The sequence below is a fragment of the Nonomuraea sp. NPDC004354 genome (assembly GCF_053602555.1).
In genome coordinates this window covers 1-113,932 of sequence record NZ_JBSGDV010000016.1, presented here as the reverse complement: position 1 = coordinate 113,932, position 113,932 = coordinate 1, and the positions used below count along the sequence as shown (strand labels likewise).

General features: G+C 71.5%; 104 protein-coding genes, 1 rRNA gene and 2 pseudogenes (1 of these 107 cut by a window edge). 32 read left to right on the top strand and 75 right to left on the bottom strand.

Annotated features, from left to right (window positions below):
- A protein-coding gene (locus tag ACWENQ_RS33965; RefSeq protein WP_452417870.1) for a golvesin C-terminal-like domain-containing protein crosses the window boundary here: on the bottom strand, nt 1–857 show its 5' portion. It extends 649 nt beyond the left edge of the window; 857 of the gene's 1,506 nt are visible here — the first part of the coding sequence; its start codon is at nt 855–857; its stop codon lies off the left edge, out of view.
- Nucleotides 858–1,075: 218 nt separating this feature from the next.
- On the opposite strand from ACWENQ_RS33965, the gene ACWENQ_RS33960 reads away from it, so the two are divergent.
- Nucleotides 1,076–3,001, top strand: coding sequence for a family 10 glycosylhydrolase (locus ACWENQ_RS33960; protein ID WP_452417868.1), 1,926 nt, complete (start codon nt 1,076–1,078; stop codon nt 2,999–3,001).
- Nucleotides 3,002–3,106: 105 nt separating this feature from the next.
- Here ACWENQ_RS33960 and ACWENQ_RS33955 read toward each other — a convergent pair whose 3' ends face one another.
- On the bottom strand, nt 3,107–3,760 hold the full coding sequence (locus ACWENQ_RS33955) for an acVLRF1 family peptidyl-tRNA hydrolase (protein ID WP_452417866.1): 654 nt from the start codon (nt 3,758–3,760) through the stop codon (nt 3,107–3,109).
- 98 nt (nt 3,761–3,858) lie between these two features.
- On the opposite strand from ACWENQ_RS33955, the gene ACWENQ_RS33950 reads away from it, so the two are divergent.
- The 5 genes from ACWENQ_RS33950 (at nt 3,859) to ACWENQ_RS33930 (ending at nt 9,266) form a co-directional block, all read left to right on the top strand.
- Nucleotides 3,859–4,659, top strand: a complete 801-nt coding sequence (locus ACWENQ_RS33950) for a PIG-L deacetylase family protein (protein WP_452417865.1) — start codon at nt 3,859–3,861, stop codon at nt 4,657–4,659.
- 141 nt (nt 4,660–4,800) lie between these two features.
- Complete coding sequence (locus ACWENQ_RS33945; RefSeq protein ID WP_449925606.1) at nt 4,801–6,282, top strand: nitrilase-related carbon-nitrogen hydrolase; 1,482 nt, start codon at nt 4,801–4,803, stop codon at nt 6,280–6,282.
- The gene (locus tag ACWENQ_RS33940) at nt 6,266–7,387 is read left to right on the top strand and encodes a sensor histidine kinase (RefSeq protein WP_449925608.1); all 1,122 of its coding nucleotides are present in this window, start codon (nt 6,266–6,268) and stop codon (nt 7,385–7,387) included. Before ACWENQ_RS33945 ends, ACWENQ_RS33940 begins: the two co-directional genes overlap by 17 nt.
- A gap of 7 nt (nt 7,388–7,394) precedes the next feature.
- Nucleotides 7,395–8,081: a response regulator gene (locus ACWENQ_RS33935; RefSeq protein WP_452417863.1), complete on the top strand. Its 687-nt coding sequence runs from the start codon at nt 7,395–7,397 to the stop codon at nt 8,079–8,081.
- A 123-nt stretch (nt 8,082–8,204) separates the two neighbouring features.
- The gene (locus ACWENQ_RS33930) at nt 8,205–9,266 is read left to right on the top strand and encodes an EAL domain-containing protein (RefSeq protein WP_452417862.1); all 1,062 of its coding nucleotides are present in this window, start codon (nt 8,205–8,207) and stop codon (nt 9,264–9,266) included.
- Nucleotides 9,267–9,292: 26 nt separating this feature from the next.
- On the opposite strand, the gene ACWENQ_RS33925 is transcribed toward ACWENQ_RS33930, so the two are convergent.
- Complete coding sequence (locus ACWENQ_RS33925; protein WP_449925617.1) at nt 9,293–9,877, bottom strand: TetR/AcrR family transcriptional regulator; 585 nt, start codon at nt 9,875–9,877, stop codon at nt 9,293–9,295.
- Between the two features lie 31 nt (nt 9,878–9,908).
- On the opposite strand from ACWENQ_RS33925, the gene ACWENQ_RS33920 reads away from it, so the two are divergent.
- Nucleotides 9,909–11,174 carry an aminotransferase class V-fold PLP-dependent enzyme gene (locus ACWENQ_RS33920; protein WP_452417860.1) on the top strand — a complete coding sequence of 422 codons (1,266 nt, stop codon included), beginning with the start codon at nt 9,909–9,911 and terminating at the stop codon, nt 11,172–11,174.
- 7 nt (nt 11,175–11,181) lie between these two features.
- On the opposite strand, the gene ACWENQ_RS33915 is transcribed toward ACWENQ_RS33920, so the two are convergent.
- From ACWENQ_RS33915 to ACWENQ_RS33830, 18 genes are all read right to left on the bottom strand, one after another.
- Nucleotides 11,182–11,784, bottom strand: coding sequence for a response regulator (locus ACWENQ_RS33915; protein WP_452417859.1), 603 nt, complete (start codon nt 11,782–11,784; stop codon nt 11,182–11,184).
- Nucleotides 11,781–12,926, bottom strand: coding sequence for a sensor histidine kinase (locus ACWENQ_RS33910; RefSeq protein WP_452417858.1), 1,146 nt, complete (start codon nt 12,924–12,926; stop codon nt 11,781–11,783). The genes ACWENQ_RS33915 and ACWENQ_RS33910 overlap by 4 nt, the downstream gene beginning before the upstream one ends.
- Nucleotides 12,893–13,627 carry an ABC transporter permease gene (locus tag ACWENQ_RS33905; protein WP_452417856.1) on the bottom strand — a complete coding sequence of 245 codons (735 nt, stop codon included), beginning with the start codon at nt 13,625–13,627 and terminating at the stop codon, nt 12,893–12,895. The genes ACWENQ_RS33910 and ACWENQ_RS33905 overlap by 34 nt, the downstream gene beginning before the upstream one ends.
- Before the next feature lie 2 nt (nt 13,628–13,629).
- Complete coding sequence (locus tag ACWENQ_RS33900) at nt 13,630–14,514, bottom strand: ABC transporter ATP-binding protein (protein WP_449925630.1); 885 nt, start codon at nt 14,512–14,514, stop codon at nt 13,630–13,632.
- A gap of 454 nt (nt 14,515–14,968) precedes the next feature.
- Nucleotides 14,969–15,814: an ATP phosphoribosyltransferase gene (gene hisG / locus ACWENQ_RS33895; protein ID WP_449925632.1), complete on the bottom strand. Its 846-nt coding sequence runs from the start codon at nt 15,812–15,814 to the stop codon at nt 14,969–14,971.
- Nucleotides 15,815–15,828: 14 nt separating this feature from the next.
- Nucleotides 15,829–16,092: a phosphoribosyl-ATP diphosphatase gene (locus tag ACWENQ_RS33890; protein WP_358139153.1), complete on the bottom strand. Its 264-nt coding sequence runs from the start codon at nt 16,090–16,092 to the stop codon at nt 15,829–15,831.
- Nucleotides 16,093–16,139: 47 nt separating this feature from the next.
- Complete coding sequence (gene manA, locus ACWENQ_RS33885; protein WP_452417854.1) at nt 16,140–17,243, bottom strand: mannose-6-phosphate isomerase, class I; 1,104 nt, start codon at nt 17,241–17,243, stop codon at nt 16,140–16,142.
- Nucleotides 17,244–17,663: 420 nt separating this feature from the next.
- Complete coding sequence (locus tag ACWENQ_RS33880) at nt 17,664–19,691, bottom strand: DEAD/DEAH box helicase (protein ID WP_452417853.1); 2,028 nt, start codon at nt 19,689–19,691, stop codon at nt 17,664–17,666.
- Nucleotides 19,692–20,006: 315 nt separating this feature from the next.
- Entirely contained in the window at nt 20,007–20,369 is a 363-nt protein-coding gene (locus tag ACWENQ_RS33875; RefSeq protein ID WP_354907085.1) for a metal-sulfur cluster assembly factor, read from the bottom strand.
- A 2-nt stretch (nt 20,370–20,371) separates the two neighbouring features.
- A complete protein-coding gene (sufU, locus tag ACWENQ_RS33870) occupies nt 20,372–20,806 on the bottom strand; it encodes a Fe-S cluster assembly sulfur transfer protein SufU (RefSeq protein WP_183661900.1) in 435 nt (144 codons plus the stop codon).
- A 1-nt stretch (nt 20,807) separates the two neighbouring features.
- Nucleotides 20,808–22,061: a cysteine desulfurase gene (locus ACWENQ_RS33865; RefSeq protein WP_452417852.1), complete on the bottom strand. Its 1,254-nt coding sequence runs from the start codon at nt 22,059–22,061 to the stop codon at nt 20,808–20,810.
- Nucleotides 22,062–22,128: 67 nt separating this feature from the next.
- The gene (sufC, locus tag ACWENQ_RS33860) at nt 22,129–22,875 is read right to left on the bottom strand and encodes a Fe-S cluster assembly ATPase SufC (RefSeq protein WP_449925644.1); all 747 of its coding nucleotides are present in this window, start codon (nt 22,873–22,875) and stop codon (nt 22,129–22,131) included.
- 2 nt (nt 22,876–22,877) lie between these two features.
- Nucleotides 22,878–23,195 carry a non-heme iron oxygenase ferredoxin subunit gene (locus tag ACWENQ_RS33855; protein ID WP_354907088.1) on the bottom strand — a complete coding sequence of 106 codons (318 nt, stop codon included), beginning with the start codon at nt 23,193–23,195 and terminating at the stop codon, nt 22,878–22,880.
- Entirely contained in the window at nt 23,192–24,316 is a 1,125-nt protein-coding gene (gene sufD, locus ACWENQ_RS33850) for a Fe-S cluster assembly protein SufD (RefSeq protein ID WP_452417850.1), read from the bottom strand. Before sufD ends, ACWENQ_RS33855 begins: the two co-directional genes overlap by 4 nt.
- The gene (gene sufB / locus ACWENQ_RS33845) at nt 24,316–25,728 is read right to left on the bottom strand and encodes a Fe-S cluster assembly protein SufB (RefSeq protein WP_449925652.1); all 1,413 of its coding nucleotides are present in this window, start codon (nt 25,726–25,728) and stop codon (nt 24,316–24,318) included. The genes sufD and sufB overlap by 1 nt, the downstream gene beginning before the upstream one ends.
- Entirely contained in the window at nt 25,725–26,417 is a 693-nt protein-coding gene (locus ACWENQ_RS33840; RefSeq protein ID WP_354907091.1) for a helix-turn-helix transcriptional regulator, read from the bottom strand. Before ACWENQ_RS33840 ends, sufB begins: the two co-directional genes overlap by 4 nt.
- A gap of 71 nt (nt 26,418–26,488) precedes the next feature.
- The gene (locus tag ACWENQ_RS33835; protein ID WP_354907092.1) at nt 26,489–27,748 is read right to left on the bottom strand and encodes a multidrug effflux MFS transporter; all 1,260 of its coding nucleotides are present in this window, start codon (nt 27,746–27,748) and stop codon (nt 26,489–26,491) included.
- A gap of 94 nt (nt 27,749–27,842) precedes the next feature.
- Nucleotides 27,843–28,619 carry a VOC family protein gene (locus tag ACWENQ_RS33830; protein ID WP_452417849.1) on the bottom strand — a complete coding sequence of 259 codons (777 nt, stop codon included), beginning with the start codon at nt 28,617–28,619 and terminating at the stop codon, nt 27,843–27,845.
- Nucleotides 28,620–28,768: 149 nt separating this feature from the next.
- Here ACWENQ_RS33830 and ACWENQ_RS33825 point away from each other — a divergent pair, with 149 nt between their 5' ends.
- The 3 genes from ACWENQ_RS33825 to ACWENQ_RS33815 all read left to right on the top strand — a co-directional run bounded on the left by ACWENQ_RS33825 (nt 28,769) and on the right by ACWENQ_RS33815 (nt 31,421).
- A complete protein-coding gene (locus ACWENQ_RS33825; RefSeq protein ID WP_449925665.1) occupies nt 28,769–29,677 on the top strand; it encodes an ABC transporter ATP-binding protein in 909 nt (302 codons plus the stop codon).
- Nucleotides 29,674–30,441 (top strand): ABC transporter permease, encoded by a 768-nt coding sequence (locus ACWENQ_RS33820; protein ID WP_449925667.1) that lies wholly within the window; start codon nt 29,674–29,676, stop codon nt 30,439–30,441. The genes ACWENQ_RS33825 and ACWENQ_RS33820 overlap by 4 nt, the downstream gene beginning before the upstream one ends.
- Nucleotides 30,442–30,503: 62 nt before the next feature.
- On the top strand, nt 30,504–31,421 hold the full coding sequence (locus ACWENQ_RS33815; RefSeq protein WP_354907096.1) for an EamA family transporter: 918 nt from the start codon (nt 30,504–30,506) through the stop codon (nt 31,419–31,421).
- Between the two features lie 79 nt (nt 31,422–31,500).
- Here ACWENQ_RS33815 and ACWENQ_RS33810 read toward each other — a convergent pair whose 3' ends face one another.
- The 13 genes from ACWENQ_RS33810 to ACWENQ_RS33750 form a co-directional block, all read right to left on the bottom strand.
- Nucleotides 31,501–32,175 carry a GntR family transcriptional regulator gene (locus tag ACWENQ_RS33810; protein WP_452417847.1) on the bottom strand — a complete coding sequence of 225 codons (675 nt, stop codon included), beginning with the start codon at nt 32,173–32,175 and terminating at the stop codon, nt 31,501–31,503.
- Between the two features lie 10 nt (nt 32,176–32,185).
- A complete protein-coding gene (locus ACWENQ_RS33805; protein ID WP_449925672.1) occupies nt 32,186–33,142 on the bottom strand; it encodes an ornithine cyclodeaminase family protein in 957 nt (318 codons plus the stop codon).
- Between the two features lie 79 nt (nt 33,143–33,221).
- Nucleotides 33,222–34,184, bottom strand: coding sequence for a proline racemase family protein (locus ACWENQ_RS33800; protein ID WP_452417845.1), 963 nt, complete (start codon nt 34,182–34,184; stop codon nt 33,222–33,224).
- Nucleotides 34,181–34,888, bottom strand: a complete 708-nt coding sequence (locus tag ACWENQ_RS33795) for an ABC transporter ATP-binding protein (protein ID WP_354907100.1) — start codon at nt 34,886–34,888, stop codon at nt 34,181–34,183. The genes ACWENQ_RS33800 and ACWENQ_RS33795 overlap by 4 nt, the downstream gene beginning before the upstream one ends.
- Nucleotides 34,881–35,648: an ABC transporter ATP-binding protein gene (locus ACWENQ_RS33790; protein WP_354907101.1), complete on the bottom strand. Its 768-nt coding sequence runs from the start codon at nt 35,646–35,648 to the stop codon at nt 34,881–34,883. Before ACWENQ_RS33790 ends, ACWENQ_RS33795 begins: the two co-directional genes overlap by 8 nt.
- Complete coding sequence (locus tag ACWENQ_RS33785) at nt 35,645–36,622, bottom strand: branched-chain amino acid ABC transporter permease (protein WP_354907102.1); 978 nt, start codon at nt 36,620–36,622, stop codon at nt 35,645–35,647. Before ACWENQ_RS33785 ends, ACWENQ_RS33790 begins: the two co-directional genes overlap by 4 nt.
- Complete coding sequence (locus tag ACWENQ_RS33780) at nt 36,619–37,512, bottom strand: branched-chain amino acid ABC transporter permease (RefSeq protein ID WP_354907103.1); 894 nt, start codon at nt 37,510–37,512, stop codon at nt 36,619–36,621. Before ACWENQ_RS33780 ends, ACWENQ_RS33785 begins: the two co-directional genes overlap by 4 nt.
- Nucleotides 37,509–38,651, bottom strand: coding sequence for a branched-chain amino acid ABC transporter substrate-binding protein (locus ACWENQ_RS33775; RefSeq protein WP_449925678.1), 1,143 nt, complete (start codon nt 38,649–38,651; stop codon nt 37,509–37,511). The genes ACWENQ_RS33780 and ACWENQ_RS33775 overlap by 4 nt, the downstream gene beginning before the upstream one ends.
- Nucleotides 38,652–39,170: 519 nt before the next feature.
- On the bottom strand, nt 39,171–40,172 hold the full coding sequence (locus tag ACWENQ_RS33770) for a proline racemase family protein (protein WP_354907105.1): 1,002 nt from the start codon (nt 40,170–40,172) through the stop codon (nt 39,171–39,173).
- A gap of 33 nt (nt 40,173–40,205) precedes the next feature.
- Nucleotides 40,206–41,066, bottom strand: coding sequence for a dihydrodipicolinate synthase family protein (locus tag ACWENQ_RS33765; RefSeq protein ID WP_449925680.1), 861 nt, complete (start codon nt 41,064–41,066; stop codon nt 40,206–40,208).
- A gap of 16 nt (nt 41,067–41,082) precedes the next feature.
- Nucleotides 41,083–42,492: an FAD-dependent oxidoreductase gene (locus ACWENQ_RS33760; RefSeq protein WP_452417844.1), complete on the bottom strand. Its 1,410-nt coding sequence runs from the start codon at nt 42,490–42,492 to the stop codon at nt 41,083–41,085.
- Nucleotides 42,489–42,731, bottom strand: a complete 243-nt coding sequence (locus ACWENQ_RS33755) for a (2Fe-2S)-binding protein (RefSeq protein WP_354907108.1) — start codon at nt 42,729–42,731, stop codon at nt 42,489–42,491. The genes ACWENQ_RS33760 and ACWENQ_RS33755 overlap by 4 nt, the downstream gene beginning before the upstream one ends.
- Entirely contained in the window at nt 42,728–43,867 is a 1,140-nt protein-coding gene (locus tag ACWENQ_RS33750; protein ID WP_354907109.1) for an NAD(P)/FAD-dependent oxidoreductase, read from the bottom strand. The genes ACWENQ_RS33755 and ACWENQ_RS33750 overlap by 4 nt, the downstream gene beginning before the upstream one ends.
- Nucleotides 43,868–44,005: 138 nt before the next feature.
- On the opposite strand from ACWENQ_RS33750, the gene ACWENQ_RS33745 reads away from it, so the two are divergent.
- Both ACWENQ_RS33745 and ACWENQ_RS33740 read left to right on the top strand, forming a co-directional pair.
- Nucleotides 44,006–44,944: a COX15/CtaA family protein gene (locus tag ACWENQ_RS33745; RefSeq protein ID WP_449925687.1), complete on the top strand. Its 939-nt coding sequence runs from the start codon at nt 44,006–44,008 to the stop codon at nt 44,942–44,944.
- A gap of 72 nt (nt 44,945–45,016) precedes the next feature.
- Complete coding sequence (locus tag ACWENQ_RS33740; protein WP_452417843.1) at nt 45,017–45,712, top strand: SanA/YdcF family protein; 696 nt, start codon at nt 45,017–45,019, stop codon at nt 45,710–45,712.
- Here ACWENQ_RS33740 and ACWENQ_RS33735 read toward each other — a convergent pair.
- Entirely contained in the window at nt 45,697–46,914 is a 1,218-nt protein-coding gene (locus ACWENQ_RS33735; protein ID WP_354907112.1) for a PrsW family intramembrane metalloprotease, read from the bottom strand. The two genes, ACWENQ_RS33740 and ACWENQ_RS33735, sit on opposite strands and share 16 nt — an antisense overlap.
- A gap of 53 nt (nt 46,915–46,967) precedes the next feature.
- A complete protein-coding gene (locus tag ACWENQ_RS33730; protein WP_449925691.1) occupies nt 46,968–47,927 on the bottom strand; it encodes a heme o synthase in 960 nt (319 codons plus the stop codon).
- A gap of 239 nt (nt 47,928–48,166) precedes the next feature.
- Between ACWENQ_RS33730 and tkt the strand changes: the two genes are divergently transcribed.
- The 7 genes from tkt to ACWENQ_RS33695 all read left to right on the top strand — a co-directional run bounded on the left by tkt (nt 48,167) and on the right by ACWENQ_RS33695 (nt 57,751).
- Nucleotides 48,167–50,260, top strand: a complete 2,094-nt coding sequence (tkt, locus tag ACWENQ_RS33725) for a transketolase (protein ID WP_449925693.1) — start codon at nt 48,167–48,169, stop codon at nt 50,258–50,260.
- Nucleotides 50,261–50,263: 3 nt separating this feature from the next.
- A complete protein-coding gene (gene tal / locus ACWENQ_RS33720; RefSeq protein WP_452417842.1) occupies nt 50,264–51,355 on the top strand; it encodes a transaldolase in 1,092 nt (363 codons plus the stop codon).
- A 2-nt stretch (nt 51,356–51,357) separates the two neighbouring features.
- Complete coding sequence (locus tag ACWENQ_RS33715) at nt 51,358–52,959, top strand: glucose-6-phosphate isomerase (protein WP_354907116.1); 1,602 nt, start codon at nt 51,358–51,360, stop codon at nt 52,957–52,959.
- Nucleotide 52,960: 1 nt separating this feature from the next.
- Entirely contained in the window at nt 52,961–54,562 is a 1,602-nt protein-coding gene (zwf, locus tag ACWENQ_RS33710; protein WP_354907117.1) for a glucose-6-phosphate dehydrogenase, read from the top strand.
- 43 nt (nt 54,563–54,605) lie between these two features.
- On the top strand, nt 54,606–55,517 hold the full coding sequence (locus tag ACWENQ_RS33705; RefSeq protein WP_449925700.1) for a glucose-6-phosphate dehydrogenase assembly protein OpcA: 912 nt from the start codon (nt 54,606–54,608) through the stop codon (nt 55,515–55,517).
- A 133-nt stretch (nt 55,518–55,650) separates the two neighbouring features.
- Nucleotides 55,651–56,427, top strand: coding sequence for a 6-phosphogluconolactonase (gene pgl, locus ACWENQ_RS33700; RefSeq protein WP_354907119.1), 777 nt, complete (start codon nt 55,651–55,653; stop codon nt 56,425–56,427).
- 124 nt (nt 56,428–56,551) lie between these two features.
- Nucleotides 56,552–57,751 (top strand): S8 family peptidase, encoded by a 1,200-nt coding sequence (locus ACWENQ_RS33695; RefSeq protein ID WP_452417840.1) that lies wholly within the window; start codon nt 56,552–56,554, stop codon nt 57,749–57,751.
- 59 nt (nt 57,752–57,810) lie between these two features.
- Here ACWENQ_RS33695 and add read toward each other — a convergent pair whose 3' ends face one another.
- The 7 genes from add to ACWENQ_RS33660 form a co-directional block, all read right to left on the bottom strand.
- Nucleotides 57,811–58,821 carry an adenosine deaminase gene (add, locus tag ACWENQ_RS33690; RefSeq protein ID WP_449925705.1) on the bottom strand — a complete coding sequence of 337 codons (1,011 nt, stop codon included), beginning with the start codon at nt 58,819–58,821 and terminating at the stop codon, nt 57,811–57,813.
- Nucleotides 58,822–58,894: 73 nt separating this feature from the next.
- Complete coding sequence (locus ACWENQ_RS33685) at nt 58,895–59,458, bottom strand: TetR/AcrR family transcriptional regulator (RefSeq protein WP_452417944.1); 564 nt, start codon at nt 59,456–59,458, stop codon at nt 58,895–58,897.
- A gap of 18 nt (nt 59,459–59,476) precedes the next feature.
- Nucleotides 59,477–60,313 carry an oxidoreductase gene (locus ACWENQ_RS33680; RefSeq protein ID WP_449925707.1) on the bottom strand — a complete coding sequence of 279 codons (837 nt, stop codon included), beginning with the start codon at nt 60,311–60,313 and terminating at the stop codon, nt 59,477–59,479.
- Nucleotides 60,314–60,414: 101 nt separating this feature from the next.
- The gene (locus tag ACWENQ_RS33675; RefSeq protein ID WP_452417838.1) at nt 60,415–62,193 is read right to left on the bottom strand and encodes an ABC transporter ATP-binding protein; all 1,779 of its coding nucleotides are present in this window, start codon (nt 62,191–62,193) and stop codon (nt 60,415–60,417) included.
- 274 nt (nt 62,194–62,467) lie between these two features.
- Nucleotides 62,468–65,179 carry a class IV lanthionine synthetase LanL gene (lanL, locus tag ACWENQ_RS33670; protein WP_452417837.1) on the bottom strand — a complete coding sequence of 904 codons (2,712 nt, stop codon included), beginning with the start codon at nt 65,177–65,179 and terminating at the stop codon, nt 62,468–62,470.
- Between the two features lie 435 nt (nt 65,180–65,614).
- Entirely contained in the window at nt 65,615–66,085 is a 471-nt protein-coding gene (locus ACWENQ_RS33665; RefSeq protein WP_452417835.1) for a GNAT family N-acetyltransferase, read from the bottom strand.
- A 107-nt stretch (nt 66,086–66,192) separates the two neighbouring features.
- The gene (locus ACWENQ_RS33660) at nt 66,193–66,909 is read right to left on the bottom strand and encodes a hypothetical protein (RefSeq protein WP_354907127.1); all 717 of its coding nucleotides are present in this window, start codon (nt 66,907–66,909) and stop codon (nt 66,193–66,195) included.
- Nucleotides 66,910–66,979: 70 nt separating this feature from the next.
- On the opposite strand from ACWENQ_RS33660, the pseudogene ACWENQ_RS33655 reads away from it, so the two are divergent.
- Both ACWENQ_RS33655 and ACWENQ_RS33650 read left to right on the top strand, forming a co-directional pair.
- Nucleotides 66,980–67,127 (top strand): annotated as a pseudogene (locus tag ACWENQ_RS33655) (Clp protease N-terminal domain-containing protein); the annotation flags it as partial.
- Nucleotides 67,128–67,210: 83 nt separating this feature from the next.
- A pseudogene (locus ACWENQ_RS33650) lies at nt 67,211–67,405 on the top strand (Clp protease N-terminal domain-containing protein); the annotation flags it as partial.
- Nucleotides 67,406–67,572: 167 nt separating this feature from the next.
- Here ACWENQ_RS33650 and ACWENQ_RS33645 read toward each other — a convergent pair.
- On the bottom strand, nt 67,573–68,589 hold the full coding sequence (locus ACWENQ_RS33645) for an N-acetyltransferase family protein (protein ID WP_449925715.1): 1,017 nt from the start codon (nt 68,587–68,589) through the stop codon (nt 67,573–67,575).
- Between the two features lie 106 nt (nt 68,590–68,695).
- Between ACWENQ_RS33645 and ACWENQ_RS33640 the strand changes: the two genes are divergently transcribed.
- Nucleotides 68,696–70,090, top strand: coding sequence for an NAD(P)/FAD-dependent oxidoreductase (locus tag ACWENQ_RS33640; protein ID WP_452417834.1), 1,395 nt, complete (start codon nt 68,696–68,698; stop codon nt 70,088–70,090).
- A gap of 9 nt (nt 70,091–70,099) precedes the next feature.
- Complete coding sequence (locus ACWENQ_RS33635; protein ID WP_449925719.1) at nt 70,100–71,707, top strand: amidohydrolase; 1,608 nt, start codon at nt 70,100–70,102, stop codon at nt 71,705–71,707.
- A gap of 167 nt (nt 71,708–71,874) precedes the next feature.
- Here the strand turns inward: ACWENQ_RS33635 and ACWENQ_RS33630 are convergent, their stop codons facing one another.
- The 5 genes from ACWENQ_RS33630 to gap all read right to left on the bottom strand — a co-directional run bounded on the left by ACWENQ_RS33630 (nt 71,875) and on the right by gap (nt 75,631).
- Nucleotides 71,875–72,219, bottom strand: a complete 345-nt coding sequence (locus ACWENQ_RS33630) for an RNA polymerase-binding protein RbpA (protein WP_354907131.1) — start codon at nt 72,217–72,219, stop codon at nt 71,875–71,877.
- Between the two features lie 69 nt (nt 72,220–72,288).
- Nucleotides 72,289–72,519 (bottom strand): preprotein translocase subunit SecG, encoded by a 231-nt coding sequence (gene secG / locus ACWENQ_RS33625; RefSeq protein WP_354907132.1) that lies wholly within the window; start codon nt 72,517–72,519, stop codon nt 72,289–72,291.
- Nucleotides 72,520–72,617: 98 nt separating this feature from the next.
- Entirely contained in the window at nt 72,618–73,400 is a 783-nt protein-coding gene (gene tpiA, locus ACWENQ_RS33620) for a triose-phosphate isomerase (protein ID WP_354907133.1), read from the bottom strand.
- Nucleotides 73,401–73,448: 48 nt separating this feature from the next.
- Nucleotides 73,449–74,627 carry a phosphoglycerate kinase gene (locus ACWENQ_RS33615; protein WP_452417832.1) on the bottom strand — a complete coding sequence of 393 codons (1,179 nt, stop codon included), beginning with the start codon at nt 74,625–74,627 and terminating at the stop codon, nt 73,449–73,451.
- A complete protein-coding gene (gene gap / locus ACWENQ_RS33610; RefSeq protein WP_452417831.1) occupies nt 74,627–75,631 on the bottom strand; it encodes a type I glyceraldehyde-3-phosphate dehydrogenase in 1,005 nt (334 codons plus the stop codon). Before gap ends, ACWENQ_RS33615 begins: the two co-directional genes overlap by 1 nt.
- Nucleotides 75,632–75,817: 186 nt before the next feature.
- Between gap and ACWENQ_RS33605 the strand changes: the two genes are divergently transcribed.
- Nucleotides 75,818–76,318 (top strand): hypothetical protein, encoded by a 501-nt coding sequence (locus ACWENQ_RS33605; RefSeq protein ID WP_449925726.1) that lies wholly within the window; start codon nt 75,818–75,820, stop codon nt 76,316–76,318.
- Nucleotides 76,319–76,790: 472 nt separating this feature from the next.
- Here ACWENQ_RS33605 and whiA read toward each other — a convergent pair whose 3' ends face one another.
- The 7 genes from whiA to ACWENQ_RS33570 all read right to left on the bottom strand — a co-directional run bounded on the left by whiA (nt 76,791) and on the right by ACWENQ_RS33570 (nt 83,877).
- Entirely contained in the window at nt 76,791–77,771 is a 981-nt protein-coding gene (whiA, locus tag ACWENQ_RS33600) for a DNA-binding protein WhiA (RefSeq protein ID WP_354907137.1), read from the bottom strand.
- Nucleotides 77,772–77,843: 72 nt separating this feature from the next.
- Complete coding sequence (locus tag ACWENQ_RS33595; RefSeq protein ID WP_452417830.1) at nt 77,844–78,836, bottom strand: gluconeogenesis factor YvcK family protein; 993 nt, start codon at nt 78,834–78,836, stop codon at nt 77,844–77,846.
- 464 nt (nt 78,837–79,300) lie between these two features.
- The gene (rapZ, locus tag ACWENQ_RS33590; RefSeq protein WP_354907139.1) at nt 79,301–80,188 is read right to left on the bottom strand and encodes an RNase adapter RapZ; all 888 of its coding nucleotides are present in this window, start codon (nt 80,186–80,188) and stop codon (nt 79,301–79,303) included.
- Nucleotides 80,189–80,193: 5 nt separating this feature from the next.
- Nucleotides 80,194–82,101, bottom strand: a complete 1,908-nt coding sequence (gene uvrC, locus ACWENQ_RS33585) for an excinuclease ABC subunit UvrC (protein WP_449925732.1) — start codon at nt 82,099–82,101, stop codon at nt 80,194–80,196.
- Nucleotides 82,102–82,330: 229 nt separating this feature from the next.
- Complete coding sequence (locus ACWENQ_RS33580) at nt 82,331–82,804, bottom strand: Rieske (2Fe-2S) protein (RefSeq protein WP_449925735.1); 474 nt, start codon at nt 82,802–82,804, stop codon at nt 82,331–82,333.
- A gap of 49 nt (nt 82,805–82,853) precedes the next feature.
- Nucleotides 82,854–83,330: a Rieske (2Fe-2S) protein gene (locus ACWENQ_RS33575; RefSeq protein WP_354907142.1), complete on the bottom strand. Its 477-nt coding sequence runs from the start codon at nt 83,328–83,330 to the stop codon at nt 82,854–82,856.
- A 109-nt stretch (nt 83,331–83,439) separates the two neighbouring features.
- Nucleotides 83,440–83,877 carry a Rieske (2Fe-2S) protein gene (locus tag ACWENQ_RS33570; protein ID WP_449925739.1) on the bottom strand — a complete coding sequence of 146 codons (438 nt, stop codon included), beginning with the start codon at nt 83,875–83,877 and terminating at the stop codon, nt 83,440–83,442.
- Between the two features lie 174 nt (nt 83,878–84,051).
- On the opposite strand from ACWENQ_RS33570, the gene ACWENQ_RS33565 reads away from it, so the two are divergent.
- Nucleotides 84,052–84,732, top strand: coding sequence for a DUF2306 domain-containing protein (locus ACWENQ_RS33565; RefSeq protein WP_452417828.1), 681 nt, complete (start codon nt 84,052–84,054; stop codon nt 84,730–84,732).
- Nucleotides 84,733–84,778: 46 nt separating this feature from the next.
- On the opposite strand, the gene uvrA is transcribed toward ACWENQ_RS33565, so the two are convergent.
- Complete coding sequence (gene uvrA, locus ACWENQ_RS33560) at nt 84,779–87,619, bottom strand: excinuclease ABC subunit UvrA (RefSeq protein WP_354907145.1); 2,841 nt, start codon at nt 87,617–87,619, stop codon at nt 84,779–84,781.
- Nucleotides 87,620–87,797: 178 nt separating this feature from the next.
- Between uvrA and ACWENQ_RS33555 the strand changes: the two genes are divergently transcribed.
- Nucleotides 87,798–88,586 carry a maleylpyruvate isomerase family mycothiol-dependent enzyme gene (locus tag ACWENQ_RS33555; protein WP_354907146.1) on the top strand — a complete coding sequence of 263 codons (789 nt, stop codon included), beginning with the start codon at nt 87,798–87,800 and terminating at the stop codon, nt 88,584–88,586.
- On the top strand, nt 88,583–89,242 hold the full coding sequence (locus tag ACWENQ_RS33550; RefSeq protein WP_449925750.1) for an MBL fold metallo-hydrolase: 660 nt from the start codon (nt 88,583–88,585) through the stop codon (nt 89,240–89,242). Before ACWENQ_RS33555 ends, ACWENQ_RS33550 begins: the two co-directional genes overlap by 4 nt.
- A gap of 75 nt (nt 89,243–89,317) precedes the next feature.
- Here the strand turns inward: ACWENQ_RS33550 and ACWENQ_RS33545 are convergent, their stop codons facing one another.
- From ACWENQ_RS33545 to ACWENQ_RS33485, 13 genes are all read right to left on the bottom strand, one after another.
- The gene (locus tag ACWENQ_RS33545; RefSeq protein ID WP_449925753.1) at nt 89,318–89,596 is read right to left on the bottom strand and encodes a hypothetical protein; all 279 of its coding nucleotides are present in this window, start codon (nt 89,594–89,596) and stop codon (nt 89,318–89,320) included.
- Nucleotides 89,597–89,645: 49 nt separating this feature from the next.
- On the bottom strand, nt 89,646–90,476 hold the full coding sequence (gene pssA, locus ACWENQ_RS33540) for a CDP-diacylglycerol--serine O-phosphatidyltransferase (protein WP_354907149.1): 831 nt from the start codon (nt 90,474–90,476) through the stop codon (nt 89,646–89,648).
- On the bottom strand, nt 90,463–91,113 hold the full coding sequence (locus ACWENQ_RS33535) for a phosphatidylserine decarboxylase (protein WP_354907150.1): 651 nt from the start codon (nt 91,111–91,113) through the stop codon (nt 90,463–90,465). Before ACWENQ_RS33535 ends, pssA begins: the two co-directional genes overlap by 14 nt.
- 97 nt (nt 91,114–91,210) lie before the next feature.
- Nucleotides 91,211–92,206 carry a TerC family protein gene (locus ACWENQ_RS33530; RefSeq protein ID WP_354907151.1) on the bottom strand — a complete coding sequence of 332 codons (996 nt, stop codon included), beginning with the start codon at nt 92,204–92,206 and terminating at the stop codon, nt 91,211–91,213.
- Between the two features lie 194 nt (nt 92,207–92,400).
- Complete coding sequence (locus ACWENQ_RS33525; protein ID WP_452417827.1) at nt 92,401–93,819, bottom strand: glycosyltransferase family 4 protein; 1,419 nt, start codon at nt 93,817–93,819, stop codon at nt 92,401–92,403.
- Nucleotides 93,819–95,621, bottom strand: a complete 1,803-nt coding sequence (gene murJ, locus ACWENQ_RS33520; RefSeq protein ID WP_452417825.1) for a murein biosynthesis integral membrane protein MurJ — start codon at nt 95,619–95,621, stop codon at nt 93,819–93,821. Before murJ ends, ACWENQ_RS33525 begins: the two co-directional genes overlap by 1 nt.
- 32 nt (nt 95,622–95,653) lie before the next feature.
- Nucleotides 95,654–96,487, bottom strand: a complete 834-nt coding sequence (locus ACWENQ_RS33515; protein WP_449925764.1) for a hypothetical protein — start codon at nt 96,485–96,487, stop codon at nt 95,654–95,656.
- A 2-nt stretch (nt 96,488–96,489) separates the two neighbouring features.
- The gene (locus ACWENQ_RS33510; RefSeq protein ID WP_354907155.1) at nt 96,490–97,455 is read right to left on the bottom strand and encodes a copper transporter; all 966 of its coding nucleotides are present in this window, start codon (nt 97,453–97,455) and stop codon (nt 96,490–96,492) included.
- Nucleotides 97,452–98,648: a putative cytokinetic ring protein SteA gene (gene steA, locus ACWENQ_RS33505; protein ID WP_452417823.1), complete on the bottom strand. Its 1,197-nt coding sequence runs from the start codon at nt 98,646–98,648 to the stop codon at nt 97,452–97,454. Before steA ends, ACWENQ_RS33510 begins: the two co-directional genes overlap by 4 nt.
- A 73-nt stretch (nt 98,649–98,721) precedes the next feature.
- Complete coding sequence (gene recN / locus ACWENQ_RS33500; RefSeq protein ID WP_452417821.1) at nt 98,722–100,431, bottom strand: DNA repair protein RecN; 1,710 nt, start codon at nt 100,429–100,431, stop codon at nt 98,722–98,724.
- 73 nt (nt 100,432–100,504) lie between these two features.
- Nucleotides 100,505–101,404, bottom strand: a complete 900-nt coding sequence (locus tag ACWENQ_RS33495) for an NAD kinase (protein WP_449925773.1) — start codon at nt 101,402–101,404, stop codon at nt 100,505–100,507.
- Complete coding sequence (locus ACWENQ_RS33490) at nt 101,401–102,213, bottom strand: TlyA family RNA methyltransferase (RefSeq protein WP_354907159.1); 813 nt, start codon at nt 102,211–102,213, stop codon at nt 101,401–101,403. Before ACWENQ_RS33490 ends, ACWENQ_RS33495 begins: the two co-directional genes overlap by 4 nt.
- Entirely contained in the window at nt 102,210–102,368 is a 159-nt protein-coding gene (locus ACWENQ_RS33485) for a hypothetical protein (protein ID WP_354907160.1), read from the bottom strand. The genes ACWENQ_RS33490 and ACWENQ_RS33485 overlap by 4 nt, the downstream gene beginning before the upstream one ends.
- Before the next feature lie 152 nt (nt 102,369–102,520).
- On the opposite strand from ACWENQ_RS33485, the gene ACWENQ_RS33480 reads away from it, so the two are divergent.
- Nucleotides 102,521–102,868: an SCP2 sterol-binding domain-containing protein gene (locus ACWENQ_RS33480; protein WP_354907161.1), complete on the top strand. Its 348-nt coding sequence runs from the start codon at nt 102,521–102,523 to the stop codon at nt 102,866–102,868.
- Between the two features lie 130 nt (nt 102,869–102,998).
- On the opposite strand, the gene ACWENQ_RS33475 is transcribed toward ACWENQ_RS33480, so the two are convergent.
- The gene (locus tag ACWENQ_RS33475) at nt 102,999–103,961 is read right to left on the bottom strand and encodes an HAD-IIA family hydrolase (RefSeq protein WP_452417820.1); all 963 of its coding nucleotides are present in this window, start codon (nt 103,959–103,961) and stop codon (nt 102,999–103,001) included.
- Between the two features lie 89 nt (nt 103,962–104,050).
- Between ACWENQ_RS33475 and ACWENQ_RS33470 the strand changes: the two genes are divergently transcribed.
- On the top strand, nt 104,051–104,476 hold the full coding sequence (locus ACWENQ_RS33470; protein ID WP_452417818.1) for a TipAS antibiotic-recognition domain-containing protein: 426 nt from the start codon (nt 104,051–104,053) through the stop codon (nt 104,474–104,476).
- A gap of 524 nt (nt 104,477–105,000) precedes the next feature.
- Here ACWENQ_RS33470 and ACWENQ_RS33465 read toward each other — a convergent pair.
- Nucleotides 105,001–105,435, bottom strand: a complete 435-nt coding sequence (locus ACWENQ_RS33465; RefSeq protein WP_452417816.1) for a tetratricopeptide repeat protein — start codon at nt 105,433–105,435, stop codon at nt 105,001–105,003.
- Nucleotides 105,436–105,545: 110 nt separating this feature from the next.
- Between ACWENQ_RS33465 and ACWENQ_RS33460 the strand changes: the two genes are divergently transcribed.
- Nucleotides 105,546–106,982 carry a DUF1015 family protein gene (locus ACWENQ_RS33460; protein WP_452417814.1) on the top strand — a complete coding sequence of 479 codons (1,437 nt, stop codon included), beginning with the start codon at nt 105,546–105,548 and terminating at the stop codon, nt 106,980–106,982.
- 849 nt (nt 106,983–107,831) lie between these two features.
- Here the strand turns inward: ACWENQ_RS33460 and ACWENQ_RS33455 are convergent.
- On the bottom strand, nt 107,832–108,260 hold the full coding sequence (locus tag ACWENQ_RS33455; RefSeq protein ID WP_452417812.1) for a single-stranded DNA-binding protein: 429 nt from the start codon (nt 108,258–108,260) through the stop codon (nt 107,832–107,834).
- Between the two features lie 134 nt (nt 108,261–108,394).
- On the opposite strand from ACWENQ_RS33455, the gene ACWENQ_RS33450 reads away from it, so the two are divergent.
- Nucleotides 108,395–109,321 (top strand): MBL fold metallo-hydrolase, encoded by a 927-nt coding sequence (locus tag ACWENQ_RS33450; RefSeq protein ID WP_452417810.1) that lies wholly within the window; start codon nt 108,395–108,397, stop codon nt 109,319–109,321.
- Nucleotides 109,322–109,470: 149 nt separating this feature from the next.
- On the opposite strand, the gene ACWENQ_RS33445 is transcribed toward ACWENQ_RS33450, so the two are convergent.
- Complete coding sequence (locus ACWENQ_RS33445) at nt 109,471–110,769, bottom strand: hypothetical protein (protein ID WP_452417809.1); 1,299 nt, start codon at nt 110,767–110,769, stop codon at nt 109,471–109,473.
- Nucleotides 110,770–110,874: 105 nt separating this feature from the next.
- Here ACWENQ_RS33445 and ACWENQ_RS33440 point away from each other — a divergent pair, with 105 nt between their 5' ends.
- Nucleotides 110,875–112,269: a hypothetical protein gene (locus tag ACWENQ_RS33440; RefSeq protein WP_452417807.1), complete on the top strand. Its 1,395-nt coding sequence runs from the start codon at nt 110,875–110,877 to the stop codon at nt 112,267–112,269.
- Between the two features lie 1,579 nt (nt 112,270–113,848).
- On the opposite strand, the gene rrf is transcribed toward ACWENQ_RS33440, so the two are convergent.
- Nucleotides 113,849–113,932, bottom strand: a 5S ribosomal RNA gene (gene rrf, locus ACWENQ_RS33435); the annotation flags it as partial.

The following is a 113,932-nucleotide window of genomic DNA, read 5'->3' as shown; positions in this document are numbered from 1 at the left end:
GACCAGTTGCCCGCGTGCCAGGCGACGTCCTTCTCGCGGACCATCTGGGTGATGGCGCCGTCGGAGGAGCGGACCACGTAGTGCGCCGAGACCTGGGCGCTCGGGTTCTGGAACCAGGAGATCGTCCCGGCGTAGGAGCCCTGGGTCACGTGGATGACCACCCGGTCGATGGCGTAGCTCGACGGACGGCTCGACGCGGTGTAGTTGCTGGAGCTGGCGGGCACCCAACTGGCGTTCGGGTAGTCGGGGCTGGCGGCGGCCACGGCGTTCGTGTCCTTGGCGTTCAGGTCCTTGACCGTGGCGTACCGTCCACGCTCGGCGGTGACCTCCCGGGGGGCCACGCGCAGGCCCTTGGCCTTGAAGCCGAGGCCGAGCATCTCGTAGACGGCGTCGGCGTAGAGGCGGGCGAGCTCGGGCGAGGTGGCGTTGCCGTACGCGGCGACGGCCTCGTACCAGCGGCCCTCCTCCTTCCTGGCGGCCTCGTCGAGGCCGAGGCCGTCGGCGAGGGAGCGCAGGACCGCGGCGCCGCCGAGGATGTTGGCCTCGGTGTCGGCGCGCAGCTTCTCCACCGGCAGGCCGGTGAGTTCGGCGGCCTTCTCCAGCGTGTGCGTGGTGGGGTTGCTGACCAGGTGCATCACGCCGTAGCCGCCGCTGGCGCTCGGCTCGCCGTTGTGGCCGTCGAGGTGGGTCTCGGCGTAGGCGATGGCGGCGAGCAGGTCGCGGGGGACGTCGTGGGCGGCGGCGGCCTTGTCGAAGGCGGCGCCGAGGGGTGTCGCCCGGTCGGCGACGGCAGGCTGACCGGTAAGGACGAGGAGGGCGGAGAGGGCAGAGGCGACAAGAGCGGCTAATCGGGTCATGAGCGCTCCTCGAGCAGGGGGTGTGGCTGCACATTAAGGGCTCTTCATGACAGATGTCGATAATTGACATTACCGCGATTGTGGATGAAAATTTCCGTCCTTCGCCGAGGAGGGGATGACCGCCGGGCGCCGGCCACGCGCCACCCGTCGCCGCGTCGCCCGGCGATCGGGATGAAGACTATTGCGTTCGTCGGCATCTTGGATGAAAAATTCCTTCTGTGACCCGATTAGCGGCGCTCTTCGCCCTCGTGCTCACCTTCCTCGTCAACCCAGCCGCCGTCCCGACAGCCGCCTCCGCAGCCGCCGCTCCCGCCACGGCGGCCTGCGTCCCCGATCCCGCCACGCCCAAGCGGCAGCTCAGAGCCATGTGGATCTCCTCGGTCGCCAACATCGACTGGCCCAGCAGGACGGGCCTGTCCGTCTCCGCCCAGCAGGCCGAGTTCCGCTCGTGGCTCGACCTGGCCGTCCAGAAGCGCCTGAACGCCGTCGTCGTCCAGGTGCGCCCGACCGCCGACGCGTTCTGGCCCTCGCCGTACGAGCCGTGGTCGCAGTGGCTGACCGGCACCCAGGGCACCGACCCCGGCTACGACCCGCTCGCGTTCATGGTCGCCGAGGCGCACGCCCGCAACCTGGAGTTCCACGCGTGGTTCAACCCCTACCGGGTGGCCAACCACGACGACCCCACCAAGCTCGTCGCGACCCATCCCGCCCGCCAGAACCCCGGCTGGCGCTTCGCCTACGGCGGCAAGCTGTACTACAACCCGGGCATTCCCGCCGTCCGCGCCTTCATCCAGGACGCCATCATGGACGCCGTCACCCGCTACGACGTGGACGGCGTGCACCTCGACGACTACTTCTACCCCTATCCGGTCAACGGCCAGACCATCCCCGACGCGGCCACCTTCGCCCAGTACGGCGGCGCCTTCACCGACATCGCCGACTGGCGCCGCGACAACGTCAACCTCCTGGTGCGCGAGCTCGGCCAGCGCATCCACGCCGCCAAGGCGCACGTCGCCTTCGGCATCAGCCCGTTCGGCATCTGGCGCAACGCCTCCACCGACCCGCTCGGCTCGCGCACGTCGGGCCTGCAGTCCTACGACGCCATCTACGCCGACAGCCGGCGCTGGGTGAAGCAGGGCTGGATCGACTACCTGACGCCGCAGCTCTACTGGCACATCGGCTTCGCCGCCGCCGACTACGCGGTGCTCACCGCCTGGTGGTCGGAGGTGGTGCGAGGCACGAACGTGCAGCTCTCCGTCGGACAGGCCGCCTACCGCGCGGGCGCCTCCGGCCAGGATCCCGCCTGGCAGGACCCCGCCGAGCTCAGCGACCACCTGCGCGACAACCGCGGCCACCCCGAGGTGCAGGGCGACGTCTACTTCAGCGCCAAGGACGTGCGGGCCGACAGGATCGGCTCCTTCTCCCTGGTCGTCTCCGACCACTACCGCAGGCCCGCCCTGATCCCGCCCAGAGGTACGGCGTCCGCCCCGCCGTCCCCGACCGGCGTCTCGGCGACCCCGGTGTCCGGCGGGGTGAAGGTGTCGTGGCAGGGCAGCGGCGCCGCCTACGCCGTCTACCGGGGCGACCCCGCCGACCCCTGCCTGTTCACCGACGCCCGCAACCTGATCGGCACCACCCGGGGCACCTCCTTCATCGACACCTCGCCCGGGCCCGGCACGTACCACGTGACCGCGCTCGGCAGAACCCACCAGGAGAGCGCCGCGAGCTCGGGCGGCGGCGGCGGCCCGTTCAGCGTGATCGTCGACGGGCCGGCCGCCGGGTCGGCGTGGGGCACCTCGGCGTACTCCACGCAGCGCTACGGGGCCGACTACCGGTTCGCCGACCCCGTCGCCGCCAGTGACCCGGCCTGGTTCAGGACCACCGTCCCCCAGGCGGGCGCCTACCGGGTGGAGGTCTGGTATCCGGCCAACGCCGGGTACAACAGCGCGACCCCGCACCTCGTGGCCGCCGCGAGCGGGACCCAGACCGTGACGGTCGACCAGCGCGCGGGCGGCGGGCAATGGCGCTCGCTGGGCACCTTCACGCTGAACGCGGGCACGTACAACGTGGTCGGGGTGAGCAGATGGACCTCGGCCACCGGCTACGTCATCGCCGACGCCGTCCGGATCACGGCGACCGGCTGAGGCGGCCGTGCGGAGTGGCCCGCATCTCCGGACGGCGGGTCACTCCGGATCGGCGACATGGATCCGGACGGCAGGTCACTCCGGATCATGGATCCGGACGGCAGGTCACTCCGGATCGGTGACGTGAATCCGGACGGCGCGGAACAGCGCGGGGGTCTCCCGCAGGACGGCGAGTCTGGGGTCGGGCACGGTGAGGAACGGCTCGGTCTCCAGCGCGAACAACGGCGCGAGGCGCCGGTCGGCACGCATCGCGTCGACCGCCTTCCTGTCGCCGCCGAACACCACCCCCGCCAGCGCCTCCAGGTGCGGCGACAGCGCCTGGAGCGCGGTGTCGGCGGCGGCCTGCCAGACCTGGTCGGCCTGGTTCTGCCTGCGCCTGGCGAAGCGCTGCTGGGACCAGCCGCCGGCCGCCGTGCGGCCCTGCACGTAGCGGGAGCCGACCTTGGAGGCGACCAGTTCCGAGCCGTGGAAGACGCCCGCCGCGTAGCCGCCGAGGCGGACGAGCACCACCCCGACGAGCCGGTCGGCGCGGGCGTGCGTCACCAGCCGGGCCACCCTCGGCGGGCCCTGCGGCAGCGGCGGGAACGGGGCGTGGCACGCGGCGATCGCGCCGTCGGCGGCGGCCAGCCGTACGACATGGGTGTCACCTGTCGCCTCGAAGGGGCCGTGCCGGTCGGCGAAGCCGTCGATCCAGCGCTGGACGCGCTCGGGGGGCACCGACACCCACCGTCCCCCGCCCTTCGCCGGTCGCGCCTTCACCCTGGCAGCGTACCGGTGCCGGGGTGAAGATCCGCGAAGTCGGCCGGCGAAGATCATCCAGTGGCTACGCTGGGTGGCTTCACGACCCAGGGGGACGCATGGCAACAGTCGTGGCATTCCACGCGCATCCGGACGACGAGGCCATCCTGACCGGCGGCGCGCTGGCCCGTGCCGCCGCCGAAGGCCACCGCGTGGTGATCGTCGTCGCCACCGACCACATGGGGGCTGCCGCCGACGGCGACACGACGCGCATGGACGAGCTGCGCGCGAGCGCCGCCGTCCTGGGCGTCCACCGGGTCGTCCACCTCGGCTACGCCGACAGCGGCCACGGCGCGATCCTCTACCCCGATCCGCCGGACCGCGCCCGTTTCGTCGCCGCCGACCCGGCCGAGGCCGCGGGCAGGCTCGCGGCGATCCTCACCGAGGAGCGGGCCGACATCCTGCTCAGCTACGACGCCAACGGCGGGTACGGCCACCGCGACCACGTCAGGGTGCACGAGGTCGGCAAGCTCGCCGCCGCCGAGGCGGGGGTGCCGCGCCTGCTGGAGGCGACCCTCCCCCGCGACATCGTCGCCCGGCTGATGACCGCGGCGCGCGTCCTGCGGCTGCCGCTCCGCTACGACCCCGACGCGCTCAGCCGCGCCTACAGCCCCCGCGAGGCCATCACCCACCGCATCGACGTACGCCGCTTCGCCCGGCAGAAGCGCGACGCGATCGCCGCCCACCATTCGCAGGTGGCGGGCCGCGGCAGGCCGGCGCCCGTCATGCGGGCGCTCCTCCGGCTTCCTGTCCCCGTCTTCGGGTGGGTGCTCGGCAGGGAGTGGTACGCCGAACCCGCCGCGGGAGCGGGACCGGGGCGCGTCCTCGACGACCTGTTCACCCCGGCCGCGCCGCGCTGACCCTTCGGCGGCCGCCCTCGATCACCGGCTTGACGTCGATGACCGGCGGGGGACGCGATGTCCGTCACCCGTGCGGATGAGGGCGGGGATCATCCGCCTGCGCGACGCGCCCGGCGCGGTCCCCGGCCGACCATGGCGGGCATGAATCGTCTTCTCCTCCTGATGCTCACCGCGCTGTCGGCCGTCCTGCTGGCGTTCGGGACGGGGCTCACGCCGGTGTGGTGGTGCGCGTGGATCGCGGCCCTTCCCGTGCTGGCCGTGGCCGTCAGATCGGGCCCATGGACCCGCACGGCCGCGGGCACGGCCGCCTGGCTCGGCGGCCAGACGCCGATGTGGGGCTACTACCTCGATGTGCTCGAGCTGCCGCCCGCGCTCGGGGCGGCGCTGATCGTCGGGACCTCGCTGCTGTTCGGTCTGGCGGTGCTCGCCTTCGGGGCGATCGCACGGCGCGGCAGGCCGCTCGTCGCCGCGCTGGCGTTCGGCTCGTCCTGGGTGGCGGCGGAGTTCGCCGTGTCGCTCACGCTGCCGCACGGCGCCTGGTGGAGCATGGTCTACTCGCAGGCCGACGTCCTGCCGGTGCTCCAGCTGGTGTCGCTGACCGGCCCGTGGGGCGTCACCTTCCTGCTGCTGGGCGTCCAGGCCGTCCTGGCCGGCCTGCCGTGGACGGCGGGCGGGCTGCTGCGGGCCGCCGGAGCGGCGGTCGTCGTGGCACTCGTGACCGGCTACGGCGCCGCACGGCTGGCCGCCGCGCCCGGCGCGGCCGGCGGTACGACGCGGGTGGCGCTGCTGGCCACCGACGAGCCGAACGACACCGTCCCCGTCGGCACCCCGCAGGGCAGGACGCTGGTCGCGCGCTACGTCGGCGCGCTGCGCAAGCTGCGCGCCGACGTCGTCGTCCTGCCCGAGAACACCTTCGCCGCCGACGCCGCCACCCTGCCGGCGCTCGCCCGGCCGCTGGGCGCGCTGGCCGCCGAGCGCCACGCCACCATCCTGGTCGGCCTCACCCTCGCCGACGGCGACGTACGCGGCAACAGCGCGCTCGCCTTCTCCGGCAAGGCCGCCCCGGTCCGCTACGACAAGCGACATCTCATCCCCGGCATCGAGTCGGCGTACGAGCCGGGACCCGCGGACGCGGTGGCCTTCCTCCCGGGATCAGGCGGCCGGTGGGCCATCGCCATCTGCAAGGACCTCGACTTCACCGCGCTCGTGCGCGACTACCGGCGGCGCGGCGCGACCGCCGTCTTCGCCCCCGCGTGGGACTTCCCCGGCGACGCGTGGATCCACAGCAGGATGGCGCTGGTGCGCGGGGTGGAGAACGGCATGACCGTCGTGCGCGCGCCCAGGGCGGGCATCCTGCTGGCCAGCGACGCCTACGGGCGGGTGCTCGCCGAGGCCCGCACCGGGCCGGGCTTCGCCTCCGCCGTCTTCACGCTGCCCGCGCCCGTGGCGGCCACGCCGTACAGCGTGCTCGGCGATTGGCTAGGCTGGGCCGGCCTCCTGCTGCTGCCCCCGACCCTGCTCGTCGGGCTGCGGGCCGCAGGGGACGGAAGGGATGGCGATGGTGCGCGCGGCCGGCTCGGCTCCGACCGTTCCGCGAAGCGGGCTCATGCGGTTCGCCCGTAGCCTGCCCACACCGCCCGCCGGGCTGGTCGACGCCGTGCTGGCAGGGGCGGTCACCGTCGCGACCGTGGCGCCCACGCTCCTGCCCACGCCCGCGCCGTGGTGGGTGGTCCTGTCCGCGGTGGCCTCCGGCGTGCCGCTCCTGTGGCGGCGGCGCGCCCCCGTGCCGGTCTCCGTCGTCTCCGGACTGGCCATGACCGCGATGGTGCTGTGGGAGAAGCCGTTCCTGCCGTGGGGGCCGCTGCTGGGCGTCTACACCGTCGCCGAGCTGAGCGGCACCACCGTACGGCTGCTCGCCGCGCCCGTCGTCGGGATCGCCGTCTACGTGTCGCTGGCCGTACCGCACGAGGAGAGCGAGGTCTACCGGATGGTCGGCACCGCGTTCGTGGCCGCCTGGGCGCTCGGCGCCGGGGCGCGGGCGCGGGCCGCGCGGCTGGCCGAGCGGGCCGAGCGCGGCAGGAGGGTGGAGCTGGAACGCGCCGCCGCGGCCGCGCTGGAGCGCACCCGCATCGCCCGCGACGTGCACGACGTCGTCACCCACTCGGTCGGGCTCATGGTCGTGCAGGCCGAGGCGGGCTCGGCCGTCCTCGGCTCGGACCCGCGGCAGGCGCAGGCGGCGCTCGACGCGGTCGCCGACACCGGCAGGACCGCGCTGGTCCAGCTGCGCGGCCTGCTCGACACGCTGCGCCGCGACGACCGCCACGACGCCGACCCGCCGGGACACCCGCCCCCCGGCCTCGACACCCTTCCCGGCCTGATCGACAGGACCCGCCGAGCGGGCCTCGAGGTGACGCTGGAGACCGGCGACGGTCCTCACCCGGTGCCCCGCGAGACGGCCGTCGCCGCCTACCGGATCGTCCAGGAGGCGCTGACCAACGTCATCAGGCACGCCCGAGCCCGCCATGCCCACGTGGCGGTGACCTGCGCGGACGACCTGCTGACCGTCACCGTCACCGACGACGGCGCGGGCGCGGGCCCCGGCGGGCCCGGCGGCCACGGCCTGGCAGGGATGCGGGAGCGGGTCGCCGCCTGCGGCGGCACGCTGCGGGCGGGAACCGCGCCCGGCGGTACCGGGTTCGTCGTCCACGCCGAGCTTCCCCTCCCCTAGGAGTCGCGTGATCAGCGTCCTCATCGCCGACGACCAGGATCTGTTCCGCGCCGGCTTCGCCATGATCCTGGGCGTCCACCCCGACATCACCGTGGTCGGCGAGGCCGCCGACGGCGCCGCCGCCGTCGCGGCGGCCGAACGGCTGCGGCCCGACGTGGTGCTCATGGACGTGCGGATGCCCGGCATGGACGGCCTGGAGGCCACCGCGCGCATCTGCGCCGCCACGAGCGCCAAGGTCCTCGTGCTGACCATGTTCGACCTGGACGACTACGTCTACGACGCGCTGCGGGCCGGGGCGAGCGGATTCCTGCTGAAGGACATCCGCCGCCAGGAGCTGGCCGAGGCGGTCAGGGTCGTGGCCGCCGGAGAGGCGCTGCTGGCACCCTCCGTGACCCGACGGCTGGTGGAGAGCCTGGTCCGCCGCCCTGGGCACGGCGTCGCCCCGCGGCTGGCGGCCAGGCTGGAGCGGCTGACCGACCGCGAGAGCCAGACGCTGAGACTGCTGGCGCGTGGGCTGTCCAACGTGGAGCTGGCCGCCGAGCTCGTCGTCAGCGAGAACACCGCCAAGACGCATGTCAGCCGGATCCTCACCAAGCTGGGGCTGCGCGACCGGGCCCAGGCCGTGGTGTTCGCCTACGAGTCGGGGCTGGTCGTCCCCGGCGCCCCTGCCGACGGCGGCGGGTGGCCGCTCTAGACGGGCCCAGGGCCGCGCCGGGCTGGAGACCCGGTGTGGCGTCCCAGGAACCGGGAGCGAAATGTCGGTGAATTTCCCCGCACCGGGCTTCTGGGCTGCCAGGAGCGGCCCCAGAATTTGGACGTGTCTCCCCAGACTCCCCTGCTTCCCCAGTACGACCAGGAAGCTTCCGCCGCGGTCTCCCCTGTGGTCGACCTCGAGACCGGCGGTGTCATCGCGTTGCACGTGTCCCCTGACGCCGCCGAGATCGGCGCAGGAACCCTTCCCGTCATCCTCGATCTTCCCACCCACATGGTCATCGGCGGCTCGGCCGCGCTCTCGCCGCTGCACGAGGCCCTCAGGAGGTCCGGCAGGCGGCCGAGGGAGGTGATCCTCCAGGTGCACGGCCCGTGCGTGGACGCGGACAGGAAGGCGCTGCTCGTCGGGCTGGACGGCCTGCGGGCGATCGGCTACCTGGTCGCCTTCGGCGGCCTGGGCGTCGGCAGCCTCCCGATGGAGCTGATCATCGAGGCCGCGCCGTACCTCATCGTGCTCGCCCCCGAGCTGGTCGCCCGCGTTCCGCAGGATCCCAGGAGGTCGGCGGCGGGCGAGGCGCTGGCGACGCTGGCGCGCGGCATCGGCGCGCACGTGCTGGCCCCCGCCATCGCGCAGGAGGCCCAGCTGGCGGCCGTGCGCTCGTGGGGCACCCGGCTGGCGGAGGGACCGCTGCTGCGGCCGGGACCGGACGGCCGGGTGCGGGTGCCGCTGCCGGTGCGCAAGCCGTCGCAGGCCGACATGATGCTCGGCCCGCGCGTGCACGAGCTGCTGATGCCGGCCGTGTCGCTGCCCGCCGGGGCGACGGCCGAGGAGGCGGTGGAGGCGTTCGGCACCGAGCCCTCGATCACCAGCGTGATCCTGGTGGACGAGTACCAGCGTCCCGAGGGCAGCCTGGACCGCAGCAGGTTCCTGCTGTCGATCGCGGGGAGGTACGGCCACGCCCTGCACGCCAAGAAACCGGCGCTGCGGCTGGCCGACCCGCCCAGGACCGTTCCCAAGACCACCCCTGCCATCGCCGCGATGCAGGTCGCGGGGCGCGACACCGCCCGCGTCTACGACGACCTGGTGGTGACCGACGAGGTGGGCAGGTGCATGGGGATCGTCAGGGTCAGCGACCTCATGCGGGTGGCCAGCGGGCCGTACCGGTGACCCGCGCGGGGCCGGCCGCGCTCGTCTCAGAGATCCTTCTCCAGGATGACGGCCAGGGCGGCCACCTCGGCCAGCCGTACGGCCGCATCCGGTACGGCCCGCCCCTCGAGCACGTGCCGCCGCGCGGCCGCCACGGGCACGTCGACGAGCGCGAACGTGACCCGCTCCAGCCCGTCGGCGCCCGGCACCCGCTCCGCCAGCTCGCGCAGCGCCGCCATGACGTCGGTGTTGAGCGCGTCGAGCTGCGCCCCCAGCTCGGCCGGCCAGCGCTCGCGCAGCTCGGCCACGTTGTGCGCGAGCAGCAGCCGCGCCTCGTCGGGGTGCTCGGCCGACCAGCGCACCACGTGCGCGGCCGCGGCGCGCACCGCCTCGGCCAGGTCGGGCCTGCGCACGGCGCGCAGGAAGCCCTCCTGGAAACGCCGCACGGCCCTGATCCACAGGTGTGCCAGCAGCAGGTCGCGCGAGCCGTAGCGGTGGTAGATGGATCCGCTCGGCGCGCCCAGGCGCGCGGCGACGGCGGTGACGGTGACGGCCTCGTGGCCGCCCTCCGCGGCGAGCGCCGCGGCGGTGTCGAGGATCTGGTCGGCGCCGAACTTGGCTGGTCTTCCCACATCGGCACGTTAGCGTGCTAGGAAGGAAGTCGTGCTGAACAGGCGGACGTTGCTGGTGGGCGGAGCGGGCGCGACGCTGGCGGGCTGCACCGCGCCCGCCGAGGGCCCGAGGCCGGTGACGGACGACTGGGCCTCGGTGCGCGCGCAGTTCGCCCTCGACGCGAAGGTGGCCAACTTCGCCGCGTACGTGCTGGCCGCCCACCCGGCCGTGGTGCGCGCGGCGATCCAGCGCCACCGCGACGGGCTCGACGGCGACACCGCCGGATACCTGGAGGCCGATGACCGCGACGCCGCGGTCCGGGCGGCCGCCGAGCGCTACCTCGGCGCCGAGGCGGGCCAGGTCGCGCTCACCGACAGCACGACGATGGGCCTGAGCGTGATCTACTCGGGCTTCCGCCTGCGCCCAGGCCAGCACGTGCTGACCACCGAGCACGACTTCTACGCCACGCACGAGAACCTCAGGATGCTGGCCGAGCGCACCGGCGCCCGGGTCACGCGCGTGCGGCTGTACGACGACCCGGCCAAGGCCGACGCCGGGCGGATCGTGGCGGCGCTGAAGGCGGGGCTCACCCCGCGCACCCGGATCGTCGCGGTCACCTGGGTCCACTCCGGCACCGGCGTCAGGCTGCCGATCCGCGCCATCGCCGACATGCTCGCCGAGGCCAACCGCGACCGCGACGAGGCCGACAGGGCGCTGCTGTGCGTCGACGGCGTCCACGGCTTCGGCGCGCTGGCCGACTCCGTCACCGACCTCGGCTGCGACTTCCTGGCCTCCGGCACCCACAAGTGGCTGTTCGGCCCACGCGGCACCGGCATCGTGTACGGCAGGGCCTGGGAGCACGTCGCCCCCATCATCCCGAGCTTCAGCGGCCCGGGCTTCAGGGCCTGGTTCGGCCGTACCGCGCCCACCGGGCCTGGCGGCCTGGTCAACACCCCCGGCGGCTACCAGACCTTCGAGCACCGCTGGGCGATGGCCGAGGCCTTCGCCTTCCAGACCTCGATCGGCAAGCAGCGCGTGCACGAACGGACGATCGAGCTGGCCACCCGCCTCAAGCAGGGCCTGGCCACCGACCGGCGGGTGCGGCTCATCACGCCGATGGATCCGGCGCTGTCGGCGGGGCTGGTGTGCTGCGAGATCGACGGCGTGACGCCCTTCCAGGCGACGGAACGCCTGCGCGCCCGGCGCATCCTGACCAGCACCACCCCCTACCAGCAGGTCTACCTGCGCTTCGGCACCTCGATCCTGGTCAGCCCCGAGCAGGTCGACCAGGCCGTCAAGGCGGTCGCCGCGCTCTAGCGCGGCCTCACAGCCACCCCTGCTCCCTGGCCCGCCGGACGGCCTCCATGCGGTTGCGGGCGTGGGTCTTGCCGATGGCCGACGACAGGTAGTTGCGCACCGTGCCCTCCGACAGGTGCAGGCGGCGGGCGATGTCGCCGATCGTGGCGCCGTCGACGGCCGCCGCCAGGACGTCGCGTTCGCGGGGCGACAGCGGGTTGGGCCCCGCGCTGAGCGCGGCGGCGGCCAGAGCCGGGTCGATGACCCGCTCCCCCTCGTGGACCCGGCGGATGGCGGCCGCCAGCTCGCGCGCGGGGCTGTCCTTCACCAGGAACGCCACGGCGCCCGCCTCCATGGCCCTGCGCAGGTAACCCGGTCTGCCGAAGGTGGTCAGGATCATCACCCTGCATCCGGTGGCGGCGATGGTCGCGCCCGCGGTGATGCCGTCGACGCCGCCCGGCATCTCGATGTCCAGCAGGGCGATGTCGGGCCGTACGGCTGCCGCCACGGCGACGGCCTCCTGCCCGTTGGCCGCCTCCCCCACCACCTCGATGTCGGACTCCAGGTTGAGCAGCGAGGCCAGGGCGCCGCGGACCATGCTCTGGTCCTCCGCCAGCATGACCCTGATCATGCGGGTACCGCCACCCACAGCCGGAAGCCGCCCGCCTCGCGGGGGCCCGCCTCGATCGAGCCGCCCGCCGCCCTGACCCGTTCGGCCAGGCCGGCCAGGCCGCTGCCGGTCGACTCGGGCGGACCGCCACGCCCGTTGTCCACGATCTCCAGCGTGGCCGCCGTCCCGTCGTAGGTGACGTCGATCTGGCAGCGGGTGGCGTCCGCGTGCCGTACGACGTTGGTGACGCCCTCGCGGGCCGCCCACCCGAGCAGGCCGTCCAGGGCCTCGGGCAGCGGGGTGCCCGTGACGCGCACCACCGGCTCGGCCCCCGCGGCCCGCAGCACGGCGCGCGCGTTGTCCAGCTCCTCCGACAGCTCCCGCTGGCGATACCCGGTGACGGCCTCGCGCACCTCCATGAGCGCCTGCCTGGCCACCTTCTCGATGTCGCCCACCTCCTCCTGGACCCGGCCCTCGGCCAGGCGCCCCGCCAGCTCGCTCTTGAGCACGATCAGCGACAGGCTGTGGCCGAGCAGGTCGTGCAGGTCGCGGGCGATGCGCAGCCGCTCGTCGGCCGCGGCCAGCCTGGCCACCTCGTCCTGCGCGGTGCGCAGGCGCTGGGCCAGCAGCCGGGTCCTGCGTACGCCCATGAACAGGATGCCGAGCGTGACGACCTGCAGGCCGAGGATCACGATGGTGGCGGCGTCGCTGCCGGACAGCAGGCCGCAGCCGACGACGGCCGCCAGCATGCCCGCGATGCCCACCGCGGCGGGACGCGGGGACAGGATGAAGGAGTACAGGACGGTCGTGTAGACGGGCAGGGTCAGCCAGCCCTCGCCGAAGACGGCCGCTCCGGCGACCGCGACGACGGTGGTGAGCGCGAGCAGCGGGTAGGTCCAGGGGCTGCGCTCCTCGAAGGTGCGGGGGCCCAGCGTGGTGGCGATGTAGGAGGCGGCGAAGACGACGAGGGTCACGCCGCCCCACGCCGCTCTGGCGCCGGTCACCGCGCCGGTCGCGATCTCCGAGGCGGGGAAGAAGAGGTAGACGAGCCCGACCGACATGCCCGCCAGGCGCCTGCCGCGGGAGGGGACGTCGCCGGCGCCGAAGGTCATCAACGACTGGCCCGAGGTCATCCCCGTACGGTAGCCCTCCGGTACGACCATGTCGCCACCAGCCCCAGGGCCACCGCCCAGCCGAGCACGACCAGCGCGTCCCCGAGAGGCAGGCCGTGGCCCTCGGTGATGCTCCACCCCATCTCGGCGTAGTGGTAGGAGGGCATGAGGTGGGCGATGGTCCTCATCGCGCCGCCCATGACGTCGGCGGGGAACCACAGGCCGCCGAGGATCGCGAAGGCGAACATGCCGATCATGGAGGCGGGCTGGGCCACCTCGGGCGGCAGCAGCGAGCCGATGGTCAGGCCGAGCGCCACGAACGGAACCGCGCCGAGCCACAGCGACAGCACGAGCGGGATCCACTGCCCGGGGGGCAGCGACACGTGCCTGACCAGGATCGCCGCGAGAGCCACCAGGGTGAGCGCGGGAAGGACCAGGGTCATGGCGGCGGCCAGCTTGGTCACGATGATCATCCAGCCGGGCAGCGGGGTGATCTGCAGCTGGCGCAGCCAGCCCGACTGCCGCTCCTGCGCCCACGGCATCGCGGTGCTGACCAGGGCGGCGGCCATCGCGCCGTAGGCGGCCATCGAGACCATCAGGTAGACGTTGGCGGTGACCCCGCCGCTCGCCACCTGGTCGCCGTAGATGCCGGCGTTGATCAGGTAGATCACCACGGGGAAGGCGACGACGAAGATGATGTAGCGCCGGTTGCGCAGCATCCTGACGATGTCGGTTCTGGCGTAGTGGAGCATGCTCAGGACTCCTTGGTGAGGGCCAGGAAGGCGTCTTCGAGGTCGGCACCGTCGAGCCGGAGGTCGCGGACGTCGAGCGTGGTGCCCCGGTAGAGCGCCGCCACCGTCGCGTCGGCGTCGGTGGTGCGCAGCGTGGCCGTGCCGTACGCGATCTCCACGGCGGTGACGCCGGGAAGCGCCGCCAGGCCCGCCGCCGGCTGGGCGCCGATCGAGAAGCGCACGCTCTGGCCGCCCACGGCGGCCTTGATCTGGGCCGCGGTCCCGTCGGCCACCACCCTGCCCCTGGCCACGACGACCACCCGGTCGGCGTGCTCGTCGGCCTCCTCCAGGTAGTGGGTGGCGAACAGCACGGTACGGCCACCGGCCGCGTAGTCACGCATCCCGGCCCAGAAGCGCAGCCGCGACTCCACGTCCATGGCCGCCGTGGGCTCGTCGAGCAGCAGGACCCTGGGCGCCCCTGCGATGGCCAGGGCGAACCTGACGCGCTGCGTCTGCCCGCCGGACAGCCGGTCCGCGCGCCGCTTCGCCAGGTCGGTGAGGTCGGCGAGCTCGAGGGTCTCCTCGAGCCCCATGGGGTCGGGGTACAGCCGCCTGACGAGGTCGACCAGCTCTCTGACGGTCAGCTCGGGGATGAGCGCGCCGTCCTGGAGCATCGCGCCGAGCTCGCCCGCGGCCACGGCCGCGTCGGGGGTCCGGCCTAAGATCCCGATCGTGCCCGAGGTGGGGCGCAGCAGGCCGAGCAGCATGCCGATGGTGGTCGACTTGCCCGCCCCGTTGGGGCCGAGCAGCGCGACCGTCGTGCCCTGCCCGATGGTGAGGGACAGCTCCTCGACGGCGCGGACGTCCCCGTACGCCTTGCTGACCTGGTGGAATTCGATGGCGTTCATGGAGACGACGCTAGAGGCGGCTCCGGCGCGGGGGCAGTGCCGTCTGTCCGGCGCTCGCCATGACATTTGTCAGACGCCACCGGCGCCGCCGCTTCGCCCGCTTTCCGGAGCCACCCCCGGCCGTCGGCCACGGGTCTCCTCAGCGCGGTGACGTCACGGGCCGGATCTCCCGGACGACCAGGAGATCGGCGTCGTGGCCTGGCCTGATGCGGCCTTCCTTGCCCGCCAGGCCGCACACGTCGGCGGCGACCGAGGTGGCGGCGCTCAGCGCGGACGTCCCCGTGACGGATGGCGGCGCCGCCGGATCCCGCCGCGCGGCTTCGTCGTGAATCCGCGCGGCGGCTGCCTGCCACCGGTCAGCCGGCCGTCACCGGCGCCGTGACCGGTCCCGCCAGGCCCGTGACCGATCCCGCCAGGCCCGTGACCGATCCCGCTTGATCCGTGACCTGTTCCGCTAGATGCGGCAGGCGTAGATGTCGGTGACCAGGATGGCGCGCGCGCCGATCTGCCAGAGCTGGTCCATCACCTGCTGGTGGCCCTTGCGCGGCACCATCGTGCGGACGGCGACCCAGCCCTCGCGGTGCAGCGGCGAGATGGTGGGCCCCTCCATGCCGGGCGTGATCGCGCTGGCCTGCTCGATCTGCTCGGCGCGGATGTCGTAGTCCATCATCACGTAGTCGCGGGCGTGGATGACGCCCTGCAGCCGGCGCACGAGCTGCTGCATGCCCTGCGTCTCCGCCGAGCCCTCGCGCCTGATCAGCACCGCCTCCGAGCGCATGATCGGCTCGCCGAAGACCTCGAGGCCGACGTTGCGCAGCGTGGTGCCGGTCTCGACCACGTCGGCGACGGCGTCGGCGACGCCCAGCCGGATGGCGGTCTCGACGGCGCCGTCGAGCTTGATGACGCGGGCGTCGACGCCGCTGTCGGACAGGTACTTCTCCAGCAACCCTGCGTAGGAGGTGGCGATGCGCAGGCCGTTGAGGTCCTGCACGGCCGCCATGGTGCCCGACTTCGCCGCCAGGCGGAAGGTCGAGCCGCCGAAGCCCAGCGGCAGCACCTCCTCCACCGGCGCGCCCGAGTCGAACAGCATGTCGCGACCGGTGATCCCGGCGTCGAGCGTGCCCTCGCCGACGTAGACGGCGATGTCGCGCGGACGCAGGAAGAACAGCTCGCAGGAGTTGTCGGCGTCGACGACGACCAGCTCCTTGCTGTCCTTCCTGGTGCGGTATCCGGCTTCCTTCAGCATGGTGGCGGCGGCCTCGTTGAGGGCGCCCTTGTTGGGTACGGCCAGCCGTAGCATCGTGGACGAACCTTTCAGAGGTACTTGTAGACCTGGTCAAGCCCGATGCCGCGGGCGATCATGAGGCACTGCACGTGGTAGAGCAGCTGCGAGATCTCCTCGGCGGCACGGTCGTCGGATTCGTGCTCGGCGGCCATCCAGCTCTCGGCGGCCTCCTCGACGACCTTCTTGCCGATGGCATGGACCCCGGCGTCCAGCGCGGCCACGGTCCCCGACCCCGCGGGCCGGGTGCGCGCCTTCTCGGACAGCTCGGCGAACAGCTCATCGAAGGTCTTCATGATCTCTCTCGGTGCTCGGTCGATGTGGTCTTCCAGCCTATCGGCCCTCAGACACCGGTAGCGGGGGCGTCCGCCTCCCGAGACGGCTGCGCCCAGAAGACGGTGCCGGAGCCGCGCACCTGGACGGCGGCCTGCGAACCCGGCACGAACGCGGACTCGCCCGGCCGCAGCGTCCGCCCGTCGACGGCGACCTCGCCCTCGACGCAGACGAACACGCGCGGCACACCGCCCTCCAGCGTGACGTCGGGCGCCTGCGCGCGGCCCAGCGCGAACTCGGGGACGGGCACGGTGTAGAGCCCGTCCACCGGCTCGACCCGCAGCGGCTGGGCGGCGAAGTCGGTGATGCGCAGCAGCTCGTCGACGTCGATCGGCTTGGGGGTCAGCCCCGCGCGCAGCACGTTGTCCGAGCCGCCCATGATCTCCACCCCGAACCCGCTCAGGTAGCAGTGGAGCACCCCCGCACCAAGGAACAGCGCCTCGCCCGGCATCAGGTCGTGCCGGTTCATCAGCAGCGGCGCCAGCACGGCGGGGTCGTCGGGATACTGCTCGGCCAGGCGCGTGACGAGGTCGTGGCCACGCCGCCCGGCCGCCGCCGCGACGGCCTCGACCAGCGCCTTGCGCTCCGGCCACTCCAGCAGCAGCCGCAGCGCGCCCGCCGAGTCGCCCGCCTCCAGCAGGCCGACGACCGGCCGGAGCTCCGGCAGTTCGAGCTCGGCCAGCAGCCGCGCCGCCTCACCCGGCGCCCGGAAGCCCGCCAGGCCGCTGAACGGGGTCAGCGCGCAGACCAGCTCCGGCTTGGGGTGGGCGTCAACGTAGGCGCCGCGCGCGTGGCCCGCCTCGGCCTGCTCGGCCGAGGGATGCACCTGCAGCGACAGCACCCGCTCGACCGCGATCAGCTTCAGCAGGTACGGCAGGCGCGCCCCGAACCTGGCCACCGTCCCGGCGCCGAGCTCCGCCTGCGGGTCGGCGGCGATCGCCTGGTCGAGGGTGATGCCGCGCTCCACGAGCAGGGAGGGCCCTGACGGGTGGGCGCCGAGCCACATCTCCGCCTCGGGGTCGGGCGAGGGCGACGGCCGGCCCGTCAGCGTGGCGATGGCGGTGCGGGAACCCCAGTCGTAGTGCTTGACGGGGTTGGAAAGCAGCTCAGTCACGAGATCTCCGATGATGCCCAGAATGCGGCCTGATCGAGACTATCGCGCCCGTGTGAACGGCGACGGAACCCCAGGAAACGGCACCACCCGCGCACGTCGCCCACCTCGCGGAACGACACCGCGGGCACTCCTGCGCGTCCCACCGGCCCTCCCCCGTGCTTCCGGACGAGGGTGCCGCTGTACTCCCGAACGAGCGCGCCGCCCTCCGGACGAGACTGCCGCCGTGCCCCTCAACGAAGGTGGCGTCGTGCTTCTGGACGGGGTGCTGCGGTGCTCCTGAACGAAGGTGGCGTCGTGCTTCTGGACGGGGGTTCCGTCGTCATTTGGGGACCTGGTGAACGTCACAGGGGACCGGGTGAAACGGCGCTGCCCGCCGTACCGCGCCAGCAGGCGGGTACGGCGGGCAGCCGGGAAGGTGGGTCAGCGGCCGAAGCGACGGCCCGGGTTGCCGCGGTCGGAGCGGTAGCCGCCGTTGCCGCGCTCGTCGGAACGGTAGCCGCCGGAGCGGGGGCCCCGGTCGTCACGTCCGGCCGAGAACGGGCGGCCCCGGTGCTCGCCGCGGTCGTCCGAGCGGTAGCCGCCGGAGCGGGGACCCCGGTCGCCGGAGAAGGGACGGCCGCGGTCGTCCGAGCGGAACCCGCCGCGGGAGCCCCTGTCGTCGCGGTAGCCGCCGGAACGGGGCGCGCGGTCGTCGGAGCCGAAGCCGCCGGAACGGGGCGCGCGGTCGTCGGAGCCGAAGCCGCCGGAGCGGAACCCGCCACGGGCACCACGGTCGTCGGAGCGGAACCCGCCGCGCGGCCCGCGGTCGTCCGACCGGTTGCCGCCGCGCTCGCCGGAGCGGAAGTCGCCGCGGTCGTCGGAGCGGTAGCCGCCCTGGCGCCGGTCGCGGTAGGGCGCCCTGTCCTCGCCGAACGTGCGCGGCTCGGTCGAGCCGCCCTCGTGCTGGCGGGACCGGCGCTCGCCGTCGAAGGAGCGGTGCGGGCGCCGCTCGCCACCGAAGTCGCCACGCGAACCGCGGTCGCCGCCGAAGTCGCCACGGGAGCCGCGGTCGCCGCCGAAGTCACGCTGGGGGCGGCGGTCCTCGTCGTCGTGGCGGCGGGGGCGGCGGTCGTCGCCGAACCCGTCGGCCGTACGGCGCGGGCGCCGGTCGTCGCCGAAGTCGCGGCGGCGTCCACGGCGCTCACCGCCATGTCCCGCGCCCTCGCGGCGCGGACGCAGCGGCTTGCGCACGTCGGGCTCCCACACCGGGATGGACTCCCCGCTGGGGGCGCGGGCGCCCGTCACCTCGGCGACACGGTCGTTGCCCGGCGCGGCCTTGAGCCGGAACGGGTGGATGCCCGCCCGGCGGGTCAGCGCGTCGGTGGAGCGGCGCTCGTTCGGCAGGACCAGGGTCACCACGGTGCCCTTCTCCCCCGCGCGGGCCGTGCGGCCACCCCTGTGCAGGTAGCTCTTGTGGTCCTGCGGCGGGTCGACGTGCAGCACCAGGCTGATGCCGTCGACGTGGATGCCGCGGGCCGCGACGTCGGTGCAGACCAGGACGTCGACCTGGCCCTCCTTGAACTCCGACAGGATGCGGGTGCGCTGGTTCTGGCGCTTGCCGCCGTGCAGGCCGCCGGCCTTGACGCCGACGCGGGCCAGCTGCTTGCACAGCCGGTCGACGCCGTGCTGGGTGCGCACGAAGATGATCGTGCGGCCCTCGCGGTTGGCGATCTCGGCGGTGACGTCGAACTTGTCGTCCCGGCTGACCTGGATCACGTGGTGCTCCATCGTGTCGACCGGCGAGGTCGCGGGCGCGATGGAGTGGGTGATCGGGTCCTTGAGGAAGCGCTGCACCAGCTTGTCGACGTCGCCGTCGAGGGTGGCGGAGAAGAGAAGCCGCTGGCCGTCGGCGGGGGTCTGGGCGAGCAGGTCCGACACGACGGGGAAGAAGCCGAGGTCACACATGTGGTCGGCCTCGTCGAGCACGCTGACCTCGACGGCGTCCAGCGAGCACTCGCCCTGGCGCATCAGGTCGCCCAGGCGGCCGGGCGTGGCGATGATGACGTCGACGCCGCGGCGCAGCGCCTCGATCTGCTTGCCCATGGACATGCCGCCGACGACGACCTTCATGCGCAGGCCGAGGCCGCGGCCGAGGGGCTCGAGCGCGTCGTGCACCTGCAGGGCCAGCTCGCGGGTGGGGACGAGGATCATCGCGCGCGGGCGCTTGGGGGCCGGCTTGACGCCGGCGATGCGCGCCATCGTGGGCAGGCCGAAGGCGAGGGTCTTGCCGGAGCCGGTCTGGCCGCGGCCGAGAACGTCAGCGCCGGTCAGCACGTCGGGGATGGTGGCGCGCTGGATGGGGAACGGGCTGTCGATGCCCTGCCGGGACAGGCCGGTCACGAGCGGCTTGGGCAGGCCAAGCAGTTCGAACTCCGGAATGCCGTGCTCCTCGGTGGAGGTTTCGGGCATGGCAGCGTCGAGCATGGTCACGAAGTCGTGCCTTTCAGTCAGAGTGGCCGCGTCACTTCTGCGAAAGGACGAGCCATGTGCGCGGGCGTCTCTCACGCCCGCCTGGGAAGGACGGGGCCGCTATGTCCGGCCCGTCTGCGCGCATCCCATCTGCCGGCCGCAGGCGGCGTTCACGCACAGTGGTGCGTCAGATGCACGTGTTGCCTAACACGCGAGAGGATTGGGGTATTCCCGCGCGGGACGCCGGACCTTCCGGAGCCCTGGCATGCTGAAACGGCCGGCGCCGATATTCGCCGACCGTCGCAGCAAAAAAGATCAGACGTTGAATCCTAGCATACGCAGCTGGTCACGCCCGTCGTCGGTGATCTTGTCGGGGCCCCATGGCGGCAGCCACACCCAGTTGATCTTCACGTCGGAGACCATGCCGTCGAGGGCCGAGTGAGCCTGGTCCTCGATGACGTCGGTCAGCGGGCAGGCCGCGCTGGTCAGCGTCATGTCGATGGTGGCCACCGGCTGGCCGCCCTCGACCGGGTCGAGGTTGAGGCCGTAGACCAGGCCCAGGTCGACGACGTTGATCCCGAGCTCGGGGTCGACGACGTCCCTGAGCGCCTCCATGACCTCCTCGACGGTCGCCTCGCCGTCGAACGCCGACGTAGGCGTCTCCACCGGCTTGCTCATATCTATGCGCTCCTCACAACAGCGTCCTTGTAGGCCATCCAGGACAGCAGCGCGCACTTGACACGCGCGGGGAACTTGGCCACGCCCGCGAAGGCCACCGCGTCGCCGAGCACGTCCTCGTCGGCCTCCACCTGGCCCCTGCCCTGCATCAGCCGGGTGAACTCGTCCACCACCGACAGCGACTCCTCGACCGTCGAGCCGGTGGCCAGCTCGTGGAGCACCGAGGCCGCGGCCTGGCTGATGGAGCAGCCCTGCCCGTCGTAGGAGACGTCCTCGATCTTGCCGCCGTCGCCGAGCTTGACCCTGAGCGTGATCTCGTCGCCACAGGTCGGGTTCACGTGGTGGACCTCGGCGTCGTACGGCTCACGCAGCCCCCGCCCCTGCGGGTGCTTGTAGTGCTCCAGGATCAGCTCCTGGTACATCGACTCGGCGATCATCTCAGGCGAACACCTTCTGCACGTGGTGGAGACCCCTGACCAGGGCGTCTATCTCGCTCGTGGTGTTGTACAGGTAGAACGACGCCCGCGTGGTCGCGGGTATTCCGAACCTCAGGTGGAGCGGCCGCGCGCAGTGGTGCCCCACCCGGACGGCGACGCCGAACCGGTCGTCAAGGATCTGCCCCACGTCGTGCGGATGTATGCCGTCGAGGGTGAACGACACCGTGGCGCCCCTGCCCTCGGTGGAGGCGGGACCGATGATCCGCAGCGTCGGCACCTCGGCCAGGGCCTGCAGCGCGTAGGCCGCCAGCTCCCGCTCGTGCGCCTCGATGGCCGCCATGCCGACGCCCTCGAGGTAGTCGACCGCCGCGCCGAGCCCGATGGCCTCGACGATCGGCGGCGTGCCCGCCTCGAACTTGTGCGGGATGGGCGCGTAGGTCGAGCGGTCCATCCAGACCGCCTCGATCATCTCGCCGCCGCCGAGGAACGGCGGCATGGCCTCGAGCAGCTCCGCGCGCCCCCACAGCACGCCGATCCCCGAAGGACCGAGCATCTTGTGGCCGGTGAAGGCCACGAAGTCGGCCCCGAGCCCGGCCAGGTCGACCGGGTGGTGCGGCACCGACTGGGAGGCGTCGAGCATCAGCAGCGCCCCGGCCGCGTGGGCGCGGCGGGCGATCTCGGCGACCGGGTTGACGGTGCCGAGCACGTTCGACTGGTGGGCGACGGAGACGATCTTCGTGCGCTCGGTGATGACGTCGTCGGCCAGGTCGAGCCGGCCGTCGTCGGTGACGCCGAACCACTTGAGCGTCGCGCCCGTCCGCTGCACCAGCATCTGCCACGGCACGATGTTGGAGTGGTGCTCCATCTCCGAGATGACGATCTCGTCGCCGGGGCCGAGCGTGAAACGGGGGTCGGTGTTGGTGCGGTTGCCGAAGGAGTAGGCCACCAGGTTGAGCGCCTCGGAGGCGTTCTTGGTGAACACGATCTCGTCACGGCTCGGCGCCCTGACGAAGGCGGCGACCTTGTCACGCGCCGCCTCGTACGCCTCGGTCGACTCGGTGCCGAGCGCGTGGTGAGCCCGCCCCACGTTGCTGTAGTGCATCGCGAAGTGCTCACGCATGGTCTCGATGACCTGCGCCGGCTTCTGCGAGGAGTTGCCCGAGTCGAGGTAGACGAGCGGGCGCCCGCCGGACAGCTCGCGGGACAGGACAGGGAAGTCTTTCCTGATCCTCTCCACGTCGAATGCTCCGTTCATCGGTCGCTCACCCCTCTCCGCTCACTACGCCGGGCTCGCTCCGTGCCCATCGGTCGCTCACCACTTCTCAGGCCGAGGCCTTGGTGTACTGCTCGTAGCCCTCGGCTTCGAGCTTCTCGGCCAGCTCAGGGCCACCCTCCTCGACGATCCTGCCGCCCGCGAAGACGTGCACGAAGTCAGGCTTCACGTAGCGCAGGATGCGGGTGTAGTGGGTGATCAGCAGGACGCCGGTCTCGCCCGAGGCCCGGAAGCGGTTGATGCCCTCGGAGACGACGCGCAGGGCGTCGACGTCGAGGCCGGAGTCGGTCTCGTCGAGGACGGCGATCTTCGGCTTGAGCAGCTCGAGCTGGAGGATCTCGTGGCGCTTCTTCTCACCGCCGGAGAAGCCCTCGTTGACGTTGCGGGTGGCGAAGGCCGGGTCGATGGCCAGGGAGTCCATGCCCGTCTTGAGGTCCTTGCTGAACTCGCGCAGCTTCGGCGCCTCGCCGCGGACGGCGGTGACGGCCGAGCGCAGGAAGTTGGAGACGCTGACGCCCGGCACCTCGACCGGGTACTGCATGGCGAGGAACAGACCGGCGCGGGCGCGCTCGTCGACCGACATCTCCAGCAGGTCGACGCCGTCGAGCAGGACCTGCCCGCCGGTGATCGTGTACTTGGGGTGACCGGCGATCGCGTAGGCGAGGGTGGACTTGCCCGAGCCGTTCGGACCCATGATGGCGTGGGTCTCGCCGGCCTTCACGGTCAGGTTGACCCCGCGCAGGATCTCCTTGTCGGCGACGGAGACCTGCAGGTCACGAATCTCAAGGGTGGACACTGTTATGACTCCTTCGAGAGCGAGACGAGGACGTCGTCGCCGTCGATCTTCACTCGGTAAACGTTCACGGGCTTGGTGGCGGGCGGGCCGGTGGGCTTGCCCGAGCGCACGTCGAAGCACGAGCCGTGCAGCCAGCACTCGAGGGTCCCGTCGTAGACCTCACCCTCGCTGAGCCTGACTTCCGCGTGCGAGCAGACGTCGTGCAGGGCGAAGACCTCCTCGCCCTTGCGGACCAGCGCCACGGGGGTCTCGTCGACCTCGAGGCCGACGACCCCGCCGTCGGGGATGTCGCTGACCTTGCAGACCTTCTGGAATGTCACTTCTCGAGCTCCGCCTCCACCTTGGCGAACACGCGCTCGCGCAGCTCGGGCACGGAGATCTTCTCCACCAGCTGGCCGAGGAAGCCCCTGATGACCAGGCGGCGGGCCTCGTCGTAGGGGATGCCGCGAGCCTGGAGGTAGAAGATGTGCTCGTCGTCCAGGCGGCCCGAGGCGGAGGCGTGGCCCGCGCCGGCCACCTCGCCGGTGAGGATCTCGAGGTTGGGCACCGAGTCGGCGCGCGCGCCGTCGGTGAGGATGAGGTTGCGGTTGAGCTCGTAGGTGTCGGTGCCCTCGGCCTCGACCCTGATGATCACGTCGCCGATCCAGACGGCGTGCGCGTCCTCGCCCTGCAGCGCGCCGCGGTAGTCGACGTTGCTCTTGCAGTTGGGCTGCGAGTGGTCGACCAGCAGGCGGTGCTCCAGGTGCTGGCCGGCGTCGACGAAGTAGATGCCGGACAGGTCGGCGTCGCCGCCGGGGGCGGTGTAGGCGACGCTGGGCGACAGCCGGACGAGGTCGCCGCCCAAGGTGACCACGAAGCTGCGGAAGGTCGCGTCCTTGGCGAGCTGGGCGTGGTGGTGGGAGACGTGGACGGCGTCGTCGGCCCAGTCCTGCAGGCTGATGACCTTGAGGGTGGCGCCGTCGCCCACGACGAACTCGACGTTGTCGGCGTAGACCGCGCTGCCCTGGTGGTCGATGACGACCACGGCCTCGGCCATCGGCTCGACCTTGACCACGATGTGGCCGTAGGCCGCGCCCTCCAGGCCACCGCCACGGACCTCGATCTGGATCGGCTCGCCGGGGACGGCCTCCTGCGGCACGGTGACGACCAGCGCCTTCTCGAAGGAGGTGTAGGCCTGGGTGCTGACCCTGTCGACGGGCGCGTAGGCCTTGCCGACCCGCGCGTCGTCACGGCCGACCCACTCGACGGTGACGCCGGCGGGCGTGTAGGCCTGGGTGACGACCTGCCCGGTCACCTCGGCGGCGCCGTTGTGCAGGCCCTTCAGCCGCGAGATCGGCGTGAAGCGCCAGGCCTCCTCGCGCCCGGTCGGCACCGGGAAGTCGGCCAGGTCGTAGGACGACTTCTCGTGCAGGGTCGACAGGGGCTTCTCGTTCAGGCCCATCAGCCGACGGCTCCTTCCATCTGCAGCTCGATCAGGCGGTTCAGCTCGAGGGCGTACTCCATGGGCAGCTCGCGAGCGATCGGCTCGACGAAGCCGCGCACGATCATCGCCATCGCCTCGTCCTCGTCGAGCCCGCGGCTCATGAGGTAGAACAGCTGGTCCTCGCTGACCTTGGAGACCGTGGCCTCGTGACCCATCGAGACGTCGTCCTCGCGGACGTCGACGTAGGGGTAGGTGTCGGACCGGCTGATCTGGTCGACCAGGAGCGCGTCGCACTTGACGGTCGAGGCCGAGCCGTGGGCGCCCTCCTCGATCTGGACCAGGCCGCGGTAGGAGGTGCGGCCGCCGCCGCGGGCCACCGACTTGGAGATGACGCTGGAGGAGGTGTTCGGCGCCAGGTGGACCATCTTGGACCCGGCGTCCTGGTGCTGGCCCTCGCCGGCGAAGGCGACGCTCAGCGTCTCGCCCTTGGCGTGCTCGCCCATCAGGTAGACGGCCGGGTACTTCATCGTGACCTTGGAGCCGATGTTGCCGTCGATCCACTCCATGGTCGCGCCCTCGTAGGCCACGGCGCGCTTGGTGACCAGGTTGTAGACGTTGTTCGACCAGTTCTGGATGGTCGTGTAACGGCAGCGGGCGTTCTTCTTCACGATGATCTCGACGACCGCCGAGTGGAGCGAGTCGCTGGAGTAGATCGGCGCGGTGCAGCCCTCGACGTAGTGGACGTAGCTGTTCTCGTCCACGACGATCAGGGTCCGCTCGAACTGGCCCATGTTCTCGGTGTTGATCCGGAAGTAGGCCTGCAGCGGGATCTCGACCTCGACGTTCGGCGGCACGTAGATGAACGAGCCACCGGACCACACGGCGGTGTTGAGCGCGGCGAACTTGTTGTCGCCCACGGGGATGACCGAGCCGAAGTACTCCTTGAAGAGCTCCTCGTGCTCCTTCAGGCCCGTGTCGGTGTCGACGAAGATGACGCCCTTCTCCTCGAGGTCCTCACGGATCTTGTGGTAGACGACCTCGGACTCGTACTGGGCGGCGACACCGGCGATGAGGCGCTGCTTCTCCGCCTCCGGGATGCCGAGCTTGTCGTAGGTGTTCTTGATGTCGGCGGGCAGCTCGTCCCAGGAAGCGGCCTGCTTCTCGGTCGAGCGCACGAAGTACTTGATGTTGTCGAAGTCGATGCCCGAGAGGTCGGAACCCCAGGTGGGCAGCGGCTTCTTGGCGAACAGCCGGAGGCCCTTCAGGCGAAGGTCGAGCATCCACTCCGGCTCGTTCTTGAGCGCGGAGATGTTGCGGACGACCTCCTCGGACAGGCCGCGCTTGGCCGCCGCTCCCGCGGCGTCAGGGTCGGACCAGCCGAACTTGTAATTCCCGAGGCCTTCCAGCTCCGGGCGGTCGGTGACAGTCACCTTCCGGTCTCCTTGCTTTCTCTTATCCGAACGGGGCTCACGTGGGTGGTACAGACCCCGTCGCCGTGTGCGATGGTGGCCAGGCGTTGCACGGGGACACCGAGCAGTTGCCCGAAGGCCTCTGTCTCGGCTTCGCACAGCTGCGGGAACTCCGCCGCCGCGTGTGCCACCGGGCAGTGATGCTGGCAGAGCTGGTCGCCGCCGGACTTGGCCTTGCTGGCCGAGGCGGCGTAACCGTCCGCCGACAGCGCCTCGGCCAGCACCTGGACGCGCTGGTCTTCGGGCACTGTCCGCATGACCGGCTCGAGCCGCTGCAACAGGCCCTTGACCTGCGAGCGGGCGAACTCGGTCACCGCTTCCTCGCCCATGCGCTCGGCCAGGAAGCGCAGCGCGCTGCCCGCGAGATCGTCATAGGCGTGCTCGAAAGCACTGCGCCCCGCATCGGTGATGGCGAACAGCTTGGCCGGTCGTCCACGGCCGCGCTGACCCCGGGGCCGGGTCGTGCGCGGCTCGATCATCCCGTCGGCCAGCAGCGCGTCGAGGTGACGGCGGACGGCTGCGGGGGTGAGCCCGAGCCGCTCGCCGAGAGCCGCGGCCGCGACGGGACCGTGCTCCAGGATCAGCCGGGCCACGCGGGCGCGGGTGCTGCGCTCGTGTCCAGGCTCAATCGAAGGGGGCACGTTTTTCACAACATCAGTGTGCCGTAATTCCTTCCCGGTTCTCAAATGAACGGGGATGCAATTTCTCACGCAGGCAAGGCTTACCTAACTGCGAAGACGCGTCCGCGGCCGAGGAGCACGAAGACCAGGAAGGAGGTGATGACGAGCGCCAGCATGACGACGGCCATCGGCACCGCCGTACCGGAGCCGGCCAGGCCCACGAGAGGCGCGGCGACCGCGCCGAAGGCGAACTGCAGGACGCCGAGCAACGCCGAGGCGCTTCCGGCCACCTGCGGGGGCTGCCCGGCCAGCGCCAGCGCGCCGGTGCCCGGCAGGACCAGACCCGCGCCGCACATCATGACGAACAGCGCGGCCACCACGCCGCCCAGGCCCGCGCCCGTGCCGGGCGAGCCGGCGGTCGTGGCGGTGACCAGCAGCGCCGCGCCCACGAGGCTGACGAGCATGCCGGCCAGCACCAGGCGGGCGGGCGAGACGCGACCCGAGAGCCTGCCGCCGAGCTGGGCCATGACCGTGAGGCCGAGGGCGTTGAGCCCGAAGATGAGCGAGAACTGCTGCGGCGAGGCGCCGTACACCTCCTGCAGCACGAACGGCGAGCCGGAGATGTAGGCGAACATGCCGGCGAAGGCCAGCCCCGCGGCCAGCGAGCAGGCCATGAACGACCGGTCGCCGAGCAGCCGCCAGAAGGTGGCGACGGTGTTCCCGAGCCCGCCGCGCTCCCTCTGGTCGGCGGGGAGGGTCTCCTTGACGCCCGGCAGGACGGCCAGCAGCAGCACCACGCCGGCCACGCTGAGCGCGACGAAGATGCCGCGCCAGGAGGTGAAGGACAGCAGCTGGGCGCCCGCGATGGGGGCCAGGATCGGCGCCAGGCCGCTGACCAGCATGAGGGTGGCGAAGATGCGGGCGATGGCGGCGCCTTCGTACAGGTCGCGGACCACCGCCCGGACGATCACCAGCGCGGCGCCGCCCATGACGCCCTGGGCCAGCCGCGTGGCGATGAGCGCGGGCACGGAGGGCGCGAAGGCGCACAGCAGTGAGGCCAGCGTGTAGCCGGCGACGCCGACGATGAGCGGGAACCTGCGTCCTCTGACGTCGCTCAGCGGGCCCGCCAGGACCTGGCCGAGGCTGATGCCGACGAGACACGCGGTCAGCGTGAGCTGGACCTGCGCGGGCGCCGAGAGCATCTCCCCGGTGATGGCGGGCAGCGCGGGCAGGTACATGTCGATCGAGAGCGGACCGATGGCCGAGAGCGCGCCCAGGATCAGCAGCAACAGCCCGCGGCGGCCGCTCCCGGTCCCCCCTGCCTCCCCGGCGACGTCCGGCGCGGCGGCTGCCACGGACATGGTGAACCCCTCTCCCTCGTAGGCCGTGGCCCACGAGGGCCGAGGGGTCAAACCACGATCTGGTACGCCGAATTCCCAAATTTCGGCCTAATTTTCACGCAGTTTGGTTCAGCTGGATCACCGAGAACGCGGCGCCCTGCGGGTCGACGAGCATCCCGAACCTGCCGGGCGGGGCATCCATCGACTCGACCAGGACCGTGGCGCCCAGCGACCTGGCCGTGGCGATCGTGGCGTCGAGGTCGGCGACCGCGAAGTAGATCCCCCAGTGGGAGGGGGTGCCCTCGGGGTACTGGGGCGGCATCTCCATCATGCCCGCGACGCTCCTGTCGCCGACCAGCCATTCGGTGTAGGCCATGCCGTCCATCTGCTGGGTCCTGGGGGTCCAGGGCAGGACGGTGCCGTAGAAGCTCGTGGCCGCCTGCGGATCCCTGGTCACCAGCTCGTTCCAGCAGAACGCGCCGGGCTCGTTGACCAGCTCGGCGCCCTTGTGGTTGCCGGCCTGCCAGACCGAGAAGAAGGAGCCGTCCGTGGCCTGGAAGACGGCCATCGAGCCTTCCTCGAAGATCCGCATGGGCTCGACGACCACGGTCCCGCCCGCGTTCTTGACCCGGTCGGCGGTGACGGCCGCGTCGTCGGTGGCCACGTACGTGTTCCAGACCGGCGGCATGCCCTCCGCCATGATGGGGCCGACGCCCGCGACCCGCTTGCCGTCGCGGACGAACTGCCCGTATCCCCCCGCGGCCGGGTCGTCGATCATCTCGGCCGTCCAGCCGAAGATCTCGCCGTAGAAGCGGACCGACGCCTGCACGTCAGGAGTCGACAGATCAACCCAGCACGGGACGCCCGCCTCGTAACCACTTCGAACCGACATCGCGCTACCTCCTGTCGGTACACCACACAATCACGTGACTAACCTCACATCCCTGGAGTTGGCTGCCTTTTTAGCTTTTTGTCGCCCACGGGTGTCGCCGGCGCCGCCTGGCGCGCTGACCGCGCGTAGGGGTCCCTAAACTCGTGGCCATGAGCTCCCCTGCCGTCGAGGTCGTCGATCTGGTGAAACGCTACGGCGGCACCACCGCCGTCGACGGGCTGACCCTTGCCGCCGAGCGCGGCGCCGTCACCGCGATCCTCGGCCCCAACGGCGCGGGCAAGACCTCCACCATCGAGATCTGCGAGGGGTTCCGCGACGCCGACGGCGGCACCGTGCGGGTGCTCGACCGCGCGCCCGCCGACCCCGCACTGCGCGCCAGGGTGGGCGTGATGCCGCAGGCAGGGGGCGTGCCGCCGGCGATGCGCTGCGGGGAGTGGCTGCGGCTGATGTCGCGCTTCCACGCCCGTCCCCTCGACCCCCAGGCCCTTCTGGTACGGCTGGGCCTGGCCGAGCACGCGCGCACGCCGTACCGGAGGATGTCGGGCGGGCAGCAGCAGCGGCTCTCGCTGGCCGGTGCCGTCATCGGCCGGCCCGAGCTGGTCTTCCTCGACGAGCCGACGGCGGGCCTCGACCCGCAGGCCAGGCGGGCCTGCTGGGAGCTGGTCGCGGACCTGCGGACGGCGGGCGTGGCGGTCGTGCTGACCACCCACTACATGGACGAGGCCGAGCGGCTGGCCGATCACGTGGTGATCATCGACAGGGGCCGGGTGGTGGCCGAGGGCACCCCCTCCTCGCTCACCGGCGCCGAGCGGCAGCTGCGCTTCCGGGCCCGGCCTGGCCTCGGGCTCGAGGAGCTGCTGAGCGCGCTGCCCTCCGGATCGGCGGCCAAGGAGTCGCCGGCCGGCCATTACATCATCGAAGGGTATGTCGGGCCGGAGATGCTGGCCACCGTGACGGCCTGGTGCGCCGCCGAGGGCGTCATGGCCGACGATCTGTCCATCGAGCGCAGGACGCTGGAGGATGTCTTCCTCGAGCTGACCGGCAGGGAGCTGCGATGACCGCCCTCGACCTCACCCCCGCGCCCGGGGCGGCGCCCTTCCACCGGATGGTGCTGGCGCAGGCGGGCGCCGAGGCCAAGGCCATCCTGCGCAACGGCGAGCAGCTGCTGCTCACGCTGATCATCCCGGTGCTGCTGCTGGTCGGCTTCTCGCTGGCGCCGCTGGTGGACGTCGGCGGGGGCTCGCGCGTCGGCTTCCTGGCCCCCGGCGTGCTCGCGCTGGCGGTCATGTCGACGGCCTTCACCGGCCAGGCGATCGCGACGGGTTTCGAGCGCCGCTACGGCGTGCTGAAGCGCCTGGGCGCCACCCCGCTGTCGAGGGCCGGGCTGTTGCTGGCCAAGACCGCGGCCGTCGTCGCGGTGGAGCTGCTGCAGGCCGTGGCCATCGTGGTGGTGGCGCTCCTGCTCGGCTGGCAGCCGCGCGGCTCGCTGGCCGCGGCCGTGCTGCTGGTGCTGCTCGGCACGGCCGCCTTCAGCGGGCTCGGGCTGCTCATGGCCGGGCTGCTGCGCGCCGAGGCGACGCTGGCCGCGGCCAACCTGGTCTACCTGGTGCTGCTGGGCTGCGGCGGCGTGGTGTTCCCGCTGGCCGCCTTCCCCGACGCCGTCGAGCCGGTGCTGGCCATGCTGCCGATCTCGGCGCTGACCGGCGGCCTGCGCGCGGTGCTGACCGAGGGCGCGGCGCTGCCGCTCGGCGCGGTGGCGGTGCTGGTGGCGTGGGCCGCGCTCACGCTGGGACTGGCCTCCAGGACGTTCCGCTGGGAGTAGGCCGCCCACCGCCGGGGGATAGGCTCGGGGCTTGCCGTACGTTTTCTCCCCGAGGAGCCCTGTTGACCGCCTTTGCCCTTGACGGGCCCGCCGACCGCTTCAAGTCAGCCCTGCCGCGCACGGGCGGTCTGTTCCGCACGGCCGCCGACTCGATGCCGCCGTCGGGGTTGATCATGCTGGCCATCGTCTCGGTGCAGCTGGGCGCGGGCTTCGCCAAGGAGCTGTTCGCGGCGCTGCCTCCGGCCGCCGTGGTGTTCATGCGCATCGTGGCGGGCGCGCTGATCCTGGGTGCGTTCGCGCGGCCGAAGCTCAAGGGGCTGTCGTGGCGTGACTGGGCGGTCGGCATCGGCTTCGGCCTCACGCTGGCCGTGATGAACCTGTCGTTCTACGAGGCGCTGGCCAGGCTGCCGATCGGCATCGCGGTGGCGATCGAGTTCCTCGGCCCGCTCGGCGTGGCCATCGCCGCTTCGCGCCGGCGCCTCGACCTGCTGTGGGCGCTGCTGGCCGCGGTGGGCATCGCGCTCATCGCGCCCTGGACCGAGTCTGCCGCCGTCAGCTGGCTGGGCATCGGCTTCGCGCTGGTGGCGGGGGTCTGCTGGGCGGCCTACATCCTGCTGTCGGCCGCCGCGGGCAGCCGGTTCCCCGGGACCACGGGGCTGTCGTTCGCCATGATCGTCTCGGCGGTGGCCATCGCGCCGGTGGGCGTGATGACGGGCGGCGCCGACCTGCTGCAGCCCTCGGTGATCCTCATCGGGCTCGGGGTGGGGCTGCTGTCGTCGGTGATCCCCTACTCGCTCGAGCTGCAGGCGCTGCGGCGGATGCCCAAGCACGTGTTCGGCATCCTGATGAGCCTGGAGCCCGCGGTGGCGGCGATGATCGGGCTGGTGCTGCTGGGCGAGATCCTGCACGTGCAGCAGTGGGCGGCCATCATCTGCATCGTGGCCGCCAGCCTGGGCGCCACCCGCGCCGCCAGGGCCTGACCTCCGCGAGACAGCCGCTCACCCGGTGACCTGGGATGAGCGGCTTTCGTCTTGCGGCGGACCCGAAGCCTCGCGGGGCTCAGGTCGTGGGCTCGGCCCAGATGTCGCGGACGTGGTGGATGTGCTCGCCCATGATGCGCTCGGCCGCCTGCTTGTCGCCCGCCTTGAGCGCGTCGAGCAGCGCCAGGTGCTCGCGCGCCGAGTCGGGCAGCATGCCGCGCTCCGACAGCTGCGACAACCCGTACAGCCTGGCCCTGTTGCGCAGGTCACGCACCACCTCGACCAGGTGCGCGTTGCCCGACAGCGACAGCAGCTCGATGTGGAAGCGCAGGTCGGCGTCGATGTAGGCGAGCAGGTCGGCGCGCTCGGCGGCGTCGACGATCTGCTGGGCGATCGGCCGCAGCCGCTCGAACTCCTCGGCCCTCGACGCGTCGGCCAGCTGGGCGATCGTCGGCACCTCGATCAGCTGGCGGATCTCGGTCAGCTCGTCGAGGTCGCGGTCGGACAGCTCCGTGACCCGGAAGCCCTTGTTGCGCACCGCCTCGACCAGGCCCTCCTTGGCCAGGTCGAGCATGGCCTCGCGGACCGGCGTGGCCGAGACGCCGAACTGGGCGGCGAGCACGGGCGCGGAGTAGACCACGCCAGGGCGCATCTCGCCGGTGACGAGCGCGGCGCGCAACGCGTGCGCGACCTGCTCGCGCAGGCTCTGCCGCTCTCCCACCATCGGAAGGTCGAGCCGATCCTCCGCAGCCATCCCGGCTTCCCTACTTTCGTCCGTTCATGTGAGCCCACGCCTCGTATGCGGCCGCCGCGACCACCAGGTCCTCCCACGCCATGCCGACACTTTTGAAGACCCGCGGCCCCTCGCCCACGTCGACGCGACCGTTGACCAGGTCGGCGAGGTTGCCGGCGAGATGACCACTGGTGATCGTACCGCCGCGCAAAGGGAGGATCACATCTCCAGCCTCGGACAATGCCGCCTTCCTCGCCTCGACGACCAGGGTGGCGCGGGCGACGAGATCATCGTCGATCTCTCTGGCGTCGGGCTCGTGCGACCCGACGGCAGTCACGGTGACGTTGTTGCCGGTGAGCTTACCGGGGAACAAGGGATCCCTGGCGGTGGTACAGCAGGCGACCAGGTCGGCCTGCTCGAGCGGCACCAGCGCGTCGGACGGCGGCGCGCCGACGGCGGCCGAGGCGGCCAGGCCGATGTCGGCGCAGCGCAGGGCCAGCGCGGCGGCCCGCTCGTGGTCCCGGCCGACGATCGTGACCCTGTCCACGGGACGCACCTCGCGCAGCGCCCGCACGTGGCCCCACGCCTGCGGCCCGGTGCCGTACACCAGCAGGCTGCGGGCGTCGGGCGGCGCCAGATGCCTGACGGCGAGGGCGGAGACGGCGGGCGTGCGCAGCGCGGTGAGCGCCAGGCCGTCCATGGCCGCCAGCGGCGCCATGGTGTCGCCGTCGAACAGCAGGTAGGTGCCCTGGATGCGGGGCAGCCCGCGGGCGGGGTTGCCCGGCGCGACGGTGACCACCTTGACGCCCGCGTACCGGCCCGCCGAGGCGGGCATGAGCAGGAACTCCCCCTGCCCGGCCGGCACGGCGGCACGGGCGGGCGCGGTCTCGGGGTCGAACCCCGAGACCAGCGTCTCTTCCAGGACCGCGACGGCCCGTGCCATCGGCACCAGCCTCTCCAGGTCCTCGATGTACGGCAGGCCGCTCATCGGCGCGCTCCGGCCAGAGGGTGGCCGGCCGGGACCGGAGGCGCGGATCCAGCCCCGGCCGACATGCTCGCGAGGCGGCTCATCGCAGCGTGAACCCCGTTCCGATCGGGTCCCGCGGATCGAGTTCGAAGCTGTGCCGCCCGGTACGGTAGGCCATGCCCTCGATCTCCGGAATCACGCCTTCCGGGGTGGATTCGGCCACCCAGGCGCGGAACGACGAGCCGACGATGCTGTCGTGCGTGAGCGTGAACCCGGCCGGCAGTTCCTCGGCCAGCAGCGCCAGCCTGGCCGCGGTGCCCGAGCCGCACGGCGACCGGTCCACCTCCCCGTCGGCGAAGACGGTGACGTTGCGCTGGTGGGCGGGCCCGACCTCGTCGTAGAAGATCACGCCGTAGATGCCCGACAGCCGCTCGTCCGACGGGTGCCTGGCGGCGGGGTGGTCGGCGAGCGCCGCCTTGATCCGCCGCCCGTGGGCGATCAGCTCGGTCAGGTCCTCGGGCCGCACCGACAGCCCCAGCGAGGCGGCGGGCAGCGAGGCGTAGATGGCCCCGCCGTACGACACGTCGACCTGGACGCCGTCCGCGGGCACGGACCGGGCGATCACGTACGACGGGACGTTCCTGAAGGTCACCGAGGTGATCTCACCGCCGGTCATGGCCACCCTGGCCGTCACCCTCCCGGAGGGCACGTCGATGACCACGTCGGTGGTGCCGTCGGGGTCGGCCTCGACCAGCCCCTCCTGGACGGCGTGCACGCCGAGCGCGATCGTCCCGTGCCCGCAGGCGGTGGAGTAGCCGTCCTTGTGCCAGAACAGCACGCCCAGGTCGGCGCCGGGAGAGTCGGGCGGCACCAGGAAGCAGCCGTACATGTCGGCGTGCCCGCGCGGCTCGTGGCACAGCAGCCGCCGCACCCTGTCGATCTCCTCGTCCGCGAAGGCCGTGGCACGGCGTTCGAGGACGGACGAGCCCTTGATCTCGCCGACCCCGCCGACGACGATCCTGAACGGCTCGCCGCCGGTGTGGTAGTCGATGGTCTGGATCATGCCCCTCCCAGGTAGGCCTCGACGACGCGCGGGTCGGAGCGGAGCGCGTCCGCGCTGCCCGACAGCGTCCCTTGTCCGCTCTCCAGCACGTAACCCCGGTGCGCGATCTTCAGCGCGGCTGAGGCGTTCTGCTCGACGAGCAGCACGGCGGTGCCGGAGGCGTTGATGTCGGCGATGAGGTCCATGACCTGGGCGACGATCAGCGGCGCCAGGCCCATGGACGGCTCGTCGAGCAGCAGCAGGCGCGGCCCGGTCACCAGCGCGCGGCCGATGGCGAGCATCTGCTGCTCGCCGCCGGACAGCGTGCCGCCCTGCTGGGCGCGACGCTCGGCCAGACGGGGCAGCAGGCTGTACACGTGGTCGACCCGCCGCCTGATCTCCGCCTGGTCGCGCACGAGGTAGCCGCCGAGCAGCAGATTGTCGTGCACGGTCAGGGTGCTGAAGACCCTGCGCCCCTCGGGGCAGTGGACCAGGCCGAGGTTGGTGATCTTGTGCGCGGCCACGCCGGTGATGTCCTGGCCCTCGAAGACGACCTTGCCGCCGCTGGGCCGTACCAGGCCCGAGATGGCCGACATGGTGGTCGTCTTGCCCGCGCCGTTGTTGCCGAGCAGGGTGACGATCTCGCCCTCGCCGACGGTCAGCGACAGGCCGCGCAGCGCGTGCACGCCGTCGTAGTGGACGTCGAGGTCGCTGATCTCAAGCATGGGCGTCGCTCCCCAGGTAGGCCTCGATGACGGCGGGGTCGCGGCGCACCTCTTCGGGGCGGCCGTCGGCGATCTCCTTGCCGAAGTTGAGGACCACGATGCGTTCGGAGACCTGCATGACCAGGCCCATGTCGTGCTCGATCAGCACGATCGCGATGCCCAGCTCGCGGATACGCCTGATCAGGTCGAGCATCTCGGCCTTCTCGGCGTGGTTGAGACCGGCGGCGGGCTCGTCGAGCAGCAGCAGGCGCGGCTTGCGGGCGAGGGCACGGGCGATCTCGACGCGGCGCTGCTCGCCGTAGGGCAGGTTGCGGGCGGCCGAGTAGCGGTCGCCGCGCAGGCCCACGAAGTCGAGCCAGTGGTTGGCCGCGTCGGTGCACTCGCGCTCGGTGCGGCGGTAGCGCGGGGTGTGCAGCAGCGCGTCGAACACGTTCTGCTTGAGCCACAGGTGGCTGCCCGCGCGGACGTTCTCCAGCACCGACAGCTCGCCGAACAGCCGCAGGTTCTGGAAGGTACGGCTGATGCCCGCCCCCGCCACGGCCGAGGGCCGCAGGCCCAGCAGCGAACGCCCGTCGAAGGTGATCTGGCCGGCCGTGGGCCGGTAGAAGCCGGTCACGCAGTTGAAGGCGGAGGTCTTGCCGGCGCCGTTCGGGCCGATGACCGAGACGATCTCGGCCTCGTTCACCGAGAAGCTGAGCCCGTCGATGGCCACCAGGCCGCCGAAGGCCAGGCGCAGCTCGCTCACCTGGAGGAGTGTCACTTGAGCGCCTCCCTCGAACGGGCGGGCCACAGACCCTGCGGCCGGACGATCATCACGATGATCAGCAGCACGCCGAAGATGAAGAACCGGTAGTCGGCGGCGTCGCGCAGCAGCTCGGGCAGCAGGCTGATGATGATCGCGCCGAGCACGACGCCGGGCACCGAGCCCATGCCGCCGAGCACCACGGCCATCAGGACCGTCGCCGAGTACAGGAAGGTGAAGCTGTTGGGCGAGATGGCCGACACCTGGCCGGCGAACAGCACGCCCGCCAGCCCGCCCCACACCGCGCCCGCGATGTAGGCGGCCAGCTTGACCCGGTAGGTGTGCACGCCGGTCGCCTCGGCGGCGTCCTCGTCCTCGCGCACGAAGCGCATGGCCCGGCCGAGCCGCGACCTGCCCAGGCGGGAGGCGCCGATCACGGCGATCGCGACGATCAGCACCGTGACGAAGTACAGGCTCACCGGTCCGTCGGTCAGACCGGGGATGCCGTAGATGCCCGAGGGGCCGCCGGTGATGGGCAGGTTGTTGGCGGTGATACGGATGATCTCGCCGAAGCCCAGCGTGACGATGGCCAGGTAGTCGCTGCGCAGCCGCAGCGTCGGCGCGCCGATGATGACGCCGGCGATGACGGTGACCACGATGACGGCGGGCACGGTGGCGACCAGCGGCAGGTCGAACCGGGTCGACAGGATGCCGCTGGTGTAGGCGCCCACCGCGAAGAAGGCGGCGTAGCCCAGATCGAGCAGGCCGGTGAACCCGACCACGATGTTCAGTCCCGAGGCCAGCATCACGAAGATGGCGGCCGTGGTCATGATGGACATCGTGTAGTCGGTCGCGTTGACGAACGGCACGAGCAACGCGATCAGCAGGCCCGCCAGGCCGACCCAGCGGTTGTCGAACAGCTTGGACAGGCGCGTCTGCGGTTGCTTGGCGCCGATCTTGCGAGGGGCTTCGGGGGCTTTGGTCTGGTTCACACCCGCTCCGTCACACGTTCGCCGAGCAGACCGGTGGGTCTCACGGTCAGGAACAGGATCAGCACGCCGAAGGCGAACACGTCACGCCACTCACCCCCGAGCCAGTAGGTGCCGAACGACTCCAGCAGGCCGAGCACGAGGCCGCCGAGCATGGTGCCGGGGATGTTGCCGATGCCGCCGATGACGGCCGCGGTGAAGGCCTTCAGCCCGATGAGGAAGCCCATCAGGAAGTCGATCTTCCCGTAGTACGCGCCGGCCATCACGCCGGCGGCGCCGGCCAGGGCCGAGCCCAGGAAGAAGGTCCTGGAGATGACGGCGTTGACGTCGATGCCCATCAGCGAGCTGGTGCTCGGGTCGAGGGCGATGGCCCGCATGGCCCTGCCCTCGCGCGTCTTGGTCACCAGCAGGTTGAGGCCGACCATGAGGACCACGGCGACCCCGATGAGCACGAGCTGCTGCAGGGTGAGCCGGGCGCCGAACACCTCCAGCGTGGTGCCGCTGAGCCGGACGGGGTAGACCCGGGGGTCGGGACCGGAGACGGCCCGCATGCCGTACTCGATGGCGAAGGACGCGCCGACGGCGGTGATGAGCAGCGACAGGCGGGGGGCGCCGCGGAGCGGGCGGTAGGCCACCCGCTCCAGGACCACGCCCGCCAGGCCGGTGCTCACCATGGTCAGCAGCAGGACGGCCAGCAGCACCGGCAGCGTCATCGCCGCGGAGACCCCGCCCAGCGCGGACAGGACGGCGAAGCCGCTGAACGCGCCGAGCATGTAGAGGTCACCGTGGGCGAAGTTGAGCAGCTTGATGATGCCGTAGACCATGCTGTAGCCCAGCGCCACCAGAGCGTAGAACGAGCCGACGAACAGGCCGTTCCAGACGAGCTGTGTCATGAGAGAGCATCCTGTAGGGCGAACTTGTCACCCTTCCACACGAGGATCTGGAAACCGCCGGTGGACAGGGTGTGCTCGGGGGTGAACTTCAGCGGGCCGGAGAACATCTGGAACCCGTTGATGCCCTCGAGCGCGGTGATGACCTTGGCGCCGTCGGTGGAGCCCGCCTTGGTGATCGCCTCGGCGGCCAGGCGCACGGCGTCGTAGGCCTGGTTGGAGTAGGGGCCGGGAGCGGACCCGAACTTCTTGGTGTAGTTGTCGATCCAGCCCTTGGCGTTGGGCAGCGTGTCGGGGATCGGGGTCATGGTGGCGAAGACGCCCTCGGCCTCGGCGCCGGCGATCTCGCCGAGCTTGGCGGAGACCGAACCGTCGGCGACCATGATCGCGCCCTTGTAGCCCGCCTGGCGCAGCTGCCTGGTGATCAGGCCGCCCTCCTGGAAGTAGCCCGTCCAGTAGACGAAGTCGGGCTTCTTCTCCAGGACGTTGTGGATGTTGGCGCTGTAGTCGCTCTCCTTGGGCGTGACCGCCTCGGTGATGACCGCCTTGTCGCCCAGCAGCGGCTGGGTGCGGACCGCGATGTCCTTGGAGTAGCTGGTGTTGTCGTGCATCAGCGCGACCCTGGTGGCACCCTGCTTGGTGATCCACTGGCTGGCCGACTCGGCCTGCTGGGTGCCGGTGCCGTTGATCAGGAAGACGTGCTTGAGCTTCTGGTCGACCAGTTCCTGCGAGTTGGCGGCAGGGATGATCATGGGTATGTTCGACTTGCCGAACACCGGCAGCGTGGGCAGCGTGGCGCCAGAGCAGTAGCCGCCGATGGACACCTCGACGCCCTCGGTGACCACCTTGTTGGCGGCGGCGACGGCCGTCTGGGCGTCACAGGCGTCGTCGGCGGCCTTGAGCTCGAGCTGCCGGCCGAGGACGCCACCCTTGGCGTTGATCTCGTCGATGGCGAGCTGGGCCGCGTTGGTCATGTAGGGGCCGATCGCGGCCTCGCTGCCCGACTGGGGGACGAGCATGCCCAGGCGGATGGGGCCCTTGGCCTCCTGCTGGGCGCCACCTCCATCGCCAAGGAGGCCCTGTCCGCAACCCGCCAGCATCATTGCGGTCGCGACCAGGGAGACGACGTGCGTCTTGCGCATTGAGACTCTCCTCACGTGAGTGATGTGTGACATCACACCGACGCGCTCAGGGGCAGGTCAAGCGCCGAGACCAGACCGTTAGCGTCCTAACACGCAGGTGGAACGTCAAGAGAGATCGCGGTGTGCATCCCGGACCTCACATCGAAGAGGCGGTGATTTCGGGCGCGCCGAAACCGCCTTTCAGTTGTACGGCTGACCGCCGTGGGAAGGCCGCGCCCCGGCCACACGCGCAGCGGGACGGAAAGGGCGCGCGGTACCGCTCCCGGCCGAAAATCGGGCGGAAGGCCACGCGACGCCGCCCCAGGCGGAAACCGGGCGCAAGGCCACGCGACGCCACCCCGGCTGGAATCCGGGCGGAAGGCCGCGTGGCGCCGCCCCGGGCGGAAACCGGGCGCAAGGCCACGCGACGCCACCCGGGCGGAAACCGGGCGGAAGGCCGCGCGACGCCGCTCCCCTGCGGAAACGGGCGAAGGGCGCGTGGCGCCGCTCCCCCCACCGGGAAGCGGCGCGGCGGGCGCGTCAGAGGATGAAACCCTCGGGGAACGGGTCACGAGGGTCGAGGAAGTACTGCGCGGTCCCGGTGACCCACGCTCTGCCGGTGATGGTCGGCACCACGGCGGGCCGCCCGCCGACGCTCGTCTCCTCCACCAGCCGCCCCACGAAGCGCGTGCCGATGAAGGACTCGTTGACGAAGTCGGCGCCCAGCGCCAGCTCGCCTCTGGCGTGCAGCTGGGCCATCCTGGCGCTGGTACCGGTACCGCACGGCGACCGGTCGAACCAGCCGGGGTAGATCGCCATGGCGTGCCTGGAGTGGGCGGCCGTCGAGCCGGGAGCCGCGAAGTACACGTGGTGGCAGCCCCTGATCCGGTCGTCCTCCCGGTGCACCGGCTCGTCGGACTCGTTGATCGCCGCCATCGTGGCCAGGCCCGCGGCCAGGATCTCGTTCTTCGCGGCCCGGTCGAAGGGCAGCTTGTAGGAGTCGAGGTCGACGACGGCGTAGAAGTTGCCGCCGTAGGCCAGGTCGTAGCGGACCTCGCCGAAGCCAGGTACCTCCACCACCGCGTCCAGCCGTTCGCTGTAGGCCGGCACGTTGCGCAGCGTCACCGACTCGGCGGCGCCGTCCTTGACGGCCACGTCCACGACGACCAGGCCCGCGGGCACCTCGAGGCGGACGGTGGTCACCGGTTCGACGACCTCCACCATCCCCGTCTCCACCAGCACGGTGGCCACGCCGATCGTGCCGTGGCCGCACATCGGCAGGTAGCCGGAGACCTCGATGAACAGCACCCCCCAGTCCGCGTCGGGCCTGGTGGGCGGCTGCAGGATGGCGCCGCTCATGGCCGAGTGGCCGCGCGGCTCGTTCATCAGCAGCTGCTTGATCGGGTCGAGATGCTCGCGGAAGTACACGCGCCGCTCGGCCATGCTGTTGCCGGGGATCACGCCGACGCCGCCGACGATGACCCTGGTCGGCATGCCCTCGGTGTGGGAGTCGACGGCGTGGAAGACGCGCTTGGATCTCATGGTGGTCCAGCCTCTCTCATCGCACCTTCTCTCTCAGCGCAGGCCCTCGGCGAGCGCCTTCTCGGTGGCGGCCCTGATCACGGCGGCCTGCTCGTCGGTCAGCGGCAGCCTGGGCGCCCTGCAGGGACCGCCGTGGCGGCCCGCCACGTCCATGGACAGCTTGATGGCCTGCACGAACTCGGTCTTGGAGTCCCAGCGCAGCAGCGGGTGCAGCTGGCGGTACAGCGGCAGCGCGGTCTCCAGGTCGTGGGCCATGGCGGCGCGGTAGAGGGCGACGCTGGCGACGGGCAGCGCGTTGGGGTAGCCGGCGACCCAGCCCTTCGCGCCGGCCAGCGCCAGCTCGAGCACCACGTCGTCGGAGCCGATGAGCACGTCGAGCTCCGGCGCGAGCTCGGCGATCTCGTAGGCGCGCCGCACGTCGCCGGTGAACTCCTTGACGCCCACGATCAGGCCCTCGTCGAACAGCTTCGCCAGCAGCGCGGGCGTGAGGTCGACCTTGGTGTCGTAGGGGTTGTTGTAGGCCACGATCGGCAGGCCGGCCTTGGCGACCTCCCGGTAGTGGTCGATCACGATCCGCTCGTCGGCCCGGTAGGCGTTGGGCGGCAGCAGCATCACGCTCTCGCAGCCGGCCTCACGCGCCTGCTCGGCCCACCGGCGCGACTCGGCGGCGCCGTAGGCGGCGATGCCGGGCATCACGTTCCGGCCGCCGATGGCCTTCACCGCCGTCTCGACGGCCTTGGCACGCTCCTCCGCCGTCAGCGTCTGGTACTCGCCGAGCGAGCCGTTGACGGCCACGCCGTCACAGCCGTTCTCGACCAGCCAGCGGCAGTGCTCGGCGAACCCGTCGAAGTCGACCGACAGGTCCTCGCGCAGGGGCAGGGCCGTGGCGACCATGATTCCGTGCCAAGGCTCAACGCGGTTGCTCATCATCAATCCTCTCCAGACAGCCGAGGGGGATCGGCTGGGCAATGGGACGGCGGGGGGCTTGGGTGGTCGGCTCGCCCGACAGGCATGAGACGGCGTAGCCGCAGACGCGGCCCTGGCACCAGCCCATGCCCGGGCGGGCGAGCAGCTTGACCGACCGCGCGTCGGTCGCCCCCAGCGTCATGGCCTCGCGGACCGCGGCCAGGGGCACCTCCTCGCAGCGGCAGATGAGGGTGTCGTCGGCCAGCCAGTCCTGCCAGCCGGGTTGGACGGGATAGGCGTGCTGGAGCGCCTCGCCGAAGGCCCGCAGGCGTTCGGCGCGCCGACGCAGCACGCCCGGCACATGGTCGAGGGACCCGCCGGGGGCGGTCAGGTCGCGGGCGATGGTGAGGCCGGCGATGCGGCCCTCCAGCTCCGACAGGGCGGCGCCGCCGACGCCGGTGGGCTCGCCCGCGGCGTACACGCCTGCGACGGTGGTGCGCTGGGCGGCGTCGACGGCCACGACGGGGCTGCCGTCGGGCGAGTGGGCCGTGGCGCAGCCGAGCTGGACGGCCAGCTCGATCTGCGGGACGAAGCCGTAACCCGCCGCGACGGCGTCGCACTCGACGGTACGGGTCGACAGGATCCGCCAGGCGGGGTCCAGGCGGGCGACCGTCACGTGCGTGACGGAGGTGGTGCCGTGCGCGGCCACGACCGCGTGCCGCGTCCGGTACGGCACGCGCCGCCTGGCCAGCGCGGCCCCGTAGCCCACCGCCTCCCCCGCCTTGCCGGCCGCCAGCAGCGGGTGGCGGGCCAGCCCGAACAGGCCGTTGGCCTCGAAGACCCCGGCGACCGAGGCGCCCGCCCCGGCCAGCCCCGCGGCCACGGGCAGCAGGAAGGGCCCGGTGCCGGAGACCACCACGCGCCGCCCCGCCGTCACGCCGTTGCCCTTGAGCAGCGCCTGCGCGCCACCGGCGGTGAAGACGCCTGGCAGGTCCCATCCGGGGAAGGGCAGCGGCCTGTCGTGGGCGCCGGTGGCGACGAGCACGGCGCGGGCGGTGACGGAGACGGGCCGCTCGTCCCGCCCCTCCAGGCAGTGGACGGTGATCGAGCCGTCGCCGTCCTGCTCGACGGCCCACACCTTGTGGCCGAGCAGGAGGGTGGCCCTGGACTCCAGGGCACGGCACTGCCGGGCGAACCGCTCGGCGCCGTGACCGGTGGGCCGCCCGCCCGCCTGGTGGCGGAAGTACTGGCCGCCCAGGCGCGCGGCCGCGTCGATCAGGACGACGGACGCTCCGGCCTGGGCGGCGCTCAAGGCGCCGGCGACGCCCGCGGGGCCGCCGCCGATCACGACGACGTCGTAGCCGGAGTCGTGACGGGTGTCGTGAGCGGTGTCGTGGGTGGTCTCGTGGGTCATGAGGTCGTCACCTCGTCTCCCGGCATGGCCTCGACCAGGCAGGCGCGCTGGGATTCGCGTCCGTTGACGGTGACGAGGCAGTCGAAGCACACCCCGATCCCGCAGAACAGGCCGCGCGGCCGCCCGCCGTGCCTGGTCGTGCGCCAGGAGGTGATCCCGGCCGCGTGCAGGGCGGCGCCGACGGACTGGCCGGGGGTGACCCTCACCGGCCTGCCGTCGACGGTGATCTCGAAGCTCACGCGAATCTCCCTGGGCTGAACGGGGTGAGGTCGAGGTCGGTGCGCTCGCCGGCCAGCAGCTGGGCGAGCAGGTGTCCGGTGGCCGGCGCCAGTCCGATGCCCGCGCCCTCGTGACCGCAGGCGTGCAGCAGGCCGGGCACGCGCGGGTCGGCGCCGATGACGGGCAGGTGGTCCGGGCAGTACGGCCGGAAGCCGCAGTAGGACCTGATCACCCGCTTGTCCCGCAGCACGGGGAAGAGCGCGGTGGCCTGGGCGGCCAGCCTGCGCAGCACGGGGATCGAGATGGTGCGGTCGAAGCCGACGCGCTCCCTGCTGGCCCCGATGAGGACGGTGCCCGACGGCGTGCCCTCGACCACGCCTGAGGTCTCCAGGTCGGCCGAGTCGCTCGCGACGTTCGTCACGTAGGCGGCCGTGTAGACCTTGTGCCTGATCAGCGGCTCGGCGATGGGCTCGGTGACCAGGATGAATCCGCGCCTGGGCAGGATCGGCAGCTCGATGCCCGCCATGGCGGCGATCTCACCGCCCCACGTGCCCGCCGCGTTGACCACCGCGCCGCCGATGATGTCGCCGTGGTCGGTGCGCACGCCCGTGACCCTGCCGCCGTCGCCGCCCTCGCGCAGGAAGCCGGTGACGGTGACGCCCGTGCGCAGGCGCAGCGCTCCGTGCCCGAAGCTCTCGGCGCCGTGCCTGATGAGACGGGCGGCGGCCAGCATGGGCTGCACCTGGGCGTCCTGCGGGTAGAACACGCCGCCGGCCAGGCCCTGGGCCAGGTGCGGCTCGTAGTCGTGCAGCGCGCCGCCGGGCACCACCGTGTGCTCCACGCCCTGCTTGCCGGCCAGCGCGACCAACTGCCGCTGGATCTGCTCGGTCTCGGCGACGACGAGGCCGCCCTTGGCCTCGTACTCGAACCCGCCGTGCGCGGCCAGTTCCCGCCACAGGCGGTTGGACAGCAGCGCCAGGTCGAGCTCGGGGCCCGGCTCCTTGTCGGAGACCAGCACGTTCCCCTCGCCCGCGCCTGTGGTGCCGCCCGCCACGGGGCCGCGGTCCAGGACTGTCACGTCCATGCCCGCGGCGGCCGCGTAGTAGGCGCACGCCGCGCCGACGACGCCGGCGCCGATGACGATCACGTCGGACATCGTCCGCTCTCACCTCCGGTCAGTAATATGTCACATAGCTATTAGCGCCGTCCAGCGGCCCCTCCAGTGGATCACTACCCCGACCTGCGCGTCGACTCGATGGAGGGACCGCGCACCCCGCCCCATACCATCGATGGCGTGAAATCTCTCTGGCCGCCGACCGCCCGCTCCATGACCCTGTGGGCCCTGCTCGGCGTGATCGCCAACGCCGGCATCACCGTCACGGGCGTGGCCGTGCGGGTCACGGGCTCCGGGCTCGGCTGCCCGACCTGGCCCAGGTGCACGCCGGACAGCTTCATCCCCGTCGCGCATCCCGAGCACAACTGGTTCAACATGTCGGTGGAGTTCGGCAACCGGCTGTTCACCTTCGCCGTGCTCGCGGTGGGCGCCATGTGCCTGGTGACAGCCTGGCGGCTGCGGCCGCACCGCCCCGACCTGGTGAAGCTGGCGTGGCTGCAGCCCGCCGGGGTCCTCGCCCAGGCGCTGTGGGGCGGCCTGGTGGTGCGCAGCATGCTCCACCCCGTCACGGTCAGCGTGCACTTCCTGATCTCCGTCGGCCTGATGGCGGGCTGCTGGGCCCTCTACGCCCGCTCCCGCGAGGGCCGGGGCCCGGCCAGGACCGTGGTGCACCGCGACATCCGCAGGCTCGGCAACGTGCTGGTGGCCGCCGTGGCCGTGCTGCTGGTGGCCGGCGTCGTGGTCACGGGCACCGGCCCCCACTCGGGCGACGAGCTGGCCAGCCGCTTCGCCTTCGACATCGAGGCCGTGGCGCGGCTGCACGCCGACGTCGTCTACGTCGTCGTCGGCCTCACCTTCGCCCTGCTGTTCGCGCTCCACGTCACCCGCGCGCCCCAGCCGGCCCGCAGGGCGGCGCTCGCGTTGCTGCTGATCGAGCTGGCCCAGGGCGCGATCGGCTACATCCAGTACTTCCTCGCCGTGCCCGCCGCCCTCGTCGCCCTCCACGTGCTCGGCTCGACGCTGGTGTGGATCGGCGCGCTGCGGGTGGTCACCAGCCTCCGCGTCCGCGAGGAGCTGCCCGCCGGTGTCCCGGCGCGGCCGGTCCCCCTCCCCCACTGACCACCCGCCCCCGACGTGAGGCGTATGGCACGATAAGTCCGCCACTCCCCCACCGGTGGAAGGTGGACTTTCGTGCCGTTTGCCAGGAACATCCGCTTCTCCCGTACGGCGCTGCGCCGCGCCTACCAGGTCGCGGTGGCGCTGAGCGTGCTGGCGATCACCCCCTTGACGTGGGTGTGGCTGAGCAGCGACCACCGCCGCGTGGTCGCCGGCCCGCCGGGATGGCTCGACGAGGTGCCCTCCTCCGGCACCGCGCTGGTCCTGGGCGCCGGCCTCTTCTCCGGCCGGCCCAGCCCGTTCCTGGCCAAGCGGCTGGACATCGCCGCCGAGCTCTACCGGGCGGGCAAGGTCAAGGCGCTGCTGCTGTCGGGCGACAACAGCCGCAAGGACTACGACGAGCCCTCGGCGATGCGCGACTACCTGCTGGCCAGGGGCGTGCCCGACGCCGTCATCGTGCGCGACTACGCCGGCTTCGACACCTGGGACTCCTGCGTGCGGGCCCGCGAGGTCTTCGGCGCGAGGGACGTCACCGTGGTCACGCAGGTCTTCCACCTGCCGCGGGCCGTCACGCTGTGCCGTACTGCCGGCCTGGAGACCTTCGGTGTGGGCGACGACTCCTCCCGGCAGTGGGCGGTGACCACCTACGCCTCGGCCGGCCGGGAGTTCTTCGCCGCGGCGAAGGCGCTCGGCGACGTCGTGCTCGGCACGAAGCCGGTCTTCCCCGGGCCGCGGGAGACCTCACTCCACGAGGCTCAGAGCGGCCACTGACCCTCGCTGGACGGAGCGGGCGCGCCGGGCGCGTAGCCGGGCGGCGGGGTGCCCTGGGCGGCGGCCCTGGCGTGACGCTCGGGGATCGGGAACCGCGCCCTGGCCGCGCTCATGCATTCCAGCAGCGCCCGCTGCTCCTCGTGGAAGGTCTGGTCGTCGACGATGTGGCGGGCCGCCCGCTCGTGCAGCAGCCCCAGCTCGGTGGCGGCCAGCTGGTAGTCGCTCATCGCGCGCAGCCCCTCCTTGCCGCCGTGCGCCTTGGCCCACTGCCGGGCCTGCCTGCGCCGCGACAGCGCCGACAGCATGTAGATGTCGGCCACGTCGACCAGCCTGGTCGGCTCGTAGGGCGGAAGGTAGCGCTGCAGCAGCGCCACGATGCGGCGCCGGTCGCGGACCACCACCCCGATGAGGACCAGCAGCACGACCATCAGCACCAGGTAGGCGGTCACCAGCCCGGCGAAGCCGCCGTAGGAGGCCAGGCCGTTCCACATGCCGTGCAGGAGCATGGCGGCGATCCAGCCGGCCAGGATGACCAGGGCCCGGTCGGGACCCGTCCGGCGGGCGGCGTAGGCGACGGCCACGCCCGTCATCGAGGTGAACAGCGGGTGGGCGAACGGCGACAGGATGCCGCGCAGTACGACCGTCACGGCCAGCCCCTGCACGCCGAGCTGGTCCTGGGCGGCGATGTAGTAGCTGACGTTCTCGGACATCGCGAAGCCGAGCCCGACCATGCTGGCGTAGATGACGCCGTCGGTGGGCCCGTCGAGCTCGGCGCGCCTGAACCTGAGCAGGCCAAGCAGCACCAGGCCCTTCATGGTCTCCTCGACCACGGGCGCGCCGAAGGTGGCGGCGATGTTGCGCGCGCTGGCCGCCGACAGGCCGACGGTGTCGGTGATGTAGTGCAGGTTGAGCGAGTTGATCACACCGGCCACCAGCACGGCGATGCCCGCGCCCCAGGCGTAGGCGAAGATCAGGTTGCTGCGCGGCTCCGGCTCCATCCGGTCGAGGGCGAGCACGGCCGCCAGCAGCAGCGGCACCGGCGCCATGGCCAGGACGAGCGCCACGAGGAACTGCACGGGCGCGCCGTTGAGCACATCGAAGGAGAACGACACCAGGGCGCAGATGCCCGCCAGCACCAGGCCCGCGATCAACGCGAAGGACGGCCGGTCCTTGAACACCCAGCGTGGATCACGGGTCTTCATACGGTGACTGTAACGGATGCCCATGGCGCTGTCCTTCCCCCGCGGGGAGCGGGTCAGGCCAGCAGCGGATCGATCGCGACCGCGAGGAACAGCAGCGCCAGGTAGGCGTTGGACCAGTGGAAGAAGCGCATCGGCCGCAGGTCGACGCCGCTCTTGCCGGCGTTGAGCCGGCCGAGCAGACGGTAGATCTCCACCAGGCAGAACGCGCCGAGCACCACCGCGACGATCGGGTAGAGCAGCGTGGTGTCCGCCACCGGCCACAGCAGCAGCGAGCAGGCCACCGTCGCCCAGGTGTAGGCGATGGACTCCAGCACGACCCTGCGCTCGGTGGCCACGACGGGCAGCATGGGGATCGAGGCCGCCGCGTAGTCCTCCTTGTAGCGCATCGCCAGCGTCCAGGTGTGCGGCGGCGTCCAGAAGAACACCACGCCGAACAGGACCAGCGGCGTCCAGTCGAGGCCGCCGGTGATGCCGGCCCAGCCGATGACGACGGGCATGCAGCCGGCCAGGCCGCCCCACACGATGTTCTGCGACGTGCGCCGCTTGAGGATCATCGAGTAGACGAAGACGTAGAACAGGATCGCCGACAGGTTGAGCGCCGCCGCCACCAGGTTGGTGGTGATCCACATGCCCGCGACGGACAGGACGCCGAGGACGATGCCGAAGACGAGCGCGGCGCGTGGCGTGACCTGGTGCCTGGCCAGCGGCCGCTTGCGTGTGCGGCGCATCTTCACGTCGATGTCGCGGTCGATGTAGCAGTTGAGCGCGTTGGCGCTGCCCGCCGACAGCGTGCCGAACACCATGACCGACAGGGCCTTCCACAGCGGCGGCAGGCCGTCGGCGGCCAGGAACATGACCGGCAGCGTCGTGATCAGGAGCAGCTCGATGACCCGCGGCTTGGTCAGCGCGACGTACGCCTTGACGACCGCGGCGAAGGAGCGCGTCCCCCGTTGCGGCGCCGCGGCCGCCACGGGGGCCGCGGCCGGCGATTGCCTGTTCGTGAGCACCGTCAAGGCGCTTCCAGCGAGTGCGGAGTCAACGCGTAACCTCTGAAGAGAGCGGAACCGTGGACGCCGGGCACCAGACGTCCTTGCGAACAAACAAACTGTAGTCGCAGGGTGAGCCGGTCCGGCCAATGGGGGCACCGGGGGGCGGGTTGGTCCTCTTCACCAAGGTCCACTCAGTTAGGGTCGGTGTGGGCGGAAAAAGCCACCAGCACCGCCATGACAACGAGATTCCGGAGATCGAGCAGTTGAGCACCTTTGAATGGACCGACCTCGACAAGAAGGCGGTCGACGTCGTCCGAGCTTTGGCCATGGACGCGGTCGAGAAGGCGGGCTCCGGGCACCCGGGCACCGCGATGAGCCTTGCGCCGGCGGCGTACCTGCTCTTCCAGCGGACGATGCGCCACGACCCGACGGACGCGACCTGGGTGGGCCGTGACCGTTTCGTCCTGTCGTGCGGCCACTCCAGCCTGACGCTCTACATCCAGCTCTTCCTGTCGGGCTACGGCCTGACCCTCGAGGACATCGAGCGGCTGCGCAGCTGGGGCAGCCGCACGCCCGGTCACCCCGAGCACGGCCACACCGTCGGCGTGGAGACCACCACCGGCCCGCTCGGCCAGGGCGTCGGCAACGCGGTCGGCATGGCGATGGCCGCCCGCCGCGAGCGCGGCCTGTTCGACCCGGACGCCGCGCCCGGCACCAGCCCCTTCGACCACCACATCTGGTGCTTCGCCTCCGAGGGCGACATCGAGGAGGGCATCAGCCACGAGGTCAGCGCCTTGGCCGCGCACCAGAAGCTGGGCAACCTGACGGTGCTGTTCGACTCCAACCACATCTCCATCGAGGACGACACCCAGATCGCCCTGTCGGAGGACGTGGTCAGGCGCTACGAGGCCTACGGCTGGCACGTCCAGACCGTCGACTGGACCCAGACCGGCGAGTACGTCGAGGACGTCAAGGCGCTGCACGAGGCGCTCGAGGCGACCCGCGCCGAGACCGAGCGGCCGTCGTTCATCAGGCTGCGCACGATCATCGGCTGGCCGGCGCCCAACAAGCAGAACACCGGCAAGATCCACGGGGCCGCCCTCGGCGAGGCGGAGGTGGCCGCCACCAAGACGATCCTCGGGATGGATCCCTCCAGGACCTTCGACGTGCCCGCCGAGGTGCTGGAGCACGCCCGCCAGGTGGCCGAGCGCGGCCGCGCCACCCACGCCGAGTGGGAGAAGTCCTACGTCGACTGGCGCCAGGCCAACCCGGAGCGGGCCGCCGAGTTCGACCGCATCTCCGAGCGGGAGCTGCCCAACGGCTGGGCCCAGGCGCTGCCGACCTTCGAGACCGGCGCGTCGATCTCGACCCGCAAGGCCTCGGGCGAGGTGCTCGGCGCGCTGGCCAGAGTGCTGCCCGAGCTGTGGGGCGGCTCGGCCGACCTGGCCGAGTCGAACAACACCACGATGAAGGGCGAGCCGTCCTTCATCCCGGAGGAGTACCAGACCAAGGAGTTCCCCGGTAACCCCTACGGCCGCACGCTCCACTTCGGCATCCGCGAGCACGGCATGGGCGCCATCCTCAACGGCATCGCCCTGCACGGCGGCACCCGCCCCTACGGCGGCACGTTCCTGGTGTTCTCCGACTACATGCGGCCCGCCGTACGGCTGGCGGCGCTGATGAAGCTGCCGGTCATCTACGTCTGGACGCACGACTCCATCGGCCTGGGCGAGGACGGCCCCACGCACCAGCCGGTCGAGCACCTGTGGTCGCTGCGTGCCATCCCCGGCCTCGACATCGTCCGGCCCGCCGACGCCAACGAGACCGCGGCGGCCTGGAAGACGGTGCTCAAGCACACCGACCGCCCGGCCGGGCTGGCCCTGACGCGGCAGAACCTGCCGGTGTTCGAGGGCACCAGCGCCGAGGGCGTGGCCAGGGGCGGCTACGTGCTGCGGGAGGCCTCCACCCGGCAGCCGCAGGCGGTGCTGATCGCCACCGGCAGCGAGGTCGAGATCGCCGTCGCGGCGCGCGACTTGCTGGAGTCCGAGGGAATTCCGACGCGGGTTGTCTCGATGCCGTGTGTCGAATGGTTCAACGGGCAGGATTCCGCTTACCGGGAGCGGGTGCTGCCGCCGACGGTCAAGGCCCGCGTCGCCGTCGAAGCGGGAATCGCGCTGGGCTGGCGGGAGTTCGTTGGAGAGGCAGGCGAAGTGGTCAGCCTTGAGCACTTCGGCGCGTCGGCGCCGTACCGGACGCTGTACCAGCAGTTCGGACTCACCGCCGAGCGGGTCGCGGCCGCGGCCAAGGCCAGCCTCGCCAAGCTGGGGTACGACAAGGGCGAGACGACGGGAAACTAGGAAATGTCGGAAATCCTGAAGAAGCTCACGAGCCAGGGCGTCTCCATCTGGCTCGATGACATCAGCCGCGAGCGCCTGCGCAGCGGCAACCTGGAGCAGCTGATCCGCGAGAAGAGCGTCGTGGGTGTGACCTCCAACCCGACGATCTTCGCCAACGCGCTCAGCAAGGGCGACGCCTACGACGCCCAGCTGCACGACCTCGCCGTGCGCGGGGTCGACGTCGGCGAGGCCGTACGCGCCATCACCACCTACGACATCCGCTGGGCCGCCGACGTGCTGCGCCCGATCTACGACGCCACGGGCGGCGTGGACGGCCGGGTGTCGCTCGAGGTCGACCCGCGCCTGGCGCGGGAGACGGACAAGACGGTCGCCGAGGCTCGCTTCCTGTGGTGGGCGGTCGACCGGCCCAACCTGCTCATCAAGATCCCCGCGACGGTCGAGGGCCTGCCCGCGATCACGCAGGCGATCTCCGAGGGCATCAGCGTCAACGTCACGCTGATCTTCTCCCTCGAGCGCTACCGCGCGGTCATGGACGCCTGGCTGGCCGGCCTCGAGGCCGCGCAGGCCAAGGGCCTGGACCTGGCGGGCATCGAGTCGGTGGCCTCCTTCTTCGTCAGCCGCGTCGACACCGAGATCGACAAGCGGCTCGACAAGCTGGGCAGGCCGGAGCTCAAGGGCAAGGCGGGCGTGGCCAACGCGCGCCTGGCCTACGCCGCCTTCGAGGAGGTCACGAGCTCCGAGCGCTGGCAGCGGCTGCGCGCCGCGGGCGCCCGCCCGCAGCGCCCGCTGTGGGCCTCCACCGGCGTCAAGGACCCCAACTACGCCGACACGATGTACGTCGACGAGCTGGTGGCCCCCGGCACGGTCAACACCATGCCGGAGAAGACGCTCGACGCCGTCGCCGACCACGGCCGCATCACGGGTGACACCATCCGTCCCTTCTACGAGCAGGCCTGGAACACCATGGCCGCGCTCAAGGACGCGGGCATCGACTACGACGACGTCGTGAAGGTGCTGGAGGACGAAGGCGTCGACAAGTTCGAGGCCTCCTGGAACGACCTGCTCGACAGCGTCAAGAAGAAGCTGGCCGGCTGACGATGGAGGTGACCTACCGCGAGGAGGGGGTGGCCGAGGCCGCCGCCTCCGTCGCGGAGCGGCTGGCCGGCGTGCCCGCCCGCCTCGCGGCGGGCGACGCCGCTCTGTGGGGGCCGGCGGCCGAGGCCGAGGCGGCCGCGCGCCTCGGCTGGCTCACCCTGCCGCGCACCTCGCGCGAGCTGCTCCCCGAGCTCGGCAAGCTCGTGGAGCGGGCTCGCGCGGAGGAGCTCGACCACGTGGTGCTGGCCGGCATGGGCGGCTCCTCGCTGGCCCCCGAAGTCATCTGCAACACCGCCGACGTGGCGCTGACCGTCCTCGACACCACCGACCCCCAGCAGGTACGGCGGGCGCTCGACGACCGGCTCGACCGCACGATCGTGGTGGTGGCCAGCAAGAGCGGCTCGACCGTCGAGACCGACAGCCACCGCAGGATCTACGAGGAGGCCTTCCGGGCGGCGGGCATCGACCCGGCCGGGCGGATCGTGGTCGTCACCGACCCCGGCTCGCCCCTTGAGCAGGCCGCGATCGAGGCGGGCTACCCGGTCTTCCTGGGCGATCCCGACGTCGGCGGCCGCTACTCGGCGCTGTCGGCCTTCGGCCTGGTGCCGAGCGCGCTGGCGGGAGCCGACGTCGAGTACCTGCTCGACGAGGCCGAGGACGTGCTGCCCCTGCTGGGGCGGGTGGAGGGCAATCCCGGCCTCGCGCTGGGCGCCGCGCTCGGCGGCGCCGCCCTGGCCGGGCAGGACAAGCTGATCCTCGAGGACCAGCTCAGCGAGATCAACGGCCTGCCCGACTGGATCGAGCAGCTGGTGGCCGAGTCCACCGGCAAGCACGGCAAGGGCATCCTGCCGGTCGTCGCCGAGCCGACGGGCGCGCGCGACGAGCTGGTCGTCACGATCGCCTCCGACGACGGCGACATCAGGGTCGACGGTTCGCTCGGCGCGCAGTTCCTGGTGTGGGAGTACGCCACGGCCGTGGCCGGGCTGCTGCTGGAGGTCAACCCCTTCGACCAGCCCGACGTGGCCGAGGCGAAGGACAACACCGCGCGCGTCCTGGCCGAGGGGCCGGCCCTCGCCGCCCCGGCGCTGGTCGACGGGCCCGTCGAGGTGTACGGCGAGACCCACGCCAAGGACCTGTCGGGGGTGTTCACCGAGCTGCTGCACGCCGTCCCCGCCGACGGCTACCTGGCCGTCATGGCCTACCTCGACCGGCTGGCCGCCTTCGACGCGCCGGTGCCCGAGAACGCCGACTTCGAGCAGATGACCGAGGCGTGGATGGCGGCCGACGCCCACACGCTGCGGGCGCAGCTGGCCGTACGGACCGAGCGGCCCGTGACGTTCGGCTGGGGCCCCCGCTTCCTGCACTCGACGGGGCAGTACCACAAGGGCGGCCCGCCGAACGGGGTGTTCCTGCAGATCACCGGCGCCGTGACGGCCGACGTCCAGGTCCCCGGCAAGCCGTACACGCTGGGTGAGCTGCAGCTCGCCCAGGCATTGGGCGACCAGCGGGCCCTCGCCGGGCGAGGACGGCCCGCCATACGACTGCATTTGACCGACCGCGTAGCGGGAATCGCCCACCTGCTCGCGGCCGCACAGGAGGTCTGAGATGACTGATCCGGCAGCGCCCGTGGAGGAGGCCGCCACCGCGGCGGCCGCCGCCGCGAGCACGGCCACCACCCTCGAGGCGGCCGCCGCCAACCCGCTGCGTGACCTGCGGGACAAGCGGCTGCCCAGGGTCGCGGGCCCATGCGTGCTGGTACTTTTCGGCGTGACCGGAGACCTGGCCAAGCGCAAGCTGCTGCCGGCGATTTACGACCTGGGCAACAGGGGGCTGCTGCCACCCGGTTTCTCCCTCGTCGGTTTCGCCCGCCGCGACTGGGCAAACCAGGATTTCGCGCAGCTCACCCATGACGCGGTGAAGGAGCACGCGCGCACGCCGTTCCGTGAGGAGGTCTGGAAGCAGCTGGCCGAGGGCATCCACTTCGTGCCCGGCGAGTTCTCCGACGACGGCGCCTTCGACGCGCTGGCGATGGCGTTGAAGGAGATCGACCAGACCAGGGGCACCGGGGGCAACTACGCGTTCTACCTGTCGGTGCCGCCGAAGTTCTTCCCCACCGTGGTGAAGCAGCTCAAGCGCACGGGCCTGGCCGAGGCGCCCGAGGGCTCGTGGCGGCGCGTGGTGATCGAGAAGCCGTTCGGGCACGACCTGCGCAGCGCCCACGAGCTGAACGAGATCACCACCGAGGCCTTCCCGGAGAGCTCGATCTTCAGGATCGACCACTACCTGGGCAAGGAGACGGTCCAGAACATCATGGCGCTGAGGTTCGCCAACAACCTCTACGAGCCGATCTGGAACCGCGGCTACGTCGACCACGTGCAGATCACCATGGCCGAGGACATCGGCCTGGCCGGCCGCGCCGGCTACTACGACGGCATCGGCGCGGCCCGCGACGTGATCCAGAACCACCTGCTCCAGCTGCTGGCGCTGGTGGCGATGGAGGACCCGACCTCCTTCGAGGCCAACTCCCTGCGCAGGGAGAAGGAGAAGGTCCTCAAGGCGGTACGGCTGCCCGCCGACCTGGCCCACTACACCGCGCGCGGCCAGTACGCGGCCGGCTGGCAGGGCGGCGAGAAGGTGGTCGGATACCTCGAGGAGGACGGCATCTCGCCGACCTCGACGACCGAGACCTACGCGGCCATCAAGCTGGAGATCGCCAACAGGCGCTGGGCGGGCGTGCCGTTCTACCTGCGCACGGGCAAGCGGCTGGGCCGCCGCGTCACCGAGGTGGCGGTCGTCTTCCAGAAGGCGCCGCACCTGCCCTTCAGCAAGGACGACACCGAGATCCTCGGCCACAACGCCCTGGTCATCAGGGTGCAGCCGGACGAGGGCATCACCGTGCGGTTCGGCTCGAAGGTGCCGGGCACCGCGATGGAGGTGCGCGACGTGTCCATGGACTTCGCCTACGGCGAGTCGTTCCTGGAGTCGTCGCCCGAGGCGTACGAGCGGTTGCTGCTGGACGTGATGATCGGCGACCCGCCGCTCTTCCCGCACCAGCGCGAGGTGGAGCTGTCGTGGATGATCCTCGACCCGATCGAGGAGCACTGGGCCACCCAGGGCCAGCCCGAGCCGTATCCGTCCGGCACCTGGGGCCCGCCGTCGGCGGACGAGATGATGGCCCGTGACGGCCGGGTGTGGAGGCGACTGTGAACGAGCGTAGGCGGGATGCCATGAGACCGGCGAAGGAGGGCTCATGACGTCGTTCATGCTGACGGACACCACGGCCGGGAAGATCTCAGGACAGCTCACCCGGCTGCGTCACCAGATGGGCGTGCCGGCGATCGGCATGGTGCTGACGCTGGTGGTGATCTGCGACGAGCGCGACCAGTACGACAGCGTACGGGCCGCCACCGAGGCCGCCCGCGAGCACCCCTCGCGGATCCTGGTGGTGATCAACCGGGAGCGCGACGAGTCCAACAGGCTCGACGCGGAGCTGCGCGTCGGTGAGTCGGCGCCCGGAGAGGTCGTGGTGCTGCGCCTGTACGGCGAGCTGACCGAGCACGCCGACTCGGTGGTCAGCCCGCTGCTGCTGCCCGACACCCCGGTGGTGGCCTGGTGGCCGGGTGAGGCGCCCGACGTGCCCGCCGAGGACTCGATCGGGACGCTGGCCCAGCGCCGGATCACCGACGCCAAGGCGGCCCGCGAGGGCATCAGGGCGCTGGCCGGCCGGGCCAAGGGCTACGCGCCGGGCGACACCGACCTGGCGTGGGCGCGGCTGACGCCGTGGCGCAGCCTGCTGGCCGCCGCCTTCGACCAGCCGGTGGGCAGGGTGAAGAAGGGCTTCGTCGACGGGGCCGCCGGCAACACCAGCGCGCCGCTGCTGGCGGCGTGGCTGGCCGACCGGCTCGGCGCGCCGGTGAAGACGGCCGACTCGGCGGGTCCCGGCCTGACCTCGGTACGGCTGTCGCTCGACGGCGGGGAGGTCGCCGTCACCCGCAGCGACGCCCGCCTGGCCACGCTCTCGCGTCCGGGGCAGCCGGACCGGCACGTGGCGCTGGCCCGGCGGAGCACGGCCGAGCTGCTGGCCGAGGAGCTGCGCAGGCTCGACCCCGACGAGATCTACGAGGCGGCGCTGAAGCGGCTGGCCCGCACGCACAAGGGCTGAGGCCAGCGTCCGAGGGCCCCGGGTTCGACGGAACCCGGGGCCCTCGGCGTCGGCGTCCCTTCGGGGATCTCCCCGGCTGGCCCGCCGGGAGCCGGTCGGCGGCCGGAGGCCCGCGCCTCGATAGGGTGTGATCGTGAGCGTTCCCAACGTAGTCGTGCACCGCAACGCCGACGTGCTGGCCAAGGCCGTCGCCGCGCGGATCATCACCCGCCTGGTCGACGTGCAGTCGGCGCGGGGTTCCGCGTCGCTGGTCCTGACCGGCGGCACGGTCGGCATCGCCACCCTGGCCGCGATCGCAGAGACGCCCGCGCGTGACGCGGTCGACTGGCGCAGGCTGGACATCTGGTGGGGTGACGAGCGTTTCCTGCCCACCGGTGACGACGAGCGCAACGAGACCGGTGCCCGCAAGGCGCTGCTCGACCAGGTCGACGTCGACCCCGAGCGGGTCCATGTCATGCGGGGGCCCGACTCCGGCATGTCGCCGGAGGAGTCGGCCGCGGCCTACGCCGAGGAGCTGCGCCAGGCGGCCCGCCCCGAGGATCACGGTCCCGTCCCGTCGTTCGACGTCATGCTGCTCGGCATGGGGCCCGACTCCCACGTCGCCTCGCTGTTCCCCGGCAACCCGGCCGTGTACGACACCCGCTCGGTGGTGGCCGTGCACGGCTCGCCGAAGCCGCCGCCGGTGCGGATCTCGCTCACCTTCCCGTCGATCCGGTCCGCGCGCGAGGTGTGGGTGGTGGCGGCCGGCGAGGAGAAGGCGGGTGCCGTACGGCTGGCGCTGGCCGAGGACTCGGGCCCGGTGCAGGTGCCCGCGGCGGGTGCCAGAGGGCGGCAGCGCACGCTCTTCCTGCTCGACAGGGCGGCCGCGGCGAAGATCCCGCCGGAGCTGGGCAGGATCGCTTCACCCTGACGCGGGCGGTCATCCCGGAGATCCACCGGTCCATAAGCGGATTTGACACCAAATCTTAGGCCTTGTCAGCCCGGGGTGTGTTTTTTACCTTCTTGGTCATCGACCTACGAAGGGACAACCCCCCATGGCCTTACGCCGCTGGGCCGCGGTCATCGCCGCGGCCGTCGCCGTAGTCGCGAGCTCCACTCCCGCCCTCGCCGACCCCGAGCCGTCCGGCAAGCTGATCATCCCCACCGCCGAGCCGCAGGATCTCGTCCCCGGCAGCTACATCGTGGTGCTGAAGAACCGGCCCGAGGTGTCGCGGGCCGCCACCGACCTGACCGCCAGGCACGGCGGCACGACGTTCAGGGAGTACCGGCACGCGCTGCGCGGCTTCGCCGTCCACGCCAGCGAACGGCAGGCCAGGCGGCTGGCCGGCGACCCGTCGGTCGAGTACGTGCAGCAGGTGGTGGTGCACCGCGCCTCCGACACCCAGCCGAACCCGCCCTCGTGGGGCCTTGACCGCATCGACCAGCGCAACCTGCCGCTGAACAGCTCCTACACCTACGGGCCCACCGGTGCGGGCGTGCACGCCTACATCGTCGACACCGGCATCAGGCCCTCCCACAGCGACTTCGGCGGGCGCGCCTCCATCGGGTTCGACGCGATCGGCGACGGCCAGAACGGCAACGACTGCCACGGCCACGGCACGCACGTCGCCGGGACCACCGGCGGCACGGCCCACGGCGTGGCCAAGGGCGTGACGCTGGTGGGTGTCAGGGTGCTCAACTGCGAAGGGTCGGGCACCACCGACCAGGTCGTGGCGGGCATCGACTGGGTGACCGCGAATGCGGTCAAGCCGGCCGTCGCCAACATGAGCCTCGGCGGCAGCGCCGACGCCGCGCTCGACACCGCCGTCAAGAACTCCATCGCCTCGGGCGTCTCCTACGCGATCGCGGCGGGCAACGGCTTCCTCGGGCTGTTCGCGCTGGACGCCTGCACCCAGTCGCCGGCCCGCGTCCCCGAGGCGATCACCGTCTCGATCACCAACAACTCCGACGCCAAGCCGTCGTGGGGCAACCGCGGCCCCTGTGTCGACCTGTTCGCCCCCGGCTACAACATCACCTCGACCTGGAAGGACTCCGACACCTCGACGAACACCATCAGCGGCACGTCGATGTCCACCCCGCACGTGACCGGCGCCGCGGCCCTCTACCTGCAGGGCCACTCCGGTGCGACGCCGCAGCAGGTGCGCGACGCGATCGTGAACAACGCCACGACCGGCGTCGTCAAGAGCCCCGGCAGCGGCTCGCCCAACCGCCTGCTGTACATCCCGGGTCTGTAGCCTGCCCTGCATCTCCTGCCCCGCGGACGCTCTCCCCCGGTCCGCGGGGCGCCCCGGGCTCAGGCCAGGGCGTCGATCTCGGCCAGCAGCCCCCGCTTGCGGTCCTCGGCCAGGTACGAGGCCTGGACGGCGTTGCGCGCCAGTTGCGCCAGCTCGGCCTGCCCCATCCCGAACACGTGCGCGGCGACGCGGTACTCGGCGGCCAGCGTCGTGGCGAACATCGGCGGGTCGTCGCTGTTGAGCGTGACGAACAGCCCCTCCTCCAGCATGCGGGGCAGCGGGTGGTCCTCGATCCGCCCGACCTGCCCCGTGCAGACGTTGGAGGTCGGGCAGACGTCCAGCGGCAGCTGCGTCTCCCGCAGGTAGGCCACCAGGCGGGGGTCCTGGAGGGAGTTGATGCCGTGCCCGATCCGCTCGGCGCCGTAGCCCTCGATGACCTCCCACACCGTCTCGGGACCCGTCATCTCCCCGCCGTGCGGGACGCTGTGCAGCCCGGCCGCGCGGGCGGCGCTGAAGGCGTCACGGTAGGCGTCGCGGTAGGCGAGCCGATCCTGTTCGATGCCACCGATGCCGAAACCTACCAACGCGGCGGGAGGTTCCTTCAGCGCGTGGTCCACGGTGACGCGGGCGGCCTCCTCGCCGAACTCGCCGGGGATGTCGAAGATGTAGGCCATCTCGACGCCGTGCTCGTCGAGCGAGCGGCGGGCGGCCACGTCGAGCGCCTCGGTGACGGCGCGCATCGGCAGGCCGCGCATCCAGTGCGCGTAGGGCGTCACCTGCAGTTCGACGTAGCGGCAGTTCTGCGGGGCGAGGTCGCGGGCCAGCCCGACCACCAGGGAGGCGACGTCCTCGGGCTCGCGCACCAGCTCGTTGACCGCCTGGTAGACCTGGGCGAAGTGCGGGAAGTCGCGGAAGGTGTAGAAGGCCCGCAGCTCCTCCTCGCTGCTGGGCACGCCGCTGCCGGGATGGCGGCGGGACAGTTCGAGCACGGTCGGCACCGAGGCGGAGCCGACCAGGTGCACGTGCAGTTCGACCTTGGGCAGCCGGTCGATGAACTCGTCGATCGTCATGGCGACGACCCTAGGCGGGCGTCATGGCCGCCAGAAAGGCTTTGGCCGCGAATCTGACAACAACTGGTGAGATTCAGCCCGCCCAGGCATGGGTGAGCGGCAGGAGGACGCCATCGACGGCCTGCGCGGCGAAGGCGTCGTCCAGCGGCGGCCCGATGAAGATCAGGCGGTGCCAGACGAGCGCCTCCACGACCTCGAACAGCCGTCCGGCATCGACGGCGGACGGCAGCTCGCCCCGCGCCACCGCCCGTTCCACGAGCAGCGTGGCGCCCGCCAGGTCGCGCACGGGCATGCGTTCGCGCAGGGTCCTGGCCAGCTCCTGGTGGGAGACGAGGGTCGAGGACAGGCCCATGATGAGCCCGTGCTTGCGTTCGGCCGCCGCCGCCAGCCCCCTGACCACCTCGACGAGATCGCCGCGCAGCGACCCGGTGTCGGGGACGGCAGGCACCTCCATGTCGAAGCGACGGCAGATGACCTCGACGACGAGCTCGGGCTTGCCCGCCCAGCGCCGGTAGATCGTCGCCTTGCTGGCCTTGGCCCGCCGGGCGATCTGGTCGACGGACATCCGGTCGTAGCCCATCTCCGACAGCAGGTCGAAGGTGGCGTCGAGGATGGCCTTCTCCCTGCCGGGATCCATTGGTGCCACGCGGTGTCCTTACGTGTCGGCGAACTCACCGAATCGTACGCCGGTGAGCTCGGCCGAGACGTCCCACAACCGCGCGGCCAGCGCCTCGTCCCTCGCGTCCTTGCTGGGGGTCAGCGGCTGGGACCTGGGCCCGAGGTACTCCCCTCCCCTGATGAGCGGCGAGGTGGCGGCGTACAGGGAGGGCGCCGCGCCGTCCTCGGCACTGCGCAGGAACAGCTTCAGCAGCGGCTGGAAGGGGCCCACGGAGAAGAAGTTCGTGGCCGTGGCGCCCGGATGGGTGGCCACCGCGAGCAGGGCCGAGCCGGCCCGTCGGGCCCTGCGCTGCAGTTCGAAGGTGAACAGCAGGTTGGCCAGCTTGGAGCGGCCGTAGGAACTCGTCTTGCCGTAGCCGCGTTCGAGGGCGAGATCGTCGAAGTCGAGCCTGCCGACCTTGTGGGCGTCGCTGGCGACGGTGACCACGCGCGGGGCGGGAGCGGCCAGCAGGCGCGGCAGCAGCAGGCCGGTGAGCGCGAAGTGGCCCAGGTGGTTGGTGCCGAACTGCAGCTCGAAGCCGTCCTTGGTGAGCGCGCGCGGGATCATGCCGACGCCCGCGTTGTTGATCAGCAGGTCGACGCGGTCGACGCCCGCGGCGAACTCCCGTACCGAGGACAGGTCGGCCAGATCCAGCCGGCGGAAGACCACGTCGGCGCCCGGCACGTCGCGCAGGATGCCCGCCACGGCGGCGCCGCCGCGTTCCGGGTCGCGGGCGGCGACGGTCACCCGCGCACCGCGCCTGGCCAGTTCACGCGCCGTGGGCAGGCCGATCCCGCTGTTGGCGCCCGTGACGATCGCTGCGAGCTCGGGCATGGAGCCTCCTGTACGAAACCGTTTCGTACACCAATCTAGCGCCCCGGACCTGGGTCGCGGAACAGCGGTACCGCCCTCCTCGCCGAGAGCGACGGCAGGAGCTAGACGGCGCCGGTCTGGGCGCGGACCATCCGCGCGTACCACCCGTGCCGGTCGCCGAGCAGGTCGAGGCGAGCCCCGTGCTCCGCCACGCGGCCCCCGTCCAGGGCCACGACGGTGTCGAAGGACTCGAACACGCCGAACCGGTGAGTGATCATCACCGTGGTCCGTCCCGCCCGTTCGGCCAGGATCGCCTCGACGACCTCCAGCTCGGTCAGCGGGTCGAGCGCGGAGGTCGCCTCGTCGAGCACGAGCACGGACGCGTCGGCCAGGAGCGCGCGGGCCAGGGCGACGCGCTGCCGCTCGCCACCCGACAACAGCGCCCCCCGCTCTCCCACGAGCGAGTCGTAGCCGTCAGGGAGCGCCATGATCCGCTCGTGGATCCGGGTGATCCGGCAGGCGCGCACGAGATCGTCCAGCGACGCGTCGGAGGCGGCGTACCTGAGGTTGTCGGCGACCGACCCCTGGAAGAGGAAAGGCTCCTGCGTGGCGATGCAGACCCGCCCGGGAGACGGCTGCCCGACCTCCGCCCCGTCGATCCGTACCGATCCCTCGGTGGGCGCGTGCAGCCCGGCGAGCAGGTGGCCGAGCGTCGTCTTGCCCGAGCCGCTCGGGCCGACGACCAGCGTGGTGGACCCGGCCGGGATGGCGAGGCTCACGCCGGACAACGCCGGACGGTCCTGCCGCCCCGCGCCCGCGTACCTGAACGTGGCCCCGCGGACGGTGAGCGCGCCGGGCCCGGGGGCGGGACCCGGCCGCGGACCAGGCTCGGGCTCGGGCTCGGGCTCCAGGTCGAGGTAGTCGAAGACCCTCTCGAAGGCTCCCTGGGCGGAGCGGAACTCGGTGGAGACGTGCAGGAGCTGCCACAGAGGCTGGTAGAGCCTCGCCTGCAGCACGGTGAAGGCGACCAGCGTGCCAGGGGTGATCCCGTCGGTCAGGCCCGCCGCCACGAACACCAGGTAGGGGGTCAGCACGAAGAAGACGTGTCCCGCGCTCAGCACCCCCTGGGCCACCAGCCCGGAGCGTACCCCCAGCCGGGCCAGCCGCTCGCTCTCGGCGCCGAACCTGGTGGCCTCCTCCGCGCCCCTGCCGTGGACCCGGGCCAGGATGACGCCGCCCAGGCACAGACGCTCCGCCACGATGGACGACAGTTCCGCGCGAGAGCGCTGGCTGACCTCCGACAGGTTCTTGAGCGCTCGCCCCGACCGGGAGGCCACCCAGACGACGATCGGCGCGAGGATCAGGGCGGCGCCCGCGAGCAGGGGTGACAGCATCACCATCGCACCGGCCGCCACCACGAATCCGATGACGCCGGAAAGCGTGCTGGGCAGGGTGTCCTTGACGGCGTGCTCGATCTGCGCGGTGTCGTTGGCCAGCCGCGACTGGATCTCACCGCCGCGCGTCGCGGCGAAGAAGGCCAGTGGCATGCGCTGGAGGCGGCCGAACAACTCCACGCGCAGCGCATGCACCACCCGCTGCGCGACGCGCGCCGACACCCACGTCTGCCCGAGGTCCACCACACCGACCGCGCAGGCGGTGGCCGCCGCCAGCCCGGCGATCAGGGCGAGCAGCGGCAGGTCGGGGCCGCCGGCGCCGAACAGCGCCCGATCGAAGACCAGCTGGGTCAGCAGCGGGACGGCGGCGTTCAGCGCGGAGTAGGCCGCGACGAGCAGGACGACGAAGCAGATGGCGAGCCGGTGCGGCATGAACAGCCGCGCGACCCCGCGCCAGGTCCCGGGCGCGGGAGGCTCCTCCGAAGCGGAGAGGGGGCGATCGTGCACGGGCCGGGCCTGTCCTTGTCTGGCGATCGGACGTCCGTCCTGGTGGTCGAACGCCTGTCCTGGGATCGAAAAGAGCCCCGCCCGCCCGGGAACGGGCGGGCGGGTTTCGCTATCAGTTGTCGGTGCAGCCGAAGTGCTTGATGCAGTGGGTCAGCCGGAGCGCCTCGTTGGCACCGGGCTCAAGCTCCTGGAGCGCCTGCAGGTCCTGAACGTCGAAGGACATGGTCGTTCACCTCCTTGTGAATGCCGGGGCCGCCTGTGCCGCGGCCGCCTGTCATCGCCGTCCCCATGTGGGTACGGCGAGCCTGGGGTTCCCCTCCGGCATCCACAACCGGGCGGACCGGTCGCGCAGCCGGAGAAGGAAGGCGACGATCCCCGCCGTGCCGGCGAGGAAAGTCGGGGGGAAGTCTCCATGAGGGCCGGGGACCAGCAGGCGACCGCGATGTTCGGTCGCGCGGGTCTCCAGGCAGCCGGCCAGGTCCCGCGCCCACCGCCGGTAGCGGTCGTCGCCGGTGAACTCGGCCATGTCGAGCAGGAACTCACCGTCGCCCGGCAGCCCGTGACACGGCACCGGTCCCGACTGCCATCGGGTACGGTGCACGGCCGCCGCCGCCTTGCGCGCCAGGTCCAGCGCGGTCGGGTCGCCGGTGACGCGCCAGTACCTCACGAGGAAGGAGCCGATCCCGGAGGAGCCGCTGCACCAGTGCGGCCGGCGTGGGCGCACCGTCCCCAGGTCGCCGCGCAGGGTCGGCCACCAGGCGGTGTCCCCGTCCTCCTCGGCGTGTTCGTGGAGGGCGCGGGCGATCTCGTGGACGGTCGCCGTCCAGTCCGGCCGGTCGAGGGTCTGGCCGGCGTGGAGCAACGCGGTCCCGATCCCGGCGATGCCGTGCGCGAAACCGAAGTGGTTGGCCCCTGCCAGGCCGGAGTCGAACGTCTCCGGCGTCGGCCACTGCGGGTGGCCGTCGCGGTACGAGCGCGCCTCGTGCAGGTTCTGGAAGATACCGGCGGCGCGGTCTCGCAGCGCGAGGTCACCCGAGCCCAGCGCGATGTGCAGGACCGCCATGCCGCATCCGGCCAGCCCGTGCGTCACGTCGGAGCTGGGATGGTCCGTGGGCAGCAGCCGCGCCGCCCGCACCGCGAACCGTTCCAGGTCGGCGTCGCCCATGGCCGTCGCCGCGTCGTACAGCGCCCACACCGCGCCGGAGCGCCCGAAGTGAAGGCCGGGCCGCCAGACATCCTCCGCCACCAGCCGCTCCCGCAGCCAGCGGGCGAGTTCGGCGACCGCCCTCGCCTGCGGCGCGGCCCGCGTCAGGACGCCGAGGATCCCCGGCGCGCCACCGTTCACCGAGCACGGATCGACCTCCATGCCGTCGGCGACGTTGGGCCACGGCGACGGGGCGCCTTCGCCCGTGTCCGCCGTCTCCACCAGGTGGGCGATCCCGTCATCGATCAGCCGGTCGATCCGCTCCGGTGGCCGGTTCCCGCGGCCGGCGTCAGCACGCTCCGGTGACCTGACCTCGAGGTGGGAGGCGGCGGGCTCCGGTGTGAGCGCGGCGAGGAACCGCTCGCACCTGCCCAGCGACCAGCGCCGCTCCGGTTCCTCCGCCAGCAGGCCTTCCACGAGCGGCCGCAGCAGCGCGAGCGTGGGGTTGGCCGCGGCCACCCCGGCCACGCCGGCCACCGCGGCGACCCGGCCGGGGCCCGCCGGGTCCAGGTGGGCGCCGACCGCCAGGAAGTACACCATCGCGCCAAGGCTGTAGAGATCGGCGACCGCCTCCGGCGCGGTCAGGAACTCCCCTGTGTGGCCCGCCAGCTCCGGGGCCAGGTAACCCGGGGTCCCGCCCACCATGACGGTGGTGCCCGGCACGGCCGTGTGCTCCAGGTCGATGAGCCGTAGGTCGCCGCCGGGCGAGACCATCACGTTGTTCGGCGAAAGGTCGCCGAACACGTAGCCTCGGCCGTGCAGCGCCTTCAGCACCGCGATCAGGCGGCTGACGAGGGGCAGGACCTCCGCCGCCCCGTTGCCGAACCCGTCCTCGCCCAGCGGCCCGGCGTTCCCGTCCGACCAGCGCTGCAGCGTGACACCCTGGACGAACTCCTCGACGAGGAAGGCGTGGCCGCCCTGCTCGAAGAAGTCCACCACGGCCGGCGCGATCCCGGCCGGCGCGAGAGCCTCCAGGCAGGAACGTTCCATCGCGATCCGATCCCGCGCGTCCCTGCCGCTCAGATCGGCGCACGCGTGCGGACGCCCCTCCTTGACGACCACGTCGTGACCGGTCTTGGTGTCCTCGGCGAGGTAGACGCCGCCACGGTTCGCGTGCCGTACGGCTTCGCGGACGACGAACCGGTCGTTCAGCATGACCGCGGCCGCCCCGGGACGCCGGCTCGCCGCCGGAACCTCGAACGGGCAGGTCGCGAACGGCGGCGGGGAGAAGCGCGGCCGCCGCTCGTCGGGAACGAGCCGGCCCTCCGGCGAACGCAGCCGGATCTCGTAGAACCCGTCGTTGCCGAGCACGCGATGCCCGCTGAAGGCGCCGTAGCGGTAGTGCACGATCCCGCCTTGCCGGTACGGACGGTCGGAAAGGATCAACGGCCCGGGAAGCCCACGGGTGGCCTCGTCGAGCAGGGCCGCCAGGCGCACCGACTCGGCGTCGTCCAGCGGATAGACGGTGACGAACTTCCCGGCCTGCGCGCGGCCGCAGTGCGGTTCGAGGAACTTCCAGTAGTCGCCCAGCCGGGAGGGGAACTTGAAGGCGCAACCGGCCTCGGCGAGCACCCGCGAGACGCGGGAGAGCACCACCGGCGCGGAGAGCATCGTCGCGGAGACGTGCAGCTTCCATCCCTGGTCGGGCATCGCGTACGCGTCCGGCGTGACCTTGCACCAGAGGTCGTCCTCGGCGATCGACCAGTCCTGCGCGCCCGCTCGCCCGAGTTCGGCGCTCACGATGTCGCGCAGGACAGCCGGGTCTCCCGAACGCCCACCCACGTGATCCCCCTTCCAGCCGTCGCCGCTCTTCCCTGCGGAACCGACAGTGGTGGAGGGCTCTTGCAAATGAATGGGAAATCAATTGAATGCGAGGTTAACGCCGGTTTCCCACCCAGAAATGGCCACCATCCTCTTTATCGGCCATGTTTCACCGTGTTTTTGTCCCACCCGTTGAATGGCCAGGACATCGGAACCACCTCACCTCCGGGCTCACCCTCGACGGACACGCGCCTGACGTGCACAGGCGCGTCTCGCAGGGATGTCATGGCGAGCCAAGCGGAAGGCACGAGGGTCAGGCGACGCCGTGGAATTATCGAAATCTGTCGCGCAAGGGGATTGTGTCGACACGGAAGACAGCCTGGAACAACGCGACGCCGACACAAATCCCCGTTAATCCCGATGCCCGGCATGGAAGGTGAGACCAGCGCCCGAACGTCAACGCCGAATGACGGCCGCGCCGGCCGACAGGCGGAGTTCCAGGATGTCCTCCTCGCCGAAGGTCTGCCCGGTGGGGACGAATCCGGCGGAGAGGTAGAGGGCCTTGGCCGCGACGTTGTCGGCGCGTACGCCCAGCCGCAGGACAGGGGCGCCGAGCTCGTCCCGCACATGTGTGATGATCTGCTCGAGAGCGGCTCGGCCCAGACCCTTGCCCTGGTGAGCCTGGTCGATCATCAACCGGTACAGCCACATCTGACCGTCGTCGGGATCGGGACCGTACATCGCGAAGCCCACGGGGCGCTCGTCGTGCACCACCGCCCGGGTCATGAAGCCCGGCAAGAAGCGACTCTCCGCGATCGAGTACAGGTTCGACGCGATGAGGTCACGCTGGTCGTCGGCCACCGTCAGGTCGGCCACCTCCTCCCAGGTCTCCGGGCACAGGTCGTCGAGGCGCACATGAATCGGCATGAGACATCCCTAGCCGATCTTCATGCGGGCCGTCATGCGAATATTCGCGCGACCATCTGGGAGCCATCCGCGCGACGGTTCCGCTCAGCGTCGCCGGCCGCTGTTCCTCAATCCCGCAGTCGCGCCCGCGCGTGAGCCTCCTCCCGCCGGGCCACCTCGGCCCGCTGGTCGGCCTCGGCGAGCTTCCGGCGGGCCTTGGCCAGCTTCTTCTCCAGCGTCGCCACCTTGGCGGCCCGCTCGTCCCTCTCCCGTACGGCCTGCGCCAGCGTCTCGCGCCACTCCTCGTAGACCGCGGTCGCCTCGGCCAGCTGCCTGGCCTTGCGCTCCTCCGCCGCCCGCTGCTCCTCCTGCGAGGGTTTGCGCGCGGGAGGCGCCTTGGGCGCGGGCGCGGGGGCGAAGCCGCTGTAGCTGAGCGGCTTGGCCAGACGGCCGCGCCGTACCTGCTCGGCAGCCTCGGCGTTCACCGTCGCGGCGTCGAGCGTCTGCTCCACCTCGGGCCCCGCCGAGGGGACCAGCCGCAGCAGCCGCTGGGAGAGCCTGGCGCGCCGGTCGGTGAGCTCGCTCAACGCCGCCCTGTCCTGCGCCGCCCACGCGGCGCGCAGGTCCTCGCCCAGCTCCAGCAGTTCGGCCAGCTCGTCAGGATGGGCGCGGGCGAGCTGGTTGACCGCCCACGCGGCGACCGTGGGCTTGCGCAGCGCGGCCACCTGGCGGGCGAGCTGCGGCTGTCCCGCCTGTTTGGCCGCGCGGGCCTCCGCCTCACGCGCGGCCATGAACTCGGCCACGGGCAGCGCGTAGAGCCGGTCGGCGATCTCGTCAAGATCCACACTTGACACCTACCCCGCAGGGCGGGAGTTGTAGCGCATAGTGGAAGCAGCCCACTCGAACGGAGGCCCCGTGTTCGAGCGCTTCACCGACCATGCCCGCCGCGTGGTCGTCCTGGCCCAGGAAGAGGCGAGGACGCTCAACCACGACTACATCGGCACCGAGCATCTGCTCCTGGGCCTGCTCCGCGAGGACGACGGCCTCGCGGCGATGGTGCTGCGCGACTGCGGCGCCGACCTTCACGAGCTGCGGGCGGCGATCGAGGAGGTCGTCGAGCCGGGCCCCGCGCCGCCGGCCGGCCACATCCCCTTCACCCCGCGCGCCAAGAAGGTGCTCGAGCTGTCGCTGCGCGAGGCGCTGCAGCTCGGGCACCACCACATCGGCACCGAGCACATCCTGCTCGGGCTGATCCACGAGGGTGAGGGCGTGGCCGCCCAGGTGCTCGTCGGCCGGGGGCTCGACCTGAACAGGCTCAGGCACCGGGTGGTGCGGCGGCTCCGCCCGGGATCGCCGAGGGAACGGCTGCAGCTCGACCTCCGGCTCCGCCAGATCCAGGAGAGCCTCGAGCGGATCGAACGCCGCCTGGACGCCCTGGGCGCCGCTGCCGACCCGAAGGCCGCCGGCGATACCAGAGACACCCCCGGCGGCCAGGAGGCGCAGGACGCCTAGACCAGGGCGCCCACGGCGAGCCGGGCCTCGACGACGCCGGGGTCCTCGGTGTAGCCGAGCGTGGCGCCCAGCGAGACCATCAGCCGCCGCATGCGCGTGTTGTCCGACAGCAGGGTGGCCCGGACCTCGGCGTAACCGAGGTCCCGCGCCCCCTCCACCAGCATCCTGGCCAGTGCCGCGCCCAGACCGCGCCCCTGCCAGCGGTCCTCGACCAGCACGGCCATCTCGGCGATGCCCGGATCCGGGGTGAACATCAGGTTGGCCAGCGCCACGACCTGGCCGTCGTGACCCGCCACCAGGGAGTGCCCCCTGCCGCGGTCGCACAGCCGGTCGAACACCCGGGGAGGCAGCGCGGGCATGGAGGTGAAGTAGCGGAACCTGCGGCTCTCGGGCGAGCACCTGTCGTGGAGGTCCTTGACGGCCTCGCGGTAGATGGCGGTCAGCGGCCTGACCACGACCTCGGTGCCGTCGGACAGCCTGATCTCGCGCTCGCCGCCTGCCGGGTCGGCGGGCGGCTGGGCCAGCCGTACGAAGGAGGCGGCGCGGGCGGCCTCGGTGAGCGTGAACGGCAGCCGGCTCCTGCGCACCTTGATGGCCCGCTTGGCGGCCACGGGGACGACCAGGAGGGTCGGGTCGGGAAGATCGCGCACGGCGTCACCATAGACCCAGCGGGCGTCGTCCGCGCGCAGGAGCTCGACCAGCAGGTCGGGCAGCCGCCACGGCGCCGCGCGCAGTCGCGAGGCCAGCAGCAGCGCCCTGGTGGGCTCGTCGGTCAGCTCGTGCGCGTTGGCGGCGACGACCTGGACGCGGCGGCCGCCCGCCGACTCCAGCGCCGCCTTGACCACGTCGGGACTGGCGGGAATGTCCGCGACGAACTCGTCGACCGTGCCGTCGGTGTCGGGTTGGACGCTCAGCCCGAGGATGTTGCCACCCCGCTCGGCGAGCGCGGCGGCCAGCGAGGCCAGCCTTCCGGGCCGCTCGTCAACGGTGGTACGGATGCGCAGAAATCCCATGCCGCCAGGATGCGTCCCGTTTGTTACAACCAACGGCTGAAAGTGTTTCATCGCGAATTCCGTGGCGAGATGCATGGAGATATGCGGATATAGCAGGATGTGCCCCATGAGCACGCGTGTTCCTTCGTTCAGCGACGGCTTCGTCAACGGAGACGTCTCCTACTGGCATCGTTCCCTCGGTGAGCCGCCCATCGGACCCGCCCTCGACGGCGACCGCAAAGCGGACGTGGCGATCGTGGGCGCCGGCTACACCGGGCTCTGGACGGCGTACTACCTCAAGCGGGCCAGACCCTCGCTCGAGGTCGTGGTGCTGGAGAAGGAGTTCGCCGGATTCGGCGCCTCCGGGCGCAACGGCGGCTGGCTGACCGGCGACCTGGCCGGCAGCCACGAGCGCTACGCCAAGACGCACGGCGCGGAGGCCACCAGGCGGCTGCAGCGCGAGATGTACTCCTCCATCGACGAGGTGATCGCCGTCTGCGACAAGGAGGGCATCGACGCCGACATCGTCAAGGGCGGCGTGCTCAACGTGGCCAGGGGCAGCGCGCAGGCGGCCAGGCTGCGCGCCTCGGTCGCCGCGGGCGCCGCATGGGGCGTCGAGGCGACCCTGCTGAGCGCCGAGGAGCGCGAGGCCAGGTTGCGCGTGGCGGGCGCGGTCCAGGCCTCGTGGAGCCCGCACTGTGCCAGGATCCATCCGGGCAAGCTGGTGCGGGGGCTGGCGAGGGCGGTGAGGGAGGCGGGGGTCGAGATCTTCGAACGCACACCGGTCGAGGAGATCGCGCCGCACCGGGCCGTCACGCCGTACGGCACGGTCCGCGCCGACTACGTGATCAGGGCCACCGAGGGCTTCACCGCCACCATCAAGGGGCTGCGGCGGCAGTGGCTGCCCATGAACAGCTCCATGATCGTCACCGAGCCGCTTCCCGACGCCTTCTGGGACCAGGTCGGCTGGGAGGGCGCCGAACTGCTCGGCGACCTGGCCCACTACTACATGTACGCCCAGCGCACCGCCGACGGCCGCATCGCCTTCGGCGGCCGGGGCAGGCCCTACCTGTACGGCTCGCGCGTCGACGCCAGGGGGCACACCCACGAGTGGACCGTCGAGGCGCTGTGGGCGCTGCTGGTCGACTTCTTCCCCGCCGCCGCCTCCGCCAGGATCGCCCACGCCTGGTCGGGCGTCCTGGGCGTGCCGCGCGACTGGTGCTCGACCGTCCACGTGGACCACGCCACGGGCCTCGGCTGGGCCGGCGGCTACACCGGGCACGGCGTCACCACGACCAACCTGGCCGGCCGTACCCTCAGGGACCTGATCCTGGACGAGCCCGGCGAGCTCACGGCCCTGCCGTGGGTGGGCCGTGAGGTGCGCGCGTGGGAGCCCGAGCCGCTGCGCTGGCTCGGCGTCCACTCCATGTACCGCCTGTACCGCGCGGCCGACGCCCGCGAGCGCTCCACGTCCCGCACGTCCGCTCTGGCGCGCTTCGCCGATCTCATCACCGGTCACTAAGGAGTCCCGTTGCACACCCTCTTCCGCGGCGGACGCGTCTTCACCGCCACCGGATCCGCCCCCACCGACGACGCCGTGCTCGTGCGCGACGGCGTGATCGTCGCCGTCGGCGCCGAGGCCGACCTGGTACGGCAGGCACCCGCGCACGAGACGGTCGACCTCGACGGCGGCCTGCTCATGCCCGGCGTCACGGACGCGCACATCCATCCGGTCCAGGCGGGGCTCGAGCACGCCAAGTGCGACCTGTCGGAGATCTACGGGCTGGAGGCCTACCTGGCGAGGATCGCCGAGTACGCGGCGGGCTGCGACAAGGAGTGGATCGACGGCGGCGGCTGGGACATGTCCGCCTTCCCCGGCGGCCTGCCGCACCGCTCCCAGCTCGACTTCCTCGACCGGCCCGCCTACCTGATCCAGCGCGACCACCACGCGGCCTGGGTCAACACGCGCGCGCTGGAGCTGGCCGGCATCACCCGCGACACCCCCGACCCTGCCGACGGCCGGATCGAGCGTGACGCCGACGGCACCCCGAGCGGCGTGCTGCACGAGGGCGCGATGGACCTGGTGGGGCTGCTCACGCCGCGCCCGACCGCCGACGACCTCGACGCGGCGCTGCTGACCGCACAGCGGCACCTGTTCTCCCTGGGCATCACCGGCTGGCAGGACGCGATCGTCGGCTCCTACGCCGGCTCCGACGACCAGCTGCCCACCTACCTGTCGGCGGCCAAGGCGGGGCGGCTGAAGGCCCGCGTGGTCGGCGCGCTGTGGTGGGACCGCACCCAGGGCGCCGAGCAGATCGAGTCGCTGATCGAGCGCCGGGCCATGGCCGAGGGCCTGGACAGGTTCCGCGCCGGCGCGGTGAAGATCATGCAGGACGGCATCACCGAGAACTTCACCGCCGCGGTGATCGAGCCCTACTGCAGGTGCGGCGGGACCGGGCTGTCCTACATCGACCCCGTCAAGCTGCGCGGTCACGTCGCCGAGCTCGACCGGCACGGCTTCCAGGTGCACTTCCACGCCATCGGCGAGCGGGCCGTACGGGAGGCCCTGGACAGCCTCGAGGGGACCGCGCCGGCCAACCGGCACCACATCGCGCACCTGCAGATCATCGAGCCCTCCGACGTGCCGCGCTTCGCCGCGCTCGGCGTGACCGCGAACCTGCAGCCGCTGTGGGCCACCCACCACGCGCAGATGGACGAGCTGACGCTGCCCTTCCTCGGCGAGGAGCGCTCGGCCTGGCAGTACCCGTTCGCGGCGCTGCTGTCGCACGGCACCCGGCTGTGCGCGGGCAGCGACTGGCCGGTCTCGAACGCCGACCCGATCCAGGGCATGCACGTGGCGGTCAACCGTACCGAGCCGGGCGGGTCCGTCCACGCGGACTACCCGACCGCGCAGACGCCGTTCCTGCCAGGCGAGCGGATCGACCTGGCCACCGTCATGACCGCCTACACGGCCGGCTCGGCGTGGGTCAACCGGTCGCCGGCGGGCTCCATCGAGCCGGGCCGTCCCGCCGACCTGGTCGTGCTCGACCGCGACCCGTTCGCCCTGCCCGCCGCGGAGATCTGGACCACACGGGTGCGGCTGACCTTCGTCGACGGAGAACCGGTCTACCAGCGCTGACTTGTTCGGGCCCGTCCGGGGCGCGAGCCCCGGACGCGCCGCTTCCGCGCTTCCCGCCGAGGGGAAGGTCGCCCTCTTCCGCGCGAGGCCCGCAGCAGGGCGCTCAGCCCCGCGCAACGCGAAGACCCCGGCCCGTACGGGCCGGGGTCTTCGCGTTCACCGAAGTTCTACCAGGGGGACCTGTTGGCGCGCAGGCGCTCGAGGGCCTCCTCGAGGATCGCCTTGCCGTCCTTGTCGCTCCTGCGCTCCTTCACGTAGGCCAGGTGCGTCTTGTACGGCTCGTTCTTCGGGGGAGCCGGCGGCGCCGCCTCATCCTGGCCGGCAGGGAGCCCGCAACGGGGGCAGTCCCACGTCTCGGGGACCGCCGCGTCACTGGCGAAGCTGGGGCGCGTCTCATGCATGTTGGCGCACCAGAACGAGACCCGCACTCTCGGAGCTGCCTCGCCGCGCTCGGCCTCCCCCATAGGGCCGGCGCCGACTCGGCTGCCACGGATCGCGTTGCCACTACCCACGGATGAACTCCTCGCTCGATCGCCCCGCGTGCGGCGGGGGGAGAATCACTGTCACGCGTTGACGTGCTGTCAGGGTTTGAGCAGCAGGCCAAGGGCGATGATGCAGACGAACCAGACGATGCCGGTGATGATTGTCAGCCGGTCGAGGTTGCGCTCCACCACCGAGGAACCGCCGAAGCTCGACGAGAAGCCGCCGCCGAACATGTCGGACAGACCTCCGCCCTTACCCTTGTGGAGCAGCACCAGCAGGATCATCAGGCAGCTCGCCAGGATGAGGGCGATGGAGATTCCGATAATCACCGTAGACCCGTTCTTTCAATGCTCAGTTCGCGCGACGATTCAAACTTGCTTCTAGAGGGTACGACCTGCTGTCAAGTCGCACCCTCCGAACGCTCCAGTTAGCCAGACATTTCGCCGAAACGGCAGATCTTGACGTACTCCCCTGCATCGATGCTGGCGCCGCCCACGAGGGCGCCGTCGATGTCGGGCTGAGCCATGATCCCGGCGATGTTGTCAGACTTGACCGAGCCTCCGTAAAGGATACGGATGCCGGCGGCCACTTCGGGCGTGTAGAGCGCGGCGAGTCGTGCTCGGAGCGCGCTGCACACCTCCTGTGCGTCCTGCGGGGTGGCCACCTCGCCGGTACCGATCGCCCAGACCGGCTCGTAGGCCACCACTATCGATTTTGCCTGCTCTTCGGTGACTCTGCGCAGAGCGGCTTCAAGTTGTGACACGCAGTGGGCCACCTGGCCCTGCGCGTGCCGTACCCCGAGGTCCTCGCCGACGCACAGGATCGGCGTCAGGGAGTGCCGGTAGGCGGCCAGGACCTTGGCGTTGACGACGCCGTCGCCCTCGTCGTGGTACTGGCGGCGCTCGGAGTGGCCGACCGTCACGTACGTGCAGCCGAGCTTGGCCAGCATCGCGCCGGACACGTCGCCGGTGTAGGCGCCGGCCTCATGCTGGGAGAGGTCCTGCGCGCCGTACACGATGCGCAGCTTGTCGCCGTCGACCAGCGTCTGCACGCTGCGCAGGTCGGTGAACGGCGGCAGCACCGCCACCTCGACCTTGTCGAAGTCCTTGTCGTTCAGCGCGAAGGCGAGCTTCTGGACCAGCGCGATGGCCTCGAGGTGGTTGAGGTTCATCTTCCAGTTGCCGGCGATGAGCGGCTTGCGTGTGGTCAACGCCCGCTCACCACGCATCCGCTCTCGGCGCGTCGGTTTCGCTGCACGTCAGTCCTCCAGGACGGCCAGACCGGGCAGGGTCTTGCCTTCGAGATACTCGAGGCTAGCCCCACCACCGGTGGAAATGTGGGAGAAGCCGTCCTCCGGCAAGCCGAGCCGGCGTACGGCTGCCGCCGAGTCGCCGCCGCCCACCACGGTGAAGGCCTCGGAAGCGACCAACGCCTCGGCCACCGCACGAGTTCCGCCGGCGAACGCGTCGAACTCGAACACGCCCATGGGGCCGTTCCAGAAGACGGTGCGCGCGTCGGCCAGCCTGCTCGCGAACAGCTCGCGGCTGCGCGGGCCGATGTCGAGCCCCTGCCGGTCGGCGGGGATCTTGTCGGCGTCGACCACCTCGTGGCCGGCGTCCTCGGCGAAGTGGGTGGCGGCCAGCACGTCGACGGGCAGCAGCAGCTCGACGCCGCGCTTGGCCGCCTCGTCGAGGAAGCCGCGCACCTGGTCGAGCTGGTCCTCCTGCAGCAGCGACGCCCCGACCTCGTGACCCTGGGCCTTGAGGAAGGTGTAGGCCATACCGCCGCCGATGAGCAGCCTGTCGACCTTGGTGAGCAGATTGGCGATGACGCCGAGCTTGTCGGAGACCTTCGCGCCGCCCAGCACGACCACGTAGGGCCGCGCCACGTCCTCGGTGAGCCTCCTGAGCACCTCGACCTCGGCCACGATGAGCCTGCCCGCCGCGTGCGGCAGCAGCTGCGGCACGTCGTAGACGCTGGCGTGCTTGCGGTGCACGGCGCCGAAGCCGTCGCCGACGTACAGTTCGGCCAGGGCGGCCAGCCGCTCGGCGAAGGCGCGCCTGACCGCGTCGTCCTTGGACTCCTCGCCCGGGTCGAAGCGGAGGTTCTCCAGCAGGGCCACCTGGCCGTCCTGGAGACGCTCGACCGTCTCGGTGCCGATCACCTCGGGCGAGAAGGCGACCTCCTGGCCCAGCAGCTCGCCCAGGCGCTTGGCGACCGGCCCGAGGGAGTACTTCGGGTTCGGCTCACCCTTCGGACGGCCCAGGTGGGCGCAGACGACGACCTTCGCGCCGCGCTCCACCAGAGTGCTGATCGTCGGCACCGACGCGCGGATGCGGCCGTCGTCGGTGATCGTCTCCCCGTCGAGGGGGACGTTGAGGTCGGCGCGCACCAGGACGCGCCGGCCCTTCACGTCGAGATCGTCGAGCGTGCGCATCAGAGGTCAGCGCCCACCAGCTGGATCAGGTCGGCGAGGCGGTTGGAGTAGCCCCACTCGTTGTCGTACCAGCCGACGACCTTCACCTGGTTGCCGATGACCTTGGTCAGGCCGGCGTCGAAGATGCAGGAGGCCGGGTCGGTGACGATGTCGCTGGAGACGATCTCGTCCTCGGTGTAGGTCAGGATGCCCTTGAGCGGGCCCTCGGCGGCGGCCTTGACGGCGGCGTTGACCTCCTCGACGGTGACCTCGCGAGCCAGGTCGACGGTCAGGTCGGTGGCCGAGCCCGTGGGGATCGGCACGCGCATCGCGAAACCGTCGAGCTTGCCCTTCAGCTCGGGCAGCACCAGGCCGATGGCCTTGGCGGCGCCGGTCGAGGTCGGGACCACGTTGAGCGCGGCGGCGCGGGCGCGGCGCAGGTCCTTGTGCGGGCCGTCCTGCAGGTTCTGGTCCTGCGTGTAGGCGTGGATGGTGGTCATCAGCCCCTTCTCGATGGTGAAGGCGTCGTGGATGACCTTGGCCATCGGGGCCAGGCAGTTGGTGGTGCAGGAGGCGTTGGAGATGATCGTGTGCGCGGCGGGGTCGTACTTGTCGTGGTTGACACCCATCACGATGGTGATGTCCTCGCCCTTGGCGGGCGCGGAGATGATCACCTTCTTGGCGCCGTTGTCGGCGTGCACCTTGGCCTTGGCGGCGTCGGTGAACAGGCCGGTCGACTCCACCACGACGTCGACGCCAAGGTCGCCCCAGGGCAGCTTGGCGGGGTCGCGCTCCTCGAACACCTTGATGGCCTTGCCGTCAACGGTGATCTCGTCACTGCTGGCCTTCACCTCGTACGGCAGGCGGCCCAGGATGCTGTCGTACTTCAGCAGGTGGGCGAGCGTCGCGTTGTCGGTCAGGTCGTTGACCGCGACGATCTCGATGTCCTTGCCGCTGGCGGCGACCGCGCGCCAGAAATTGCGGCCGATGCGACCGAAGCCGTTGACGCCTACGCGGATGCTCACGGAACCGTCTCCTCGTACATGAATGGCGGGCTGAAACCTCTGCAAACACTATCGGACCCAAATTGGTTTAGACCACGTGAGGTCCCGTCCGGTTTTTCCTCGATCACCACACGTCATTTGCCCCGGTCGAGTAAAGTGCCCGACTCGTTACCGTCAAATCCCCTCATTTCCTAGGACCTCATCACCATGAGCCAGCAGAAGTCAGGCCTGGTACCCGGCACCCTCATGGGCCTGGTGGCCATGCTCGTCGGCGCCGGTCTCCACGGGACGGTCATCGGCATCACCGAATACAACCTCGGCGTCGTCGCGGTGCTGGTAGGCGTGCTCGTCGGGCTCGGCATGACGGCCGTCCAACCGTCCAGCGCGGTCCTGCCCGTCCTGGCCGCCCTGTACGGCGCCGCCGGAGCCGCCCTCGGCACCACGATCGGCGTGACCGTGCTCACCGTGAAGGCCGCCCCCGGCACCGGCTACCTGGCCGCCGCCCGCACGGTCGTCACGCGGTTCGACCAGGTGATCCAGAAGGACCCGGTGATCGCGCTGTTCTGGGTGATCAGCGCGGTGGCGGCCTTCGCGTTCGTGAACAAGCGGGTCAGAGCGGTCAGGGCGGCCCGGGAGGCCGCCGCGTCGCAGCCGCCCGCCGTACCCGCCGAGGAGCCGGTCGACCTGTTCACGCCGCGGAACCGCTGAGCTCCCCCGCCCGGTTTCGCCCCGGTCCGGGGGGGCTCCGCCCGCTTCACCCCAGAACCGCCGAAGTCACCCCGGATCGCGAAGCTCCACCCGGAGCCCCCACACCACCGGCCACCGCCGCCCCACTCCGAACCCGCTGACCTGCACGTGAGCGGCTCCACTCCGAAGCCCGCGGGCCTATGTGCGTGGCCCCAGCCCGCTCCCAGGCCCGGCATGCCTGACCCGACGCACGGCCCTCCAGCGCGGACAGGAGGCGCTTTCAAGCTGGGCATCCTGCGCCGCGGCCACAGTGCCGCACGTCCACACGGCCATCGGCGGCTCTCGACCCGTGACCTGAGAGCCCCCGCGACACCCTCGACGCGACCTGGCACCTCACACGTCGCCTCCGGACCGGCAGGTCACGCCCAGCGAGCAGTCTCACCGCGCCGTGGAGACCGGCAAACCGCGGACGCCGACCCGCGGCGCCGCCGGGTCACGGAGCCATCATCTCCACTGTGAGGTTGGCCTCGGTGTTGGGGATCCCCAGGTCGGAGGCGCGCTTGTCGGCCATCGCCAGCAACCGCCTGATGCGGCCCGCGATGGCGTCCTTGGTCAGCGGCGGGTCGGCGATCTGGCCCAGTTCCTCGAGCGAGGCCTGCTTGTGCTCGACGCGGAGCCGTCCCGCGACGACCAGGTGCTCGGGGGCGTCGTCACCGAGGATCTCCAGCGCCCGCTGCACCCGCGCGCCGGCGGCCACGGCCGCGCGCGCCGAACGCCGCAGGTTGGCGTCGTCGAAGTTGGCGAGCCGGTTGGCGGTGGCCCGCACCTCGCGGCGCATCCGCCGCTCCTCCCACGCCAGCACGCTGTCGTGGGCGCCCAGCCTGGTCAGCAGCGCGCTGATCGCGTCGCCGTCCCGCACCACCACCCTGTCGACACCGCGCACCTCGCGCGCCTTGGCGTGGATCTTGAGCCGTCGCGCCGAGCCCACCAGCGCGAGCGCCGCCTCGGGCCCCGGGCAGGTGACCTCCAGCGACATCGAACGGCCGGGCTCGGTCAGCGAGCCGTGGGCGAGGAAGGCCCCGCGCCAGGCCGCCTCCGCGTCGCAGGAGGCACCGGCCACCACCTGGCGCGGCAGACCCCGTACCGGGCGGCCGTGGTTGTCGATCAGGCCGGTCTGCCTGGCCAGCGCCTCGCCGTCGCGGTAGACGCGCACGACGTAGCGCGAGCCCTTGCGCAGCCCGGCGGGGGCGAGCACCAGCACCTCGGCCTTGTGGCCGAAGACCTCGCCGATGTCCTTGATCAGCCGGCGTGCGGTGGCGTTGGTGTCGAGCTCGGCCTCGATCACGATGCGCCCGCCCACGAGGTGCAGCCCGCTCGCGAAGCGCAGCAGCGTGGACACCTCGGCCTTGCGGCAGCAGGGCTTGAGCACCGGCAGTCGGCTCAGCTCGTCCTTCACCACACCTGTCATTGCCATAAGCGTTAGTCCTCCCCCATACAGACCGGCTCCCAAGAAGTCTCTCGCACCTTCGCACGGCGCCGACCAGGATCAACGCTTCTGGAGGAAAATCTCGTCCAGGACGGAGGCAAGACGTCGTGGGTCATGCCTCGGCGAGCCGTCCTCGGCCGCCACGACGGCCGTCACGAGCCTGCCGCCGAGCGCGGCCGCGGCCTTCTCCAACGCGTCGCGGTCGTCGACCACGCCCGTGTCGGCCAGGACCACGTCCACCGTGAGGTCGGGCGCGTGCTGCCTGAGCACCTCCAGGTGCTGCTGGGGGGAGAAGTCGTCGGTCTCACCGGGCTGCGGCGCCAGGTTGAGCGTCACCAGCCGCTTGGCCCTGGTCACGTGGAGCGCCTCGGCCAGCTCGGGGACCTTCAGGTGCGGCAGCACGCTGGTGAACCACGATCCCGGGCCGAAGACCACCCAGTCGGCCTCGCGGATCGCGTGGACGGCCTCGGGACGCGCGGGAGGATCCTCGGGGACCAGCGAGATGGCCTGGACCCTGCCGGGCGTGAGCGCGCACGCCACCTGGCCGCGGACGGTCGAGATCACACCGTCGAGCTCGACCTCGGCGACGATGTCGAGCGGTACCGAGGCCATCGGCAGCACCCTGCCGTGCGCGCCGAGCAGCCGCCCCACCCAGTCGAGGCCCGCCACGGGGTCGCCGAGCAGCTCCCACAGCGCCACGATCAGCAGGTTGCCGACGGCGTGCCCGTGCAGCTCGCCCTCGCTCCTGAACCGGTGCTGGACGACCTCGCTCCAGGTGCTGCCCCACTCGTCGTCGCCGCACAGCGCGGCCAGCGCCATGCGCAGGTCTCCGGGCGGCAGCACGCCGAGCTCACGCCTGAGCCTGCCGCTGGAGCCGCCGTCGTCGGCGACGGTCACGACGGCGGTCAGCTCGTCGGTCACGCTCCGCAGCGCCGAGAGCGAGGCGTAGAGGCCGTGCCCACCGCCGAGTGCCACCACCTTCGGCCCGCGGCCCGCCCGCCCGGCGGCGGGAGCCCACGGGTCCTCTCGAAGGTCACCATCCGGACCGCGCATATCCGCCCGAACCTCGCCATCAGTACCTTGCGCCGCCAACCGCACCTCACTACCCGGACCTCGCAGGGACAACCACACCCGACCACCGTGCTCCCGTAAAGACCATCGGGCCCGGCCACCGGGATCCCGCCGGGACGACCACACCCGGCCGGCGGGATCCCCTACACACCGCCTTGTCCAGCCACCGGGCCCCCACCCGGACGACCGCACGCGGCCGGCGGAATCCCCGGCAGGCCACCACCGCACCCGGCCACCGGAGCCACACCAGGACGACCACACCTGCCCACCGGAATCACGCACGGACGCCCCCGTCCCAGCACCGCGATCCCGCAGGGGCGGCGACGCCAGGTCGCCCTCACCCCGTGCCGACACCCCCGCACGGCCACCCGGCCCCCGCGAGGACGGCCGGGCCCCGGCATCCGGGGCCCTGGTCTCGCGACCGGCTACGCTCGCCTGCCCATCCGTCACTCCCGGCCCACATCCCGGTGACTCACCTGGACCTCCATGCCACGGTCACGCAACCGGGCGCCGAACTGCTCGGCCATGGCCACGCTGCGGTGCTTGCCGCCCGTGCAGCCCACCGCCAGCGTCGCGTAGCTCTTGCCCTCACGCGCGTATCCGGCCGCGACGATCTTGAAGGCCTCCTCGTAGGCGTCGAGGAACTCCTTGGCGCCCGCCTGCCCGAGGACGTAGTCGCGCACCGGGACGTCGAGGCCGTTCATCGGCCGCAGTTCGGGCACCCAGTGCGGGTTGGGCAGGAAGCGGCAGTCGACGACGAGATCGGCGTCGACCGGCAGGCCGTACTTGAAACCGAAGGAGACAACGTTCACCCGCAGCCCCGGCCGGTCGTCGCCGCCGAAGTAGGCGACGATCTTGTTGCGCAGCTCGTGGACGTTGTGGGCGGAGGTGTCGATCACCAGGTCGGCGTTGGCGCGCACCTCGCGCAGGATGCCGCGCTCGCGCGCGATGCCGTCGACCAGCCGGCCCTCGCCCTGCAGCGGGTGCGGCCTGCGGACGTTCTCGAACCTGCGCACCAGCTCCTCGTCGCTGGCCTCGAGGAAGACGACCCGGACGCGCACGCCGCGGGCCTCCAGTTCCTCGATCGCGGCGTTGAGGTCGGTGGTGAAAGCGAGGCTCCGCACATCGACCACGGCCGCCACCTTGTCGGCGGCCAGCTTCACCCTGCCCGCCTCCTCCGCCATGGCGAACAGCAGACCAGGCGGCAGGTTGTCGATGACGAACCAGCCCAAATCCTCCAGCGCCTTGGCCGCGGTGCTACGTCCGGCGCCTGACATGCCGGTCACGATGACGAACGCGGTCTCGGCGCGTCCTTGATGTTCTGGGCTGCTCATAACCCTCACTCCTGGGCAAACCTTGACACGATCACCTCTGCGGTCGCGCGGCCGATGCCGGGGACCTCGCAGATCTCGGCCACGGTGGCCTCACGTAGCCGCTTCACGGAGCCGAAATGCTTGAGCAACGCCTGCCTGCGCGCCGGGCCGAGGCCAGGCACTCCGTCGAGCGCGCTCTCCTTCACCGTCTTGGACCGCTTGGATCGATGGTAGGTGATGGCGAAGCGATGCGCCTCGTCACGCACCCGTTGCAGCAGGTAGAGACCCTGACTGGCGCGCGGCAGGATGACCGGCTGGTCGTCTCCGGGCAGCCAGACCTCCTCGAGCCGCTTGGCGAGGCCGCACACCGCGACGTCGTCGATGCCGAGCTCGTCGAGCGCCCGCTGCGCCGCCGCGGCCTGCGGTCCCGCGCCGTCGACCACGACCAGGTTGGGCGGGTAGGCGAACTTGCGCGGCTTGCCGGTCTCGGGGTCGATCGGCCCGTGCCCGTGATCGTCCTCCGCCGTCAGCTCACCGGTGGCCGAACGCTCCTCCAGGTAGCGCTTGAACCTGCGGGTGATCACCTCGTGGATCGAGGCGACGTCGCCCTCCTTGGTCCGTACGGCGAAGCGGCGGTACTCGCTCTTGCGGACCAGGCCGTCCTCGAACACCACCATCGACGCCACGACGTTCTCCCCCTGCAGGTGGGAGACGTCGTAGCACTCGATGCGCAGCGGCGCCTGGTCGAGGTCGAGCGCGTCGGCGATCTCCTGCAGCGCCTGGCTGCGCGTCGTCAGGTCGCCGGCCCTGCGCAGCTTGTGCTGGGCCAGCGCCTCCTTGGCGTTGCGCTCGACGGTCTCCATCAGCGACTTCTTGTCGCCCCGCTGCGGCACCCGCAGCTCCACCCTGGCGCCGCGCTGCTCGCCCAGCAGCTCGGTGACGGCCGCGGCGTCCGGCGGCAGCGCCGGCACCAGCACCTCCCTGGGGATGTCGCCCTCGGCGTAGATCTGCAGCAGGAAGTGCTCGACCAGCTCGCCTGGCGTGGTCTCCTCGACCTTGTCGACGACCCAGCCGCGCTGACCCTTGATGCGCCCGCCGCGTACGTAGAACACCTGGACGGCCGCCTCCAGGGGATCCTCGGCCAGGGCGATCACGTCGGCGTCGGTGGCGTCGCCGAGCACGACGGCCTGCTTCTCCAGCGCGCGTTGCAGCGCCTGGATGTCGTCGCGGATGCGGGCGGCGCGCTCGTACTCCTGCTCGGCGGCCGCGGCGCGCATCTCCTGTTCGAGCCGTTTGATGAAGCGCCCGGTGTTGCCGGCCATGAAGTCGCAGAAGTCCTCGGCCAGATCGCGGTGCTCCTGCGGGCTCACCCTGCCGACGCAGGGGGCCGAGCACTTGTCGATGTAGCCGAGCAGGCACGGCCTGCCGATCTGACCGGCCCGCTTGAAGACCCCGGCCGAGCAGGTGCGCACGGGGAAGACCCGCAGCAGCAGGTCGACGGTCTCGCGGATGGCCCAGGCGTGGGAGTAGGGGCCGAAGTAGCGGGTGCCCTTCTTCTTCGCGCCGCGCATCACCTGCACGCGCGGGAAGTCCTCGCCCATGGTGACCGCGAGATAGGGGTAGGACTTGTCGTCGCGGTACTTGACGTTGAAGCGCGGGTCGAACTCCTTGATCCAGGAGTATTCGAGCTGGAGAGCCTCGACCTCGGTGCCGACGATGGTCCAGTCGACGCTCGCCGCGGTGGTGAGCATGGTCTGCGTGCGCGGATGGAGCCCGGCGAAGTCGGCGAAGTAGGAGTTGAGCCGCTGGCGCAGGCTCTTGGCCTTGCCCACGTAGATCACCCGGGCGTTGGCGTCCCGGAACCGGTAGACCCCGGGGGAATCGGGGATCGATCCCGGCTTGGGACGGAAACTCAAGGTGCTCGCCACGTTCAAGAGCCTATAGGCCGCCACCGACAACCAAGCGCGATCCAGCCTCCGCCCAGCGGACGGTCAACCGCGGCCGTCGACGGCGCGGTCTCGGGGCCTAACATCCAGCCGCCCCGCCGAGGGAGCGGCCCGGTCCGCCGCGCCCCGAGCGTGCCGCTCACCGTCGTAATGGCACCGCGCGCCGGACGCGGCGCCCGCCGTACCCGAAGGCCCTTCGGGCACGGCGGGCGACACCTCACGCCAGCGCGATCGAGTCCCCGTCGACCTTGATCGGCACCTCGCCCAGCGGCTCGGTCGCCGGACCGTTCTTGACCGACCCGTCCTCGATGCTGAACTTGCTCCCGTGGCAGGCGCAGTCGATCGTCCCGTTGCCCACCGACGTCACCGGGCACCCCTTGTGGGTGCAGATCGCGCTGAAGCACTTGAACTGCCCGGCGGCCGGCTGGGTGACGACGACCTTCTGCTCCTTGAAGATCGCCCCTCCGCCGACCGGGACGTCGGCGGCCGTCGTGAGGGCACCGCCGCCCGAGCCGGTCGACGCCGGTGCCGCTGACGAGGCCGACGCCGACGGGGCCGCCGAGCTTTCCTGCGCCTGGGGCGCCGCGCTGGTCGCGCCGCCGTCGCCGCCGCACGCGGCGAGCACCATGGTGAGGCCGCCCGCTCCCACGCCGGCGATGACGGTCCTGCGGCTGTGAAGGTCTTCTGCCATGCGGCCCAACCAACCGCAAACTGCTGAGAAAATTGTGAAAGAAGGTGCGTTATGCCAACGAGATGCTGCCGCCGTCGACGGTGATCTTCTTCTCGGCCAGAGGCTTGGTCGCCGGGCCGTTGGCGACCGAGCCGTCGGCGATGTTGTACCTGCTGCCGTGACACGGGCAGTTGATCGTGCCGTCCGAGACGTCGTCGACCGTGCATCCCTGGTGGGTGCACACGGCCGTGAAGCACTTGAACTCGCCTGCCGTGGGCTGCGTGACCACGACCTTCTTGTCGGCGAAGACCTTGCCGCCGCCCTCGGGGATGTCGGCCGTGCCGGTGAGCTCGCCACCGCCCGCCTTCTTGCCGGGCGAGGCGGCCGATCCCGGCTCGGCCGACTGCTCCTGACCCGCTCCGCTCGCCGCGGGTTCGGCCACCACGTCGCCCGAGGGCTGGCCGTATCCCGCGCACGCGGTGAGCAACACCCCCAGGCCGGCCCCTCCGGCTCCCAGCACCACCGCGCGGCGTGTCGTCTCTGCCATGGTCACCCTCCCGGGAATCGCTGTCTCTGTCAGGTACGGCCGGCGCGACCGCACCGGTTCAGCCTCTCCTCAACCAGCGCTCGGGTCCATGCACATTTACCGTTTTCCCCTACAGAATGACGATGCCGTCACCCTCGACCTTGACCGCGAACTCCGCCAGCGGGCCCGTCGCGGGGCCCTTCAGGCACTTGCCCGTGTCGGCGGCGAACTCGCTGCCGTGGCAGGGGCAGGTCATGACGCCGTCCTGGGGCCGGTTCACCGAGCAGCCGCGGTGCGGGCACCTGGCGGTGAACGCCTTGAACACCCCCGACGTGGGCTGGGTGATCACGATCTTCCACTCCTGGATCACCTTGCCGCTGCCCACGGGCACGTCGGCCTTCTTGGCGATGACCTTGCCCTTGATACCCGGCGGCACCACCGCCTTCGCGGACCCGTCGGAGGTGCCGCAGCCAGCCAGCGCGACGCCGCACACGGCCACGCCCGTCGCGCCCAGCATCTCGCGCCGCCCGATCGCGGGCATGCCGCCGCCCTGCTCCTCGCCTGCCATGTGCCCCCTCCACCTTCCCCCGTCGCCCATGTCAGGCCGGGCCTTTACCTGTTCTTAAGCCTATTGAGACCACCCCTCGGTCCCGCATCCGGCCCCGCCGCGGGCAGGCGGCACTGCGGTCAGCGGTCAGCGGATGGTGCGCCGATGGTCAGCGGCCGCCCTGATGGTGTGGCCATGACGATCACAACCACTCCTCGCCCGCGCGGGGAGCACGCCTCCCGGCCGCGCTGGTGGCGGCGTCCCTGGGTGGCGCCGCTCGGCGTCGTGGCCCTCACGTTCGTCGCGTTCTCGCTGCCGCCGTACGTCTCGCTCGATCCCGCGCTCTCCCGGGTGCCCTCACCGCATCTCTGGTACTACGCCGTGCTGTCCGTGCACGTGCTGCTCGGATCGATCGCGATGCTGGCCTGCTGCCTACAGGTGTGGCCGTGGTTCCGGCAGCGGTACCGGCGCGCGCACCGTATCGTCGGCCGCGTGTACGTGCTGGCCCAGCTGCCGGCGGGCGTGCTGGCGCTGGTGCTGGCGTGGGCGACACCGTTCGGGCCGGTGGCGATGGCCAGCTCCCTGCTCATGGCGCCGCTGTGGCTGGCCTGCACGATCGCCGGATGGCGGATGGCCAGGCAGCGCCGGTTCGCCGAGCATCGGCGCTGGATGATCCGCAGCTTCGCCCTGACCATGTCGATCATCACGAACCGGATCTGGGGACTCGTCGCGATGGTGCTGCTGCTCCCCTCGGCCCCCGCAGGCGGCGAGCAGCAGCTCATGCAGACGGTCGCGGGCCTGAGCACATGGCTGGGCTGGACGATCCCGCTGCTGGTCGCCGAATGGTGGTTGCAGCGCGGCCGCACCGCCCGCTGAGAGGAGGGGGGACGGCGGTCTGCCGCCCCCTCGCCTCGCCGTCCCGTCAGACGGACAGGATCTTCCGCAGGAAGCGGCCGGTGTGGCTCTCGTCCACCAGCGCCACCTCTTCTGGCGTGCCCGATGCGACCAGCGTGCCGCCGCGGGAGCCGCCCTCGGGGCCCATGTCGATGATCCAGTCGGCGGTCTTGATGACGTCGAGGTTGTGCTCGATCACGATCACCGTGTTGCCGCCGTCGACCAGTCGCCCGAGCACGCCGAGCAGCCGCCTGATGTCCTCGAAGTGCAGGCCCGTGGTCGGCTCGTCGAGGACGTAGATCGTGCGGCCCGTCTGGCGCCGCTGCAGCTCGGAGGCGAGCTTGACGCGCTGCGCCTCACCGCCCGACAGCGTGGTGGCCGGCTGGCCGAGCCGTACGTAGCCCAGGCCCACGTCGTTGAGCGTCTGCAGGTGCCGCTTGATCGCCGGGATGGCCTCGAAGAACGACAGCGCCTCCTCGATCGGCATGTCGAGGACCTCGGAGATGGTCTTGCCCTTGTAGTGGACCTCCAGCGTCTCCCTGTTGTAGCGGGCGCCGTGGCAGACCTCGCAGGGGACGTAGACGTCCGGCAGGAAGTTCATCTCGATCTTGATGGTGCCGTCGCCGGCGCACGCCTCGCAGCGGCCGCCCTTGACGTTGAAGCTGAAGCGGCCGGGCTGGTAGCCGCGCACCTTCGCCTCGGTGGTGGCCGCGAACAGCTTGCGGATGTGGTCGAAGACGCCCGTGTAGGTCGCCGGGTTGGAGCGGGGCGTACGGCCGATCGGCGACTGGTCGACGTGGACGACCTTGTCGACCAGGTCCATGCCGTTGACCCTGGAGTGGCGGCCGGGCACCGTGCGGGCGCCGTTGAGCTCCTTGGCCAGGGCGTTGTAGAGGATGTCGTTGACCAGCGTCGACTTGCCCGAGCCCGACACGCCGGTGACGGCGGTGAACACGCCGAGAGGGAAGTCGATGTCGACGCCCTTCAGGTTGTGCTCGCGCGCGCCCTTCACGGTGATCTGCCGCTTCTTGTCGCGCTGGCGGCGCTTGCCGGGGATCGCGATCGACCTGCGGCCCGACAGGTAGGCGCCGGTCAGCGACTCCTCGTTGGCGAGCAGGTCCTGGACGGTGCCCGAGACGACGACCTGGCCGCCGTGCTCGCCCGCGCCGGGGCCGATGTCGACCACCCAGTCGGCGGCGGCGATCGTGTCCTCGTCGTGCTCGACCACGATCAGCGTGTTGCCCATGTCGCGCAGCCTGATGAGGGTGTCGAGCAGCCGCATGTTGTCGCGCTGGTGCAGGCCGATGGACGGCTCGTCGAGGACGTAGAGCACGCCGACCAGGCCCGAGCCGATCTGCGTGGCCAGGCGGATGCGCTGCGCCTCACCGCCGGCCAGCGTGCCGGCGGCGCGGTCCATGGTGAGGTAGTCGAGGCCGACGTCGAGCAGGAAGCCCATGCGGGCGTTGATCTCCTTGACCACCCGCTCGGCGATGTGCATGTCGCGCTCGGACAGCCGCAGCCCCGCCAGGAACTTGGCACACTCGCCGATCGACATGCGCGAGACCTCGGCGATGGACCTGTCGGCGACCGTGACGGCCAGCGAGACGGGCTTGAGCCTGGCGCCCTTGCAGGCCGGGCACGGGATCTCCCGCATGTAGCCCTCGAAGCGCTCGCGCATGGAGTCGCTCTCGGCCTCGGCGTGCCGGCGCTGCACCCACGGGATGACGCCCTCGTAGGTGGTGTAGTACGAGCGCTGCCGGCCGTACCTGTTGCTGTAGCGGACGTGGACCTGCTCGTCGTGGCCGTACAGCAGCGCCTTCTGCGCCTTCTTCGGCAGCCGCTCCCACGGGGTGTCGAGGTTGAAGCCCATGGCCAGCCCGAGCGCCTCGATGAGGCGGATGAAGTACTCGCTGGTGTGGCCGCCCGCCCACGGGTTGAGCGCTCCGTCACCCAGCGTCTTCTCCGGGTCGGGCACGACGAGGTCGGGGTCGACCTCCATCTTCGTGCCGAGCCCCGTGCACTCGGGGCAGGCGCCGAAGGGCGAGTTGAAGGAGAACGAGCGCGGCTCGAGCTCCTCGAACGACAGGTCGTCGTAAGGGCAGTAGAGGTGCTCGGAGTAGAAGCGCTCGCGACCAGGGTCGTCGTCGGGCAGGTCGACGAACTCCAGCGTGATCGTGCCGCCGGACAGCTGCAGCGCCGTCTCCACCGAGTCGGTGAGCCGCCGCCGCGCGGACTCCTTCACCGACAGCCGGTCGACGATGACCTCGATGTCGTGCTTCTCGTACTTCTTCAGCGTCGGCGGCTCCTCCAGGCGGATCACCGTGCCGTCGACCCTGGCCCTGGCGTACCCCTTGGTCTGCAGCTCGCGGAACAGCTCGGCGTACTCGCCCTTGCGGCCCCTGACGACCGGAGCGAGCACCTGGAAGCGGGTGCCCTCTTCCAGTTCCATCACCCTGTCGACGATCTGCTGCGGTGTCTGCCTGGCGATCGGGCGGGCGCAGGCCGGACAGTGGGGCTTGCCGATGCGCGCCCACAGCAGTCGCAGGTAGTCGTAGACCTCGGTGATCGTGCCGACCGTGGAACGGGGGTTGCGGCTGGTGGACTTCTGGTCGATGGAGACCGCGGGGGAAAGGCCCTCGATGAAGTCGACGTCGGGCTTGTCCATCTGGCCCAGGAACTGGCGGGCGTAGGAGGACAGGGACTCCACGTAGCGGCGCTGACCCTCGGCGAAGATCGTGTCGAAGGCCAGGCTCGACTTGCCCGAGCCGGACAACCCGGTGAAGACGATCAGGGAGTCTCGCGGAAGGTCGAGCGAGACGTCCTTGAGGTTGTGTTCTCGTGCGCCACGCACGATCAAACGGTCTGCCACGGTGATCCCGACGTCGAAGGTGTTGATAGGTCCACGGGGGATGGTAGAGGGAGGGTCCGACAATTTTCGGGGGTCCGCTCTGCCCCGCCGGAAACTTCCCTCACCAGGGTACGGCTTTCTGCCGAGCCGGTACCGGTCCTTGCATGGTCAACCACGGGAGCTGCGGCATTATGCCCGCATGACCGTTCTCGCCGCGCTGCGCGCGGAGCTCGCCGCCGCCACGGACCGCCTGCTCGCCACGGTCGGCGCGCTCGACGACGCCGAGGTCGCCGCGCCGTCCCTGCTGCCCGGTTGGAGCAGGGGCCACGTCATCACCCATGTCGCCCGCAACGCCGACGGCCTCGGCAACCTGCTGACCTGGGCCAGAACCGGCGTCGAGACACCGCAGTACCCCGATCGCGCCAGGCGGACGGCCGACATCGAGGCGGGTGCCGGCCGCCCCGCCGCCGAGCAGCGCGCCGACCTGGCCGCCGGCGCCGCGCGGCTGGCCGCCGCCATCGAGGAGCTGCCCGAGCAGGCGTGGTCGGCGCGGGTCTCGGCGCTCATGCCGCCCCCGCATCCCGCCTGGTACGTCCTGGTACGGCGGGTGCGGGAGCTGGAGCTCCACCATGTGGACCTGGGGGCGGGATACACCCCCGCCGACTGGCCGGACGCGTTCGTGCGCAGGGAACTGCACGACAGCCTGGCCTGCTGGCCGTACGGCGAGAGCACGGTCGGCGGCATCGTGGTGACCGCCCCCGTGGGTGAGTGGAGCGACCTGGGGAAGGGGCCGGTGGTGCGAGGCGAGGCGCGTGATGTGCTCGCCTGGCTGACCGGCCGGTCGGCGGGGCAGGGCATTAGGGTGGTGCCGGAGGAGCCGGGCGCCGCCCCCGCGGAGGTACCTCCGCCGCCGCCGTGGCTGACCATGCCCGCTCCGGCGGATCTGCCTTCGGCGCCTCCTGACACCTATCCAGAGGAGAGCCCATGAGCTACACCGGCGATGTCCAGGTCGGCGGCCCAGCCGACGTACGTGAGCTGTCCGGGCTGACCATCACCAAGCTCGCCGTGGGTCCGTTCGACAACAACGCCTACCTGCTGCGGTGCACGCGTACCGGCGACGGGCTGATCATCGACGCGGCGGCCGACGCCGACCGGATCCTGGCGCTGATGTCGGACCAGCCGATCTCGGCCGTGGTCACCACGCACCAGCACGGCGACCACTGGCAGGCGCTGGAGCAGGTGGTCAAGGTGACGGGCGCGACGACGATCGCCCATCCGCTCGACGCGCCCGTGCTGCCGGTGCCCGTCGACCGGCTGGTGGAGCACGGTGACCGCATCTCCGTGGGCGTGCTCACGCTCGAGGTGATCCACCTGCGCGGCCACACGCCTGGCTCGGTCGCATTGCTGTACGACGGGGGCGAGGAGGACGGCCACCACCTGTTCACCGGCGACTCGCTGTTCCCCGGCGGCGTGGGCAACACGGGGAAGGACCCGGTGCGCTTCGAGCAGCTCTACACCGACGTCGTGGAGCGCCTGTTCGACCGGCTGCCCGACGAGACGTGGGTGTACCCGGGCCACGGCAAGGACACCACGCTCGGCGCCGAGCGCCCCTCGCTGCCGGAGTGGAAGGCCCGCGGCTGGTGAGCTCTCCCGGTACGGCAAGCATCCGCCGTACCGGGGCGGCCGCCGCACGGCCGGAGCCCGCGCTCGGGAGCGAGGTCACGGAGAGCCGGCGTCGGGTGTGGCCAGGATGCGGACGACCTTGTCGGCCGCCGCGGCCGGGTCGGCGGTGCTGGCCAGCACCTCGCCCCACGACCACCGGTAGAACCAGCCCTCCGCCAGCGCGACGCAGTCGACGGTCTCGGTCAGCAGACCCGGGCCCTGCTCCCCGCCGACCCGCAGGGACGGCGGGTCGGCGCGCAGGCGCGCCGTCAGGCCGCGCCGCTCCAGCTCCCTGGCCAGCCGGCCGAGAAAATAGGTGCGGGTGTGCTCGCGCATGGTTCCAGTAAACCCGGGCGAGCCCACCCGCAGGAGGGACAGACCTTGATCAGTCGCCGACGCGGGCGGCTTCCTTGCGCTCCTTGCGCTGTTCCCGCTTGAACAGCAGCACCCGGAGCGGGATCGCGGCGACCAGCGCGATCTGCATGGTGGCGCCGACCTGGATCAGCGTGTCGCCACCCTGCGGCCAGGCGGCCCACGCGGTGAGGCAGGCCACGTTGATCATGATCCAGGCGAGCACCACGGCCGCGAGCTGGCCCTTGGGCTTGGGGTACTCGATGCGGCTGACCATCAGCCACGCGACGCCGAGCACGGCGGCCAGCGAGAACCAGTTGGGCTGGAACAGCAGCACGATCGAGACGACCGTCATCGCGCCCATCGGGATCGGCAGGCCCATGAAGTCGCCGCTCTTGGTCTTGACGCAGGCGAAGCGGGCCAGCCGTACGCATCCGGCGATGAGCACCGACGCCGCCGCCAGGATGACGGCCGTCAGCGGCAGCTTGCCGGTGAAGCCGCCCCAGATCACCACCATGAAGGCGGGCGCGAAGCCGAAGCTGATCACGTCGGCCAGGTTGTCGAGCTCGGCGCCCATCGCGGAGGCGCGGAAGCGCCGCGCGACCAGGCCGTCGAACAGGTCGCACGTGGCGCCGATCAGCAGCAGCACCACGGCGGTGGCGAAGTAGCGCGGGTCGGGCACGAAGCCGGCGCCCGCCTTCAGCGCCTGGATCGCCGACGAGGCGAGGACGCAGACGGCCAGGAAGCCGCACAGCGCGTTGCCCAGGGACAGGGAGTCGGCCGCCGACAGCCTGAAGGCCTTGCCCACAGGGCCGCGCGGCTCCTCTTCTTCGGCCTGCCAGCCACCAGCCTCAGCCGCGGTCAATTCGAGTCACCCCCGCCACCGTCTTCTCGCCGACGCGCACGGCGGGCGAGATCCCTTCGGGAAGGTAGATGTCCACCCGCGAACCGAACCTGATGAGACCGACTCGCTCGGCCTGCGAGACCTTTTCGCCGGAGGTCATGTACGGCACGATCCTGCGCGCCACCGCGCCCGCGATCTGCACCATCTCGATGTCACCGAGCGCGGTCTCGAAATGCCACACCACGCGTTCGTTCTGGTCGCTGTCCTTGTTGAAAGCCGGCAGGAACCCACCCGCCACATGCTGCACGGAGGTGATGGTTCCCGCAAGGGGCGCGCGGTTGACGTGCACGTTGAGGGGGCTCATGAAGATCGCCACCCTGGTGCGGCCGTCCGGCCACGGGTCGATGCTCTGGACGACCCCGTCGGCGGGCGAGAGGATCCTGCCCTCCCCGGGCTCGCGGTCGGGATCGCGGAAGAACCAGAGCATCGCGCCCGTGAGGGCGGTCAGCGGCACGGCCGCGAAACCCCAGCGCCGGTCACGGCTGCTGAGGAAGGTCGTGGCCGTCGCGGCGGCCACGGTCGGGAAGAGCCACGGAGAGACGCCACGGGCCAGCCTGACGCGGCGGCCCTCCTGGCGACTTGCGGAATCGTCTGACACTGACAACCTTTGATGGTGACTACGGACGGGCGCTTTGCCGAGATGTTACAGACTTCGCCTCTGTTACACGAAGCAAAGCGCCTGGGCCACCCTCGCGCTAGCCCTCGTTGGCGCTCGCGGAGGTGGGAATTTCCTTCCCCTTCCGAGCGTCGCTGCGAGACTTCAGCAGACTTGCCACGGTGGTGACGACCATCGTGACTCCGATCACGGTCAGGGACATCCAGATGGGCACTTCAGGAGCCCACGAGACCCCGCTGGCATGCATGGCCTCAAGAATCAGCTTAACCCCGATGAAGCCAAGGATGAACGCCAGGCCGTAGCTGATGTAGACCAGGCGCTGCAGCAGACCGCCGAGCAGGAAGTACAGCTGACGCAGGCCCATCAGGGCGAACGCGTTGGCGGTGAAGACGATGAAGGGGTCCTGCGTGAGACCGAAGATCGCGGGGATCGAGTCGAGCGCGAACAGCAGGTCGGTCGTGCCGATCGCCACCATGACGATGAGCATCGGGGTGACCATGCGCTTGCCGTCGATCTTGACGATCACCTTGTGGCCGACGTAGTCGGGCGTGGTGGGGAAGGCCTTGCGCACCCAGCGCAGCAGCGCGTTCTCCTTGAACTCGTCCTCGTCGTCGTGGCCGTGCTGACGGATCAGGTTGATGGCGGTGTAGACGAGGAAGGCGCCGAAGACGTAGAAGAGCCAGCTGAACCGCTGCAGGGCCGCCGCGCCGAGCGCGATGAAGATGCCGCGCATCACCAGCGCCATCAGGATGCCGACGAGCAGCACCCGGTGCTGGTAGACCTTGGGCACGGCGAAACGGCCCATGATGATGAAGAAGATGAAGAGGTTGTCGACGCTCAGGCTGTACTCGGTGATGTACCCGGCGAAGAACTCTCCCGCCGACGAGACGCCCATGGTGAGCCAGAGCACCACCCCGAAGATCATCGCCAGGATGACGTAGAAGGAGACCCAGAAGCCCGCCTGCTTCATGGTGAACTCCCGGGCCTCACCCCGGTCGACGATCCACAGGTCTACGGCGATGACGACCAACAAGCCCACGATGACGGCGATCCAGGCCCACGCAGGTACAACCATACTGATACCAAACCCTCCGGCGCGCATGACAGACGACCGGAGGTCTCTCCCGCCCACTCACCGAGCCGGACCGGCAGCCCCGGGAGCCCCGTGGAGCGGGGCGAACCGTGATGACGAGGCTGTCGCGAAGGGATACTCCCCTCCCTTAACGCAAGCAGTATAGGAGAACGACTTAGCGCCGCCTAATCATCCCGTCACCGCTGTGATGTCTGCCGGTAAGCGGCCAGCGCCGCCTCGACCGCCTCGTCGGCCCCGGGAAGCGCCGCTCCCCTCCGTGCGGCGGCGACCGCCAGCCGCTCCCGCGCGCCGGGATCGTCGATGAGCTCGCGTACGGCTTCGCGCATCGCCGCCAGATCCCCGTACGGCACCAGCCTGCCCGCCCCGTCGACCAGATCGGGGATCCCGCCGACCGCGGTGGCGACGACGGGCTTGCCCGCCATGAGCGCCTCGCTCAGGCTGAGCGGCTGACCCTCCCAATGGCTCGGCCACAGCACGAGGGTGGCGGCGGCGAGCAGGTCGGGGATGTCGTCGCGGTTGCCCAGCAGCAGGACGGGCAGCTTCTCCGCGTCGATCCTGGCCTGCAGCGCCTGCCGGAGCGGCCCCTCCCCGGCGACGGCGAACAACGGCCCACCCGTTTCCCGGGACGACGTTTCCCGGGACGACGCTCCATCGCGAACGCCCGAGCCCGACGTCACGCCGCGGGCACCGTGACTCGCTCCGTTGTGGACATGGGGGCTCGTCCCACTGTGGACGTCAGGACTCGTCCCGCCGGCGACCCCGGCGCCCGTTCCGCTGGGGGCATGGGGGCTCGTCCCACTGTGGACGTCGGGGCCCGTCCCGCCGCGGAGATCGGCGTTCGTCCCACCGGTAACCCCAGCGCTCGTCCCAGTGCGCACATCAGGACTCGTCTCACCGGCGACCCCGGCGCTCGCCCCACCGCCGACATCAGGGCTCGTCCCGTCGGAAGCATCGGGGCTCGACGTGCTGAAGGACGCGGCGAGGTCGAGCAGGGTCTCCAGGCCCTTCTGCTGCGCGAGCCTGGCGACGGTCAGCACCAGGGGCCGCTCCCCCGCCCCCAGTTCCTCCCGCACCGCCGGCTCGGGCCTGGTCGCCGGCCGCAGCGGCGGGGCGGGCACCACGGCGGGCACCACGTCGCGCGCCCCGAGCGCCCGCATCCGGTCACCGAGGTCGGGCGAGACGACGATCACCTTGTCGGCTCTCCTTGCCACGATGCGCTCGAGCACGCCGTAGACCGCGCCGACCAGCCCTCCGGCGGTGAGCGCGTTGTGGAGCGTCACCACCAGCGGCGCCCGCGGCCCGGCGAGCGCCGCGAGCGCGCCCGCCCGCAGCCCGTGGGCGTGCGCGACGTCCGCCCCGCGCAGGTGGCGCCTGATCCGCAGCACCGCTGTGGCGTCGTTGACCGGATGCGGGCGGTCGGCGACGGGCACCGGCGCGAACCCCGCCCCGGCCGCGCGGAAGCCGAACTGCTCCTCCACGCTGGGCGGGCCGATCACCACGACCCGGTGGCCACGCCGCAGCAGCCCCTCGGCCAGCATCCTGACGTGCCTGCCGGTGCCGCCCGAGGTCGTGCCGAGCACGAAGGCCACCCGCATCACTCACCATCCGTCCGTGAACCGGCGCGACCCCGCCGCGCTCCCTTACCTGTCACCCTGCCGACCAGCCTGCCCGCGACCGTGCCCGCCGCCCGGCCCGCCAACCTGCCTCCCGCCCGGCCCGCGACCATGGACGCCAGCGCCGCCGCGTCGGGCCTGTCCAGCGCGGCGACGGCCAGACCGCCGGTGACCAGGGCGACGCCGCCGGCCAGAACGGCCACCCCCACCTGCGCGATCATGCTCCCGGCCGGCAGCAGCGCCACCACGCCCGAACCGGCCAGGAAGCCGAGCCCGCCCCCGGCCACGGCCGCCAGCGCCGCGCGCGCCACCCGGTCAGCGGGCCCAACGGCATCGAGGGCCCGGGCCTCGCCGCTGCCGGCTTCCGCGCCGGTTCCGGTACCGAAGGTACCCGCGCCGGGCCGCCCCGCGCGTCGTCCCGGCCCTCGCCGCACCGCGACGAGCAGCCACACGCCTCCTGCCGTCATGCCCACCGTCATGCCGAGCGCGAGCCCGCCGACCTTCCAGTCATCGGGCAGGGCCAGCACGAAGACCGTCTGCGCCAGCATCGCCACCACCCAGCCCGCGACGGTGCCCGCGGCCGCCGCCCGGCCCCTGCCCTCGGCATAGAGCACCCTGCTCAGCTGTGCGATCATCCCGTAGCCGATCAGCCCGGGTGCGAAGAGCGCCACCGCGCGCGCCATCTCGATCGGCGGCACCCGGGTCTGCGCGCCGAGGAAGACGACCGATCCGGGCCCCGCCGCCGCGGCCAGCGCGCCCGCGGCCAGCCCCGAGATCAGCACCACCGCGCGCGTCGTGCGCGCGGCCAGGCTCGAGAAGTCCTCCCAGGACCCGTCGGCCGCGTGGGCCGACAGCCCGGGAAAGGCGCTCGTCGCGATGGGTACGGCCAGCACCGCGTAGGGCACCAGGTAGATCGCCCACGCGTAGTTGTAGACGAGCAGCCCGCGCTCGCCGATCCAGTGGTTCGACAGCAGCATCACCACGATCATCGTGGCCTGCTGGGCGATCAGTGCCGCCACGCCCGCCAGGGCGAGGGTGCGGACCTTGGCGGCCACGCCGTCGGGGAAGCGCAGCGTCGGCCGGAACCTCAGGCCGAGGCCGAGGACAGGCCCGACCACGGTGAGGACCAGCGAGAGGACGCCCAGGCTGGTGCCGACTGACAGGGCGAGCTCGGCGGCGGAGGGGATCTCGTCGAGCGCGGTCCTGCCGCCGCTGAGCGGGACGAACAGCAGGTAGGCGACGATCACCACGATGCTGGACACCAGCGGCGCCACCGCGGGCCCGGCGAAGCGGTGGTGCGACTGCAGGACGCCGTAGAGGACGACGGCCAGGCCGTACAGGGGGATCTGGGGGGCGAAGACCACCAGCATGCGGGTGGCGATCGCGCCGAACGCCGGCCCGCACTCCGCGACGGGAAACAGCCCGATGATCGGCCCGGCCAGCAGGGCGGTGAGCGCGCCGAGCGGCACGAGGACGACCAGCACCCACGTCAGCAGGGCTGAGGCGATCCGGCCGACGTCGAGCCGGCCCGCCGCACCCGCGATCACGGGCACGACCATGCCCGCCAGCGCGCCGCCCGCCACCATCTCGAAGACGATGTTGGGGATCTGGTTGGCGGTCATGTAGGCCGAGCCCAGGCAGACGTTGGTGTCGCCGACCGTCTGGGCGAACACGTACTGCTTGGCGAAACCGGTGATCCTGGCCAGGATCGTGATCGCGCCGATGAGCACAGCCGCGCCCGCCACGCCCCGAGCCACCGTCTCCCCTCTCCCCGTCGGACTCAAGGGGGCCATCATGGCAGAGCGCACCGACAACGCTACGCCGGGCGGCGGCCCAGCATGTCGATCCGGTTGAGGACCGGGTTTCCGGCGATGACCTTGGTGAAGCTGACCTTCTCCGAGGCGGCGGTGAGCGCGGCGACGGTGCCGAGCAGCGTGAGCCGCCCCCGCCTGCCGAGCGTGGTCACCGCGGCGAGCCCGAGCAGGGCGCCGAGCGCGTTGGCGCCCGCGTCGCCGAGCATGGCCTCCTCGCCGAGGTCCTCCGGCAGCAGCGCGGCGCCCGCGCCGAGCGGCACGGCCACCAGCGCGGCGGTCACCGGGTCGCGCCTGAGCAGCGAGAGCGCCAGCAGCGGCCCGCCGGCCATGAGCCCCACCTTGATGGCGCGTCCGGGGCGCAGGTCGAACAGGTTGGCCAGGTTCGCGCTGCCCGCGATCGCCGCGCCGTTGACGAGCGTGTCGAGCGCGCCACGGGAGACCAGCGTGGCGGCGGCCAGGCCGGAGCCACCGATGCCGAGGATCTTGATCGCGCCGCTGGTCACCTGTCCCTTGGCCAGCGCCGACAGGTGTCCTTTGAAGCCCTTGGAGGACGTCGCGCCGTAGAGGTCGTCGTAGGCGCCGAGCGCGCCGCTGCCCGCGCCCGCCAGCACGGCGGCCAGCCGTACCTGGAGGGGCAGGCCAGGGGTGAGCGCGAGCGCGCCGGTCGCTCCCGCGACGAAGGCGGGCCCCTCCAGCAGGGTGAGCGTCTCGCCGCGGTGGTTGGTGCGCTCCCACTCCTTCGACCTGGGCTTGGCGGTGAGGGCGGTGTAGGCGGCCCTGGCCGCGACGACGCCGAGGGCGGCGCCGGCGAGGGCGGCCAGCAGAGCACGGGCCATGGTCAGCTCCCTGAGGTGGAGGGGGACGGGGTGGCGGCCGACGAGGCGGGCTGGAACTCGGTGGCGTCGGCGCCGGTGCCGTACTGGCCGGAGCGCCCGCCGAGCTGCTCGCGCAGCGCGAAGACGACGACACCGCGGCCCGCCGGCATGTCGAGGGTGTCGACGGAGGAGACCTTCGCCGCGGCGTCGCTGGTGCCGCGAAGAGCGGCGATGACGCCGCCCTGCTGGGTCGAGGTGAGGGTGCCGGCGAGGGCGGAGCCCTGGGCGCCGGCGTCGAGCCCTGCGGCCAGCGAGACGAGCGCGGCCGTCTGCGCCTGGGCCTTCTCGCCGGTGTAGACCGCCTCGGGGGCGAAGACGAGCGCCAGCGTGGCCCGCTTGGCGGGGGCGCCGTCGACGGTCAGCAGGCCGCCTTCCGCGAAGCCCTCGAGCACGCCGCGGGTGGCGGTGTTCTCGGTGCCGGCCTGGGCGTCGTCGGCCGTGACGAGCGTGGCGGCCAGCAGCGCCGCGGCGTTCTTGTACGGGTCGGTGCCCGGCAGCGTGAGGCCGGTGGCCAGCCCGGTGCTCAGCTGGTCGACGAATCCGGCCTGGCCGGGCTCGAGGAACTTCTCGGACAGCGTCACCTGCCCGCTGATCGTGGCGCCCGCCTGCAGCAGCACCTGCTCGGTCTGCTCGCGCAGGGTTCCCGAGCTGCCCGGGGCGGCCACCAGCAGCACGCTCTCGCCGGTCAGCTGACCGCGGATGATCGCGGGCATCTCGGCGGTGACGAAGGAGTCGTTGCCTCGTTCCCTGACCTGCAGCGCGGCCAGCTGCTCGCGGTAGTCCTCGTTGGACTTCTGCAGGTCCTGCGACGCCCGCCGCGCCGACTCGATCGCCGGGTTCGACAGCAGGGTGGTGCCCATCACGATGCCGACGGCGAGCGCCAGGAAGATCGCGACGATGGAGACGAGGTGATAGCGGAAATCGATCACGAGAAGAGTCCGACCAACCAGAAGATGAAGGAGTTCCAAGCGTCCTGCAGGCTGATCAGCCAGGTCTGGCCGATGGGCGACATGAAGATCGCCACGCCCATGGTGATCATCGCGGTGACCACCAGCAGGATCAGCTGCGAGGTGGAGATGCGGCTGCGGTACAGGCGGCTGACGCCCTTGGCGTCGATCAGCTTGCCGCCGACCCTGAGCCTGGTCAGGAAGGTGCTGGCCATGCCCGAGCGGCCCTTGTCGAGGAACTCCACGAGCGTGGCGTGGGTGCCGACCGCGACGATCAGCTCGGCGCCCATGTCGTCGGCCAGCAGCATGGCGATGTCCTCGCTGGTGCCGGTGGCCGGGAAGATCACCGCGTCGCGGCCCAGCTGGTGGACCCGCTCGAGCCCGGGCGCGCGGCCGTCGCGGTAGGCATGGACGACCAGTTCGGCGCCGCAGGTCAGCGCCTTGGCCGAGACGGAGTCGAAGTCGCCGACGATCAGGTCGGGCAGGTAGCCGGCCTCCAGCAGCGCGTCGGCGCCGCCGTCGACGCCGACGAGCACCGGGCGGTACTCCCTGATGTACGGCCGGAGCGTGGCGATGTCCTCCTTGTAGTGGTAGCCGCGCACCACGATGAGAACGTGCCGGTCCTCCATGACCGTGCGGATGTCGGGCACGCCCACGCCGTCGATGAGGAGCTTGCCCTCGCCCCTGACGTACTCCATGGTGTTGACGGCGAAGGCCTCGATCTGCACCGACAGGCCCGCACGCGCCTCGGCCATGGCCGCCTCGATGGTCTCGAGGTTCTGCACGTCACCCTTGCCGACCACCTCCTCGTCGAGGTAGACGACCCCGTCGTGGAGCCTGACGATGTCGCCGTCCCTGACGCGCTCGAAGAGCTCGGGGGTGGCGTTGTCGATGAACGGGACGCCGGACTCGACGATGATCTGCGGTCCGAGGTTGGGATATCGGCCGCTGATGCCCGCGGCCACGTCGACCACGGCCGCCGCGCCACACGCGACCAGCGCCTCCGCGCTCACCCGGTCGACATCGACGTGATCGATAATCGCGATTTCACCGGACTGGAGGCGCTTTGTCAGCCTCTTCGTCCTGCGGTCGATCCTCGCCACTGCCGTGACACCGGGAAGGTCACTGACCTTCTTTCCGCGGAGGCCCGGAATCTTGTTCGCCGGAACCTTCATCAAGACCATCCTGCCAGAGCCAACGGGCGGGGTGGTCGTGGACTGCACGGCGTGTCAGATTTGTCACGGAGGATCACCGATCAGCCGCGGCCATTCCCAGCAGTTCCTCGGCGTGTGCTCTGCCCAGTTCGGAATCTTCCAATCCGGCCAGCATCCGCGACAGCTCACGCACTCTGCCGTCGTGGTCGAGGGTGACCACGCCGCTGCGCACCACGCTCCCATCGCTCGCCTTCTCGACCACCAGGTGCTGGTCGGCGAAGGCGGCCACCTGCGGCAGGTGAGTGACGACTATCACCTGCGCCGTGCGGGCCAGCCTGGCCAGCCGGCGGCCGATCTCGACCGCGGCCTTGCCGCCGACGCCCGCGTCGACCTCGTCGAACACGAACGTCGGGACGGGGTCGGCCCCGGCGAAGACCACCTCGATGGCCAGCATGACGCGGCTCAGCTCGCCGCCGGACGCCCCCTTGTTGAGCGGCAGCGGGGGCGCGGCCGGATGCGCGGCCATGCGCAGCTCGACATCGTCGACGCCCTCGGGCCCGAACTCCTCGCTCTGCGAGATCTGCACGACGACCCTGGCGTGCGGCATGGCCAGCGCGGTCAGCTCCGCGGTGACCGCCGCTCCGAACCGCTCGGCGGCGACCGTCCTCACCCTGGTCAGCTCGGCGGCCAGCTCGGTCAGCCGCTTGGTGAGCTCCTCGTACTCCTTGGTGAGCTCCTCGATGCGGTCGTCGTCGCCCTCGAGCTCGGTCAGGCGGCCCGCCGAGGCCTGCGCCCAGGCCAGCACGCCCGCGCTGTCCTCGGCGTACTTCCTGATCAGCGCACCCAGGGCGGCGCGCCGTTCCTGCACCACGGCGAGCCTGGCCGGGTCGGCCTCGATCGACTCGGCGTAGGCGGCCAGGTCGGTGGCGACGTCGGAGATCAGGTAGCCGGCCTCGGCCAGCCGGTCGGCCACACCGGCCAGCTGCGCGTCGTAGTCGCGCACCGCCTCGACCGCCGAGCGGGCCTCGCCCAGCAGCGAGATCACGTCGCGGGCGCCGCCCGACGGGTCCATGGGGTCGCCCAGCAGCGCGGTGTGCGCCGTGGTGGCGGCCCCGCGCAGCGCGTCGGCGTGGGACAGCCGCTCCTCCTCGGCGCGCAGCTCGACGTCCTCGCCCTCCTTGGGGTCGACCTTCTCGATCTCCTCCAGGCCGAAGCGCAGCAGGTCGGCCTCCTGCGCGCGTTCCCTCGCCTTGGTGGTCAGCTCCTCCAGCAGCGCGGCGACCTGCTTGTGGCGCTTGTAGGCCTGGGAGTAGGCGCGCAGCGGCTTGACCAGGTCGTCACCCGCGTAGCGGTCGAGAGCGGCCCGCTGCCTGCCAGGCTGGAGCAGCCGCTGCTGGTCCATCTGGCCGTGGACGGCCACCAGGTCGTCGGCCAGGTAGGTGAGCGTGCCGACGGGGACGGTGCGGCCGCCGAGCCACGCCCTGGAGCGTCCCTCGGCCGAGACGGTGCGGGAGATGATCAGCTCGCCGTCCTCGACCTCGCCGCCGACGTCCTCCACCTGCTGGGCCACCCTGCCACCCGTCTCGACGACGAGCGTGCCCTCGACCATGGCCTTGTCGGCGCCCGGGCGGACCCTCGACGGATCGGCCCGACCGCCGAACAGCAGGCCGAGCCCGGTCACGACCATCGTCTTGCCGGCACCCGTCTCGCCCGTGACGACGTTGAAGCCGGGTGAGAGCTCGAGGATGGCCTCGTCGATGACGCCGAGCCCCTGGATGCGGACCTCCTCGACCCTTGGTCGCACTGGTCACTCCCGTTCCATCGACTAGCCGAACACCTGTGCGCACGCGATCCTACGCGCTCCCGCCCCTATTGACTCAGGGACGCACCCTTCCGCGCCAGCCCTGTACAGGCAATTCGAACTTGGCGACCAGCCTGTCGGTGAAGGGCGCGCCGGTCACCTCCAGGCCGTGCAGGCGGACCAGCCGTACCGGCAGGCCGGACCTGCGGACCTCGACCCTGGTGCCGGCCGGCAGGTCGAACCTGCGCCGCCCGTCGCACCACAGCACGCCGCCCGGCGTGCGGGGCAGGATCTCCACCGCCAGCGTGGAGCGCGGCGAGACCACCAGCGGTTTGGCGAACAGGGCGTGGGCGCTGATCGGCACCAGCAGCAGCGCCTCCACCTCGGGCCAGACCACCGGGCCGCCCGCCGAGAAGGCGTAGGCCGTCGAACCGGTCGGCGTCGCGCAGATCACCCCGTCGCATCCCCAGCGCGACAGCGGACGGCCGTCGATCTCGGCGACGACCTCCAGCATGCGGTCGCGCTTCTCCACCGTGGCCTCGTTGAGCGCCCACGTGTCGGCCATGATCTGCCCGTTCTGGCGGGCCGTGACGTCGATCGTCATGCGCTCCTCGACGTCGTAGCGGCCCTGCACCACCGCGTCGACGGCCGCGGCCAGGTCGTCGACCTCGGCCTCGGCCAGGAACCCGACATGGCCGAGGTTGACGCCGAACAGCGGGGTGCCCGCGGGCCTGGCGATCTCGGCCGAGCGCAGCAGCGAGCCGTCGCCGCCGAGCACGATCATCATCTCGGCGTCCTTGGCGGCGTTGGGGTCGGACGGCATGACCTCGACGCCCTGGCAGCCGATGTCTTCTGCCTCCGACTCCAGCACCCTGACGCAGAGACCCGCCTCGACCAGCCTCTCGATCACCAAATGGGCGCTCTCGATCGCGGCCTCGCGCCCGGTGTGGGCGGTGACGAGCACGGTGCGCTTCATTGCGGCCCCTCCGACACGGCACGTTCGATCGCGGTCTCCAGATCGTCGACCCCGGGCTCGCCCTCTCCCTTGCCCAGCCACAGCAGGTACTCGACATTGCCCGAGGGCCCCGGCAGCGGGCTCGCGGTGACACCGCGCACGGTCAGCCCCAGCTCCAGGGCCTTGGCAGCGGCGTCGCGCACCGCCCCGGCGCGCAGCTCAGGGTCGCGGACCACGCCGCCCGCGCCCACCCGTTCCTTGCCCACCTCGAACTGCGGCTTGACCAGCATCACGAAGTCGGCCCGCGGCGCCGCCACCGCCGCCAGCGCTGGCAGCACCAGGCGCAGCGAGATGAACGACAGGTCGCCCACGATGAGCGAGGGCGCCTCGCCGACCAGCTCGGGCGTCAGGTCACGGACGTTGACGCGCTCCATCACCGTGACCCGCTCGTCGGTGCGCAGCGACCAGGCCAGCTGGCCGTAGCCGACGTCGACGGCCAGCACGTGGCCCACGCCGTGACGGAGCAGGACGTCGGTGAACCCGCCGGTCGAGGCGCCCGCGTCGAGCGCCCGACGGCCGGCCACGCGCAGCTTGGGGAACGCCTCCAGGGCGCCGAGCAGCTTGTGGGCGCCGCGCGAGACGTAGTCGGGCCCCTCGGACGACTCGGCCACGACGATCGCCGCGGCGGTGTCGACCTGCGTGGCCGGCTTGGCCGCCACCTGACCGCCGACGCTGACCCGCCCGTCGGTGATGAGCTGGGTGGCCTGCTCGCGCGACCGGGCCAGGCCGCGCCGGACGAGCTCGCTGTCGAGCCTGACGCGACGGCTCACTGGTCGTCCACGGAGGCCAGCGTCTGCTCCAGGGCCGAGAACGCCTCCTCGAACAGCGCGACATGATCGCGCACGGGCAACGCTCCCGTCGCGGCCAGGCCTCCCACGACCGCGTCCACCCGCTCGTCACCGGTCTCCACCGGCAGCTCACTCATGTTCTCGAAGGTATCGGACACCGCCGACACTATGCCGACCCCCTGGCGCGTTAGGCAGTGTGAGAGCGGCTTTCCGGCGCGCCGGAATTCATATGCTCCCCATATGGAACGCTACCGTCCGTAGAAACGGCGAGAACGGGAGGACGACCAGCATGGCTACCCTCGAGGAGTGCAGGGCGGCGCTTGACAAGCTCGTCGAGCAGTTCGACGAGATCGACGAGGAGTCCCGGGCCAAGCACGTGGTCGAGCGGACGCTCAGCTGCCGCATCTCCGACCTCGACGTCATGTTCTACGGCCGGATCCACCACGACGGTCTCGACCCGTTCCATGACGAACCACCCGCCGGTGGCAGGCCCGCCGACGTCAAGCTGACCATCAGGAGCGACGACCTCATCGCGCTGGTCGACGGGGAGCTCGATCTGGCGCGCGCCCTGCTGGGCGGCCGCGTCAAGATCGACGCCAGCTTCGGCGACCTGCTGCGCCTGCGCCGCCTGCTCTGACCCCCTCCGCGCGGGTGCGCTCCCCCTGGACTCCGCGCGTACGGCAAGCCGGGCCACGGCCACCGTGGTCACCGGTGGCCGCCCGTCCATCACGCGTACTCCAGCAGGACTCCGGTCCTCGGCCGGACGATCAGGCTCGCAGCGTGTCGAGGGCGGGTTTGAGTGCCTCCTCGTCGAGGCGTCCCTCACCCGCCGCCGCCGCCCACGCCGCCGCGCAGGCCGTCCTGAGCCCCTCGATCCACTCGCCGTCGCCCTCGAGGTGCAGCCGCCCGTCCGACCACCAGGCCCGCCAGCCCTGCCGTACGGACGGGTAGGGCAGGTGGAGCGCCGACAGGTCCTCGGCCACGTACGTCGGCCTGTGCTGGGGGGCGGCCGTCAGGAGCTCCCGGGGGGTGGCGACGCCCGTCAGCACGAGCAGGCTGTCGACGCCCGCGTTCGTCGCGCCCTCGATGTCGGTGTCGAGCCGGTCGCCCACCACCAGCGGACGCCGCGCGCCGGTACGGATCATCGACTCGCGGTGCAGTGGCGGTGCGGGTTTGCCCGCGTAGACGGGCTCGACGCCGGTCGCCGTGGCGATCACCCGCACCATGGCGCCGTTGCCCGGCAGCTCGCCGTGCGCGGTGGGCATCGTGGCGTCACCGTTGGCGGCCACGAACCACGCGCCACGCCGTACGGCCAGCGCGCCCTCCGACAGCAGGCCGTAGGACAGGTCCGGCGCGATGCCCTGCACCACCGCCACGGGGTCGTCGGCGGCCACGGTCACCGGGCGCAACCCGCGGTCCCTCACCGCCATCCGCAGCCCCATGCCGCCCACGACCAGCACGGGCGCGCCCGGCTCCACCTGCTCGGCGATCAGCCTGGCGGCGGCCTGCGCGGAGGTGACCACGTCCGACGCCGTCGCAGGAACGCCGAGATGGCTGAGATGGCCGGCGATCGCGGCAGGGGTCCTCGAGGCGTTGTTCGTCACGTACGCCAGCCTCGCCCGCCCCGCCGCCTCCGCCAGCGCCTGCGGGGCGCCGGGGACGGCCTGCCTGCCCAGGTAGACGACGCCGTCGAGGTCCAGCAGCAACGTGTCGTATCCGTCGATCAGCACCGCGTCTCTTCTCCCGGGTTGACTCTCACGCCGCGTGAGACTTTAGCGTCACGTCCGCACCTACCCATGAGCGAAGGATGTGAGCTCCCATGACCCTGACCCCTGCGGAGAAAACCGAACTGTTCGGCGATTTCGACGTCGACGGGCACGCCGAGGAGGCCGAGTCCCGCTGGAGCGGGTCCCCGGCGTGGACCGAGTCACAGCGCAGGACGTCCTCCTACGGCAAGCAGGAGTGGAAGAGGTGCTTCGCGGAGTCGGCGGACATCTCCGGCAGGCTGGCGGTGCTGATGACCTCCGGGGTCGCCGCTTCCAGCGCGGAGGCGATGGACCTGGCCGAGGAGCACCGCCGGCACATCAGCCGCTGGTTCTACGACTGCACGAGCGAGATCCACCAGGGGCTCGGAGAGCTGTACGTCAGCGACGCGCGCTTCACCGACTCCATCGACCAGGCGGCACCCGGGCTGGCGGGCTACCTCCGCGACGCCATCCAGGCCAACGCCGCCCGCTCGCTGTAGCCCCTGAGGCGCCCGCTCGCTGTAGCCCCCGATCCGGGCATACCGCCCGCTTGACCCCACCCGCAGCGTCCGGCGGGGAGCCGGGACCTCTTCCGCGAAGGATCAGCCGCACTCCTGGCGGGGCGCAGCGACCGCTTCTCGCCTCCCTACGCTGCCTCGCCACCCGGCACGCCTTCCCACCGGCATCGGTGGGCCCCCGCCCCTCCGGGGACCTACCACGCGGCACCCCGTGACGCGTCACCCTGACGCCCGCCGCACTCCCCCGGAATCCGGGACACCCGCCAGCCGGCGTTTGCCGCCCGTCGTCCAGCAAGGGAGGCAGGCCCGCCGTACCGCTTGCCTCCCGACGAACCGCTGGTCACGCCTCCCGCCAGGCACGCAAGGCAACGACCCGCCTCCCAGCGAACCCCTGGTCACGCCTCCCGCCAGGCGCACAGGCCAGCGGCCCGCCTCCCGACGAGCCGCCTGGTCACGCCTCCCGCCAGGCACGCAAGACAGCGGCCCGCCTCCCAGCGAACCCCTGGTCAGGCATCCCGCCTGGCGCGCAGGGTGGCGCGCACGCTCTTCAACGCCGATACGTAATGACGCTCGTCGGGCCGCATGGCCACCGCGATGGCCAGCGGTTCCTGGGCCCCTTCCATGTCTCCTGTCCGCCACAAGGACAACCCCAGCCCGAAATACGCATAGTCCTCGGCCGGGTTCGCGTCGACGATCCACCTGAAGGTGTGCGCCGCCTCCGCGTACTGCCTGGAATTGAACTGCGCCCTCGCCAGCGCCTCTCGAATGCTGCGCGACTCGGGTTCCGCCTCGGCGGCCCGCTCCAGCAGCGCCGCCGCGGCAGCGGGACTGCCGTCCTTCAACAGGCCGACACCGCGCTGGTACCAGTCGTACACATCCCCTGCGGGAGCCCCCTGACCAGGGGATGGGGAATCTTCGGGGTCGCTTTTCCCTTGGGTCATGTGTGAGGCCTCCTCAATCGACAGACGACAGATCCGACCGATTCCCTGATGAACCGGGCACCGCTGCGCCCTTGGAGCAGTCCCTTGGTGATTCAGGCCTTTATGGGAACATGCCCGATATGGCGAGTCCTGAACTGCCGGTGCCTGATGGGCTGGTGCTACGCCCCTTCCATGGTGTCCGCTTCACTGTCGACGATCCCGCGAAGGTGACCTCTCCCCCCTATGACCTGATCTCCGACGGGGACGTGCAGGCGCTGCTGGACCTTCACCCCAACAACGTCGTCCGCCTCACCCTTCCCCGCCCCCCACGGCACCCGACGCATCCCGCCGGCCCCGGCCACCCCGTGGGTCACGCCAACCACCACCCCAGGCGTCCTTCCGACGGGCTCGAGACCGCGACCGGAACGCTCAGCACCACCGCCCCACCGACCTCGGACTCCCGCCCGGCCGCCCAGCCGATCGACGGCGCGGCGGCCCCCGCACGGTACGGCCAGGCCAGGGACACCCTGCGCGCCTGGCTCGACGCAGGCGTCCTCGCCCGTGACGCCGAGCCCGCGCTCTACGTCTACGAGCAGTCCGGTCCGGGCGTCATGCAGCGCGGACTCATCGGCGACGTCGGCCTGGCCGCTCCCGAACAGCGCATCATCCTGCCGCACGAGGACGTCATGCCGGGCCCGGTCGCCGACCGCCTCGCCCTGATGAGCACCACCCAGGCCAACCTGGAGCCGATCTTCCTGCTCTACGACGGCGGCGGCCCGGCCACCCACCTCGTCGACACCGTGGCCACCACCCGGCCTCCGCTCGTCGAGGCCAACACCGGCGACGGCGTACGGCACCGCCTGTGGGCCGTCACCGCCACCGAGGAGATCGCCCGCATCAACGCCGACCTGCGCCACCGGCAGGCGCTGATCGCCGACGGCCACCACCGCTACGCCACCTACCGTGTCCTGCAACGCCAGGAACACGCCGCCCGCCACTCCGACGGTCCGTGGGACTTCGGCCTGGCGCTGCTGGTCGACTCGACCGCCTACCCGCCGGACCTGAAGGCGATCCACCGCGTCATCCCTTCCCTGCCGCTGGTAGAGGCCGTCACCAAGGCCAGGGGAGCGTGGCAGATCCGCGACTTCCCCACCCTCGACGCAGGCCTTGCCGCTCTCGACACCGCCCCCGAACCCGCCTTCCTGCTCGCCGGCACCGGCGAGACCAGCCATCTGCTCATCGACCCCGACCCTGTGCAGCTCGCCCGTGCCATGCCCACCGACCGCTCCGAACGGTGGAACTCGCTCAACACCTCCGTTCTGGCCGAGTTCGTCCTTCCGCGGGTCTGGGGCATGCGGGACGACGAGCAGGCCGTCCGCATCGTCCACCACGACGCCCGCGCCGCGGTACGGCAAGCCGCCGACGCCGGTGGAACCGCCGTCATCCTCAAGCCCTTGGCCGTCGAAGCGGTGCTGGCGGTGGCCGCCGAGGGAGAACGGGTCCCCCGCAAGTCCACCTCCTTCGGCCCCAAACCCCGCACCGGCCTCATCCTGCGCACCTTCGTCTGATCGACCAGGCGATCTACCCGGTTACGCGGACGCTCAGAGCGTTCCGCCCCACTCCAGAAGGGACACGCGCAGCGTTCCCCCACTCCACGAGGGACACGCGCAGCGTTCCGCCCTGCTACACAAGGGACGGTCTTAGCGTTCCGCCCTGTTACACAGTGAGCACTCATGGCGTCTGCTCTCCTACACAGACGCTCATAACGTTTCGCCCGCTACACGGACGCGAGCGAGCTTCTCTCCCGCTACGGCGAAACGCACAGTAGTCCGCCCGCTACACGGAAACATGTAGCGCGGCCTCGCTCGAGCTCGTCACTCGAGGCTGGACGGACATGTCCCGAAGCCGCCTCTCTCTGACGTGCCCCTGCCCCGCCGACGTACCGACGGCCGCGCACGTCTTCCAAAAGGCCTGGCTTGTGCCGACTGCCGAGAAACCGCTGAACACCGAACACCTCGTCCACCCTCAGGGCGCTCCTGGCGCATCTGCGCGTCCATGCCGACTCTGGCCTGGACGGGACCGGACTTCGTCTCTTCCCTGCCAGATGCGGCGATGAGCGCGATCCTGGTTCATCGCATCCAGAAAGGGTGTGCACGGCCTCCTGGTTCACCGCTTTTCGTGCCGCCAGAGCACCCGACCCCGTTCGCGCCTCACGACCCGCCCTACCGATCATCCAGCGCTTACTCCCCCGAGACCGAGAGCCTCACGACACTCACGCCCGCACCGTCAAGCCGCCCAAGCCACCGTCTCTCCGCGACTGAGGAAGCCGACATCCGGACTGGCACGTGCCTGCTCATCGGCGAGAAGACCCACACGGCGGGCCGACGCATGGAGAGGGCCCCTTCGCCCGCGACGACTCACCCGGCGGCGGCGAGGTATGCCACCGGACGCGGTTCCGCTCCCGCACGATCGGACGGCAGCAGCACCTCAGGGACCTCCATCGCCCGCGACGCCTCCGAACCGGCAACGGGCTCGGCGGACATCGGGACCACCGAGTGCGCCTCCACCTCGTACCGCCAGTTCTTGCCGGCCTGCGGCCCGTAGATCCGGCAGCGGAGCGCTCCCCGCACCTCCATTTCCGCCCGTGGCGCCATCCCCGCCACCAGGCTCGCCACCTCCGGATCGAAGGTCACGCACTGGATCGTGTCGACGAGGCCGCCCCGCCGTCCCCGAGGGCGGCGGCGGACGATGACCCGCCACTTGGTCAGGGTGTCGCCGCTGGGCATCGGCCGCTCTTCCGGCGCGGCGGACAGCCGCCCCACCAGCGTCACCTCGTTGCGGTCCACGGGGTCCTCCTCCTCACTCGGGCCCGGCCATGCGGGGCCTGCGCCTGTCGGGGGACCACTCTTTACGATGTGGGGAAGGCCGGAGCGGACAGAATGCCGTTCTGGGGACAGCGGTTCGGCTCGGGAGTGTGCCTGTGGACAACATCACCGCCCTCGGCGGCGACGTCTATGAGATCGACACGCGGATGGCGGGCTATGCCGGGATCACGGCTGGCTATCTCATCCTCGGCGACCGGCCGTGCCTGGTGGAGACAGGCACGTCGACCTCGGCTCCGGTGGTGCGAGACGCCCTCGCGTCGCTCGGCGTCGGGCCGAACGACCTGGCCACCGTCGTGGTCACGCACATCCACCTCGACCACGCGGGCGGAGTGGGCGACATGGCGGAGTTCTTCCCCCAGGCGCAGATCGTCGTGCACGAGAAGGGGGCGCGCCATCTGGCCGACCCGTCCAGGCTCATGAAGAGCGCCAGGATGGTGTGGGGTGACCAGCTCGACACGCTGTTCGGCGAACTGTCGCCCACCGCCGCCGAACGCATCGTCGCCCTCGGCGACACCGGCGCCATCGACCTCGGCAACGGCCGTACGCTCGCCAGCCACTACTCCCCCGGCCACGCCAAGCACCACGTTGGGCTGATCGACTCCGGTACCGGCGACCTGTACGTCGGCGACGCGGCCGGCGTCTACCTGCCGCAGACCGGCGACCTGCGCCCCGCCACTCCGCCGCCGGACTTCGACCTCCAGACGGCGCTCGACTCGATCGCGCTGTTCCAGTCGCTGGGCCCGCAGCGGCTGCTGTTCAGCCACTACGGCCCGGTCGGCGCCGTCCAGGAGACCCTCGAACGGTCCGCCGAGGAGCTTCGGGTCTGGGTCGACCTCACCAAACAGGCCCACCAGCAGGGCATGGACCTCGACCATGCCGTCGCGATGGTCCGCGACCGCACGCGCGAGCGCTACACGGCGCTGAAGGGGGACGACGAGACGGCCGAGCAGTTCGAACTGCTCAGTGGCGCGCCGTCCAACGTCGCCGGCATCCTGCACTGGCTCGACAAGGTCTCCCCCTGACCGGCGCGAGCACGCCCGAGTCGTGCCGGCGTGAGCCGCGCCGCTCCTGACATGCGAACGGCCCCGCGATGGTGACGCGGGGCCTGAGCGCGAGCCGCACCGTGGCGTGCCGTACCGGCAAGAGCTCTTCCGGTACGGCACGGCGGCGCTTACTTCTTGTCGTCGGGCTCCTGGCGGTCGTCGAGAATGTCGCCGAAGTCGGGCTCGATGAACGCCGGGCCGATGCCAGGCTTGGTGGTGCCGGTCGAGGAGGAGGCCAGCTCGGCGTCGATGTCCTCCTCGGTCTCGTCGGCCGGCGCCTCCCGGGAGTCACGCTCGCCCTGGACGCCCTCGTCGTCCGCTGCGGCCAAGCGGTCGTCCGCGGCCAGGTCGCGCGCCGCGTCGAGGTCGTCCGCCGACTCCTCGTCCTCGCCGGACGCGGCCTCGTCGGACTGCGCCTCGCCGGACTCCGCCTCGTCGGACTGCGCCACGTCGGACGAGTCCTCCTCGTCGTCCTCGTCCTCGTCCTCGGCGTCCAAGTCGTCCTCGAAGTCGAGGACGACGGTGGAAGACGCGACCTCCGGGTCGCCCTCGGCGTCGTCGAGGACGTAGGACGGCTGGCCCGCCTCCGCGGCCTCCTCGGCGAGGTCCTCGTCGTCGTCGAGCACCGCCTCGCCGCGAGCCTCCTCCAGCTCGTCGTCAGCGTCGTCGAACTCGTCCTCGAGGTCGCCCTCGTCCACGACCGCGGCACCCGCCGTACCAGCGCGGGCGGTCTGCTCGTCCGCCTGCTCGTCGAGGTCCTCGAAGTCCTCCTCGATGTCCTCGATCACGGCACCGGTCAGCTCGGCATACCGCTCGGCGGCGTCCGTCTCACCGTCCTCGTCGAAGGCCACGGCCCGCCCGAACCAGTCGGTGGCCGCCTCCTGGTGCCCCGCGTCGGCCAGCGCGTCGGCGTAGGCGAAGGCCAGACGTGCCGACCACGGACGCGGGTTCGGGTCGCGGAGCTCGGGCAGCCGCTGCAGCGTGATGACGGCAGCGTCGTGCTGGCCGAGGTCACGGCGAGCGCCGGACTCGACGATGGCCAGCTCGATGTGTCCAGCCCGGTCGAGGCGCTCGGCCTCGCGCGATCGGACGAGGTCAAGCGCACGCTCAGGACGGCCCATCCCACGCTCGCAGTCCGCCATGATCGGCAGATAGGCGTCGGAACCGGTCATCCGGCGGGCGGCACGCAGGTCCGACAGCGCCTCGGAGTAGTTGCCCGCGCGGTAGGCGACGATGCCCGCGGCCTCGCGGACGACGCCGATACGCGCGGCGAACCTCCTGGCGACCTTGGTGTGCTCGTGCGCCCTGTCGGGGTCGTCCTCGACCAGCGCGCGCTCGGCGGCGACCAGGTGGCGCCCGACCAGCTCGGCCAGGTCGAGCGGGAGGGAGCGCAGCTCGTCACGGACGTCCTTGTCGAGCTCGTCCATGGTGATGTCCGGCGGAACGTCGGGAAGCGGCTCCCGGCGAGGGGCCTCCGCGTCGCCGTCCGGCCTGCCGTACCGCGCCCTGACGGGGCCGCCGGCGCGGTCGGCGTGACCGCGGTCGTCGCGGGAGAACGGCCTGTCCTCGCTCCTGCGGAACCCGCCGCCGCGAGGCCTGTCGTCCCTGTCACGGAACCCACGGTCATCCCGACCCCGAAAACCATCGCCCTGGGGACGGTCACCACGGTCGCGGAAGCCGCGCTCGTCGCGATCCCGGAAGCCGCCGCCCTGCGGGCGATCACCGCGATCCCTGAACCCGCCACCCTGCGGACGGTCACCGCGATCCCTGAACCCGCCACCCTGGGGACGGTCACCGCGGTCACGGTACCCACCCCGGTCCTCACGCCGCTCGAAGTCACGACGCGGACCGCGATCGTCCCTGTCACGGAACCCACGGTCATCCCGATCCCGGAAACCACCGCCCTGCGGGCGATCACCGCGATCCCGGAACCCGCCACCCTGGGGACGGTCACCACGGTCGCGGAAGCCGCGCTCGTCGCGGTCACGGAAGCCACCGCCCTGGGGACGGTCACCGCGGTCACGGTACCCACCCCGGTCCTCACGCCGCTCGAAGTCACGACGCGGACCACGATCATCCCGACCCTGGAACCCGCCACCCTGCGGCCGGTCACCACGATCGCGGAAGCCACCCTGCGGCCGGTCACCCCGATCCCGGAACCCACCGCCCTGGGGACGGTCACCGCGATCCCGGAACCCGCCGCCCTGGGGACGGTCACCGCGGTCACGGTACCCGCCACCCTGCGGACGGTCACCGCGGTCACGGTACCCACCCCGGTCCTCACGCCGCTCGAAGTCACGACGCGGACCGCGATCATCCCTGTCACGGAACCCACGGTCATCCCGACCCCGGAAACCGCCACCCTGCGGACGGTCATCCCGACCCCGGAAACCGCCACCCTGCGGACGGTCATCCCGACCCCGGAAACCGCCACCCTGCGGACGGTCATCCCGACCCCGGAAGCCGCCACCCTGCGGACGATCGTCCCGACCCCGGAAGCCGCCACCCTGCGGCCGGTCGCCACGATCGCGGAAGCCGCCACCCTGCGGGCGATCGCCACGATCCCGGAACCCGCCACCCTGCGGCCGGTCACCCCGATCCCTGAAACCCTGGGGCCTGTCGTCACGGGAGGCGTAGCCCCGCTCATCCCTGTTCTGGAACGGACGCGACGACCTCGGCCGCTCGTCCCGGTCGTCACGCCCCTGGTATCCGCCGCGCGACCGCTCACCGGACCTGAACGGACGCTCTCCGCGCGACTGTCCGCGCTCGCCGTACGAACGCCTCTCCCCGTAGCGAGGCGCGTCCTCGCTCTGTCGGCCTCGCTCGCGGCCCTCGTCGTCCGATCCGTTGTCTCTGTTCACTTCTGGTCCATTTCGTTGGCTCACTCAGCGGACGCGTGCTCCACCGAGACGGTCCACCGTGGCTGATCGCCGCCCACTCGGGTCTTACGCGACGAAGGCCACCCGAGGTTGAGGGTGGCCAGGCCTCCCCAGCCTAGCAAGAGCCCAGGTGTCCCCGGACCTCAAGCACCGTCGGAAAAGGCGATCACGCTGTGCCGGAACTCTCGCCGCCAAGGTCGATCCGATTCCGCGCAACCGCAGAATCCCGTCACCACATCCAGAGCCCGATCAACAACGCCAATCTCGACCTGCCGGGCACGAGCTGCCGCATCCAGCAGGGGCACCGCCGGCTGTCTCTCGCCTGCGGCCGGGTGAGACGCTCAGCCGCTGGGCGGCCCGCCTCTGCCCTACTGTAAGCGGACATCCCGCCGTCTGGCCGAGGCCCTCGCTGGAAAGGGCGTCGTTGCGTCTTCGAGTGTGATGCCGTGGTGGGTGTCGCGCACGACATCTACGCGAGCGATCGGGGGTGGGGCGATATCGCTCATATGCGCATGATCATAGGTCGGAAAGAGATCAAGTGCCCCTCTGCTTGACGGCCACGCTCAGGGCAGGTGCGGCGTAGGCGCAGAGCACCGCCAGCCCGGCCCAGGGTGGCAAGGGGTGGAAACCCGCGCGGCCGGCATGCAATTTCCGTCTATGTATGGGTATGCCGGGATGCTTTGCGGCATCGCCAACCCGGCCGCCGGAGTCAGCCGGAACACCCACTGCGCCACCGGGTCCGGCAGCACCGAGGCTGTCGATCGACCTCGATCCTGTGGCCATCCCCCACCCCCACCACGGCCATCCACCAGCAATTTCTACTGGCCGTCAGCCTGCAATGCCATGACCGCCCAGCAGCAGATCATCCTGACCGTTCACACCTACCGGCGCCGGCGCGGACCTCAACGAGATCCGCCTCGCCGCGCCCACAGGCCAGGCCGCCGAGACCGGGGTGGCAGAGCGACTACCGCCCAGACCTGGGGGAGTGGCTGACGTTCGTGTCAGTGTGAAGCGGACGAGCGGGCCGCGAGCCAGGTCGAAGGGGCCCACAGCGGCGCGAGCAACTGCCTAACCGAGCAGACCTTCGCCCGCGTCTTCTGTATCCGAGCGACTGTATGCGAGCGACCTGGATCGAGGTGGGCTGACGGGCCTGCTCGTCCGACCACCGCCGGCCGGTGGCGAGGCTCAGCGGCTTGTTGCGCAACAATCCTGAGTACCCGAGCTGGCCGAGGTCCCGCGAGTCCCGGCGGTGACACGCCGCCCTCATCAGAAGTACGGCAGGCAGCACCTGGACCGGGGCGTCATCCTCCGGCCGGCCTGAATGTATGCCCTCGACGACGTGAAGCTGACGTGAAACCTCCCGACCGTGGTGCGCGCGGGAAGCCGGTAGGAAACGACGTTAGTTCCAGCGGTTGGGAACAAGGCGTCTGTCCAGCAGTGGTGCGGGCCGTCGCTCATTACCGTCGCCGGAGGCCCGTCCTGTCAACCGGGCCCCGGCACCCTGCCACCGCCAACGGGGCATCGGCACCATGTCGAAGGCCGAGCACACCCAGCAAGCCCCGGCCACAACACCGCCGGAAAAGCAGAAAGGGCCACCCCAACCGGGATGGCCCTTACTGTAAAGATTGCGCGGCGGCGACCTACTCTCCCACACCCCTTCGAGTGCAGTACCATCGGCGCAGAGAAGCTTAACTTCCGGGTTCGGAATGTA

What these genes read in the sequence shown, in the direction of transcription:
- ACWENQ_RS33950 (WP_452417865.1), top strand. Translation starts at nt 3,859, where the DNA reads ATGGCAACAGTCGTGGCATTCCACGCGCATCCGGACGACGAGGCCATC.
- ACWENQ_RS33945 (WP_449925606.1), top strand. Translation starts at nt 4,801, where the DNA reads ATGAATCGTCTTCTCCTCCTGATGCTCACCGCGCTGTCGGCCGTCCTG.
- ACWENQ_RS33940 (WP_449925608.1), top strand. Translation starts at nt 6,266, where the DNA reads ATGCGGTTCGCCCGTAGCCTGCCCACACCGCCCGCCGGGCTGGTCGAC.
- ACWENQ_RS33915 (WP_452417859.1), bottom strand. Translation starts at nt 11,784, where the DNA reads ATGATCAGGGTCATGCTGGCGGAGGACCAGAGCATGGTCCGCGGCGCC.
- ACWENQ_RS33910 (WP_452417858.1), bottom strand. Translation starts at nt 12,926, where the DNA reads ATGGTCGTACCGGAGGGCTACCGTACGGGGATGACCTCGGGCCAGTCG.
- ACWENQ_RS33905 (WP_452417856.1), bottom strand. Translation starts at nt 13,627, where the DNA reads ATGCTCCACTACGCCAGAACCGACATCGTCAGGATGCTGCGCAACCGG.
- ACWENQ_RS33900 (WP_449925630.1), bottom strand. Translation starts at nt 14,514, where the DNA reads ATGAACGCCATCGAATTCCACCAGGTCAGCAAGGCGTACGGGGACGTC.
- hisG (WP_449925632.1), bottom strand. Translation starts at nt 15,814, where the DNA reads ATGCTACGGCTGGCCGTACCCAACAAGGGCGCCCTCAACGAGGCCGCC.
- ACWENQ_RS33890 (WP_358139153.1), bottom strand. Translation starts at nt 16,092, where the DNA reads ATGAAGACCTTCGATGAGCTGTTCGCCGAGCTGTCCGAGAAGGCGCGC.
- ACWENQ_RS33880 (WP_452417853.1), bottom strand. Translation starts at nt 19,691, where the DNA reads ATGCCCGAAACCTCCACCGAGGAGCACGGCATTCCGGAGTTCGAACTG.
- ACWENQ_RS33875 (WP_354907085.1), bottom strand. Translation starts at nt 20,369, where the DNA reads ATGAGCAAGCCGGTGGAGACGCCTACGTCGGCGTTCGACGGCGAGGCG.
- sufU (WP_183661900.1), bottom strand. Translation starts at nt 20,806, where the DNA reads ATGATCGCCGAGTCGATGTACCAGGAGCTGATCCTGGAGCACTACAAG.
- ACWENQ_RS33865 (WP_452417852.1), bottom strand. Translation starts at nt 22,061, where the DNA reads ATGAACGGAGCATTCGACGTGGAGAGGATCAGGAAAGACTTCCCTGTC.
- sufD (WP_452417850.1), bottom strand. Translation starts at nt 24,316, where the DNA reads ATGGGCCTGAACGAGAAGCCCCTGTCGACCCTGCACGAGAAGTCGTCC.
- ACWENQ_RS33835 (WP_354907092.1), bottom strand. Translation starts at nt 27,748, where the DNA reads ATGTCCGTGGCAGCCGCCGCGCCGGACGTCGCCGGGGAGGCAGGGGGG.
- ACWENQ_RS33830 (WP_452417849.1), bottom strand. Translation starts at nt 28,619, where the DNA reads ATGTCGGTTCGAAGTGGTTACGAGGCGGGCGTCCCGTGCTGGGTTGAT.
- ACWENQ_RS33825 (WP_449925665.1), top strand. Translation starts at nt 28,769, where the DNA reads ATGAGCTCCCCTGCCGTCGAGGTCGTCGATCTGGTGAAACGCTACGGC.
- ACWENQ_RS33820 (WP_449925667.1), top strand. Translation starts at nt 29,674, where the DNA reads ATGACCGCCCTCGACCTCACCCCCGCGCCCGGGGCGGCGCCCTTCCAC.
- ACWENQ_RS33810 (WP_452417847.1), bottom strand. Translation starts at nt 32,175, where the DNA reads ATGGCTGCGGAGGATCGGCTCGACCTTCCGATGGTGGGAGAGCGGCAG.
- ACWENQ_RS33805 (WP_449925672.1), bottom strand. Translation starts at nt 33,142, where the DNA reads ATGAGCGGCCTGCCGTACATCGAGGACCTGGAGAGGCTGGTGCCGATG.
- ACWENQ_RS33800 (WP_452417845.1), bottom strand. Translation starts at nt 34,184, where the DNA reads ATGATCCAGACCATCGACTACCACACCGGCGGCGAGCCGTTCAGGATC.
- ACWENQ_RS33795 (WP_354907100.1), bottom strand. Translation starts at nt 34,888, where the DNA reads ATGCTTGAGATCAGCGACCTCGACGTCCACTACGACGGCGTGCACGCG.
- ACWENQ_RS33780 (WP_354907103.1), bottom strand. Translation starts at nt 37,512, where the DNA reads ATGACACAGCTCGTCTGGAACGGCCTGTTCGTCGGCTCGTTCTACGCT.
- ACWENQ_RS33775 (WP_449925678.1), bottom strand. Translation starts at nt 38,651, where the DNA reads ATGCGCAAGACGCACGTCGTCTCCCTGGTCGCGACCGCAATGATGCTG.
- ACWENQ_RS33770 (WP_354907105.1), bottom strand. Translation starts at nt 40,172, where the DNA reads ATGAGATCCAAGCGCGTCTTCCACGCCGTCGACTCCCACACCGAGGGC.
- ACWENQ_RS33765 (WP_449925680.1), bottom strand. Translation starts at nt 41,066, where the DNA reads ATGGTCGCCACGGCCCTGCCCCTGCGCGAGGACCTGTCGGTCGACTTC.
- ACWENQ_RS33760 (WP_452417844.1), bottom strand. Translation starts at nt 42,492, where the DNA reads ATGACCCACGAGACCACCCACGACACCGCTCACGACACCCGTCACGAC.
- ACWENQ_RS33750 (WP_354907109.1), bottom strand. Translation starts at nt 43,867, where the DNA reads ATGTCCGACGTGATCGTCATCGGCGCCGGCGTCGTCGGCGCGGCGTGC.
- ACWENQ_RS33735 (WP_354907112.1), bottom strand. Translation starts at nt 46,914, where the DNA reads ATGAAGACCCGTGATCCACGCTGGGTGTTCAAGGACCGGCCGTCCTTC.
- tal (WP_452417842.1), top strand. Translation starts at nt 50,264, where the DNA reads ATGTCGGAAATCCTGAAGAAGCTCACGAGCCAGGGCGTCTCCATCTGG.
- ACWENQ_RS33715 (WP_354907116.1), top strand. Translation starts at nt 51,358, where the DNA reads ATGGAGGTGACCTACCGCGAGGAGGGGGTGGCCGAGGCCGCCGCCTCC.
- zwf (WP_354907117.1), top strand. Translation starts at nt 52,961, where the DNA reads ATGACTGATCCGGCAGCGCCCGTGGAGGAGGCCGCCACCGCGGCGGCC.
- ACWENQ_RS33705 (WP_449925700.1), top strand. Translation starts at nt 54,606, where the DNA reads ATGACGTCGTTCATGCTGACGGACACCACGGCCGGGAAGATCTCAGGA.
- ACWENQ_RS33695 (WP_452417840.1), top strand. Translation starts at nt 56,552, where the DNA reads ATGGCCTTACGCCGCTGGGCCGCGGTCATCGCCGCGGCCGTCGCCGTA.
- add (WP_449925705.1), bottom strand. Translation starts at nt 58,821, where the DNA reads ATGACGATCGACGAGTTCATCGACCGGCTGCCCAAGGTCGAACTGCAC.
- ACWENQ_RS33685 (WP_452417944.1), bottom strand. Translation starts at nt 59,458, where the DNA reads ATGGATCCCGGCAGGGAGAAGGCCATCCTCGACGCCACCTTCGACCTG.
- ACWENQ_RS33680 (WP_449925707.1), bottom strand. Translation starts at nt 60,313, where the DNA reads ATGCCCGAGCTCGCAGCGATCGTCACGGGCGCCAACAGCGGGATCGGC.
- ACWENQ_RS33665 (WP_452417835.1), bottom strand. Translation starts at nt 66,085, where the DNA reads ATGCCGATTCATGTGCGCCTCGACGACCTGTGCCCGGAGACCTGGGAG.
- ACWENQ_RS33645 (WP_449925715.1), bottom strand. Translation starts at nt 68,589, where the DNA reads ATGGGATTTCTGCGCATCCGTACCACCGTTGACGAGCGGCCCGGAAGG.
- ACWENQ_RS33640 (WP_452417834.1), top strand. Translation starts at nt 68,696, where the DNA reads ATGAGCACGCGTGTTCCTTCGTTCAGCGACGGCTTCGTCAACGGAGAC.
- ACWENQ_RS33615 (WP_452417832.1), bottom strand. Translation starts at nt 74,627, where the DNA reads ATGCGCACGCTCGACGATCTCGACGTGAAGGGCCGGCGCGTCCTGGTG.
- ACWENQ_RS33605 (WP_449925726.1), top strand. Translation starts at nt 75,818, where the DNA reads ATGAGCCAGCAGAAGTCAGGCCTGGTACCCGGCACCCTCATGGGCCTG.
- whiA (WP_354907137.1), bottom strand. Translation starts at nt 77,771, where the DNA reads ATGGCAATGACAGGTGTGGTGAAGGACGAGCTGAGCCGACTGCCGGTG.
- ACWENQ_RS33595 (WP_452417830.1), bottom strand. Translation starts at nt 78,836, where the DNA reads ATGCGCGGTCCGGATGGTGACCTTCGAGAGGACCCGTGGGCTCCCGCC.
- rapZ (WP_354907139.1), bottom strand. Translation starts at nt 80,188, where the DNA reads ATGAGCAGCCCAGAACATCAAGGACGCGCCGAGACCGCGTTCGTCATC.
- ACWENQ_RS33580 (WP_449925735.1), bottom strand. Translation starts at nt 82,804, where the DNA reads ATGGCAGAAGACCTTCACAGCCGCAGGACCGTCATCGCCGGCGTGGGA.
- ACWENQ_RS33575 (WP_354907142.1), bottom strand. Translation starts at nt 83,330, where the DNA reads ATGGCAGAGACGACACGCCGCGCGGTGGTGCTGGGAGCCGGAGGGGCC.
- ACWENQ_RS33570 (WP_449925739.1), bottom strand. Translation starts at nt 83,877, where the DNA reads ATGGCAGGCGAGGAGCAGGGCGGCGGCATGCCCGCGATCGGGCGGCGC.
- ACWENQ_RS33565 (WP_452417828.1), top strand. Translation starts at nt 84,052, where the DNA reads ATGACGATCACAACCACTCCTCGCCCGCGCGGGGAGCACGCCTCCCGG.
- ACWENQ_RS33555 (WP_354907146.1), top strand. Translation starts at nt 87,798, where the DNA reads ATGACCGTTCTCGCCGCGCTGCGCGCGGAGCTCGCCGCCGCCACGGAC.
- ACWENQ_RS33550 (WP_449925750.1), top strand. Translation starts at nt 88,583, where the DNA reads ATGAGCTACACCGGCGATGTCCAGGTCGGCGGCCCAGCCGACGTACGT.
- ACWENQ_RS33545 (WP_449925753.1), bottom strand. Translation starts at nt 89,596, where the DNA reads ATGCGCGAGCACACCCGCACCTATTTTCTCGGCCGGCTGGCCAGGGAG.
- ACWENQ_RS33530 (WP_354907151.1), bottom strand. Translation starts at nt 92,206, where the DNA reads ATGGTTGTACCTGCGTGGGCCTGGATCGCCGTCATCGTGGGCTTGTTG.
- ACWENQ_RS33525 (WP_452417827.1), bottom strand. Translation starts at nt 93,819, where the DNA reads ATGCGGGTGGCCTTCGTGCTCGGCACGACCTCGGGCGGCACCGGCAGG.
- ACWENQ_RS33515 (WP_449925764.1), bottom strand. Translation starts at nt 96,487, where the DNA reads ATGGCCCGTGCTCTGCTGGCCGCCCTCGCCGGCGCCGCCCTCGGCGTC.
- steA (WP_452417823.1), bottom strand. Translation starts at nt 98,648, where the DNA reads ATGAAGGTTCCGGCGAACAAGATTCCGGGCCTCCGCGGAAAGAAGGTC.
- ACWENQ_RS33495 (WP_449925773.1), bottom strand. Translation starts at nt 101,404, where the DNA reads ATGAAGCGCACCGTGCTCGTCACCGCCCACACCGGGCGCGAGGCCGCG.
- ACWENQ_RS33485 (WP_354907160.1), bottom strand. Translation starts at nt 102,368, where the DNA reads ATGAGTGAGCTGCCGGTGGAGACCGGTGACGAGCGGGTGGACGCGGTC.
- ACWENQ_RS33480 (WP_354907161.1), top strand. Translation starts at nt 102,521, where the DNA reads ATGGCTACCCTCGAGGAGTGCAGGGCGGCGCTTGACAAGCTCGTCGAG.
- ACWENQ_RS33470 (WP_452417818.1), top strand. Translation starts at nt 104,051, where the DNA reads ATGACCCTGACCCCTGCGGAGAAAACCGAACTGTTCGGCGATTTCGAC.
- ACWENQ_RS33465 (WP_452417816.1), bottom strand. Translation starts at nt 105,435, where the DNA reads ATGACCCAAGGGAAAAGCGACCCCGAAGATTCCCCATCCCCTGGTCAG.
- ACWENQ_RS33460 (WP_452417814.1), top strand. Translation starts at nt 105,546, where the DNA reads ATGCCCGATATGGCGAGTCCTGAACTGCCGGTGCCTGATGGGCTGGTG.
- ACWENQ_RS33445 (WP_452417809.1), bottom strand. Translation starts at nt 110,769, where the DNA reads ATGGACGAGCTCGACAAGGACGTCCGTGACGAGCTGCGCTCCCTCCCG.